Genomic DNA, 113366 nt, shown 5'->3' on the forward strand with positions numbered 1-113366 from the left:
GGGGTTTCGGTCCCCCCCCCCCCCCCCCGCCCCTTCGCGTTTCGTCAGCGGTGCGCCCGGTTGATCGCCGAGGTGACCGCGCGGAGGGAGGCGGTGACGATGTTGGCGTGGATGCCGACACCCCAGACCACCCGTGCGTCCTCGCCCTGACCGACCTCGGCCTCGACGTAGGCCGCGGCCATCGCGTCGCCGCCGGAGGAGAGCGCGTGCTCGGCGTAGTCCAGCACCCGGACCTTGTAGCCGAGGGCGGACACCGCGTCGACGTAGGCCGACACCGGGCCGTTGCCGTCGCCGCCGACCTCCTTCACCTCGCCGCGGTCGATCACCCAGGCGGAGACCGTGTCGCCGGCCTCGCTGCTGGTCGCGCCGATCACATGATCAAGATGCAGCGGCGCCTCGGGGTCCAGGTATTCGCTGGAGAAGATCTCCCACAGCACGTCCGGCGTCATCTCGCCGCCGGCGGAGTCGGTCCGGGTCTGGACCACCTGGGAGAACTCGATCTGCAGCCGACGGGGCAGGTCGAGGGCGTGCTCGCTCTTCATGATGTAGGCCACGCCGCCCTTGCCCGACTGGGAATTGACCCTGATCACGGCCTCGTACGTACGCCCGACGTCGTGCGGGTCGATCGGCAGGTAGGGCGCCTCCCAGGCGATCTCGGAGACCTCGATCCCCTGCGCCTCGGCCTTCGACTCCAGATCCTCCAGGCCCTTCTTGATCGCGTCCTGGTGGGACCCGGAGAAGGCGGTGTACACCAGGTCGCCCGCGTACGGATGGCGCGGATGGACCGGCAGGTTGGTGCAGTACTCCACCGTGCGACGGATCTCGTCGATGTCGGAGAAGTCGATCTTGGGGTCGATGCCCTGCGAGAACAGGTTCATGCCCAGCGTGACCAGGTCGACGTTGCCGGTACGCTCGCCGTGGCCGAACAGGCAGCCCTCGACCCGGTCGGCACCGGCCATCAGGGCCAGCTCGGTCGCGCCGACGGCGGTGCCGCGGTCGTTGTGCGGGTGCAGGCTGATCGCGACGTGCTCGCGGTTGCGGACGTTGCGGCCGAACCACTCGATCAGGTCCGCGTACGTGTTCGGGGTGGACATCTCCACCGTCGCCGGCAGGTTCAGGATGATCTCCCGGCCCTCACCCGGCTGCCACACGTCCATCACGGCGTTGCAGACCTCGACCGCGAACTCCGGCTCGGTGCCGGTGAAGATCTCCGGCGAGTACTGGTACCCGAACTCGACGTCGCCCAGGTGCTGCTCGGCGTACTTCACGACCAGCTCGGTGCCGCGGGTGGCCAGCGCCAGGCACTCCGCCTTGTCGATCTTGAAGACGACCCGCCGGAACAGCGGCGCGGTCGCGTTGTAGAGATGGATCGTCGCGGTCTTGGCACCGACCAGGGACTCGGCGGTCCGCTCGATCAGGTCCTCCCGGGCCTGGGTCAGCACCGAGATCGTGACGTCCTCGGGGACCCGCTCCTCGGTGATCAACTGGCGGACGAAGTCGAAGTCGGTCTGGCTCGCCGACGGGAAGCCGACCTCGATCTCCTTGTAGCCCATCCGCACCAGCAGCTCGAACATCCGGAGCTTCCGGGCGGGCGTCATCGGGTCGATCAGGGCCTGGTTGCCGTCCCGCAGATCGGTCGACAGCCAGCGCGGGGCCTTGGTGATCTGCTGCTCCGGCCAGGTGCGGTCGGGCAGGGCGATCGGGGTGTACGCGCGATAACGCTGGAACGGCATCGGGCTGGGCTGCTGCACCGGTACGGACTGGGGACGGGTCGCGCCGACCGGGGTGGTGTTGCTGGTCATGAAAGGTTCCTCGCTGCTGGGTGAACTCCTGTTCGGCTGGACGCACGAACTCCGCAGCGAGGGTGCCAGCCCTTAGCGGGCCTCGCTGCGGCAGCGAAGGAGGAGCGACCAGAGGGTCATGGCGCCCACTGTAGCCACACCGACCCGGATTTGGCCACCCGGCCTCAGCGGCGCCGCCGGCGGGCCAGCAGCCGGTTCAGCAGGACCCCGACGACGACCAGGCCGACCAGCACGGCGATGACGACCAGGCCGCTGGACGGATTGCTGATCGTGAAGGCCGTGATCCAGAAGATCACGGTGGCGCCGATCAGGCAGCCCGCGACGGCCGACAGCGCCTTGTTGCCGGGCGGCGACTGGGGGGTCAGCTCCAGCCGCCGGCTCGGGTGCACGGCACCGGACTCGTACACGTCGGCGAGGTCGGCCAGTTGGTTCAGAGTGCGGGTGGAATCCCAACCAGGCAAGGGACCCGGCACGGCGATCTCGAAGCCGTCACCGGCGAAGGTGATCATCGACCGCCCCTCCGGGTGGGCCAGCAGCCAGTCGATCACCGCCGGCGGCACGGCGCCGGCGACGCTCGCCGGATCGGCGGCCAGCACTTGGAACTGTTCGTCGAAGCGGCTGTGCCCGGTCGCGACCTCGGTCAACCCGCCGAAGAACATCGTCGGCAGGCCGAGGGCTCGGGAGACGATCTTCAACGGCACCGTCTGCGGTCCGAGCACCTGGATCGAGTGATGCACGACCCGGCTCGTCGAGCCGTTGGACACCGTCTGCGTCGAATACTCCAGCAGGACCACCCGGCGGCCGCGGTACTCGGCGGCGAAGGCGTAGTCGAACGGCTTGCCGGTCCCGGTGTACGAAGCGCCGGTCAGTGGGTCGGCCACCCGCCCGAACGGCAGCCCAAGTTCCGCGGTGAACCAGCGTGCGCCGAGCCGGCGGCCGAGGTCGTCACACTCGGCGCGCAACCGGCGCTTGCGGCGCAGGCTGGCGACGGCGATCCCGACGAACCCGATCACGAACCCGCAGACGATGATCAATGCGGAGATGCCCTGATCCATGGCGGTCACCCTAGCGACCGGGCAGTCTCATAAATCGGACACCCTTCTCAAAATGTGGCCAATCGGCTTGCGTCGCCGCGGTGCCGTCGGCTGCAATGGTCGGCAGCAGTACGTGTGACGAGTACCAGCGTTCAGCCCCGGCTTGCTGGTCGGCAACCCTCCTCCGCGGCGGGGTGCCCCGGGTGAACACACGGCCACCCTTGGCAAGCGCGGGCCGTACCGGAAGATCGTCCGAGGCCCCACGACCGTGAGGAGTCCGGCGATGTCCGTCGTCATCGAATCCCGTACCGCCACCGACCTGCGGTGTCTGCCGTCGATCGCTCCGCTGCGTACGGTGAGCGGCGCCGACCTCGTGGTCCCGCTGGTGAACGGCGATGCCACGCCGTACGTGAACCTCGACTACGCCGCCAGCGCGCCGGCCCTGACCGAGGTGCTGGACGAGCTCGGCCGGGCCCTGCCCTACTACGCGTCGGTGCACCGCGGCGCCGGCTACGCGTCGGCCGCCAGCACCACCGCGTACGAGCAGGCCCGCCGGACCGTCGCCGCGGCGACCGGGGCCCGCGCCGACGACCACGTGATCTTCACCCGCAACACCACCGACGCCCTGAACCTGCTGGCCCGGGCGGTCGCGGCCGACCTCGACGTGGTCTGCCTCGACATCGAGCACCACGCGAACCTGCTGCCCTGGCAGCAGCGCGGCGCGACCGTGCTCACCGCCCGCCCGACCATCGCCGCGACCCTCGACCTGCTGGCCGCCGAGCTCGCCCGGCCCGAGGTCGGCCTGCTCGCGATCACCGGCGCCTCCAACGTGACCGGCGAGACGCTGCCACTGGACCGGATCGCCGAGCTGTGCCGGCGGACCGGGACCCGGCTCGCCGTCGACGGGGCCCAGCTGGTGCCGCACCGGGACGTGGACCTGGCCAGCACCGGGATCGACTACCTGGCCTTCTCCGGCCACAAGACCTATGCCCCGTTCGGCGCCGGGGTCCTGGTCGGCCGGTCCGACTGGCTGGACACGGCGCCGCCCTACCTGGCCGGCGGCGGTGCGGTCCGCCGGGTCCGTACCGACGACACGGAGTGGACCACCGGCCCGGCCCGACACGAGGGCGGCACCCCGAACGTACTCGGCGCGGTCACCCTGGCCGCGGCCTGCCGCACCCTCACCGGCCTCGGCCGGCTGCGCCGGGACCGGCACGAGCGGGCGCTGACCGACCGGCTGCGGGCCGGGCTCACCCAGGTGCCGGGCGCGCGGCTGCTGCGGATCTTCGACGACAGCACCGACACCGTCGGCATCGTCGCGTTCACGATCGAGGGTTTCGACGCGGGGTTGGTGGCGGCCTACCTGTCGGCCGAGCACGGCGTCGGGGTCCGGGACGGCAAGTTCTGCGCCCATCCGCTGCTGAACCGGCTGGGCTGCGCCGACGGGGCGATCCGAGTCAGCGTCGGGCTGGGCTCCTCGTCAGCCGATGTCGATGCCCTGCTGACCGGCCTGCACCGGCTGATCACGGACGGCCCGAGCTGGAGCTACGGCGAGGTGGACGGACGGATTCAGCCGGTGCCCGACCCACGCCCGGCGCCGGACTGGTTGCCCGAGCTGGAGACCGGAGGCACCGGCTGCCGCGGCTGACGTCACAACTCTCCCTGAGCTTGTCGAAGGGCACGGCATGACCTGGCTTGGCCCTTCGACAGGCTCAGGGCACTGGACTGCGGCCCTTCGACAGGCTCAGGGCACCGAGGTGTCAGGGGTTGACGTGCAGCGTGCGCGGCTTGCGGGCCGCCTCGCCGAGCTGCTGGATGCCGAGCACCAGGCCACCGACGATGTCGCCGCCGGCGAACGAGGACTGCATGCTCGCCGCGGCCAGCCGGCATTCAAGATCATCCAGCGTACGCCGCGCCTCGGCACCGGTGACGATCTCGAGCGCCCGGAAGCCGGGGTCGCAGAGCACCAGGACCGAATGGCGCGGGTCGTCGAGCCCGGCGTGCAGCCGCTCGGCGTACCGCCGGGAATCCTCCTCGGCGACGCCGATGAAGACGGAGAAGGTCAGCCCGGACACCGACTCGGCGTTGGCGACCGCCTGCTCGATCCGGTGCAGCTGCTGCGGGGTCAGATCGTTACCAGCGGGCACTTGCGCCTCCGACCTCGGCCGCCGGGGCGGCGGGCAGTTCACCGGCGGTGGCGCCCTGTTCCAGTTGAGCCGGTTCGGCACCGCGACCGAGCCAGATCGGCTCGGTGACCGCGAGCGACTGCCGCTGGTTGGCCCGGATCAGCGAGGGCGCCTTGCCCAGCGCGAAGATCGCCAGGAACACCAGCCCCGGGATGCCCACCAGCACGCCCAGCGTCTGCAGGACGGTCGGGTTCGCGACCTCGGGCCAGCCCGATAGCGTTTCGAGGGGCACTACCATGCTCAGCAGTTCACTCACGCCCCATACGGTAGTCGATCACGCCCCAGAAGGAGGCACCGTGTCCGACCGCGCAGCCGACGCGTCCGCGGCGGATTCCCGAGTGGTGATGGACGCCGAGCAGATCTCCCGGGCGTGTGCCCGGATGGCGCATCAGCTGCTGGAGGCGAACCGCGGCGCGGACGGTCTGGTGCTGCTCGGCATCCCGACCCGCGGCGTGCCGCTGGCCGAGCGGCTGGCCGAGGCGATCGCCGGCGTCGAGGGAGTCCAGGTCCCGGTCGGGGCGCTCGACATCACGCTCTACCGGGACGACCTGCGCCGCAACCCGACCCGGGCGCCGGCCCAGACCCGGCTGCCGGTGGACCTGGACGACACGACGGTGGTGCTGGTCGACGACGTCCTCTATTCCGGGCGTACGGTGCGCGCGGCGCTGGACGCGCTCGGTGATCTTGGTCGGCCCCGTGCGGTACGGCTCGCGGTGCTGGTCGACCGGGGGCACCGGCAGCTGCCGATCCGGGCCGATCATGTCGGCAAGAACCTGCCCACCGCGGCCAGTGAACGGGTCCAGGTGCGGCTCGCCGAACTCGACGGCGTGAACGAGGTCACGATCACCCGGGACTCGGGTGCGGAGGGGGAATCCGCCTGATGCGACATCTGTTGTCCGCAGCCGATCTCGATCATGACGAGATCGTCGAGATCCTCGATCTCGCCGAGGAGATGGCCCAGGTGCTGCACCGGCCGATCAAGAAGCTGCCGGCCCTGCGCGGCCGCACCGTGGTCAACCTGTTCTTCGAGGACTCGACCCGGACCCGGTCGTCGTTCGAGATCGCCGGCAAGTGGCTGTCCGCGGATGTGATCAACATCAGCGCCAAGGGATCCTCGGTGTCCAAGGGCGAATCGCTGCGCGACACGGTGCTCACCGTGGCGGCGATGGGCGTCGATGCTCTGGTGATCAGGCACCAGGCCTCCGGCGCGCCGCTGCAGGCCTCGCAGTGGATCGACGCGCACGTGATCAACGCCGGCGACGGGATGCACGAGCATCCGACCCAGGCCCTGCTGGACGCGTTCACCATCCGCCGCCACCTCCGGGAGCAGGATCCGGACACCGTGGACTTCACCGGCCGGACCGTCGCGATCGTCGGTGACATCACGCACTCCCGGGTCGCGCGCAGCAACGTGGCGCTGCTGCGCACGCTCGGGGCGAACGTGATCATCGTGGCCCCGCCGACCCTGCTGCCGTCCGGGATCGACAGCTGGCCGGTGGAGGTCTCGACCGACCTCGACGCGGTGCTGGACCGGGCCGACGTGATCATGATGCTGCGGGTGCAACGGGAACGGATGTCCGGTGGCTACTTCCCCACCCCACGGGAGTACACGGTGTCGTACGGGCTCACCCGGGACCGGCTGGCCAAGCTCCGGCCGGGAGCAGCGATCTGCCACCCCGGCCCGATGAACCGCGGCCTGGAGATCTCCGCCGACGCGGCCGACGCCGCGAACTCGTTGATCTTGGACCAGGTCGCCGCCGGTGTCGCGGTCCGGATGAGCGTGCTCTACGAACTGCTCGGCGGCGCCGACGAGACCGTACCGACGAAGGAGCACGCCTGATGAGCTCGATCATGATCACCGGAGCCGACCTGGCCGGTTCCGGTCCGGGCGATTTGTTGATCATGGACGGGCAGTTCGCCGACCCGGACCGGGCGCCCGCCGACGTGCAGCGGTTCGACGCCGCCGGCCTGGTCGCGCTGCCCGGGCTGGTCGACCTGCACACCCATCTGCGCGAGCCGGGCCGGGAGGACGCCGAGACCGTCGAATCGGGTACGGCGGCCGCGGCCCGGGGCGGCTTCACCGCTGTCCTGGCGATGGCCAACACCGACCCGGTCACCGACACCGCCGAGGCCGCCGCGCACGTGGCCGCTCTCGGCCGGCGGGCCGGCCACACCCAGGTGGTCCCGGTCGGCGCCGTCACCAAGGGCCTGGCCGGCGCCGAACTCGCCGAGCTCGGCCTGATGGCCCGGTCGGCGGCCGGGGTCCGGGTGTTCTCCGACGACGGCCACTGTGTCGGCGACGCGCGGCTGATGCGCCGGGCGCTCGAATACGTACGGGCGTTCGGCGGCGTGATCGCCCAGCACGCCCAGGATCCACGGCTGGCCGGGCCGGACGCCTGCTGCCACGAGGGCGAGATCTCCGGCCGGCTCGGGCTGGCCGGCTGGCCGCCGGCGGCCGAGTCGACCATCGTCGCGCGGGACGTCGAGCTGGCCGAGCTGACCCGGTCCCGGGTGCACGTCTGCCACGTGTCCACCGCCGAGACGGTCGAGGTGCTGCGCTGGGCGAAGCGGCGCGGCATCGCCGTGACGGCCGAGGTGACGCCGCACCACCTGCTGCTCACCACGGACCTGGTCACCGGCTACGACCCGATCTACAAGGTCAATCCGCCGCTGCGGCCGAGCGAGCACGTGACGGCCCTGCGGGAGGCGCTGGCCGACGGCACCATCGACGCGGTCGCCACCGACCACGCGCCGCACGCCCGGCACGACAAGGAGCACGCGTTCCCGGACGCCGCGTTCGGCATGGTCGGGCTCGAGACCGCGCTCGGCGTGGTGCTGGAGACGATGCTGGACGCCCTCGGCTGGACCGGGGTCGCCGACCGGCTGTCCGTGGCGCCCGCCCGGATCGCCGGCCTGACCGGGCAGGGCCGGGCCCTCGCCCCGGGCGAGCCGGCCAACCTGGTGCTGGTGGACCCGTCGGCACGGCGGGTGGTCGACGCGGCCGACTCGGCCTCGCTGTCCCGGAACAACCCCTGGCACGGCCTGGAGCTGCCGGACCCGGTCGTCGCGACGTACTGGGACGGGAACCAGACCTACCGCCGGTGACCGACCCGGCGAGGCTGTCCGATTTGTGAAATACGGGGGCCGGGACCGGGACCTAGCGTCGAGGACATGAGTATCGACCTTGTCGCTGCGGAGCGTTTCCTGCACACCCACGCGCGGCTGCTGGAGCGGCAGCTCTTCGCCGCGCTCGTCCACGGCGCGCCGGACGAACCGGTCCGGGCCGCGCTGCGGGCCTTCCAGAACCCGGACGGCGGCTTCGGCCACGGCCTGGAACCCGACGTCCGCGGACCGGACAGCCAACCGTCCGCGGTCCGTACCGCGTTGACCGTGCTGGCCGACCTCGACGCCCTTGACGATCCGATCACCGAACGGGCGGCGGACTGGCTGCTGACGGTCAGCGGCCCCGACGGCGGCGTGCCGACCGTGCTGCCCAGCGCCACCGCCCACCCGCGCGCACCGTGGATGCAGCCGCAGCCCGAGAGCGGCTTCCTGACCTATGCCCTGACCGGGCTGCTCTGGCAGTCGGGGCTCGACCACCCCTGGCTGAGGTCCGCGACCGAGTGGTGCTGGGCCAGCCTGGCCGCGGACCCCGACCCGGCCGGCTACACCGTGAAGTTCGCGCTCGACTTCCTCGATTCCGTACCGGATCCGCGGCGGGCCGCCGAGGCCGTCGAACGGCTCCGGCCGGCCCTCGCCGCCGACGGCACCCTGCCCATCCCGGGCGGCACCGACGGCGAACGGGTGCCGCCGCTCGAGCTGTCGCCGCGGCCCGACTCGCCGAGCCGGGCCCTGTTCAGCAACGAGCAACTGAACGCCGACCTCGACCGGCTGGAACACGATCAGCACGACGACGGTGGCTGGGACGTCGACTACCTGCACTGGTGCCCGGCCCAGTCGCTGGAGTGGCGCGGCATCGCCACCGTGCAGGCCGTCGCGACGCTGGTCCGCAACGGCCGGCTGGAGCTGCCCGGCCGGCTGCTCGGTGTGGCGGGTGGATCATGAGGATCGGCGTCGGGCTGCCCGCCGCGGTCCCGGGTGCCCCGTTCGCCTTGCTCGGTGACTGGGCGGCCGCCGCCGAGGCGTACGGCTTCCGGCACGTCGCCGCCCTGGACCGACTCGTGTACGACAGCCTGGACCCGATCGTCGCGCTGGCGACGGCGGCGGGCCGGACCAGCAACGTCGAGTTGATCACCACGATCCTCGGCGTCCCGTACCGGCAGAACGCGGTGGTCCTCGCCAAGCAGTTGGCCTCGCTCGACCAGGTGGCCGGCGGGCGGTTCGTCGCCGGGCTGGCGTTGGGCGGCTGGCCGGAGGACTACACGGCCTCGGGTGTGCCGCTGCGCGGCCGGGGCGACCGGTTCGCCGACATGCTGGAGACCCTGCGCTGCGTCTGGGCCGGCAAGCTCGCCGGTGCCGCCGGACCGATGACACCGCAGCCGAGGTCAGGACCGCCGGTCCTGCTGGGCGCCCTGTCGCCGGCCGGGTTCGACCGGGTGGCGGTCTGCGCCGACGGCTGGATCGCGCCCTTCTTCGGCCTGCAGACCCTCCGCGACGGCATCGCCTCGACCCAGGCTGCCTGGCAACGCGCCGGCCGGGAGGGCCGGCCGCGCGTGATCACCGAGCGCTACTTCTGCCTCGGCCCGCGAGCCGACGACGTCGCCGCCGCCTATCTTGATCATTACTACGGAGCCGACTACCGGTCCGAGGTGCTGGCCGAGACGCTCACCACGCCGGCCCGGCTGCTCGAGGAACTCGACCGGATCGAGGCCACCGGCTGCGACGACCTGCTGCTCTTCCCCTGCACCGCCGACCAAGATCAACTGGACCGCCTCGCCGATGCCCTGGCGGCATCGCGCCACTTCACCGAACGGAGCCACTGACATGCCTCAGACCCACCACGCCATCGACTACGTCGAGATCCCGGCCCGCGACCTGGAGGCCTCCCGGGCGTTCTACGCCGCGGCCTTCGGCTGGACCTTCAACGACTACGGCCCCGCCTACGCCGGCATCCGCCGGCCGGGCGGCGACGACGAGGTCGGCGGGCTCGCCGCGACCGACGGCGACGTCGTGACCGGCAGCCCGCTGGTGCTGCTCTACTCCGATGATCTTGATGCCACCCTGGCCGCGATCAAGGACGCCGGCGGCACCATCGTCCGCGAGCCGTACCCGTTCCCAGGCGGTCGGCGGCTGCACTTCGCCGATCCGTCGGGCAACGAGCTCGGAGTCTGGGCGCACGCCGATTGAGCACGTACGATCGGCTTCGTACGCACCTCCCGACCGAGGGCGACCGATGACCTCGACCCAACACGCGTCACACGAGCCGGTGCCGTACCGCGAATATCCCGCGGTCCGCGGCCTGCAGCACCTGGTCTCCTGCCTCTGGGAGAACGATGTCACGCACCGGCAGCACACCGTGATCCCGGACGGCTGCGTCGACCTGATCTGGCTCGGCCGGCACGGGCTCGTCGTCGCCGGCGCAGACACCGGCCCGCGGCTGTCCGGGCCGATTCCGGGGCCGGTCTGCGGCATCCGGCTCCGGCCCGGCGCTGCCGGCGTGGTGCTCGGCCTGCCGGCCGCCGAACTCCGGGACCAGCTGGTGCCGGTCGAGCACGTCTGGCAGCGGTCCGGCCGGGAACTGGCCGAGACGATGGCCGAGGCCGACGTCGAGCGCCGGCTCGCGATCCTGACCGAGGCGGTGCTGGTCCGGCGCGGTACTCCTGATCCGGTTGTGGTCAGGGCCGCCGCGAAGCTCTCCGAACCGGGCGTCCGGGTGTCCGCGGCAGCGGCCGACCTCGGCCTCAGCGAGCGGCAGCTGAACCGCCGCCTGCTGAACTCCGTCGGCTACGGGCCGAAGATGCTGGCCCGGGTGGCGCGGCTGCGCCGACTGATCGCGGAGACCGAGCCGTCCTTGGCGCTGCGGGCCCTGGCGGCCGGGTACGCCAGCCAGGCCCACATGAACGAGGAGGTCCGCCGGCTGACCGGAGCGCCGGCCGGCCGGTTCCTCAAGGACGCCTCGCTCACCGCCGCCTGACCAGGACGAGATTGGTTAGGGTAACCTAACTGATTGTGATCAAGCTCTCCGCGCGCCCGAGCCGGCGCACCGTCCTCGGCGGCTTCGCGGCGGCCGCCGGCACCTCCCTGCTGGCGGCCTGCCAGCGGGAACTTCCGGCCGCGCCGCAGTCCCCCGCCGGCTCCCCGGCCACCCTCCGGGTGGTCACCCTCGATCCGTTCTCCACCCACAACCTGCTCGACTTCGGGCTGGCGCCGGTCGGTGCCCAGGAGGGGCTGGACCAGGCGGTCTTCCCCGAGCACCGGGAGCGCTACGCCGGGCTGCCGAAGGTCGGCAGCTACTTCGAGCCCGACTTCGAGGCGATCGCCGCCCTGAATCCCGAGCTGATCCTGGCCAGTTCCGGCCAACGGGAGTTCCGGGACCGGCTCGCCGAGCTGGCCCCGACCACCCTGATCACCGCCGAGTCCTCTTCGACCTGGCCGCAGGCCGCGCAGGAGGTGGCCGCCGCGACGGGCCGGCAGGCCGACCACGACCGGCTCCGGGCGGCGTACCTGGAGCGGTGCGCGGCGATCAAGCAGCAGCACACCGAGCCGCTCGGCCGGCTCCGCTGGGCCGTCGCCTGGCTGGCCACCGCCGACGGGTTCTCGGTCCGGCCGGCGAACAGCAACGGCGCCCAGGTGCTCGCCCTCGCCGGCGTACGGTTCGGCCGGCTGACCGAGCAGAACGACACCGGCAAGGACGTCAAGCTGTCCTGGGAGGCGGCGGACCGGATCGCCGACGCCGACGTGATCTGCCTGCCCGGCCGTACCGACGGCAGCAAGGATCCGGCCACCGAACTCGCCCTTGCCCAACCCGCCTTCCGTGCCCTCCCCGCCGTCCGCGCCGGCCGGGTCGCGATCCTCAACCACATCACTCCCGGCTCGTACCGCAACGCCACCGCCCTCGCCGACGAACTGGCCACCTACCTGACCTCCGCCGAGATCGAGGTCAGCGCGTCCACTCGATGAACCCCGACCTGCCCGGGCCGCGGACGAACCCCAACTGCTCACCGGGCCGAGCCGACGCACCTGCCCACCCCATCGACCGCGCGAACAGCGGCGCGGTGCGGCGCGGCTAGTCTGGCTCGGTGCCCGACTGGTTTCCGAAGGACTTCGCCGAGGTGGTGGTGTTCGCGCCGCTGCGGATCGCGTTCCTGATCATCGTCGCGTTCGTCGTGCGCTATGTGGCGCACCGGCTGATCGACCGGACGATCCGGAAGTCGATCAACGCCACGCCGCGGCAGCGGAACCGGGCGATCGAGGCGCTGACGGTGCCGGCCCGGCTGCCGGCCGAGCGGCGGGCGCAGCGGATCCAGGCGCTGGGATCGCTGACCAAGAGCGTCACCACGGTCGTGATCCTGGTGATCACGGTGATCATGATCTTGACCGAGCTCGGTTTCAACGTGACGACGATCATCGCCGGTACGTCGCTGATCGGGGTGACGCTGGCGTTCGGGCTGCAGAACATCGTCAAGGACTTCCTGTCCGGCGTGTTCATGCTGATCGAAGATCAACTCGGGGTCGGCGACTTCGTCGACATGGAGAAGGCGTCCGGAACGGTCGAGGAGATCGGGCTCCGGGTGACCCAGTTGCGCGACGACGACGGCACGGTCTGGTACGTCCGCAACGGCGAGGTGCTCCGGGTCGGCAACTACTCCCAGGGCGGGCCCGGCCGGCCGCCGGAACCGGCCGAGGCGGATCAGCCGGACGAGGCGGCGTAACGGTCGGGAACGGCCGGCGGCTGCCAGAACCCGATCAGGTCGCGATACAGGGGTGATCGCCGCAGCAGCGAGTCATGATCACCGAGCACGGTACGGTCGCCGTCCAGGACCAGGATCCGCTTCGCCCGCAGCGCCGAGGTCATCCGGTGGGCGACGACGATCAGCGGTCCGCGCGCTGCGAAGGCCTCCTCGGCCCGGCGCTCCGCCTCGGGGTCGAGATGACAGGTCGCCTCGTCGAGGACGGCCAGCGGCGCCGGGGACAGATAGGCCCGGACCAGGGCGATCAACTGCCGTTCGCCGGCCGACAGGTCGCCCGGGCGGATCTCGGCCGCGAGGCCGCCGAGCCGGTCGACCAGCCCCGTCGCACCGAGCCGCGCCGCCGCGGCCGAGATCTGGGCCGGCGTCGCCTCCGGCCGCAGATAGGCCAGGTTGTCGATCAACCGCCCGGAGAAGACGTACGCCTCCTGAGGGATCAGCACCCGCCGGCCGGCCAGCAGGGCGGGCGAAACCTCGGTCGGCGGCACGTCACCCAGCCGCACCAGCCCGGACGTCGGTTCGAGCAGGCCGCAGGCCAGCGCCGTCAGGGTCGACTTGCCGGCACCGCTGGGTCCGACCACGGCGAGATGATCATCGGGACCGACGGTCAGGTCCAGCCGGTCCAGGACCGGCTCGGCGTGCGGCCCGTACCCGAAGCTCACCCGGTCGAAGATCAACTCCGAGCCGGCCGGCACCCGCTCGGCGGCCCGCTCCGGCGGCGCGCCGGCGTCGAGGATCCGGCGGAGCGTCACCACGTACCGCAGCCCGCTGTCGCCCAACGCGGACAGCATGGTGTTCAGGGCCGGCTGCAGCCCGAGCAGGACGTAGGTCAGGCCGCCCAGCAGAACGCCCGGAGTGAGGCCGCGCGAGACCAGCCACGGCCCCGCCCCGAGCAGGATCACCAACGGCAGCCAGCCGCCGACGGCGAAGCAGGCCATCCGCAGCGCCGCGATCCGGGCCTGGTCGCGCTCGGCCCGGGCGTGCGCCTCGATCGGGGCACCGACCAGGCCGGCCGCATAGTCCTCGGCCCCGGACCCGGTCACGTCCCGGACCGCGGCGAAGACCGAGCCCGCGGCGGCGGTCAGGTCTTCGTCGGCGCGGATCGACCGGCCCAGCCGGCGCGCCGCCGGACCGAGCACGGCGAACGAGGCTGCGAACCCGAGCAGGAACGGGACCAGGACCAGGACGGCGATCAGCGGATCCAACGACAGCAGGCCGGTCAGCACGCCCAGCACGGTGATCACGAAGCCCCGCGCGGACAGCACCAGTCCGCCGTAGGAGTCCCGGACGATCTCCACCTGCCGGTTCAGCCGGGCCACGGCGCCGCCGTCCGCGCGCCCACCGGCCGAGCGGGCCAGCGCACCGGCCACCACGTGCCGGACCAGGTCGTCCCGGAACGGCTCGACCAGCCGGCCGAGGCTCCGGTACACCTGGCGGGCGCCGACCCCGCCCACGACCGCGGCGACGACCAGCCCGCCCAGCCAGGCCAGGCCGAGGCCCAGCTGTCCGGCCAGGAACGCGTCGGTGGCATGCGCCACGGCGACCCCGAACAGCGCGGTCGGCAGGATCTCCGGCACCGACCACAGGACCAGCCCGGCCAGCTGCCGGCGGGCCGATCGGCGACCGAGCGCGGCGAGTCCGTACCGCAGCGCCCGGATCATCCGAACACCTGCCGGTAGTCAGGGTCGGACCAGAGTTGATCATGGTGGCCGAACCCGCGCAACCGGCCGTCCTGCAGCCACACCACGAGATCGGCCCGGGCCGCGGTGCCGAGCCGGTGCGTGACGATCAGCCGGGTCCGGCGGTCGTCCGCGGCGAGCAGCGACCGGCCGATCTGCGCCTCGGTCAGGGAGTCGAGGCTCGATGTGGCGTCGTCCAGCACCAGCAGCCGCTCCGCCGGCCAGGCCCGGGCCAGCCCGAGCCGCTGGGCCTCGCCGCCGGACAGCGGCGCCGCCGCCAACGCGGTCCGATAGCCCTCCGGCAGTCGGCTGACGAAGGCGTGTGCGTTCGCCGCGCCGGCGACGGCCGCCGCTGCCGTCGAGGTACGGCCGACCAAGATCGACTCCTCGACGGTCCGGCCGAACAAGGCCGGACGCTCGAACGCGCAGCCGACCGCCCGGCGCAGGTCGGAACGGTCCAGGTCCGGCAGCGGCACCCCGTCCAGCAGGATCCGGCCGCTGTCGGGATCACGAAGCCGTGCCGCGAGCGCCGCGACCAACGACTTGCCCGAGCCGCTCGGCCCGACCACGGCCACCCGGGACCCGCCCGGAAGATCAAGATCGAGTTCCGCCAGCCGCTCGGCACCGCCCGCCGTGACACCGACGCCGAGGAACTGCAGCCGCCCGGCGCCGGGCCCGAGAGCCCGCGTCCCATGCCCGACCGGTGCGATCGCCAGCACCGCGTCGGTGCGGAGGATGCCGGCGCGGGACCGGGCCAGCTCGCCGAACATGCCGGTCAGGCCGCCGAGCCCGGCTCCGAGCACCGCGTACTGCGCGGCCGCGAACAGGTCACCGGCACTGATCGCGCCGCCGGTCAGCCGGACCCCACCGACCGCCAGGACGGCGACCAGGATCAGCGGCCCGACGATCGCCGCCTGCGCCCCGGACCGGGCCAGCACGTCCCAGGTGAGCAGGCCGTGCCGGTGCAAGGTCCGCAGCGGCCGCAGGATCCGTCGTTGCTCGCGGTCCAGGGTGCCGGCCGCCGCGACGGTACGGATCCCGGCCAGCGTCTCGGAGAGCAGCGCGGCCAGCCGGCCCTGTGTCTCGGCGTAGGCCTGGCTGAGTCGGGTGGTCCGCAGTGTGAACAGCCAGAGCACCACGATCACCAGCGCCACCCCGGCAACGAAGGCCACCGCGAGCCACGGGTCGATCATGATCAACAACACCAGGCTGCCGACCGGCGGGATCACCGCGGCCAGCGCCGCCACCGCCGCCGGACCGGCCCGGGCCGCATCCGCCGCGTCCCCGGACACCCGGCTGACCAGGTCGCCGGAATCGTACGGCCGAGATCCTTCCGGGCCACCGTCGACCACGCGCCGCACCAGCCGGTGCCGCAGCCACGCCGTCGTCCCGGCCACGCAGGCGGTGTCGGCGAAGGCGTCGACCAGGTCGCAGACGACGGCCACCATGATCAGCCCGCCGGCCAGGGCCAGCCAGCCGCCGACGGAGTCCCCGGCCACGATCGCGTCGACCGCACGGCCGAGCACCGACGGCAGCGTCAGCGCGACCAGGCTGCCGGCCAGCGCGGCCAGGCCGATCACGGGCAGCCAGGCCCGGCCGTGCCGGACGACCGAGCCGAAGCCGCTCATGGCCTGGTCAGCCCCGTGTGGGCGCCGAGGAAGGCGAGCACGTCGGCGGCCAGCGCGACGCCGCCGCTGACCGTACCGCCGGTGTGGGAATCGCCCTCACTCCGCCGCAGCAGGACGGGACCGCCGGTCGTCGCCTGCTGCAGGGCGGCGCACATCTTGCGGGCGTGCAGCGGGTCCACCCGCTCGTCGTCGGCGGAGACCGTGAACAGCACGGCCGGATAGTCGACGCCGTCCTGCACCCGGTGGTACGGCGAGTACGCGAGCAGCCAGCCGAGCTGTTCGGGGTCGGTGGCCGAGCCGTACTCGGGGACCCAGGCCGGCCCGTGCCCGGACAACTCGTAGCGGACCATGTCGAGCACCGGCGAGGAGCAGACCGCCGCGGCGAACAACTCCGGCCGCCGGGTCAGCACGGCGCCGACGGTCAGTCCCCCGTTGGACTCGCCGAAGGCCGCCAGCCGGTCCGGCGCCGTCCAACCGTCCTTGATCAACTTCTCGGCGGCCGCCGTGAAGTCGTCGAAGACGTTCTGCTTGGCGGCCGCGGCACCCGCCCGGTGCCAGGCCTCGCCGCGCTCCGAGCCGCCGCGGGTCCGGACCGCCGCGAAGACGCCGCCGGCCTCGACCCAGGCCAGCGAGAACGCCGAGTAGGTCGGGATCAGCGACTGGCCGAAGCCCCCGTAGCCGTACAGGATCGTCGGCCGCGGCGCCTTCGGCTCCGGTCCGGACGGCGCGTGGACGGTCAGTCCGATGGCCGTGCCGTCGGGCGAGACGCACTCGAGCCGCCGGAGCTGGACGGGCGGCGTCCGGTCCAGCCCGGGCGGCCCGGCCCAGAGCTCGGATCGCCCGGTCCGGGCGTCGAACCGGTGGACCGCGGTCGGGGTGACGCTGTCGCAGTAGTCGTACCAAGCTTCGGGACCGCCCTCGGGCCGGGTGCTGATCGAGCCGACCGTGCCCGCGCCGGGCAGTTCGACCTCACCGACCCGGGAGCCGGACTCGCGATCATGGAGGCCGAGCTCGGCGATCCCGTCGACCGTGCGGCCGACCAGCAGCAGCGGCCGCGCTCCGTCCAGGAAGGCGATGTTGCTGAGCGGCGATTCGGGCTGCTCGGGCACCAGTTCGCGCCAGTGCTCGACGCCCGGCCGATGCGGATCGCCGACACAGATCCGCCCGGCGTCCGCGGCCAGCGTGGTCGCGACGTACAGCCGGCCGTCGGGTGCCACGGTGAGAACCGTCCTGGCGTCCAGCCCCTGCTGGACCGGAACGAGGCCCGGCCGTTCCAGCCGGCCGTCGGCGAGGTCGGCCAGCCACACGTCGTTACTGGTTCCGTACCCCTGGGAGATGATCAACCAGCGCCCGTCCCGGCTCAGTTCGAGGCCGTACGCAGCGGGGTCGCCGAGCACCACGGCCTCGTCGTCGGAGCCGAGCCGATGCAACAGCACCCGGCCGTTCCGGACGTAGTAGAAGGTCCGGCCATCCGGCAGCCAGCCGACCGGCGCATGGCGGCAGCCGTCCAGCGGCCGGTCGAGCGGCTCGCCGGTGGCGATGTCCGACAGGTGCAGCGTCCCTTCCTCGGCGCCCCCGTGCGACAACTGGTACGCCAGCAGCCGGCCGTCCGGGCTGACCTGCCAGGTGTCCAGCCGGGTCCGGCCGGACGGATCGAGCGCCACCGGGTCGATCAGGACCCGCTCACCCGCCGGGTCGGCCATGATCAACTTCGGCTGCTCCCGGCCGGGGTCCCGCCGCTCGAAGAACCGGCGGTCACCGCGCCAGGCCGGCACGGTGATCATGCCGACCGCGCTCAGTTCGGCCACCCGCCGCCGGAACCGGTACCGGTCCGGCAGCGCCGCCGCATGGGCGAACCAGAGCTGATCCTGGGCCGCGACCCAGGTCCGCGTTTGCTGATTCGCCGTATCCTCGAGCCAGCGGTAAGGGTCCGCCACCCGGCGACTGTGCAGGTCGTCGACGACGGTTCCTCGTTCGGCCTCGGGGTAGCTGCGCGTCTGCAGATGCATGATGCCCCTCCTACCGGACGTCCGCTGAGCGGTCCTGGACGGAACCGAGTTCCGTCCAGGACCCTCCCTGTGTGATCGACGGTTCGATCAGTGGCAGAGCAACAGGCTGAGCCCACTCGGACGGTAGGAACCGCAACCGAGCAGCGTCAGCGACGAGCCGCCGCCGTGACCGCCGCCGTAACCTCCGGGGGCATCGAGCCCCTGCAGATCGAGAAGCGCCATGTGTTTCACCTCCTTCAGGTCTCGTCGGTTCGGGTCCCTGGAGCGGACCCGAGGAACGGGAGCTGCACGGGTTCGTCGTGCAGCGCGGCCCCCAGCGCGAGCAGGACGCCCGCCGAGCCGGTGGCCAGGTCCATCGAGAGCCGGAGCAGCCGGTCGCCGGGGAACGCCAGCCCGTCCCGGTGCGGCACGGCGTGCCAGGCCAGCCCGCGGATCAGCCGGTCGGTGACCTCGTCGGGACGCCCGGGGCGCTCGTCGGCGGCGGCCATGATCAAGCCGGCCCGGCCGGCGAAGAGGCCCGGCTGGACGAAGTACTCCGACCGGGTGACCCGCTGCAGCGACACCAGCGCCTCGGCCAGCTCCGGGTCCGGGCGGTGCCGGAGGAACCGCCGCAACACGACGGCGATCCCGACCGAGCCCTCCTCGAGGTACGGCAGCGTGCGCCAGCCCTGGCTGACCTGGCGCGTCCCGTAGTCGTCGAGGACGCAGCGGCGCAGATCCTGGCGGAGCGCGATCTCGGCGAGCTCGAGCAGGCCTTGGTCCCCGCTCCTCTCGAAGCCGTGCAGGAAGAGCAGGGCCGCCCCCGACGATCCGTGCAGCAGTCCCGCCCGCGGGTTCCCCTCGCCGCTGATCTCCGGTACGTCGTCCGGGCCGCCGAGCCGGTCGGCGACGAAGTCGATCACCCGGGTGGCGTTGGCCACGAACGACGTCTCGCCGGTCCGGTGCCAGAAGTGTAGCAGGTTCAGGCCGATCCCGGCGAGGCCGGAGCGCAGGCCGAACTCGAGTCCGTCCAGCGGCTCGGTCAGGCTCAGCTCGATCGCGTCCAGCGCGTCCTCCCGGTGACCAAGATCATCGAGGACGTACGCCACGCCGGCCCGGCCGTCGTAGAAGCCGGTCCCCTTGATCGGCCCGAGCGCCCGGCGCCGCAGCCACGTCTCGTACTCCGCGAAGCGGCCGGCCCCGGTGTGGTGCAGCGCGTACAGCACGCCGGCGGCGCCGTGGGCGAACCCCAGCCCGCCGCCCGGCGTGAACTGCGCGATGTCGCCCGGGAAGAGCCGGTCGTCCCGGTCCGGCGTCGCGCTGCCGACGACGGCCCGCGCGAGCGCCTCCCGCACTTCCGGCCAACTGCCGCGGCCGGGCAGCGGCGGCCAGGGCTCGGCGGCCTCGGGCTCCTCGGCGGCCGGGCCGACGATCGTCCGGACCGCCTGCTCCAGCCAGGGCCTGGGCACCGGGAAGGTCTCCGCGATCAGGTCGGCCAGCTGCGCCGCCTTGCCCGGATGGAACGGCAGCAGCATCGTCGTCTCCGGCGCGAAGATCCCGATCCGCATGCAGGCCAGCGCGTACTCGTCGACCGCGATCCCCTGCCGGTCCGGCGGCGCCGAGTACCCGGGGTGGGCCAGCGCCGACCGGGCCTGCTCCTCCACGGCTGTGGCCACCTCGAAGTCGATCAGCACCAGCCGGTCCTCGGCGCCGATCAGCACGTTGTCCGGGTGCAGGTCGCAGAACACCACGCCTCGGCTGTGCAGGGCCGCCACCGCGACCTCGACCCGGTCCAGCACCGACCTGGCCCACGCCGCGTACGCCGTCAGGTCGGCCGGGTCCGGGTCCGGCCGGGTGAGCGGGAAGTCGTTGACGATCAGCCGCTGCAGCGGGTTCGCGTCGACGAACTCCTCGACCAGGAAGTGGTGCTCGCCCAGCGTGAAGCTGTCCAGCACGGCCGGTACCTCGGCGATCCCGGCCAGCCGCTCGAGGATCGCCTGCTCGTGGCCGATCCGGGCCACCGCGTCGCGGTTGTGCACGTCGAGCCCGGCGTGCGGTCGGCCCTCCTTGAGCACGACCATCCGGTCGCTCTCCTTGTGCCGGCCGAGGTAGACCCCGCCGCCGTTGGAGAACTGGATCACGCCTTCGATCAGGTACCGCAGCTCGGTGGTCGTGACGGCGTTGCGGGCGGCCAGGTGCGGCTCGAGGAAGCTGGGCAGCGGCGCCCACTCCGGCGGCGCGAAGACCGGCCGCCGGTTGTCCGGGACCAGTCGCCCGTCCGGGGCTTCGACGGCCAGCACGCGCTGGCCGGAATCGGAAAGGCAGTGCCGTTCGGCGAAGCCGCCGTACCGGACATACAACGGGCCCTCGGCATACCGGAGGTCGGATAAGACGTACGGACCCCGAACACCGGCCAGGAGATGATTGAGTTCCTTGAGCACCAACTCGAGTTGGGCGTCGTCGGCCGGATAGATCGTGACCAGTTTTCCGCTCGCCTCACGGTCCGCCGACTTCGAGTTGTACATCACGACGACGGGTTCGTTGCGAAGGAATTTGAACGGCACGCCCCGTTCGACGCAGTAATCCCAGACGACCTGGAGCGTCCGGTCGACGTCGGCCAGGCAGGCCGAGACGTGGATTTTCCAACCCTGGTTGGGAACCGACACTTCTGCCGGTGCGTAATTCATCCAGACTTCGGTGGCCTCGCGTTCCCACCCGGCCGGCAGTGGCCGGGTGCACAAGTCGAAGTCGGGATGTTCTGCGTCGCGATTCGTCGGTGTGTCATAGAAGAATCGGTCAGCAAGGCAATACAGAACATACTCATCCATGCAGCCCCCGCCCGAAGTTACTTCCCCCGCAGAAAGAGTAAGAGGCGCCAGAAAGGGTGTCAATCAGTTCCGCGCATTCAGTTCAAAACTTCTGCAACCCCTTTATTCACGGTTGATAAGAAGTACTGAAGTAGGGAATGGCCGATCGCTCCCCGGTGCCCCGCGAGCCAATGATGATCTTGAAGAAATCGACCATGATCAACATCGCTGGCCCCCGGTTCCCTGCCAGGTAAGGATGATCACCGCCGATCATGATCATGAATCGACGGCGCGGGCGAGGAAGCCGGACAGCCGGGCGGCGACCTCACCGGCCGGCTGGTACGGCAGCGAGTGGTGCGAGGCGTGCCCGATCACGGCCACCTCGGCCCCCGGCAGCCGGCGCAGCGCGGCCAGCCGGGTGCGCCGGGCGTCGTTCACCCGGGACATCCCGGCCAGCATGATCAGGGTCGGTGCGGCCAGGCTGCGCAGCTCGGCGGCGGTCGGCCGGTGCTGCAGCGGCGGCAGTTGCCGGGGCACCCCGGTCCCGGCCGCGAACAGTTCCAGCCAGTCCTCGTCGACCGGCACGCCGGCCGACTCCCAGCGCACCAGAGCCCGGGCCCGGCCGGGCGTCCCGGCCAGGGCCAGCGCCCATTCCCGGAACCGGTAGCCGGCCCGGGAGCGGCCGAAGCAGCCGACCGGGTCCAGCAGGGCCAGCGCGGCGACCCGGTCCGGGGCGGCGAGGGCGTACCGCAGCGCGAGCCAGCCGCCGCTGCCGTGCCCGGCGACGGCGGCCCGGTCGACGCCGCAACCGTCCAGGACCCCGGTCAGCCACTCCGACTGCTCGGCACCGGTCCGGATCGGCAGGTCGGCGCCGCCCAGCCCGGCCTCGCCGAGCCGGTCGATCGCGTAGATCCGGTAGCGCCGGGCGAGCTGTCCGGCGAGGGCGTACCAGATGGTGGAGGTGGCACCGGCTCCGTGCAACAGCACCAACGGCCAGCCGTCGGCCGGGCCGGCGACGGTGACGGCCGTGCGGCCGAACCGCGAGCCCAGATGCTCGGTCGTCGCGGCCGGCCAGCGGTCCAGCATCGCGTGGTAGCGGTAGAGGAAGCGGCGGTACGGGTCGCCGCGGTCCGGGTAACCGCGCAGCGTCGGCCAGCGCGTCGAGGGTGGCTGATCCATGATCACGATCATGAAACGCCAACGTCCGCCGGCGCATCGGCCGACGGACGTATGGCTGCTACGGCAGCAGGCGTAAGGCAGGGCCCTACTGGACCAGGGTCGCCTCGAGGGTGATCTCGGTCCCGGCCAGCGCCTGCGACACCGGGCAGTTGGCCTTGGCGGTCTCGGCGGCCTGCTGGAACTGCTCGGCGGTCAGGCCCGGCACTGCGGCCTTCACGGTGAGCTTGATCCCGGTGATCCCGGTGCCCGGCACGAAGGTCACGTCGGCGGACGTGTCGACGGTCGTGGGCGGGGTGCCGGCGCCGGCCAGGCCGTGCGAGAGCGCCATCGAGAAGCAGGTCGAGTGCGCGGCGGCGATGAGCTCCTCCGGGCTGGTCTTGCCGTTCGCCTGCTCGGCCCGGGACGGCCAGCTGACCGGATAGGTGCCGATTCCCGACGAGGCGAGCTCGACGGTGCCGGCGCCCTCCATCAGGGAGCCCTCCCAGTGGGCGTTGGCCGTGCGTACGGTAGCCATGACGATCTCCTTCTCGGCGGATGTGTGCGTCTGTGGTGTTCGCGGCTTATCTTGCCAGGCACCCGTCGGGCGGGGTCGGGTGGGAAGGTGGGGAACAATGGGTGGCGATGACGCACACTGAGGACCGCCAGTCGTTCTACGACGAGATCGGCGGACACGAGACCTTCGTCGCCCTGACCAAGCGGTTCTACGAGGGCGTGGCCGGCGACCCGCCGCTGCGCGAGATGTATCCGGAGGAGGATCTCGGTCCGGCCGAGGTACGGCTCCGGATGTTCCTCGAGCAGTACTGGGGCGGCCCGACCACGTACAGCCAGGAGCGCGGCCACCCGAGGCTGCGGATGCGGCACGCGCCGTTCGCGGTGACGCCGGAGCAGAAGGACCGCTGGCTCAAGCACATGCGCGACGCCGTCGACTCGCTGGACCTCACCGAGGAGCAGCACGCGATCCTCTGGGAGTACCTGGAGCGCGCCGCCCAGTTCATGGTCAACACGTTCGACGCCGACGGCCCGCCGGCGATGCCGGGGCTGACCATCCAGCCCAGGCCCTGAATCGCCGCGCATCGCGCCGGCCGGGCCGCTCGCCGACCACGCGATGTCGTTATTTCTCCACGGACGAGCATCCGAGCGCGACTGCCACGTGGAAACGCTTCGTCCGTGGAGGAATCACGACACTCCCGCTCGAGGAGTCCGAGGAGCAGGGTCGCGATCCGGGGTGATCGCCAGGTCGGCGCCGCGGAGCGTGGTGGCTGTGGCGTTGACGCTCGACCGCCACTTGGGCACCGCCCTTGCGTCGACAGTCCCTCGACCGGGCACCTTGCGACCGCGACAGGGGTGTCCGTCGGGGTGTCGTCCGTGAGCGAGGCGCCCGGTTCATGGTCAACACGTTCGACGCCGACGGCCCGCCGGCGATGCCGGGGCCGACCATCCAGCCCCGCCCGTGATCATCGTTCCCTGAGCTTGTCGAAGGGCAAGGGCGGGCTCGGCACTTCGACAAGCTCAGTGCGCGTTCCGGGTCAGGTCGGGCGCAGCGGTACCGGCAGCAGGGGCGCGTGGGCGGCGAGCAGTTCGTCGGTCATGGCCCGGATCTGGTCCAGGTCGAGCAGCGCCGCGGTCAGCGGATCCAGCGCCACGGCGTGGTAGACGTGGTCGCGGTCGCCGGTCAGGGCGGCCTCGACGGCCAGCGTCTGGACGCCGATGTTGGTCCGGTTCAGCGCCGCCAGCTGCGGCGGCAGAGCGCCCATCGTGGTCGGCTGCACACCGCTCGCATCGACCAGGCAGGGCACCTCGACGCAGGCGTCGGCGGGCAGGTTGCTGATCGCTCCGTCGGCGTTCGGCACGTTGCCGTGGATCACGCTCAGCTCGCCGGTCACCATCGAGTTGACGATGCTGGCACCGTACTCGACCGAGGGCGCCAGCTCGGCCTTCAGCCGGTCCAGCTGGGCGCCCAGGTCGCCGGCCTCGTCGTGCGCCGCGCAGATCTCGTAGTAGTCCCAGCGCCGCGGGATGTACTCCTTGATCAACTCCGGGTTCTTGCGGAAGTACGGCAGATACTCGGAGGCGTGGTGGCTCGACTCGGTCTCGAAGTAGCCGAACGTGTTCATCAGCGCGGTCCGGACCTGCTCGTTGCCGCCCTCGTAGTTGCTGGCCGCGGCGGCGGCACCGCTGTGGTCGCCGTCGTCGCTGATCAACTTCTCGGCACCGCGGGACCGGACGTGGCGCCGCGCCATCTCCTCACGCAGCCGCGGATAGAGGTCGGTCCGGCCCTGCCGGAACTCCAGCACCCAGGCCTGGTGGTTGATCCCGGCGCAGCGGTACGCGACCTCCTCGTAGGGGACGCCCAGGGTGCGGGCCAGCATCCGGGTCGTCCCCTGCACGCTGTGGCAGAGCCCGACCGTCGGCGCGCCGAGGGCATTGAGGTAGCCGGTCGCCATCGCCATCGGGTTGGCGTAGTTGATGAACTGGGCGTCCGGGCACAGCTCACGGGCGTCCTCGACGATCCCGCGGTAGGCCGTCACCGAGCGGAGGAACCGGAACACGCCACCCGGCCCGATGGTGTCGCCGACGGTCTGGTCGACGCCGTACCGGCGCGGGATCTCCACGTCGTGCCGGTACGAGTCGAGGCCGCCGACCTGGAACGTGATGATCACGAAATCGGCGTCCCGCAGCGCCTGCCGCCGGTCCGTCGTCGCCTCCAGCGTCGCGCCGAGGCCGTGGTGGGTGATCAACTCCCGGGACACGTCCGCGACCCGGGCCAGCCGGTTCTCGTCGATGTCCATCAGACACAGGGTCGCGTCCTGCAGAGCGGGGAAGCTCAACAGGTCGCCGACCAGCCGGAACGGGAACACGTACCCGCCGGCACCGATGATGGTGATCTTGGGGCGCAGAATCGTGGCAGCCATGGCACCGACGCTAGGCGCCGACCCGCCAGGTCCGCCTCCGGCCGCCTCGGCAACCCTTCCGGGATCCTCCGCTGGGCGGCACGTGGCGAGCACGTTCCCTGAGCCTGTCGAAGGGCAAGGCACGGTCCGGTTCGGCACCCTTCGACAGGCTCAGGACATGCCTCCACTGGCTCTGTGCGCGGCAGTCATTAGGATCGCGGCATGTCCGGCGCTGGACCGCTGCCCGACCCGGTGGACGTCACCGGGTCGGAATTGTGGCTGCACCGGGGCGCGCCGCCGTCGATGGCGCGGCCGCACCGGCACGACGATCTTGAGGTGAACCTCGTGCTGCGCGGCCGGCTGGACTACCTCTTCGGCGGCGACCGGCTCTCGGTGGGTGCCGGCCAGGTCGCCGTCTTCTGGGCGGCCACACCGCACCATCTGCTGCCCGGCCCGGAGCAGACCGAGGGCTGCTGGCTGCACCTCCCGCTCGGCACCGCGCTCGGCTGGAACCTGACCGACTCCGACGTCGCCAGGCTACTCTCGCTGGCTCCGGTCATCGCACCACAGAGTTGCCTCGGGCATGACGCCGTCCTCCTCTTCGGCACCTGGATCCAGGAGCTCGGCGGATCGGACCCTGCGGACCGGATCCCTGCCCTGCTGGAGATCCAGGCGATGATCAGCCGAGTGCTCCGGAACGAGGAACGGCGGCCCAACCGGCATGATCACCAGCGGCCGGCGCCGGACGGGACGCTCGGTCCGGTGGCCACGATGGCCCGGTTCATCGTCGAGCACTTCCGGGAGCCGATCATGATCGGCGATATCGCCGCCGCGGCACATCTGAACCGCAGCCATGCCGCAATGATCTTCAGCCGCAGCCTCGGCACCAGCCCGGGGCGCTACCTCGCCCGGCGCCGGATCGCCGAGGCGCAGCGGCTCCTGATCACGACCGACCTGGCCATGATCGACGTCGCGCACGCCTCGGGCTTCAGCTCACAGAGCACCTTCTACGAGCAGTTCACCCGGCTCTGCGGTGCCTCGCCCGGCGAGTACCGGCGCCGGCATCAGCGGCCCGGATAGACCACCGGCTTCAGGCTGTGCGGGTCGTTCTTCGACGCCTGCAGGGCTTCGGCGACCTGGTCCAGCCCGAACCGGCCGGTGACCAGTCCGTCAAGATCAACAGCGCCGGAGGCGGCCAGCGCGATCGCGGCCGGGTAACAGTTGGCGTACCGGAAGGTGCCGGTGACGACGAGCTCCTTGATCTGGATGTCGGCCACCGGCAGCTCCAGGTTCGGCGCGCCGAGACCGACCAGGACGATCCGGGCCGCCGGGGCCGCCACCGCGAAGGCCGACCGGACCGCCGGCGCCGCGCCGGAGCACTCGATGACCACGTCGACCGGCTCCAGGGTGTCGGCCAGCGGACCCTGCGTCGCGTCGATCACCTGGTCCGCACCGCGGTGGCGGGCGACGTCGAGCCGGTGGGCTACCGCGTCGCTGACCGCGACCCAGGAGGCGCCGCGGGCCCGGGCCACGTCGGCGCAGAGCAGGCCGACCGGACCGGCGCCGGTGATCAGGACCCGGTCGCCCGGCTCGATGGCCGCCTTCCGTGCGGCCCAGACCCCGACCGAGAGCGGCTCGATCAGGGCGGCCGCCTCGTCCGACAGCGCGTCCGGCACCGGGTATGCCCGGTGCGCGGCCAGCACGACGTACCGGGCGAAGGCGCCGTGCACCGGCGGCGTGGCGAAGAACTCGACGTCCGGGCACAGGTTGTAGCGGCCGGTCAGGCACTGCGTGCAGCGCCCGCAGGTCTGCTGCGGCTCCAGTGCCACCCGCTGCCCGAGCCGGTCCGCCGGCACCCCGGCCCCCACGGCCCGGATCACGCCGGACGCCTCGTGGCCGAGCACCAGCGGCTCGGTGACCACGAAGTCGGCGATCCGGCCGTGATCGAAGTAGTGCACGTCGGAGCCGCAGACGCCGACCACGGCCACCTCGATCAGCACCTGGCCCGGCCCCGGTTCGGGGACCGGCGCCGTGTCGATCACGACCTCACCGGCCCGGCGGAGCAGGGAGCGGGGCTGTTCGTTCGGCAGGTCAGCGTTCATGATCGCCACGATAGACGGGTGGCCGCCGCGGGTTCAGATCCACCCGTGGTGCTGGGCCAGCTGGATCGCCGCGGCCCGGTCGGAGACCTCGAGCTTGGTCATGATCGCCGCCGCATAGTTGCGTACGGTTCCGGCCGACAGCCCCACCCGGCGGGCGATCGCGGCCGGCGTGCCGCCCTCGGCGAGCGCGGCCAGGACCTCCAGCTCCCGCTCGGTGAGCGGACAGTCCGGACTGATCAACAACTCGGCGGCCAGCTCCGGGTCGACGTAGCGCGCCCCCTCGTGGACCCGGCGGATCGCCTGCGCGAGGGTTCCGGCCGGGCCGCCCTTGGTGACGAACCCGGAGGCGCCGGCCCGCAACGCCCGGCGCAGGTGGGCCGGCCGGCCACGGCCGGTCAGGATGATCACTCGGCAGGCCGGCAGCGCCCGGCCGATCTCGGCGCTGACCGCCATCCCGTCCAGGTGCGGCATGTCCAGGTCGACCACGGCGACGTCCGGCCGATGATCAAGGGCGGCCTGCACGGCCTGTCGGCCGTCGCCGGCCAGCGCGACCACCGACAGATCCGGCTCCAGGTCGAGCAGGGTGGCCACGGCGTCTCGGATCAGCGCCTCGTCGTCGGCCAGCAGCAGCTTGATCATGACTGACCAGTCTGGCACGGAACCCTTGCCTCGAAGACGAACCGATCACCGTCCTGGCCGGCCCGGACGGATCCGCCGACCTCGGCGAAGCGTTCCCGCATGCCGGCCAGCCCGGCGCCGATCCTGCCCCCGCCGGACCGGGCCGCCGCTGCTTCGTTGATCACCCGAAGCCGGAGCTCGGGGCCGGACCGATCGAGCGTGATCACACACTCGGCACCCCGGCCGTGGCGCAGCACGTTCGTGGTCGCCTCGCGCAGCGCGATCGCCAGCAACCGGGACACGGCCGCCGAGTCCGGCCGGACGCCGAGCTCCATCCGGTACGGAATCCCGGCCGACGCGAACGCCTCGCCGACGGCCGCCGCCTGTTGATCAAGGTCGATGCCGCGATAGCCGTCCACCGTGGACCGCAGCTGCACCAGGGCGTCGGCGGTGAGCCCGCGGAGCTGGCCGGCCTCCGCCGCGGCCCGGCCCGGATCGCTCTGCTGCAGCCGCTCCACCAGTTCCGCCTTCAACGCGATCACCGACAGCGAGTGGCCGACCAGGTCATGGATGTCCCGGGCGAACCGCAGCCGCTCCTCCGCCACCGCGAGCCGGGCCCGCGCCTCCCTGCCGGCCCTGAGCTCGCCGACCAGGCGCCAGAGTGCGTACGGCAGGCCGCACATGAACGCGACCGTCGCGCCGACCGAGAGCGCCGTGAGCCCGTACCCGAGCGGATCGCCGGCCCAGGACCCGACGGCGAGCACCGCCACCAGCAACGCCAGCCAGCCGCCGATCAGCACCACCGGCCGCCGGTAGAGCAGCGGCAGCGACCCGCCGACGGTGCCGCCCAGCCAGGCCCAGGTGGACCACTCCGCGCTGGCCAGCGGCGCCACCAGCGGGATCGAGATCAGCAACGCGACACCGAGGGCGACATCGGTCACGGCCGGCCGCAGCGGTCCCCCGGTCGCCGCGACGTCCCGCATCAGGGACCGGTACAGCCCGGCGGCGAGGGCCGCCGTGACCAGGATGATGCTGACCGCCCCGAGCACGCCGCGGACCAGGTCCGGCTCCAGGGTGAGCGCGATGCCCGGCATGATCGCCGTCGTCGCCGGCGCCGCGAGCAGCGCCACCAGCGCCACGGCCCGCGCCCGGCGGACCGGACGGTCGGCGTCGTCGTACCCCATCGTCGTGTCCTTCCCTCGTCGCCGCCACCATACCCCGGCCGGGTATGTGCAGTGCACGAATTCCGATGACAACCCGACCGGTGCACCGGCGACCGGAACGCCCCAGCCTGGACTCATGAACACGACTTCGGAGCCCACCGAGACCACCAGCCCGCTCGCGGCCGTGCTGGCCCGCTGGCCCAGCCTGGTCGGGCTGGCTGCCCTGATCGCCACGTCGGCCGGTGGCGTCGACGCCCACGTGACCGCGACGGTGATCATGATCGCCGCCCTCAGTTACCTCGCCGCTGCCGCGGTCGGCCGGCCCGCCGCGACCTGGATCGCCATCCCGGCCGGCGTGGTGCTGGTGGCCGTCGGCATGCTGACCGCCCTCGACGCCGTCCTGCTGCTCATCGCGGCCGCCGTGGGCCTGGTGATCTTCGGCCTGATCCGGCGACCGCACTCCGGCCGGGCCGAGCTGGGGCTCCAGGCGGCAGGCTTCGTGGGCTTCACCGGCCTGGGGCTGGTCGCAATGATGGTCGGTCCGGTGCCGGCCGCTCACCTCGCCGCCCTGGCCGCGATCGGCCACGGGGTCTGGGACGTGCTGCACCACCGACGGAACCGGGTCACCGGGCGCTCGTTCGCCGAGTTCTGCGCGGTCCTGGACTTCGGCCTCGGCGCCGTGATCCTGATCGTCACCTGGCTGTCGCTCTGACCGCGAGTTCCGGATCTGATTGACACGTCAGCTACATTGGACCAGGTAACTGACGCATCAAGCACATCGGCGAAGGATGATCATGACCGTCGTACTCTGGATCGCCGCGGGTCTGCTGGCGGCACTGTTCCTGGCCGCCGGCGCAATGAAGGTGATCACGCCGAAGGAGAAGCTCGGCGCCTCGCCGAACATGGCCTGGACCGAGGACTTCCCGCCCGGCGTGATCAAGCTGATCGGCGTGCTCGAGGTGCTGGCGGCGATCGGGCTGATCCTGCCCGGACTGCTCGGGATCGCGCCGGTCCTGGTGCCGCTCGCGGCTGCCGGCCTGATGCTGCTGATGATCGGCGCGCTGATCACCCATGGGCGGCGCGGCGAGCGGCAGCCGATCGTGATCAATCTCGTCCTGCTCGTGCTGGCCGGCCTCGTCGCCGTGGGCCGGTTCGGTCCCGTGCCGTTCAGTTGAGCCGCACGGACAGGCCTACGGTTGTTCCTGCGTACGTCCTCAGCGGAAGGGTCACCATGAGTCAGTCAACCGTCCCCGTCGTCGAGCGGGTCGACGCCCGACACCGGTACGAGATCTCGGTCGACGGCGCCCGCGCCGGGATGACCGAGTACCGCGATCACGGCGGACAGCGGATCTTCTTCCACACCGAGGTCGACGACGCCTACGCTGGCCAGGGACTGGCCGGCCGGCTGGTCGAGCAGGCGCTCACCGACACCCGGGCGGCCGGCCTGCGCGTGGTCCCCGTCTGCGCGTACGTGGCCCGGTTCGTCAAGCGGCACGACGAGTTCGCCGACCTCGCCGATCCGGTCACCGCCGACGTCCTGACCTGGCTGGAGCAGGAACTGGGCTGACGCCCGGCTCCAGCCCCGGAGTCAGGCGACGCCGACCCGGGCCTGGGCGACCACCCGCCCGCGCTCCGTACCCTCGAAGCGATCCAGCCGTGCCCGCACCTCCGCGGCCCCGACGTCGGCGCCGAACAGCTCGGTGCCCGGCTCGAAGCGGATCCCCTCGGCCAGCGGCCCGGCGACGACCGGATCGAAGCCCAGCCGGTCGACCAGGGCTGCCACGGCGGCCAGGTCGGCGGCCGCGTCACCGGCGATGGCGACGGCCAGCCGGCCGGCCGCACCGGTAGGCCGGGCGCGGCCCTCGAGATCGTGGTAGCCGACGTGATTGAGCGCCTTGACGACCCGGGCGCCGGCCAGGAACGCCTGCACGGTCTGGCTCGACGAGGTCCGCGGATCCGTCAGATCGTCCCGCTCCCCGTCGATCTCCCACCAGTGGTTCATCGCGTCCACGACCAGCTTGCCGCGCAGTTCCGCAACCGGGAGCTCGCGATACCGGCCCAGCGGAAGGGCCAGGATCACCAGGTCCGCCTCCGCCGCGGCCTCGGCGGCCGTGGTCGCCCGGGCCCCGGGAGTGAGGACGTCGACAGTCAACGCGATCCGCCCAGGGGTGCCGGAGCCGGCGATCAGCACCCGGTACCCGGCCGCCAGGGCGAGCCTGGCCAGCACGGTGCCGAGCTTCCCCGCGCCGAGGATGCCGAGTGTCGGCAGGTCCGGGGCGGCCACCTCACACCCCCGCCTTCACGGCCCGGTCGGCGACCAGCTCGCGGACCCGCGGGATCACCTCGGTCCCGTACAGCTCGACGGCGCGCAGCCGGGCACTGATCGGCTGCGAGCCCGCGGTGTAGATGAGGTCGAAGCGCTCGACGCCGAGCGTGTTGATCGTTCGGGCGATCTTGGCGGCAACGGTGGCCGGCGAGCCGATGTAGAGCGAGCCGTAGGCGATCTCCTCCTCGTACTGATCACGACGGAGCCGGGGCCAGCCGCGCTGCGCGCCGATCCGATCATGGATGACGCGGTAGCGCGGCCAGGACACCTCCTTGGCCTCCTCGTCGGTGTCGGCGATGAAGCCCGGCGAGTGCATGCCGACCCCGTGCGCGGGAGTGCCGAACTGTTCGGCCGCCCGGCGGTAGAGCTCGACGTAGGGAGCGAACCGGCTCGGCGGGCCGCCGATGATCGCCAGCACCATCGGCAGCCCGTACTTCGCGGTGCGGATCACGGACTGCGGCGAGCCGCCGACCCCGACCCAGGTGGGCAGCCGACCGGACTCGGACTTCGGGAAGACGCCGGCCTGGTCGAGCGGGGCCCGCAGGTCGCCGCTCCAGGTCACCGGCTGCTCGTCCAGCAACCGGACGAAGAGGTCGAGCTTCTCCTCGAACAACCGGTCGTAGTCGGCCAGATCGTAACCGAACAAGGGAAAGGACTCGGTGAACGAGCCACGCCCGAGGATCAGCTCGGCCCGGCCGCCGGAGATCCCGTCGACCGTCGCGAACCGCTGGAAGACCCGCACCGGGTCGTCGGAACTCAGCACCGTGACGCCCGAGGACAACCGGATCCGCGAGGTGCGGGCGGCGATCGCGGCGAGCACGGTCTCCGGCGTCGAGATGGCGTACTCGGGACGGTGGTGCTCACCCAGGGCGATCACATCGACGCCGAGCTCGTCGGCCAGCACCGCCTCCTCGACGACCTGACGGATCGCCGCGGGGTAGCTCACGAGCTTGCCGGTGTCGTCCTCCGGGACGTCGCCGAAGGTGTCGAGTCCGAAGATCAGGTCGGGCATGATCACGCCTCTCAAGTAGTTGACGCGTCAATCATATACGCTGTGATTGACACATCAATCAGGGAGTGGTCATGGCGAGACAACGGGCGACCGGACGACCGGCGAGACGACGGCTGCCGACGCAGGAGGAGTTGCGGGTCTGGCGGGAGTTCATCGAGACCGCGGAGACGCTGCGGTCCGAGCTCGCGTCGCGACTGCAGGCCGACTCCGGGCTCTCGACCGGCGACTACGCGGTGCTGCTCGCCCTCAGCGAGGCACCGGGGCGACGGTTGCGCTCCTCCGAGCTCGCCGACGGCATCCGCTGGGAGCGCAGCCGGCTGTCCCATCATCTCGGCCGGATGGAACGGCGCGGACTGATCCGCCGCGAGGAGTGTGCCACCGACAGCCGCGGCGCCGAGGTCGTCCTCGAGACCGCCGGCGCGCAGGCGTTCCGGAACTCGACCGTCCCCCACCTCCGAGCCGTACGGGAGCTGTTCGTCGACGCCCTCGCCCCGGAGCAGCTCGCCGCAGCGGCCGACCTCGCGGCCGCCCTGCGCCGTCACCTCGATCGCTAGCCGGAACGATCCTGGACCGGCGGGGCGCGCCGCCGGCCTCGCGGTCAGCCGGCGAGCCGACCACGCTCGGCGAGCCAGCCGGCCATCGCCCGCACGCCGGTACCGATGGCGCCCTCGTCCGGGTCGAAGTCCACGTGGTGCGGGAAGGCGGTGGTGACCGGCGCGCCGGGCGAGCGGACGCCGACGAAGCTGTACGTGACCGGAAGCCGCTGCCCGAACAACGCGAAGTCCTCTCCGTTGAACGGGGGCACGGCGTGCATCCGGACGACCCGATCGTCGCCCAGCCGGCGGCGCAGGTGCCGTTCGAGCCGGGTCCCGTCGCGCTCCGGGCAGACCAGGGCGGGGAACGGCGGGTCGGGAAACTCGGCCCGCCCGCGATAAGGGGCCGCGGCCGCGCCAATGCTCCGGCGGACCTCGCGATAGCGCTCCTCGGGCCAGCACCGATAGGACAGCCGTACGGTGACGGCGCCGTTCTCCTCCTCGCCCGGCGTGGCGTGCTGGATGTTGACGAACCGGGCCAGCGGCCCGTCGGGCGTACCGAGGTCGACCACCAACTGCTCCATCTCCGCCAGGCTCCTCGGTGGCGCCACCGTGGCCAGCCGCAGGAGGTCGGCCGCCAGGGCCTCGGCGCGGTCCGCGGCGCCGGGGCCGGTGAGGACGACGCGACCACGGTCCAGCCCCGGCATGCCGTACCCGGGGGTGACGGCGATCGCGCCCACGGGCAGCGGGCCGCAGTGCAGCGCGTGCAACTCCCGGATCCCGGTGTGCCGCAGCACGCCGTCGGCCAGCATCCTGCGGGCGCCGGTGAGGTCCTCCTCCGCCGGCTGGAACACGAACGCGAACGTCCCGCTGAGACGAGACCGGAGCCGGGCCAGCACCTCGGCGACGCCGACGCCGATGGCCGTGTGCAGGTCGTGCCCGCACAGGTGGCCGACGCCGACGGAACCGCCGACGGTGCCACCCGCCGGCACCGCGTCCAGGTCGGCCCGATAGCCGACGGTACGGCCCCGGTAGGCGCCCCGAAGCAGGCCGACCACGCCATGGCCGCCGATCCCGGTCGCCACGGTGAGACCGGCGGCCCGCAGGAGGGAGGCCACCAGCGCTGCCGTACGAACCTCCTCGCCCGCGACCTCGGGATGCTCGTGGATGGTCCGCCGCAACGCGACGAGGTCCGGCTCGAGGGAGCCGGTCAGGACGTCGATCGAGCGTTGGTCCACCGGACGGCGGCCCGGCCCGGGTCCGGCCGGCCGGACCGCGGCTGCGGGCGGCGCCATGCCGGCGAGCGTCACCACACCGGCCGCCGCGGCGGCCCGGAGCAGGCTTCGGCGGCGGAGGTTCTGCGGTTCCTGGTTCATGATCATCACTCCTGACGTCGACGGCGTCGGCGGCTGCCCGAGCCCGCTTCCAGCGTCGTCCCGTGGTGCGCCGGTTCCCAGCCGGCAGACCCACCGGCGGGACCGGGGGTTAGCCCCCGGCGTGGTGAGCGCGACGGGAACGCTCGACTCACCGGCGGCGGAGGAACCAGTTCGGCCGGCCCAGCACCGCTGCCTCGTTGATCACCGTGAAGCCGTGCCGGCGGTAGAACGCGACGTTCTCCGGCTTGTCGGTCTCCAGGTACGCGGGCTCGGCGGTCCGGTCCCACCGGGCGGCGAACTCGTTCATGATCAACGACCCGATCCCCTGCCCCTGCCGATCCCGGTCCACCGCGATCGGGCCGAAGTGATGGTGCGGCCAGTCGGGATGCCGATCACCCCAGGCGCCCTGCCAGGCGAGCACACGGAGCAACCGCCGCGGTCCGACCTTGATCATGATCGCGGCGGCCCGGGCCTGCTGGCCGGGCCGCAGGCGGCACCGGCCGGGCGCCGCGGCGGCTGCGACACCGACCAGGGTGGCCCCGTCGTAGGCGCCGAGGGTCTGCCGGTCCGCGGCCACCCGGAGCAGCCCGCGGAACATCAGGGTGAGGCAGCGCTGCCGGGTCTCCGGATCGGGCCCGAAGGCTGCGACGTGGCCGGGGTTGTCGCGCATGCCGCGGGCCAGCACGCCGACGGCGGCCTCGGTCTCGCCCGCCCCGAGCGGCTGGAGTTCGATCTTGGTCATGGGTTCACTCTGCCCCGGCCTCGCCGCCGAGCGCGTGCGTGATCCCACCCGGCGTTCCCTGACTCCGGTGCCCTTCCCGTACGTCAGGAAGCGACGGTGCCGACCGACCAGCGGGAGAAGGCGGCCCGCTGCTCGGCATCGATCGGACGGTCGGCCACCAGGACGGTCCGGGCGGCCGCGTAGCGCGTGCCGTTCCCGTCGCGAAGCTCCGCCGCCAGCGTCACGGAGCGGTTGCCGATCTCGGTGACGACGGTCTCGGCCCGGTACGGCTCGATGGCGAAGTCGATCGGCTTCAGGTAGTCGAGGTCCTGCCGCACGACGACCCAGCGGGCGCCGTCGCCGAGCTGGTCGGCCACCATCGCGATCCGGGCCTCCTGGATGTAGTCGTAGTAGCGGACGTTGTTGACGTGGCCGTAGGAGTCCAGGTCGGACCAGCGGACCCGGACCGGATACCGGTGTCCCGCGCCGGCGAAGTCGATCTTGCCCGAGCCGACCGCCCGGAGCGGCTCGGCCGGCGCCAGATGCTCGGTGAGGAAGGCCCGTTCGTCCGGGGTCAGCCGGCGCAGGGCGTTGCGGGCGAGGTCGAACGGAGTGGCGACGGTCCGAGCCCGTACCGCGAGCTGATCACCGTCGAGGACGTGGTAGCCGATCACGAACCGGCCGGCGCCGACCGCGTCCACCCAGAGCTCGATCCGCAGCGGCCGGTCGGAGAACACGACCGGGGCCAGATACTCGACCTGGTGCCCGGCGACGATGACGCCGCTGTCCAGCAGTTCCCGCATCGCCGGCGGCCCGGCGTGCAGGAAGGCGACCCGGGCCTCCTGCAGATAGTCGACGAACGCCGCATTGTTGATGTGGGCCTGGGCATCCATGTCGCCCCAGCGGAGAGGGCAGTCATAGCTGTAGGTCACCCCGGCATCCTGCCAAGGCCGCCCGGCGGCGCGGTCAGCGGATGCCCGGACGTGCCTCGCCCCAGCGGCCGCGGGTGAAGTCGGGGAAGTCGACCGGCGCACCGCCGGCGGCGACCGAGGCGAAGCTCAACGCGGACGGCGCGCTCCAGGCCGCGGCGTCGTAGACGTCCATCTCGGGCACCGCACCGGACCGCATCGTGGTGATCAACTGGAGCAGCATCAGGTAGTCCATGCCGCCGTGGCCGCCAGCCTCGCGGGCCCGCGCGCCCTCGTCGGTCCACAGCTGGTGCTCGTAGTCGCGGTACGCGTCGAGCTCGACGTACTCCTCGATCTGGGCAGGATCGTCCGGGTCCTCCACGAAGATCCGCGGCGGGAAGTCGGTGAAGATCCCTTTGGTGCCGACGATCTCGTTCCTGCGGCTGTACGGACGCGGCCCGACCACCTGATGCTGCAGCAGGATCGTCCGACCGCGCTCGGTGGCCACGATGGAGGTGTTGATGTCACCGCAGCGATACACCTCGCCGGCCGTGCTCGGGTCGAGCTCGTCGGGATGGCTGTCCCGCCAGGCGTCCAGGCCGAGGGACGCCGAGCTCATCGAGGTCATCCGGACGAACCGGTCGCCGCGGTTGACGTCCAGATAGGCCGCGACCGGGCCGAGCCCGTGGGTCGGATAGAGATTGGCATCCAGGTTGATGTGCGCCTTGCGCCGCCAGGCCGTCTGCGTCATCAGCGGCCGGCGAAGATCATGGAGGTAGGCCGCCTCGGCGTGCAGCAGGTCGCCCAGCACGCCGTCCCGGACCAGATTCAGCACCAGCAGCTCGTTGTAGCCGTAGTTGCAGTTCTCCAGCATCACGCAGTGCCGCCGGGTCTGCTCGCTGGTGTCGACCAGCTGCCAGCACTCCTCCAGCGTCAGCGCCGCGGGCACCTCGACGGCGGCGTGCTTGCCGGCCTGCATGGCCGCCACCGCCAGTGGGGTGTGCAGCTCCCAGGGGTTGGCGATGATCACGAGATCGACGTCGTCCCGTTCGATCACCGCGGTCGCGTCGGTGACGGCGTCGGGCCGGCGCCCGACCGCGGCGGCGACCCGGTCGGCGGCCGCCTCGGCCCGTTCGGCCGACACGTCGCCGACCGCGCGAACGTCCGCGCCGTCGATGATCAACAGATTGCCGAGCAGCGAACTGCCCCGGTTGCCGGCCCCGATCAGTCCGATCCGGATCCGGTCACGCCCCTCGAACGGGACGTTGATCATGGTCTCAGCCACCCGATCATCGTAAAAGGGTTGGTGCTAATCAGCAATAAGTGATGTCCACAATTAGGGATTTAGCGCGAGGAAGCGCCGGGCTCCGTCGGCCACCCGGGCCCGGAGCTCGTCCGGCTCGACCACCACGACGTCGGCGCCGCCGAGCGCTCCGACGAGGGCGACCGCACCGTCCCAGTCCTCGGTGTCGAACTCGGCCTCGGCCCAGCCGTCCGGGCCCGGTGCGGCGATGATCTTGCTCCGAGCGTACGCCCAGCCGGCGCGGTCCAGGGCCTCGCCGCGCAGGCGCAGCCGGATCCGGAACGACCCGAACCGCTCCGCGTACGCCTGCCGCGCCTCCCGCCAGTGCGTCGCGAGGTCGAACCCGGCCGGCCGGGCGAAGGTCTCCTCGGTCGTGATCAACTCGTGCAACCGGTCCACCCGGTAGGTGCGCACCAGGTCCCCGCCGCGGCCGACGAGATACCAGCGGGTTCCCTTGCGTACCAGGCCGTACGGCTCGACCCGGGCGGCCCGCCGGCCGCTGCCGTACCGCACCTCGATGATCGTGTCGGCCCAGATCGCGGCGAGCAGCCGCGGCAACAGCGGTGGCGGATCGCCGGCGGTCGGTTCCCAGTAGCGGTCCGGGTCGAGGTGGATCCGCTGCCGGGCGTGCTCCGCCTGCTCGCGGGCCGCCGGCGCGATCGCCGCGAGCAGCTTCATGATCAACTCCTCGCCGGGGTCGTCCAGCCCGAGATCGCTGAGCAGGCCACGCGGGTGGCCGACGATCATGGCCAGCGCCTCCGCCGTGGACAGGCCGGTCAGCGTCGTCCGATAGTCCTGAACGAGGGCCCAGCCGCCGGTGCCGCCGCGGACCGAGTAGACCGGGATGCCCGCCGACGACAGCGCCTCCATGTCGCGGCGGATCGTCCGGCTGGACACCTCGAGCTCCCGGGCCAGCGTCGGCGCCGACACCACGCCGCGGCCCTGCAGGCGGAAGACGATCCGGAGCAGCCGATCGGCACGCATGAACGACATTCTGCCCGTACCGGACAGCAGATGTCCGCTTCACCCCGCCATGCTGAGGGCATGGCCACCCGTTCAGCGCCGAAGATCACGACCAAGGAGCTGTCCCGGCGCAGGTTCGGCGACTTCTCCGACTTCTTCCACCGGGTCCACGGCTGCGCCTGCACGCTCTACTTCTTCGGCCGCCATCTGACCCCGGTCGCCGGGTCCGCCAAGGAACGGGCCCTGCTGCTCGGGGCGCCGGACCGGTCCAAGGGGCACTTTCCGCACCGGGACCTGATGAAGCAGCGTGAACTCGCCGCGGTGAAGGAACTCCTCGACCAGGGCAAGGAGCACGGAATCCTCGCCTACGCGGACGGTGACCCGGTCGGTTGGTGCCACTTCGGTCGCGCCGACGAGCTGCCGGTGGCCCGCGACGAGACCGTACTGGCGAGGCTGCTGGCCCGGGACCCGACGTCGGAGTGGCGAATCACCTGCCTGACCACCCGGATCGACCACCGCCGGCGCGGCGTCGCGACCGCGGCACTGGCCGCGGCGATCAGGTCGATCAAGAGGCGGGGCGGCGGTTGGGTGGAAGCAACCCCAGGGTCCTTTCCCCATAACGATCCGCTGGTACGGAAGTTGCGCAAGGCCTTCGGCTGGGGATCGCCCGAGGTGATCAACTATCTGCGGGACAACTGGCCGAGCCGAGAGATCGAGGGTGTTGGCCGCGTGGAAGCCTGCTGGAGCACCAGCAGGACGCTCGGACACTCGGGGATCATGTCGATGTACGCCAAGCTCGGCTTCGAGGTGACCGGCATCGACGGCGACGGGACGCCGAAGGACCCGCGCTACCCCGGGCACCGGTTGATCATGCGCCGACAGGTCTGATCAAGATCAGGTCGGGATCGCGGTACGCAGCTCGGCGAGGGGTCCTGACAGGGCGCCGTGGCTGCGGGCCTGGACCAGGACGTTGCCGATCGCCGTCGCCTCCACCGGGCCGGCGACCACGGGCAGGCCGCAGGCCTCTTCGGTGAGCTTGCAGAGCAGGGCGTTCTGGGAACCGCCGCCGGTCACGTGGACCGTCTCGACGGCCCGGCCGGACAACTCGCCGGCCTGCCGGACGATCGACGCGTACGCCGTCGCCAGCGACTCGCAGATCGTCCGGGCGAACTCGGCCCGGGTCCGCGGCACCGGCTGCCCGGTCCGCTCGCAGGCGGCCACGATCCGGCGTGGCATGTCGTCCGGGGCGATGAACTCCTCCGCGTCGACGTCGATCACCGCAACCGGGCCGGGCACCTCGGCCGCCTCGTCGAGCAGCCTCGTCAGCTCCACCGGCCGGCCGTCGCGTTCCCACTCCCGGACGCACTCCGACAGCAGCCACAGGCCGCCCGCGTTGCGCAGGTAGCGGACCGTGCCGTCCACGCCGCCCTCGTTGGTGAAGTTGGCCAGCCGGCTCTCCGCGGTCAGGATCGGCGCGTCCAGCTCGACGCCGACCAGGGACCAGGTGCCGGAGGAGATGTAGGCCGCCGCCGACGTGCGCAGCGGGGTGCCGGCCACCGCCGACGCCGTGTCGTGCGACCCGACCGCGGTGACCACCGTGGACCGGGGCAGGCCGGTCCGGGCCGCGACGTCGGGCAGCAGCGGGCCGATCACCGTACCGGACGGAATCACCTTCGGCAGCAGGGATCCGTCCAGGCCGAGCCGCTCGGTGATCACCGGCGACCAGTCGCGGGTGGTGGCGTCGAACAAGCCGGTCGTCGACGCGTTCGTCGCCTCGGCGTGCCGCTGCCCGGTCAGCCGGTAGGCCAGCAGGTCGGGCAACATCAACATCGTCCGGGCCCGCGCCCAGCGATCGCCGCGCTGCTCCGCGGCCAGCTGGTAGAGCGTGTTGAACGGCAGGAACTGCAGGCCGGCGATCCCGTACAGCTCGGCGAAGTCGATCTTGCCGTGGACGTCCTCGATCACCGCCGCGGTCCGGTCGTCCCGGTATGCGTACGGGTCGCCGATCAACGCGCCGTCGGCGTCGAGCAGGCCGTAGTCGACCGCCCAGGTGTCGATGCCGAGGCTCACCACGTTGTCGTACCGGGCGGCGAGCCGGGTCAGCCCGTCGATCACGTCGCGGTGGATCCGCTCGAAGTCCCAGAACAGCCGGTCGGCGCGATGATCGAGCTGGTTGCCGAAGCGGTGCACCAGCTCCAGCTCGATCCGGCCGTCGACGACCCGGCCGGCCATCACCCGGCCGCCGGACGCCCCGATGTCGACCGCCCCGAACACCGGCCCCTTCGCGCCCTGGGCTTGTCCGAGGGTGTCCTGAGACTGTCGAAGGACCATGATCATCCGCCTCTCAGCGCAGGAACGCCGCCGCGACGCCCGAGTCGACCGGCACGTGCAGGCCGGTGGTGTGACTCAGCTCGTCCGAGGTGATCACTGCGACCGCGTTCGCCACGTGCTCGGGCAGCACCTCCCGCTTGAGCAGCGTGCGGCCGGCGTAGTAGGCACCGAGGTCCTCCTCCTTGACCCCGTACACCGCGGCGCGCTTGGCCCCCCAGCCGCCGGCGAAGATCCCGCTGCCGCGAACCACCCCGTCCGGATTGATCCCGTTCACCTTGACCCCGTGCTCGCCGAGCTCGGCGGCGAGCAGCCGCACCTGGTGCGCCTGATCGGCCTTGGCCGCCGAGTAGGCGATGTTGCTCGGGCCGGCGAAGACCGAGTTCTTGCTCGAGATGTAGACGATGTCGCCGCCCATCCCCTGCGCGATCAGCGCCGCCGCCGCGGCCCGGGAGACCAGGAACGAGCCGCGGGCCATCACCCGGTGCTGCAGGTCCCAGTCGGCGTCGGTGGTCTCGGTGAGCGGCTTCGAGATCGACAGGCCGGCGTTGTTCACCACAAGATCGACTCCGCCGTACGCGAGCACTGTGGCATCGATCGCGGCCTGCACCTGGTCGGTGTCGGTGACGTCGGCCTGGATCCCGATCGCCACGTCGGCGTTGCCCAGCTCCGCCGCCGCCTCCTCGGCCTTGGCCAGATCGAGATCGGCGATCACGACGCAGGCGCCCTCGGCGGCGAGCCGGGTGGCGATCGCCTTGCCGATCCCGCTGGCCGCGCCGGTGACCAGGGCGATCCGGCCGGCGTGCGACCGCGGCTTCGGCAGCCGCTGCAGCTTCGCCTCCTCCAGCGCCCAGTACTCGATCCGGAACTTCTCCGACTCGTCGATCGGCGCGTAGCTGGAGATCGACTCGGCTCCGCGCATCACGTTGATCGCGTTGACGTAGAACTCGCCGGCCACTCTTGCCGTCTGCTTGTTCGCCCCGTAGGAGAACATGCCCACTCCGGGTACGAGGATGATCGCCGGATCCGCGCCCCGCATCGCCGGCGAGTCGGCGTCCGCGTGGCGCTCGTAGTAGGACCGGTAGTCGTCCCGGTATTGATCATGGAGTTCACGCACCCGCGCCACCGATTCCTCGATCGAGGCCGAGGCGGGCAGGTCCAGGATCAGCGGTTTGACCTTGGTGCGCAGGAAATGATCAGGACACGACGTGCCCAGTTCGCCCAGCCGACGGTGCTCGGACCGGGACAGGAAGTCCAGCACCTCGGCCGAGTCGGTGAAGTGGCCGACCATCGGCTTGTCGGTCGACGCCAGTCCTCTGAGATGCGGGGCCAGCGCCGCGGCCTTGGCCCGCCGCTCCGGTTCCGGCAGCGCCTGGTAGCCGTCCAGCTCGGTGCCGAACGGCTCCGCCTTGCCGTGTTGATCGAGGTAGTCCTGCGCGGTCTTGATGATCCACAGCGAGTTCGCCTCGGCCTCGTCGCTGGTGGCGCCCCAGGCGGTGATCCCGTGGCCGCCGAGGATGGTCCCGATCGCCTGCGGATGCTCGGCCTTGATCTTCGCGATGTCCAGGCCCAGTTGGAATCCCGGCCGCCGCCACGGCACCCAGACCACCTTGTCGCCGAAGATCTCCGCGGTCAGCTTCTCGCCGTCCGCGGCCGTGGCGATCGCGATCCCGGAGTCCGGGTGCAGGTGGTCGACGTGCGGCGCGTCGACCAGGCCGTGCATCGCGGTGTCGATCGACGGCGCGGCCCCGCCCTTGCCGTGCAGGCAGTAGTCGAAGGCCGCCACCATCTCGTCCTCGCGGTCGAGCGCCCGCTCGCCCCAGGAGGAGTAGACATCGACCAGCGACCGCATCCGGTCCAGCCGCAGCACGGCCAGCCCGGCCGGCTTCAGTGTCCCGAGATCACCGCCGCTGCCCTTGACCCAGAGCAACTCCACATCGGTCCCGGTGACCGGGTCGACCGCGCTCCCCTTCGCCGACGTGTTCCCGCCGGCGTAGTTGGTGTTCCGCGGATCGGCCCCGAGCCGGTTGGACCGGGTGATCAACTCCGTGACGGTGCTGTCGTTCTGCTGGTTCACGTTCTTCCTCGAGTTAGTGTTCTCATCCCACCCCACCTCGCACAGTTTCCTGCCGCTTTGCACGAGAAGTAACCCGGGTAAAGCGCCGGTTTTTCACGTTAACGTGAAAAACCTGGGACGGGTGGGACGAGGGAGGGGGATAGGTCAGGCGCCCCAGCCGGCCTGGTCGCCGCCGACCCGGTCGGCCGCGATCTGATCAAGGTAGCCGCTGGCCAGGAACTCCTTCATCGGGTCCGCCGGGAGGCCTCGGCTCGCCCGCCAGTCGGCGAGGTCGGAGCGGACGTCGGTGTAGAAGGCGTCCATCAGGAGCTGGTTCGCGCCGAGCACGTCGCCGGCCTTCTCCGCGGCGAGCAGCTCGTCGGTGTCGACCAGCAGGGCCCGGGCGGTCATCTCCTGGACGTTGAGGACGGAGCGGATCTGGCCCGGGATCTTCGGCTCGATGTTGTGGCACTGGTCGAGCATGAAGGCGACCCCGCTGTCCTTCCCGTAGCCGCCGCCCCGGACGACCTCGTACAGGATCCGGAACAGCTGGAACGGGTCCGCCGCTCCGACGATCAGGTCGTCGTCGGCGTAGAACCGCGAGTTGAAGTCGAACGAGCCGAGCCGGCCGAGCCGGAGCAGCTGGGTGACGATGAACTCGATGTTGGTGCCCGGGGCGTGGTGTCCGGTGTCCAGGCAGACGAACGCCTTCTCGCCGAGTGCCACGCAGTGCGCGTACGACGTGCCCCAGTCCGGCACGTCGGTGGCATAGAACGCGGGCTCGAAGAACTTGTACTCCAGCACCAGCCGTTGATCATCGCCGAGCTTCGCGTACACCTCGGCGAGCGACGCGGCGAGCCGGTCCTGGCGGCCGCGAAGATCACCCTGGCCCGGGTAGTTGGTGCCGTCGGCGAGCCAGATCTTGAGATCCCGCGAGCCGGTCGCGGTCATGATCTCGATGCACTCGTGCATGTGCGCGATCGCCTTCTGGCGGACCCGCTCGTCCACGTGGGTCAGGCTGCCGAACTTGTAGTCGTCGTCCTGGAACGTGTTGGAGTTGATCGTGCCGAGCGCGACGCCGTGATCCTGGGCGAACGCGGCCAGCTTGGCGTAGTCGTCCACCTTGTCCCACGGGATGTGCAGCGCCACGGTCGGCGCCAGCCCGGTGTATTCGTGCACCTTCGCGGCGTCGGCGATCTTCTCCTCCGGCGTCCGCGGCACGCCCGGCTGGCCGAACACCCGGAACCGGGTGCCCGAGTTCCCGAACGCCCAGGACGGCAGCTCGATCGCCTGTTCGGCCAGCGCGTCGGTGATGTCGGCAAAGCTACGCATCAGGCTTCCTCCTTCGTCTTCGGTACGGCACGCCACTCATGATCACCGTGCGACACCTGGTGCTCGGTGCCGTCGGGCAGCCGCACGTCGGCGGTCACTCCCGGCGGGATCGACGCGGTCAACTTCACCTCGTCGCCGGACCGTTCCCAGCGGACCTTGATCGGACCATAGCCGCTGTCGTACGAGGCCTCGCACCAGTCCAGGCCGTCCGGCACGACCGGCGCGACGGTGATCTTGCGGTAGCCCGGCGCCGCCGGGGCCAGACCGGCCAGCCGGCGATGCATCCAGTCCGCCACCGAACCGAACGCGTAGTGGTTGAACGACGTCATCTGGCCCGGGTTGATGGTGCCGTCCGGCAGCATCGAGTCCCAGCGTTCCCAGATCGTGGTGGCGCCCATCGTGACCGGGTAGAGCCAGGACGGGTTCTCGGTCGCGGTGATCATCTTCCAGGCCAGGTCCGGCCGGCCGGCCAGCTCCAGCGCGTCCAAGATCAACGGGGTTCCGACGAAGCCCGTGCTCACCTTGAAGTCGGCCCGCTCGACGAGCTCGGCGAGCCGCTTCCCGGCATGATCACGACGGTCCTCCGGCAGGAAGTCCCAGACCAGCGCCATCGCGTACGCGGTCTGGCAGTCGCCGAGCACCCGGCCGGAGCCGGTGACGAACTCGGCGACGAACGCCTCCCGGCTGCGCTCGGACACCTCGCGGTAGTGCTTCGCCTCATCGTCCTTGCCGAGCAGCGCGGCCGCGTCCGCGACCAGTCCGGCGGACCGGATCAGGTGCGCGGTGGCCACCACGTCCGGGCTGACCTGGGCCCGGAACGCGTCGTCCGGCGGCGCGGTCGGGTCGAGCCAGTCGCCGTACTGGAAGCCGCCGAGCCAGAGCCCCTCGTCGGTGGCCAGACTGATCAGCTTGTCCACCCAGGCCTTCATGCTCGAGAACTGCTTCCCGAGCAGGTCGCGGTCGCCGAACCGCTGCCAGAGCACGGTCGGCACCACGGCGGCCGCGTCGCCCCAGGCCGCCGCGGCCGAGCCGCCGTGGGTCTGGCCGAGCACGTTCGGGATGACGCTCGGCACCGACCCGTCCTCCCACTGGTCGACGGCCAGGTCGGCCAGCCAGTTGGCCAGGAAGCCTCCTGTGTGGAAGAGGAAGCTCGCGGTCGGCGAGAAGACCTGGATGTCGCCGGTCCAGCCGAGCCGTTCGTCGCGCTGCGGACAGTCGGTCGGTACGTCGAGGAAGTTGCCCCGCATCCCCCAGACCACGTTCTGGTGCAGCTGGTTGAGTTGATCATGGGAGCTGGCCCAGGTGCCGGTCCGGCGCAGGTCGGAGCTGATCGCGACCGCCTCGACCTGGCTCGGATCAAGATCATCGACGCCGGTCACCTCGGCGTAGCGGAACCCGTGGAAGGTGAACAGCGGCTCGCAGACGTCGTCGCCGCCGGACAGCAGGTAGCTGTCGGTCGCCTTCGCCTTGCGCAGCGGACGAACTCCGAGCTCGCCGTGCTCGAGCACCTCGGCATGCCGGATGATCACCTCCGCGCCGGCCTGGCCGCGGGTCCGCAGCCGGACCCAGCCGACCAGGTTCTGGCCGAAGTCGATGATCGTCTTCCCGGACGGCGAGGTGATGATCTCCTTCACCGGAAGGGTTTCCACGACCCGGATCGGCGGACCGTACGGAGCGAACAGGGTGTTCAGGTCCCACTCGACCAGTTCGACACCCCTGGCCTCCTTGCCCTCGGGGTCCAGGGAGACCGCCAGGTCGGTGCGCTGGCCGTCGTAGAAGTCGTCGGCCAGGATCCCGCTGTCGCAGGCCTGCCAGGTCTCGTCGGTCTTGATCACCTGAGTGGTGCCGTCGGCCTTGGTGATCTCCAGCTGGGCCAGCAGCGCCAGCTTGTCGCCGTAGTGGGCGCGGTGCATGTCCCACGACATCTGGCCGCGGAACCACCCGTTGCCGAGCACCGCCTGGAACCGGTTCTCGCCGCTGCTCAGCAGTTCGGTGACGTCGAAGCTCTGGTAGCGCAGCCGGCTGTGGTACGCGGTCCAGCCCGGGGCCAGCTCCTCGTCGCCGACCCGGGACCCGTTGATCGCGAAGCGGTACCAGCCGAGGGCGGTCACGTACAGCCTGGCCGAGGTGATCTCGCCGGCGATCTCGGCCGACGTGAAGACGATCGGCGCCGGGCCGTCCAGACCCTGGCCGGCCGGGCCGACGAACCGGGCCTGCCAGTCCGCGGCCTCCAGCAGGCCGACACCGATCGCCACCGGCTCGCTCTCGGCGACCGCGCCGCCGGGGCCGTACGCGCGGATCGTGACGGTGCCCCGGGCGCGCGAGGTGAGCGGCTCCAGCGGCCACGGGACCAGCAGCTGCTCGGCCGACTCGACCCGGGCCCGCTGCTCCGTGCCGCCGTCGGGGGTGAAGCCGATCTCGTACGCCTCCTGCTGCCAGCCCGGCTCGCTCGTCTCGACCGCCCAGCTCAGCCGCGGGGTCGCCGTACCCAGGGTGCTCGGGTCGTCGTTGTGTTCCAGCAGCACTCGAGAGACCCGGAGTGCCGTCGGAGCCGTCACCGTCATGGAGCCCATCCTTCGTCGTCGTGGGGTGGTGTCACACACGCGCAGCTTTGAATCGTTTCAGACTTTCGGTCAATCTATGCGGCGGCGCGTCCCCTGTCAATACGCGCTCCGCCTGTCGGTGGCGCCGCCCCGGGCCCGGGATTAGGTTTCTCGTATGCCAGCAGACGAACGCACGCCGGCTCGGGGCCCGAAGCCGCAGGTGAGCATCCGCGACGTCGCGGAACGCGCCGGTGTCGCGCTCGGCACCGTCTCCAATGTGTTGAATCGTCCCGAGAAGGTGGCCGAGGCGACCCGGGAGCGGGTGCAACGGGCGATCGAGGACCTCGGGTTCGTCCGCAACGACGCGGCCCGACAGTTGCGGGCCGGCAAGAGCCGCACCATCGGGTTGATCGTGCTCGACGTCGGCAACCCGTTCTTCACCGACGTGGCGCGCGGCGCCGGCGACCGCGCGGCCGAGAACGGCCTCTCGGTGCTGCTCGGCAGCAGCGACCAGCGGACCGACCGCGAGTCGGGCTTCATCGACCTGTTCGAGCAGCAGCGGGTGCAGGGCGTGCTGATCTCGCCGGTCGGCGACGTCGACGAGCGGCTCACCCGGCTGCGCGACCGCGGCATGCCGACCGTGCTGGTGGACCGGCTCTCCCAGGGCCGCCACTTCTCGTCGGTGTCGGTCGACGATGTCGGCGGCGGCTATCTCGCGGTCCGACACCTGATCGAGCAGGGCTGCCGACGGATCGCCTTCGTCGGCGGGCCGCTGAACATCCTCCAGGTCGCCGACCGGCTGCAGGGTGCGACCAAGGCGGCGGCCGAGACGCGCGGCGTCCAGCTCGAGGTGCTGTCCCAGCCCGACCTGACCGTACGGGCCGGGCGCGACGCCGGCCAGGAGATCGTCGAACGGGCCCCCGCCGACCGCCCCAACGGCGTCTTCGCCGCCAACGACCTGATCGCCGTCGGCGTCCTGCAGGCCTTCTCCCTGCTCGGCCCGCTCGCGGTGCCCGACGACATCGCCCTGGTCGGCTACGACGACATCGACTTCGCCAGCTCCACCGTCGTCCCGCTCACCTCGATCCGCCAGCCGTCCGAACTGATCGGCAAGACCGCCGTCGAACTCCTCCTCGCCGAGACCGAGGCCCTCGCCGAAGGCCGTACCCTCGACCGCCAGCAGGTCGTCTTCCAGCCCGAGTTGATCATCCGCGAGTCCAGCCGCCGCACCCCTTGACCGGTCCGGATCCGCGGGCGTTCAAACGCTCGCGGGTTGGGTGAAGTGGTGGATGGTGCGGGCATAGACCTTGGCGGCCTGCAGGATCGCGGGTACGGAGACGCGCTCATTGGGGCCGTGGCAGCAGGTCAGGATGCCGGGGCCGAAGGAGGGGACGGTGGGCAGGCCGGCCAGGTCGAACCAGGGCGCGTCGGTGGCGCCGGGGAAGACGCCGAGCGGGGGCTCCTCCCCCAGCACGCCGGTGGCCGCCCGGCGCAGCGCGGTCACCAGACCATGATCAACGGCGATCTCGCTCGGCGGGATCCAGGGCAGATCGGGCTCGACCGTGATCACCGCGTCCAGGTCCGGATCAGCCGCCTTCCGTTCGGCCAGCCAGCGGTTCAGGTCGGCCAGGACGCTCTGCTCGGTCATCCCGGGCAGAGCCCGCAGGTCGCAGGTGAACCGCGCCGAGCCGGGCACGACCCCGTAGTAGACGCCGCCCTCGACCCGGGTGCCGACGTTCAGGGTGGGCCGGAGGTCGCCGAGCGGGTGCGGCCGGTAGCCGATGCCGTCGAAGTCGGCCAGATCGGCCAACAGCCGGGCCAGCTTCACGTTCGCGTTGATCGACGGCATCCGGTCGGACAGGCTGCTGTGCATCTGGGTGCCGATGACGTCGACCCGGAAGCAGAGCAGGCCGCGGGAGACCAGGTGCAGCGCCTGGAAGTCGTGCTCCCAGCCGCTCGGCTCGCCGATCAGGCAGGCGTCGGCGCGGTCGGCGATCAGCGGCGCCAGGAACCGGGCGCCGTGCCGGGCCCCGGTCTCCTCGTCGGCGACCAGGGCCAGGGTCACGTCGCCGGCCGGGCCGCCGGTCACCTCCCGGACGGCGTACAGGGCGAAGATCATCGCGGCGCAGGCCGCCTTCATGTCGCTGGCACCGAGCCCGTACAGCTGGCCGTCGACGATCTCCGCGCCGAGCGGGTCGGTCCGCCACAGGTGCCCCGCATCGCCGACCGGCTTGGTGTCGACGTGACCGCACAACATCAGCCGGGGACCGTTGGCCGAGCCGGGCACGGTGGACACCAGGTTGGGGCGCTCGGGCCGTTCGCTGATCACCTCGCCGCGCGGCAGACCGAGGTCGGCCAGCGTCTCGCGCAGGAAGTCGACCACGGCGACCTCGTTCGCCACCGGCGGGATCTGGCTGTCGATCATGATCAACTGCCGGCACAGCGCGAGCAGGTCGTCGGCCCTGCCGTCCAGGGCGTCGTCCAGTTCCTGATCGACAGCCGGTACGGGCTCGTCGGTGATCATCGGGCGTGCTCCTCCTCGGCGACTCCGGCCAGCAGGGCCGCGACGTCCCGCTCGCCGTTCATGACATGGAACGAGGCCCGGACCCGGCCGTCGCCGGCCCAGACCAGGACTCCCTGCCGGGCCAGCCGTTCGGCCAACTCCAGCGGGCGTGGATGCAGCCAGGCGACGCTGCCGGAACCGCGGCCGGGCGTCGTCGGAGTGATCACCCGCCGGCCGGCCGCGGTCAGCCCGGCGGCGGCCAGGCCGGAGAGCCGGAGGGCGTGCCGGGTGACCTGCTCCGGGCCGAGCCGCTGCAGAGCGGTCAGTCCGGCGGCCAGTCCGGCGATACCGGCGAACGATGCGGCGCCGAGCCGGAACCGGGAGGCCGTCGGGTCGAGCTTGATCACCCGGTAGCGATCGTCGGTGAAGAAGTCCGGCGTCGAGCGCCAGCCGACCCCACCCGGGGCGAAGCCGGGAAGTCGATCTTGGTTCCAGACCAGGATCCCGACCCCGTACGGACCGAGTGACCACTTGTACGACGCCGAGATCCCGATCGCCGCCCGCCCCGGATCCACCGGCAGGACGCCCAGGCTGTGCGACCAGTCCACGAACAGCGGCACGCCGGCCGCGTCGGCGATGTCGCCGATCGCGGCCAGGTCGTGCCGGGCACCGTTGACGTAGGAGACGTCACTGATCGCGATCGCCCGGGTCCGGTGATCGACTTCGGCGGCCAGCTCGGCCGGCTCGATCAGCCAGTCCGGCGAGTGCCGGACCACCCGGACCTCGAGGCCGCGCTCGGCCAGCCGCTGGAACGGGAAGCTGACGCTCGGATGCTCGAGATCGTTGATCACCACGTTGTCCCCGGGCTGCCAGGACAGGCCACCGGCCACCAGGTTCCAGGCCGTCGAGGCGTCGCCGACGAACGCGACCCGATCCGGATCGCAGCCCACCGTGCGGCCGACGGCCCGGCGAGCCTCGTCCTCGATCGCGAACAACCGCTCCCGGCCCGCCGGACCGAGACTCTGTGCCGCGACCGCCTCCGCAGCGGCCGCGACGACCTCGGTCAGGGCGGGCGCCTGGGCGGCCGTGTACAGGTAGCTCCCGGTCAACCCCGCCCAGGCCGCCGGTGCGATCAGCGGCTCGGTCACCGATTGCTGCCCGAAAGATCAGCGACGATGACGGGCTCCCCGCCGGCGCTCGCCGAGGCTCGGGCGGCCAGGGCGGTCCGGACCACCGCGATGCCCTCGGTCAGCGTGATCACGGTCGGCCCGCCGTCCCGGACGAGCCCGAGCCAACCGGCCAGTTCGGCGTCCAGGCCGGGCGCGTCGCTGGGCGGCCAGTGCCGCTGCGTTCCGTCCGGCCAGGTCAGGGTCGTTCCCCGGCCGTCGACGGCCAGCCGGGCCGCGCCGTCGCTGCCGTACACGTCGAGCCGGTCCTGCACCGAGGCGCCCTCGGGCAGCAGGTACGAGGCTCGCAGCGACCAGGCGACCTCGCCGGCCAGGCCATGGCTGAAGATCAACTCACGGCCGCCGACCGCGCTGATCGTTGCCGGTCCGGACCCGGTCAGCCAGTACGCCAGATCGAGATCATGGACCTGGGTCAGCAGCACCGGATCCGGTTCCCCGTAGCGCAGGTGGCCGCGCTCCCGATCACGGCTCGCCGACACCCCACGCAACTCGCCCAGCCGGCCGCCGGCGAGGCCGTCCCGCAGTTCCCGGTGGGCCGGCTCGTACCGCAGCACGTGCCCGGGCGTGATCAACTCCGACCCATCGGCCGCGGCCAGCCGGTCCAGGCCGGCGGTGTCGACGGCGATCGGCTTCTCCAGCAGGACCCGCAGGCCCCGGGCGGCCGCGGCCAGGGCCAGGTCGACATGGGTGTCGGCCGGCGTCGCGATCACCACCCCGTCCAGGGGCACCTGCTCCAACAGCGACACCGGGTCGTCGAAGCCCACCGCCTCGGGGACCAGGCTCCGGGCGGCGGCCACCCGATCATGATCGAGATCGGCCACGGCGATCGGCGCAACCCCGGCCCGGGCCAGCCCTCGCACATGCAGCCGGCCGAAGGCGCCGAGCCCCAGCACCGCGATCCGGGCGCTCATCCGTTCCTCGTCGCGCGGGCCCGGTAGGCGGCCGCATGCAGCCGGTTGCCGCAGGCCTGGCTGTCGCAGTAGAGCCGGGACCGGTTCTTGGTCCGGTCGACGAAGACGGTGCCGCAGTCGGGCGCCGCACAGTGCTTCAGCCGGGACCCCTCCCCACTCTCGAACAGCAGTGCCAGCACCATCGTGCAGTCGGCGATCAGGTGCTCCGACAGCGGGGCGTACGGGGCGAAGTAGTGGATGTGCAGGTCCAGCCCGTCGTGCTCGACCAGTCGCGGGTACACCTCCGTGGCGGCCAACAGCTGGTTGACGATCATGATTCTGGTCGCCTCGTCCGGCGCCAGGAAGATCGCCCGCAGGCGTTCCCGGTACCGGTGCAGCCGGGTCACATCCGTATCGGCGGCGGGCTGCACCTCGGTCACGATCCAGGACCGGGCCAGCTCCGCCAGCGCGCCCGCATCGGTCATCGTCTCGCCCTGCTCGCCGTGCGGCGCGGAGTTGACGAGGTCGGCCGCGACCTGCAGCACTCGCGCGTGATCCGTCAGCACCATGGCCATGATCGTAACCGCTTGATCGCCACATCGACAGTGCCCAGGATCCGTTTCTTCCTTGTAACTCGAGAAGATCTTGACACTACCTGCGCAGCGCTCCTAACCTCGTCGTCAGGTGCTATCTCGTTGCACTCATGATGCGCCGGACCAGGGAGGGTCGGGGATGACGGACGCCGACGCGACGCTCCAGCAACCCGCGACCGAACGGCCGTACGCCTTCCGGGAGCGGCTGACGACGGTGCACCGGGCCGATCGGCGCGACCCCGCGGCCGCACCGGAACCGGGCGAGGTGATCCTCGACGAGCGTTGGATGATCGTCGTCGACCCCTGCGCACCCGAGCTGGTACGGCAGGCAGCGCGCGACCTGCAGGACTATCTGGCGACCAGCATGGGCCTCGACGTACCACTCGCCCGGGCGGCCGATCCGAGTCGACCGGCGATCATGATCGGGTTGTCGGCCGAGCCCGGCCCGGCGTCCAGCTACCTGATCTTGGTCGAGCCGGACCGGATCGAGATCGGCGGCGCCGATGCACGCGGCGTGGCCCAGGGCTGCTACTTCCTGGAGGACCTGCTGAACCTGCGTACGGGGCCGTACCTCACACCGCAGCGGACGACCCGGAAGCCCCTGTTCTCGCCGCGGATGACCCACTCCGGCTACGGCCTGGACGACTTCCCCGACGAGTACCTGAACCAGATCGCCCACGCCGGGATGGACGCGGTGGTCCTGTTCGCGTCCGGGCCGGACCGCAACCCGGACGAGTTGATCAACCGGGCTCCGGACCGGCACAGCCCGGGCCGGTACCAGCGCTTCGCCGACCTGGTCCGGCGCTGCCGGCGGTACGGGCTGGACGTCTACCTCTACGCCTACCTGCACGGAATCCGGCCGCCGCACCCGGCCGATCCCGGCGCCGCCGACTTCTACGACCGGACCTACGGTGCCCTGTTCGAGGCCTGCCCGGAGGCCAAGGGCCTGGTCCTGGTCGGCGAGTCGGTCGAGTTCCCGAGCCGGGACCCGCGGACCACCGGCCGACTCCGGCTCGACCCGGCTCCGGACGGGCTGCCCGACGACCGACCGAGCCCGGGCTGGTGGCCGTGCGAGGACTACCCGGACTGGGTGGCCATGGTCCGCGACTCCTGCCGCCGGCACAATCCGGACGCGGAGATCATCTTCTGGACCTACAACTGGGGCTGGGCCCCGGAACAGGATCGGCTGCGGTTGATCGAACGGCTGCCCGACGACATCACCGTGCAGGCCACGTTCGAGATGTTCGAGGCGGTCGAGCACGACGGCGTGATCAACGCCTGCGTCGACTACACCGCCTCCTCGGTGGGCCCAGGAAGCTACTTCGCCGGGGAGGCCGCCGCCGTTCACGCCCGTGGGATGCGGCTGTCGTCGATGGTCAACACCGGCGGGCTGACCTGGGACATCGGCGTGATCAACTACCAGCCGATCCCGCAGCAGTGGGACCGCCGGCACAAGGCCGTGCTCCGCGCCCGGCAGGACTGGGGTCTGGCCGGCCTGATGGAGAACCACCACTACGGCTGGTGGCCGTCGGTGGTCAGCGACCTGGCCAAGTGGAACTACTGGGACCCCTCCCCCGACGGGCTGATCACCATCGAGGCGCTGGCCCGCCGCGACTTCGGGGCCGGCGCCGACCGGGCCGTCGCGGCCTGGCAGCGGTGGAGCGACGCCTTCACCCACTACGTGCCGACCAACGCGGACCAGTACGGACCGTTCCGGATCGGCCCGAGCTATCCGCTGACCCTGTTCCGGGTCCCGTCGCTGAGCGTCGCCGACCATGCGATGTTCGGCGACCTGATCGTCTCGATCCCCTACCTGCCGGACCAGCGCGGCAGCCGGCCGGTCACCGCGAATCCCCTGCGGATCAAGGGAGAACTGGCCAGCCTGGAGCGGATGTCGGCAACCTGGCAGGAGGGCCGGCAGCTGTTCGCCGAGGCCGTCGCCGCCGCCCCGCCGCAGCGCCGGGCCGAGGCGGACCGGATGGCCAATCTCGGCGACTACATCGGGCACTGCGTCCGGACGACGATCAACGTCAAACGCTGGTGGCTGGCCCGGTCCCGGCTGCTGGTCGAGGACGACCCCGACCGGGCCGACGGGTTGATCGAGGAGCTGGCCGAGATCGGCGCCGCCGAGTTGATCAACGCCGAACAGGCGATTCGCTGCCTGGCGGCCGATTCCCGGCTCGGCTGGGAGCCGTCGATGGACTACCTGGGCGACGCCGACCACGTCCGCTGGAAGCTGGCCCACCTGCGCCGGGTGCTGGACCGGGAACTGCCGGACTACCGAGCCTCGCTCCGGCTCCGGGACCGGCCATGATCAACGACGCCCACATCCATCTGTTCCGCACCGGGTACGGGCTGGACACCGATCCCGACGACGAGCTGAACCGCTACCTCGCTCTGCGTGCCACCGCCGGGATCGACCGCGCGGTCGTCGTCGGGTACGAGGGCCTGCCCCAGTTCCGCGGCAACAACGACTACGTGCTCGCGCTGGCCCGGGAACAGCCGTGGATCGTGCCGCTGGCCTACCTCGACGTCACCGCGCCGCCGGCTCCCGCGACGCTGGATCACCTGCGTGAGCAGGGATTCGCCGGCTTCTCGCTCTACCTCGCCGGAACCGGCCCGGGCCTCGGCGGCTGGCCGGCGGACAGCCTGGCGGCCCTGACCGGAGCGCTGCTCAGCGTGAACGCGGACCCGCTCTCGCTGGCCGCTGCCGAGCCGGTGCTGACCGGCCTCACCGGGACCATGATCATGATCAGTCACCTCGGTGGGCCCGGCCCCGCCGTCGCCGGCCTCGGCGCGACCGACGCGGCCGAGCACCTGGCACCCGTGCTCCGGCTGGCCCGCCATGATCACGTCCGGGTGAAGCTGTCCGGCCTGTACGCCATCGATCCGCAGTATCCGCACCACCGGGCCGAGGGCGCCGTCGCAGCCCTGCTGGCCGCCGGCGACCCAGGAAAGCTGCTCTGGGGGTCCGACTTCACGCCCGCCCTGCAGGCGCTCGCGCCGGACCAGTTGACCCGGTTGCCGGAGTGGCTGGACCGGCGGCTCGGCGACTCCCGGGCGGCCGTCCTCGGCGGGAACCTCGCCACCATGATCACGCGGCGTTCGTAGCATAGGAAGGGTTTCAACGATGATCATGCCCGACACCCCGCGGCTGTCCCGCCGCACCCTGATGTCCGGCCTGGGCGCGGGCGCGCTCGGTCTCGGCACTGCCGCCGTCGCGGGCTGCAGCCCGGACGCCGGCGACCCCGAACAGCCCAAGGGCCTGGACGGGCTCGAGCGCAAGGAGCTCGGCCCGGAACTGGACGGCCCGCTCTACCCGGACGGCTTCGTCGGCCCGCGGGCCCGGGAGCTGAAGCCGTTCGCCGACGGCTCTCGTACCTTCAAGATCGTGGTCTCCCAGGACGCCTCGGTGGTCGGTGACTGGAACAAGAACGCCTTCAGCGCCTGGATGGAGAAGACCACCGGCGTGAAGGTCGAGTACCAGGCGGTGCTGACCCAGAACACCGACGGCTCGGCCGACCTGACCAAGATCAACGCCATGCTGGCCTCCGGCGAGTTGCCGGACGCCTTCCTCGGCATCCCGTTCACGGCCGCCCAGATCTCCCTGTACGGAAGCCAGGGCGTCTTCGTCGCCCTGGACGACTACATCGAGACCTTGGCGCCGGCGATGCGCCAGGCCCGGCAGGACTATCCGGACCTGACCGCGACCCAGAAGTCGCTGGACGGCAAGGTCTACCAGTTCAAGGCGCTCAGCGACTGCTACCACTGCAAGGTCAGCCCGGCCCGGGCCTGGATCAATCGGCGCTACCTGGAGCGGGTCGACGCGGAGATGCCGACGACGACCGAGGAACTGCGCCAGGTGCTCCGGCTGTTCAAGGACCGCGATCCGTCCGGCACCGGAGCCATGCTGCCGCTGGCCGCGGGCGTCAACGGCGCCCTGGACACGTACTTCATGAACGCCTTCCTCTACAACCCGGGTGGCCGGGCCACCGGCGGCTGGCTGCGGCTCAACGCCGACAAGGTCGAGTTCGTCGCGAACACCGACGCGTGGCGGGAGGGGATCCGGTTCCTGCACAGCCTGTACGACGACGGCACGCTGACCAAGGAATCGTTCACGATGACCAACGATGCCGTGCTCAAGGCCGGCAACCAGGGCCGGATCGGGTTCGCCCGCCGCTACTACCAGGGCGACTTCATCGACGTCGATCTCGAGCCGGACTCGCCGTGGCGGGACTACGTCGCGGTGCCGCCGCTGAAGGGTCCGCAGGGCGTCCAGTTCTCCGGCTGGGACTACACCCTGCTGACCGGGCCGCCGTTCGTGATCACCAGTTCCTGCCCGGCGCCCGAACTGTTGGTCCAGTGGGCCGATACCCAACTGGACCTGACCGCCCAGTGCAACGCCTACGCCGGCGTCCAGGGCGACAACTGGGACTGGGCCAAGGAAGGCGACCCGGGCCTGAACGGCGAACAGGCCGTCTGGCGGGCCAAGCAGTGGCCGGCGCCGGCCGGGCAGAGCTGGTCGCTGCGGCAGATCTACTACTTGTCCAGCGGCTTCCGCAACGGCCAGTACTCCAACCCGAAGAGCTCCGACTTCGAGAAGGAGCTTTACCAGGCGACCACCGCGTACGAACCGTTCGCCGAGCCGCGCGACCAGTGGCTGCCGCCGTTGATCTTCGACGAGACGCAGGCCGCGCAGCAGGCCGACCTGGCCCAGACCATCGACGGGCACGTCAAGCAGAGCCTGGCCGCGTTCGTCACGGCCGAGAACGACATCGACGACGACTCCGCCTGGCAGGCCTACCAGCGGAAGTTCGAGGAGATGAGGCTGCCCGACTACCTCGCCCTCTACCAGCAGGCCTACGACAACCGTCCCCGCTGACCACCGACAGAGGAACGTGATCATGCGCGAACTGCGCCGTGCCGTGCACCTGGACTTCCACACCATGCCGGGCATCGAGGACATCGCCGCCAACCTGGATCCCGCCGAACTGGCCCGGACGCTCGCCGACGCCCGGGTCGACTACGTCAACGTGTTCGCCAAGTGCAACCTCGGCTTCGCCTACTACCCGACCAAGATCGGGATCGGCTATCCGGGACTCGAGTTCGACCTGCTCGGCCGGACCATCGAGGAGTGCCGGCAGCGCGGGATCGGCGTCACCGCCTACTTCAACGTCGGACTTGATCATGAGATGGCTCGGCTGCACCGGGACTGGACCGTCGTCAACGACGACGGCCAGGTGATCTACGGCGACCGTACCCAGAACTTCTTCCGCAACCTGTGCCTGAACACGCCCTACCGGGACTACCTGCTGGGCATGATCACCGAGGTGGTGCAGGCCTATCCGATCGACGGGATCTTCCTGGACTGCATGGTGATCCGGCCCTGCTGGGGCAACGAATGCACCGAGGCGGTACGGCAGCGCGGCGGCGACCCGCTGGACGAGGCCGCACTGACCGCGTTCGCCGAGGAGACCTGGCTCTCGTTCACCCGGGAGGTCAAGGAGATCGTCGGGCCGGACCGCTTCTTCACCCCGAACGGACTGCCCTGGGCGATCACCGACGACCTGCGCACCCACGGCGAGATCGAGTGCCTGCCGTCCGGCAGCTGGGGCTACGACTACTTCCCGGCCCGGGTCGCCTACGCCCGCAACCTCGATCCGCAGGTGCTCTACATGACCGGCCGGTTCGTCCAGTCCTGGGGCGAGTTCGGCGGGCTGAAGGAGGAGGCGTCGCTGCGGAACGACTGCTGGGACGCCATCAGCAACGCCGCCCAGCCGTCGATCGGTGATCACACGCATCCGCGGGACGGGCTGGAACCGGCCGTCTACGAGGTGGTCGGCCGGCTCTATCGCGAGGTTGAGGAGCTCGAGCCGTGGACGCTCGGTGCGACCGCGGTCGCCGACGTCGGCGTGCTGGTCGGCCCCGATCACACCGTGACGGCGAGCCACGACAGTGCGGTCCGGATGCTCGGCCAACTGCACCACACCTACGACCTGGTGGACGAGCGGCACGATCTGGAGCGCTACCCGGTGATCATCCTGCCCGATGATCTTCGGTTGGATGATCATGGTGCGGCACGGCTGGACCGCTACCTCGCGGCCGGCGGCCGGATCCTCAGCACCGGGACCTCCGGCCTGCGCACCGACCGCGACGAGTTCGCCCTGGCGGCCTGGCGGTTCGGCTGCGACGGCCCGGACCCGGCGACGATCGGCTACTTCACCTTGCCCGGTTCGGATCCCGGGCAGGTGTGCCCGTACACGGAGGCCGGGCTGCTGCTCCGGGCCGACGACGGCGTGGAGCGGCTGTCGGAGCAGCACGACGCGTACTTCCAGCGGATCTGGGACGGCTTCCACGGCTACTTCTACACGCCGCCGGACCAGCCCTCCGGACGCCCGGTCGCGGTCCGTTCCGGGCCGGTGATCCAGGTCGCGTTCCGGCTGTTCGCGAACTACCTGGCTGCTGCCTCCCCGGCCCTGACCGGGCTGTTCCGGCACTGCCTCGAGGCGCTGCTGCCGGAGCCGCTGCTGCGCACCGAGGGGATCCCGTCGACCGCCCGGGTCACCCTGACCCGGCAGCCGGGCCGTCGGCTGCTGCACGTGAAGCTGACCCACCCGGAGCAGCGCGGCGCGCTGAGCGTCGTGGCCGACTACCCCACCGTCGTCGACGCGGTCGTCTCGGTCCGGACCGACCGGGTCAGCGCCGTCCGGCTCGCCCCGAGCGGCGATCCGGTCCCGTACCGGCTCGAGAACGGGCGCGTGATCATCACGCTGCCTCGGGTCGACGGCTACCAGTTGATCGTCCTGGAGGAATGATCACCGGTCAGCCGATGTGCAGGTAGCGCAGCTGCCAATTGCCGGTGATGATCTTGAGCAGCAAGGTCAGGTGACACCCGTCGGCGTCGGCGGAACAGACGGCCTCCCAGCGGCCGGTGCCGACCTCCCACTCCGGCTCGTCCGGCAGCAGGGCGTCCCCCGTCAGCAGGGCCGCGACGACGGCGGCCCGACCGCGATGCGGGGTGCCCGCCTGCCACAGGGTCGCGTCGCGGTCGACCAGGCCGGCCAGGGATCCGGCAGCGCGGCGGGACACCGCCGACCGGTAGGCGTCGAGGAAGGTGTCCAGCTCCCGTGCGGTCTCCTGCCGGGCGTCGATCGTGATCGGCTCACCGGCCGCGATCGGCCGTGCCGCGATGTTGCGGGATGCCTCGAAGTCCTGGACGCAGGAGGGTTCGTCGGCGTGGTTCACGTACCGGGCCGGCACCGGGTAGAGGTAGCGCTGCCCGCCGTAGCTGTGCACGAACAGGTCGTCGCCGGCGGGCAGCTCCCGGTACTCACGCTCGTCCAGCGGCCGCAGCGCGAAGTCCAGCACCACCTCACCGGGGGCGAAGTCCCGCGCCGCGTACACGCCGGTGCCGGCCAGCGCCCCGGGCCCGAGGCTCACGTCGTCCACCGGGTCGACGCTACGCGTCCCGCTCAGTCGCGATCGTAGAGGCCGTCGAGCAGGTCGGAGTACTTGCGCTCGACCGCCTTCCGGCGGATCTTCAGGCTCGGCGTCACCTCGCCGGACTCGACGCTCAGCTCACCGGGCAGGATGGCGAACCGCTTGATCGTCTCCCAGCGTTCCAGGGAGCGGTTGGCCTCCTCGACGTAGCCGTCGATCAGCTGCCGGACGGCGGGCTGCTCGACCAGGCTGGTCAGGTCGGTGAAGTCGAGGTCGTTCTCCTTGGCCCAGGTGGTGATCGCGTCCGGGTCGAGCGTGATCAGCGCACTGATGTACTTGCGGCCGTCACCGTGCACGACGATCTGGCTGATGTAGGGACAGGCCGCGATCAGGATGCCCTCGACCTTCTGCGGCGCCACGTACTTGCCGCCGGAGGTCTTGATCAGGTCCTTCTTCCGGTCGGTGATCCGCAGGTAGCCGTGATCGTCGAGCTCGCCGAGATCGCCGGTCGCGAACCAGCCGTCCTTGAGCACCTCGGCGGTCGCCTCGGGCTGGTTGTGGTAGCCGGACATCACGCCCGGGCCCTTGACCAGGATCTCGCCGTCCTCGGCGATCTTGACCTCGGTGCCCGGCACCGGCGGCCCGACGGTGCCGAGCCGCGGAGCCCTGCGATGGTTGACGAACGTGGCGGCGCTGGTCTCGGTCAGCCCGTACCCTTCCAAGATCAACAGGCCGGCCGCGTAGAACCATTCCTGCACCTCACGGCTGAGCGCCGCGGAACCCGAGACGAAGAACCGGATCCGACCGCCCATCCGCGCCTTCAGCTTGCTGAACACGAGCTTGTCGGCCAGCTTGTACTGCAGCGCGAGCAGACCGGTCGGCTGCCGCCCCTCGAGCCGGATCGGGATCGTCTTGTGGCCGACCGCGAAGGCCCAGTTGAAGATCTTGCCGCGCAGGCCGTGCGAGGCGCCCATCATCACCCGGGCCCGGACCTTCTCGAAGATCCGTGGCGCGCCCGCCATCATGGTCGGCTGGACCACACCCAGGTTGTCGACGATCTTGTCGATCGCGCCCTCGACCGCGGTGGCGAACCCGATTCGCAGTTGGATCGCGATCAGCGCCTTGCCGAACACGTGGGACAGCGGCAGCCAGAGGTACTGAAGATCATCGGGACCGATCAGGTCGTACGCCTCCAGCGACACGCCCTCGTACGTCCAGCAGTCCTGGATCAGCCGGACCCCCTTCGGCCGGCCGGTGGTGCCCGAGGTGTAGATCAGCGTCGCCAGGTGCTCCGGCCGGATGCCGGAGATCGTGTGGTCGATGGCCTCCGGGTGCTCGGCCAGGAACTCCCGGCCGCGCCGCTCCAGCTCGGCCCAGGTGATCACCAGTTCGTCGTCCAGCTCGCCGTCGATCAGCACGATCGCGATCACCTGGGACAGCTCGGCCCGGTGATCGAGCACCTTGCGGGCCTGCTCCGGGTTCTCGGCGAAGATCACCCGCGACGCGGAGTCGGACAGGATGTAGGCCACGTCGGCGTGCTGAGTGGTCGGGTAGACCGTGGTCGTCGCCGCGCCCGCGCACATCACGCCGAGATCGGCCAGGATCCACTCCATCCGGGTGCCGGACGCGATCGCGACCCGGTCCTCCGGCTCGATGCCGAGGGCCAGCAGTCCGGCGGCGAGGACGTACGCGCGGTCCTTGGTCTCCCGCCAGGTCAGTGAGACCCACCGATCGCCCTCCAGATACCGGTACGCCTCCTGGGTCGGCGTCTTTTCGACCCGCTCCAACAGCATCGCGCCGACCGACGCCGGCCGGGTCAGCTCTGCACCCGTGGTTTCCGCCACTCTCTCCACCTCATCTGCTCGGTCTATGCAGAGGGTAGCCAAAGATCGTCGTACGGACGTCTGTTGGTTCCGACTCGTTATCCCCGGACGGCCTCAGCCGAGGGTCCGGAACGCCGCCATCATCATCATGTCCTCGTGCTCGAGATTGTGGCAGTGCAGCACGAACCGCCCGGCGTGATCGGTGAACCGGACCGCCACCTCGACCGTCTCCCACGGCCGCAGATCGACGGTGTCCTTCCAGCCTGCGTCGTACGGCCCCTGCACCCGGGTCCCGCGCCGGATCACCTGGAACGGGTCCAGGTGGACGTGCACCGGATGGTGCAGATCGGAGTAGAAGCGCCAGATCTCGATCTCGCCGAGCCGGGGTTCGGCATCCATCCGGGCCGGGTCGAAGTCGAGGCCGTTGATCCGCCAGTGCGCCCGGCCCTCGTCCCGCTCCCGGACGAAGCGCCACTCCCGGACCGGGGCGTCCGGGCCCGGCCGGAGCGGTTCGATCGTGCTCAGCTTCGCCGGGATCGCCGAGTCGTCGGCCGCCTTGCGGACCACCCGGAACCTCAGCACGGCATCGGTGCTGCCCACGCCGAGCCTGTTGATCATGGTCACCTCGGTGCCGACCGGGTAGGCCGAGAAGTCGATCACCACGTCGAACCGCTCGGCCGGCGCGGCGATCAGGTCGGTGTGCTCGACGGGCTCCGCGAGCAGGCCGCCGTCGCTGCCGACCTGGACGAACGCCGGGCCGCTGGGCGGCGCCGGGTCGAGGGCGAACTGGTAGCGGCGCGCGTTGCTCGCGTTGACGATCCGGAACCGGTAGCGCACCGCGTCCACCTCGAGCACCGGCCAGGGCACCCCGTTGACCAGGATCACGTCACCGAGCACGCCCGGCGAATAGTCCTCGATCACGCCGGGAATCGAAGCCAGGTTGGGATCCAGCGAAGGGTACGCGAGCGAGCCGTCGGCCGCGAACGACCGGTCCATGATCATCAGCGGCAGGTCCCGGTCGCCGCTCGGCAGCGGCAGCGCCTCCTCCTCGTCGTCGGTGATCAGGTGCAGCCCGGCCAGCCCGCGCCAGACCTGCGGGCCGGTGAAGTCCATCCGGTGATCGTGGTACCAGAGCGTCGCGGCCCGCTGATCATGGGGATACTCGTAGTCGCGGACGCCGCGGGTGATCTCCCCGTCGGCCGCGTGGGCCTGGTGGCCGTGGCCGTACGACCCCGAGGCCGGCAGCACCAGGTCCACCGGGTAGCCGTCGCTCGCCGCCGGCGTGTGGCCGCCGTGCAGGTGGGTCACGGTCGGCACGGTGAGTTCGTTGCGGTGCCGGACGATCACCCGCTCACCCCGGCGCGCCTTGATCGTCGGGCCGGGCAACAGGCCGTCGTAGCCCATGATCTCGGTACGCAGCCCGGGCAGCAGCTCGACGGTGGCGGCGCGCTGGGTGATCTCGTAGCGGGTGGCCCCGCCCTCCCGGCCGGTGGGCCGCTTGACCGGCGGCACGGCGAACGGACGGGTGAACCGGTCCGGCAGCGGGGCGGCACTGGGCAGCAGCCGGGCGGTCTGCTCCGGCGACTCGCCGGAGGCGCAGCCGGCCAGCCCGGTGGCCGCGGCGGCGCCCAGCCCCAGGCCGCCGACCAGCAGGGTGCGCCGGCTGATGATCATCCGGTTCCCGATCATGCTGCCCCTGATCCCTCTGGGTTCGCCGTCCGGGCGGCCCGCGGTCCCCGGTCCCGGCCGGTCGAGGGCAGGAAAACCGCGATCGCCAGCAGCACGGCCAGGGTGACCAGGCCGACGCCGAGCGGCACGTGGATCCCGAGCAGGCGGGCGTAGCCCATGCCGATCTGGAAGCCCTCGACGAAGAACAGCGGTGCGGTCGCGATCAGCAGCCAGACCCGGCCGCCGGCGATCGCGTACAGCAGGGCGACGATGGCGAGCAGGAACGCGGCGAACGACAGCAGGTGGCCGAAGACCGAGTGCATGTCGAGCATGCCGAAGGAACCGCTGAGGTACTGGCCGATCGTGATCGGCTGCATGATCGCGAACAGCACGTGCAGCACGGCGAAGAGGCGGAGCAGGACGAGGGTGACAACGAAGAACGCCCTGCGTTTCGGGCGCGGCGCCGACGGCGGCGCCTGCGGGAGCGTGGATGCGGACACGCCCTGACCATATAAGTAGGCTGTCTACACATCCATGGGTGATCACCCGGAATCTGCCACCCCGGTCCCCCGCGACCTCCAGGGTCATGGCCCCGGTCGACCGCGTCGGACTGTCAGTGGCCCCGAATAGGGTCGGGACCATGCCGACCGCCGTGACCGCCAGCACCGTGACGCTCGGCAAGGCCGCGGCCCGCCGGATCTGGATGCGTGCGCAGCGACTCGACAGCCGGGAACCGTTCGGCGCCGGACCGGAGGCGACCCGCGCGGCCGTGGAGCACCTCGGCTACGTCCAGATCGACACGATCCACGTCATCGAGCGGTGCCACCACCACATCCTCTGGAGCCGGATCCCGGACTACCGGCGGGAGGACCTGCACCGCGCCCAGACGACCGACAAGTCCGTCTTCGAGTACTGGACGCACGCGCTCGCCTACGTGCCGACCCGCGACTTCCGGTTCTCCGTCGGGGCGATGGTGCGGCAGCGGCGGGAGCCGGTCCCGCAGTGGTTCGGCACCGTGACGGACGCCGACGTGCGTCGGGTGGTCCGACTGATCCGGGCCGAGGGTCCGCTGACCATCCGCGACTTCAAGGACGACGTGCTGGTCGAGAAGACGCACGCCTGGGCCAGCCGGAAGCCGTCCAAGGCGGCGCTCCAGGTCGCGTTCAACCGCGGACTGCTGGCGGTCAGCGAGCGGAGCGGCATGGTCAAGACGTACGAACTGCTTGACCGGCACTTCGGCTGGGACAAGCCGCCCCGGCCGGCCACCGAGCGGCAGCTGCACGCGCACCTGCTGGACCGCGCCCTGACCGCCCAGGGCGTGGTGAGCATCGATTCTGCCTGCCACCACCAGCGGCCGCCCGCCAAGGCCGGAGTGCGGGCCCTGATCGAGGCGCGGGTCAAGCGTGGCGAGCTGGTGCCGGTGATCATCGAGGGTGCCGAGAAGGTGCCGCACTGGGCCGAGCCGGCGACCCTGGCCGAGGAGCCGGACCTTGATCAGGACCTGGTGCACATCCTGTCGCCGTTCGACCCGTTGATCATTCTGCGCAAGCGGCTCGCCCAGTTCTTCGGCTACGAGCACGTCTTCGAGGCGTACGTACCGAAGGCGAAACGGGTGTTCGGCTACTTCGCACTGCCGGTGCTGGTCGGCGACGAGGTCGTCGCGGTGATCGACTTCAAGACCGACCGTGATCAAGGTGCCCTGCAGGTGCAGCAGTGGACCTGGGTCGGCCAGGGTTCCGAGCGCCGCCACCGGGCCCGGATCGAGGCCGAGCTGGACCGGTTCGAACGGTTCCAGCTGGCACCGTCCTGATCACCGGGACGGCTGCGGGTCCACCGTGCCCAGTCCGGCGGTCCCGCGAACCGACGCGTTGATCAACAGGGCCACCGGCCCGGCGCCCTCGCGGCCCAGCTCCCGGAGTGCAACGGCCAGGGAGTGGCAGTCGAACAGGGCGGAGTGCTGGCCGCCGGCGACTTCCGGGCGCGGCAGCCCGAGGACGGACCAGAGCCGTCCGACGTTCGCGGTCGCGGTGACCGGGGCCAGGGAGTTGATCAACGGGCGAAGGTTGAGGAAGCCGGCGCCCAGGAAGCCGTGCGGGACCGTTTCGCCGCGGGCCCGGGCCCAGCCGACGTTCTCGCCGAGGACGACCATGTCGTTGCCGTACGAGACGACGACCTGGTGCCGGCAGAAGCCGAGGAAGGCACCCAGCGCCTCCGCCGGCGGCCGGCCGTCCCGGTCGATCCTGGCCTGCTCGATCCCGGTCAGTTCGCTGACGTACGGCGACAGCGTCGGATTCTGCAGCGGCCGGACCAGGGTCTCGAACTCGTCGACGACCTCGTACGTCTCCGCCGCCAGCCGCAGCGCCGCGATCTGGATGATCTCCCGGAGCTGTCCCGGCCCCGACCAGTCCGCGGCATTGGCACCCGGCCAGGAGGTGAACTCGAGATCGAACACGACGAAGGTCTCCACCGCTGAAGCCTCTCTGCTGCGCCTGCACCGGAGAGGCATCCTGCCAGGCCCGTAGAGTTGCCGGCATGGCGAGCGATCGGGTCAAGGGCCACTTGGACGGGCTCCTGCTTGCGGTGATCGAACAGGGGCCGCTGCACGGCTATGCGGTGATCGAGGCCTTGCAGGTACGGTCGGGCGGCTCGCTCGCCCTGCCGACCGGCACCGTCTATCCGGCGCTGCGCCGGTTGGAGGAGGCCGGCTGGATCAGCGGCCGTTGGTCCACCGTCGACGGACGGCGGCGACGGACGTACCGGCTGACCAGCGCAGGACAGAAGGCGCTCGCTGCGGAACGCGACGAATGGTCGGCGTTCTCCGGCGCCGTCGGGCGAGTGTTGGGAGAGGCACGATGATGACGATCGGTCGCCGTGATCCGATCACCGACGCGGTCGCGCAACTGGCGCGACTCCTGCCACCGCCGCTGCGGCCGGCGGGTCTGCTGCGCGAGGTCCGGGACGGCTTGAGCGACGCCGCCGAGGCCTACGAACGAGCCGGCTATCCACGGCTGGACGCGGCTCGGCGAGCCGTGGCGGACTTCGGGCCGATCGGCGATGCCGCGACCGAGGCCGCGCATGCCTCGCTGACCCGGCTCTGCCGGCTGACGTCCTATCTGATCAGCATCGGCTACCTGGTGACGATGTCCGGCTGGTTCGCGCTGGGCTTCGCCGGTCCCGCCGCCGGAGCCTGGGCGACCCATGGGCCGGGACCGACCATGTACTGGTTCGGCGTGCTGACCATCGGCGCCGCCACGGCAGGCCTGCTCACCGTACGGCGGCTCCGGAGTGAGGCCCGGCGACAGCGCACCGCCGCCACCTCGGCGCGGATCGTCATCGGGGTCGCACTCGGCAGCAGCGCCCTGACCCTGGTGTCGTCCTATCTGGTGTCGCCGTGGCGGTTCGACCTGCTCCCCGTGAGCGACTGGTCGCCGCACGACCTGATCGAGGTGATCTCCGGTGTGGTCCAGGTGATCATCCTGGCGGCGACCGCGCGCTGCGTGCTCAGCCTGCTCGCGGCCCGCCACGTCCGGGCGGGCCGCCAGGCCTTCGGCGAGACGGTCAGGACTTGACGGCTTCGAGGCTGATCGAGATGTCGACCTTGTCGCCGATCAGCAGCCGGTCGCCCTCGAGCGGGACGTTGAAGTCGACCTTGTAGTCGGACCGGTTGATCGTGACGCTGGCCTCGGCGCCGAGGCGGGTCGCACCGTACGCGTCGCCGGCGACACCGAGGAACTCGGCGGCCAGGTCGACGGACTTGGTGACCCCGTTGATGGTCAGGTCGCCGGTGATGACGTAGCCGTCACCCTTTGCGACGATCCCGGTGCTGGCGAAGGTGATCTCCTGGCCGGCATCGGCGTCGAAGAAGTCGGTCGACTTCAGGTGGCCGTCGCGCTGGCTGTTGTTGGTGGAGATCGACGGAACCTTGATCGCGACGTTCACCGAGGAGTCGGTGGGGTCGTCCGACTTGGTGATGATCTCGCCGCTGAAGTCCGCGAACGTGCCGCGCACCTTCGACATCAGGTGCCGGACCGAAAAGCCGACCTCGGAGTGGGAGGTGTCGATCGCCCAGGTGCCCGCGGCCAGGGCTTCGGCCTGAATGTCGTGGCTCATGCTCATGTGCTCCTCGTAGAGATTGGTTGAGGTTTCAACGACTTCAGGATAGGTCAAAGAAGTTGAATGGTCAACTTCCTGGAGTTACCGTGGAGTGACGACGGGAAGGAGGTTCGGTGACCGACAACGGCAAGGACCCGGTCTGGCTGACCGAGGAGCAGCAGCGGGTCTGGCGGGCGTACCTTCTCGGCAGCGCGCGGCTCAACGAACTGCTCGACGCCGGGCTGCGGCGCTACGGCGTCGACCTCGCGGAGTACGAGATCCTGGTGGTCCTCTCCGAGTCCGAGGACCACCGGCTGCGGATGTCCGAACTGGCTCGGGCCGTGCACCAGTCGCGGTCCCGGCTGACCCACACGATCACCCGGATGGCCCGGGCCGGCCTGGTCCGCCGGGCCACCTGCCCGACCGACCGCCGCGGTGTCTGGGCCGAGCTCTCCGACGAGGGCCGAGCCCTGCTGCGCCAGGCCGCTCCCGATCATGTCCGGGCCGTCCGGGAGAACTTCGTCGAAGCCGTCTGCCCCGAGGACTACACCGCCCTCGGCCGCGCCTTCACGTCCGTCGCCGACACCATCGGCGCCTCCTGAGCCCCGACACACCCTGAGCCCGCCGGCGGGCCCACCACCGCGCCCAGCCATGCGCCCTGAGCCCGTCGAAGGATCCAACCACCACGCGCCCTCCCCAACGCCCGCCCACCACGCGCCCTGAGCTTGTCGAAGGGCCCACCACCACACCCCATCGCAATGCCCGCCCACCACGCGCCCTCCGCAACGCCCCGCCCACCACACGCCCTCCGCAACGCCCCGCCCACCACACGCCCTCCGCAACGCCCCGCCCACCACACGCCCTCCGCAACGCCCCGCCCACCACACGCCCTGAGCTTGTCGAAGGGCCAAGTCGCATCGGCCCTTGCCCTTCGACAGGCTCAGGGACCGAAGGGGCCCGGAGTACGGGCGGCGAACGGAGCGGGACACCCGCTCACTACCATCGACGGGTGAGTACGCGGACCGAGCAGGTGGCGGCGAATCTCGACCTGGCCGAGCAGTTCCGGCGCAACGGGATCGCCGAGATCCTCGACGACAGCTCCCTGGCCCGGGCCCTGTACTCCTCCGACGCCTCCCTCTACCGGGTCGTCCCGCAGGCCGTCGCCCGGCCCCGCACCGTCGACGAGGCGGTGGCCGCGATCGAAGCCGCCCGCGCCGCCGGCGTGCCGGTCACCACCCGCGGCGCCGGCACGTCGTGCGCCGGCAACGCCGTCGGGCCCGGGCTCATCCTCGACACCGCCCGACACCTGAACCGGATCCAGGCGGTCGACCCCGAGGCACGCACGGCCACCGTCGAGCCGGGAGTGGTGCAGGCCTCCCTGCAGGCGGCGGCAGCGCCGTACGGCCTGCGGTTCGGGCCCGACCCGTCCACCCACACGCGCTGCACGATCGGCGGCATGATCGGCAACAACGCCTGCGGCCCGCGCGCGCTCGGGTACGGCAAGACCGCCGACAACGTGATCGCGCTCGACGTGATCACCGGCTCCGGCGAACGCCTCCGGGTCGGCCCGGACAGCGTTCCCGACGACTCACCGACGCTGACCGCGCTGCGCGGGCTGGTCGGTGATCATCTCGGCACGATCCGGACCGAGTTCGGCCGGTTCGGCCGCCAGGTCTCCGGCTACAGCCTGGAGCATCTGCTGCCGGAGCAGCGGTTCGACGTGCCGCGCTTCCTGGCCGGGACCGAGGGCACGCTGGCGGTCATCCTCGGCGCGACGGTACGGCTGGTGGCCGACGCCCCGCACAAGATCATGATCGCGCTCGGTTACCCCAGCATGGCCGACGCCGCCGATGCCACGCCGTTGATCTTGGAACACCGGCCGACGGCCTGCGAGGGACTGGACCGGCGGATCGTCGACGTGGTCCGCCGGGCCAAGGGCGACGCCGCGGTGCCGCCGCTGCCCCGCGGGGACGGCTGGATGCTGGTCGAGCTGGTCGGCGACGACCCGGCCGAGCTGCGGTCGCGGGCGGACGCCGCGCTGGCCGGCGCCGGAGCCCTGGACGGCTTCGTGGTCGACGATCCCGCCCGGGCCACCACACTGTGGAAGATCCGCGAGGACGGCGCCGGGCTGGCCGGGGTCAGCCTGAGCCGGCCGGCCTACCCGGGCTGGGAGGACGCTGCGGTGCCGCCGGAGAAGCTCGGCAGCTACCTGCGCGACTTCGACGCGCTGCTGCGTGATCATCGGCTGGACGGGCTGCCGTACGGGCACTTCGGCGACGGCTGCGTGCACGTCCGGATCGACTTCCCGCTGACCGAGCCGGGCGGTGCGGCGGCCTACCGCTCCTTCGTCGAGGCGGCGGCCGAGCTGGTGGCCGGCTACGGCGGCTCGATGTCCGGCGAGCACGGCGACGGCCGGGCCCGGTCGGCGCTGCTGCCCGCCATGTATTCGGCAGCGGCGATCGACCTGTTCGGGAGGGTGAAGTCGATCTTCGACCCGGACGACCGGCTCAATCCCGGCGTCCTGGTCGATCCGCGCCCGGTCGACGCGGACGTCCGGAGCGCGGCGATCGTCGGCCGGGTCGATCACTTCGCCGAGGCCGTCCACCATTGCACCGGGGTCGGGAAATGCCTGGCCAACGGCACCCCGGGACTGGGCGTGATGTGCCCGTCCTACCAGGCGACCCGGAACGAGAAGGACTCCACCCGTGGCCGGGCCCGGGTGCTGCAGGAGATGATCAACGGCAGCCTGGTCGATCAGGGCTGGCGCTCCCCCGAGGTACACGAGGCGCTCGATCTCTGCCTTTCCTGCAAGGGCTGTGCGCGGGACTGCCCGACCGGGATCGACATGGCGACCTACAAGGCGCAGGTGCTCGACCACAGCTATCGCGGTCGGCTCCGGCCGCGCAGCCACTACACGCTCGGCTGGCTGCCCCGCTGGGGCCGGCTGATCACCCGGCTGGGTGCGCTGGCCCGGGTGATCAACACCGCGATGGGACTGCCCGGCATCCGGTCCATGATCAAGTGGAGCGCCGGCGTCGATCAACGCCGCCAGTTGCCGCGATTCGCCGGTCGGCCCGCCCGGAAACGGGTCCGCAGCCGGACCGGTGGCGCCGGCCGGCCGGTGATCGTCTGGGTCGACTCGTTCTCCGACTGTTTCACCGGCGACGGGGCGACCGCCGTGGTCGAGGTGCTCAAGGACGCCGGGTACGCGCCGCGGCTGCTGGAGCGGAACGCCTGCTGCGGCCTGACCTGGATCAGCACCGGTCAGTTGGACGGCGCCCGGCGGCAGCTGCGGCAGGCGCTGGACGTGCTGCATCCCGAGATCGCCGCCGGCGTGCCGGTGGTCGGCGTCGAGCCCTCCTGCCTGGCCGTCTGGCGGAGCGACGCCGCCGAACTGCTGCCGGACGATCCGCGGGTGCCCGAGGTCGCCGCCGGCGTGCTCACCCTCGCCGAACTGCTGGACCGGACCGAGGACTGGAACCCGCCCGACCTGACCGGTACGGAGCTCGTCGTCCAGCCGCACTGCCACCACGCCTCGATCATCGGCTGGCAGACCGACGCGGCGCTGCTCGCCTCGACCGGCGCGACCGTGACCACGGTCGGCGGCTGCTGCGGCCTGGCCGGCAACTTCGGCGTCGAGAAGGGCCACTACGAGGTGTCCGTCGCGGTCGCCGAGCACGACCTGCTGCCGGCCGTGGCCGCGCACCCGGAGGCGCTGGTGCTGGCCGACGGGTTCTCCTGCCGGACCCAGCTCGCCGAGCTTGCCGACAAGCCGGCGATCACGCTGGCCGAACTGTTGGCCGGAGCGCCACGTCCGGCCGCCCGCCCGCCGGCTCCCCCGTCGGTCGGCCCGGCCGTCCGGCGCAGTCTGCCGGTGATCGGTTCGCCGGAACCCCGCAACGACGACGTTCGGAGAAGATCATGATCATCCAGGGTGCCGTGCTGGACCGGATCGGCGCCAAGCGGCCATACCGCGAGAGTCAACCGCTCAAGATCATCGACCTGGAACTGGACCCGCCCGGACCGGGTGAGGTGCTGGTCCGGATCGAGGCTGCCGGCCTGTGCCACTCGGACCTGTCGGTCGTCGACGGCAACCGGCCGCGGCCGACGCCGATGCTGCTCGGCCACGAGGCGGCCGGGCGGGTCGTCGAGACCGGGCCGGGCGTCGATGATCTTGACCCCGGGCAGCGCGTGGTGATGGCCTTCCTGCCCCGCTGCGGCGACTGCGCCGGCTGCGGCACCGACGGCCGGCTGCCCTGTTCGGTCGGTTCCGCCGCGAACAACGACGGCACGTTGCTCGGCGGTGAACGGCGGCTGCGCGGCCCTGACGGGCCGGTGCACCACCATCTCGGCGTCTCCGGCTTCGCGACGCTGGCGGTGATCAACCGGCGGTCGATGGTGCCGGTCGAGGACGACGTGCCGCCGGACGTCGCGGCCGTGCTCGGCTGCGCGATGCTGACCGGCGGCGGCGCGGTGATCAACGCCGGGCATCCCTCCGCCGGTGACACGGTGGTCGTGGTCGGGCTCGGCGGGGTCGGCATGGCCGCCCTGATCACCGCGCGCTCGCTGGGACTGGGCCGGGTGATCGGCGTCGATGCCGTACCGGAGAAGCTGGCGTACGCGACCGGCCTCGGCGCCGACGCGGTCTACCGGCCGGACGAGGCGCTGGCCGCCGGGCTCAAGGCCCCGGTGGTGATCGAGGCGGCCGGCAACGCCCGTGCCTTCGAGACCGCCGTAGCGCTGACCGCGGTCGGCGGGACGACCGTGACCGTCGGCCTGCCCGCGCCGACGGCCCAGGCCACGATCTCACCCCTCGGCCTGACCGCCGAGGCACGGACGATCACCGGCAGCTACCTCGGCTCGGCCGTACCCTCCCGCGACATCCCGCGCTACGCCCAGCTCTGGCGGGACGGCCGGCTCCCGGTCGAGGCACTGATCTCGTCACGGATCACCCTCGGCGAGATCAACGGCGCGCTGGACGAGCTCGCCGACGGACACGCCATCCGCCAAGTGATCATGTTCGACTGAACCTTTCGCGCCCTGAGCCTGTCGATGGGCCGGACCGAACCTGGCCTTGCCCTTCGACAAGCTCAGGGAACGTTGTTGGCCACAAAGCTCATGGAGCGTTGTGGCGGCAGGCTCAGGGAGCGTTGTGGCCCAGGTCGTCGGGGGTCGCCTCGTGGCCGGACCGGCCGATGGTCCGCTCGTCCTGCTTCATCCGGGCCTCGAACACGTGCCGGCGGCCGCCGACGAGCTGGTCGCGGGCCTCGCGTTCGAGGGCGCGGAACAGGGACCAGTAGTCGTCGTCGTACTCCTCGACGATCTGGAATGTCCAGCGCCCGGGCAGCACGTTGCGGCCGAGCAGTTCGGTCTCGATCCGGTCGGCGAGCTCGGTGTGCCCGGCCTCGCGCAACGAGGTCAGCGCCTCGCCGAGCTTGATGTCGGCCGAGCCGGTCAGCTGATGGAACGCGTACAGGTGGCCCCGGGCACGTTCGCAGGTCTCCAGGGCCTCGGTGATCTTGCCGACCGCCTCGACGGTGCGGTCGTCCACCCCCGGCGGCGCCTGATGCTCGGCCGAGGGCAGCTCCTTCTCCCGGTCGCCGGCCATGATCGACGTCCGCTCAGGACCGGGTCAGCCGGCGGTGGGTGGTCCGGTGCGGCCGGGCCGCCTCGGCACCGAGCCGCTCGATCTTGTTGGCCTCGTAGTCGGCGAAGTTGCCTTCGAACCAGAACCAGGAAGCCTCTTCCTCCTCGGTGCCCTCCCAGGCCAGGATGTGGGTCGCCACCCGGTCCAGGAACCACCGGTCGTGGGAGATCACCACGGCACAGCCCGGGAACTCGAGCAGCGCGTCCTCCAGCGACTGCAGCGTCTCCACGTCGAGGTCGTTGGTCGGCTCGTCGAGCAGCAGCAGGTTGCCGCCGATCTTGAGCGTCAGGGCCAGGTTGAGCCGGTTCCGTTCACCGCCGGACAGCACGCCGGCCGGCTTCTGCTGGTCCGGGCCCTTGAAGCCGAACGAGGCCACGTAGGCCCGGGACGGCATCTCGAAGCTGGCCACCTTGATGTGGTCGAGCCCGTCGGAGACCACCTCCCAGACGTTCTTCTTCGGGTCGATGCCGCCGCGGCCCTGGTCGACGTAGGACACCTTGACCGTCTCGCCGAGCCGGAGCGAGCCGCCGTCCGGCTGCTCCTCCCCGACGATCATCCGGAACAGGGTCGACTTGCCGACACCGTTCGGCCCGACCACGCCGACGATGCCCGCCCGCGGCAGCGAGAACGACAGGCCGTCGAACAGCTGCCGGTCGCCGTAGCCCTTGACCAGCTTGTCGACCTCGAGCACCTGGTTGCCGAGCCGCGGGCCCGGCGGGATGTTGATCTCCTCGAAGTCGAGCTTCCGGGTCCGCTCCGCCTCGGCCGCGAGCTCCTCGTAGCGGGCCAGCCGGGCCCGGTTCTTGGCCTGCCGTGCCTTCGGGTTGGACCGGACCCACTCCAGCTCCCGCTCCAGGATCTTGGCCCGCTTGGCGTCCTTGCGGCCCTCCAGCTGCAGCCGGGACCGCTTGGTGTCCAGGTAGGTCGAGTAGTTGCCCTGGTACGGGTGCGTCTTGCCGCGGTCGATCTCGAGGATCCACTCGGCCACGTTGTCCAGGAAGTACCGATCGTGGGTGACGGCCAGCACCGCCCCCGGGTACGTCTTCAGGTGCCCCTCCAGCCAGTGCACCGACTCGGCGTCCAGGTGGTTGGTCGGCTCGTCCAGCAGCAACAGGTCCGGCTGCTGGAGGAGCAGCTTGCAGAGCGCGACCCGGCGCCGCTCCCCTCCGGACAGCACGCTGACGTCGGCGTCGCCGGGCGGGCAGCGCAGCGCGTCCATCGCCTGCTCCAGCTGGGAGTCCAGCTCCCAGGCGTCGCGCCGGTCCAGCTCGGTCTGCAGCTCACCCATCTCGGCCAGCAGCGCGTCGTAATCGGCGTCCGGATCGGCCATCGCCTCGGCCACCTCGTTGTACCGGACCACGAGGGCCTTGGTCTCCGCGACCGCTTCCTCGATGTTCTCCAGGACGGTCTTGTCCTCGGTCAGCGGCGGCTCCTGCAGCAGGATGCCGACCGTGGCGTCCTTGGCCAGCCGGGCCTCGCCGTTGTTGGCGTGCTCGATCCCCGCCATCAGCTTGAGCAGGGTCGACTTGCCGGTGCCGTTGGGCCCGACGACGCCGATCTTGGCGCCGGGCAGGAAATCGAGCGTGACGTTGTCCAGGATGACCTTGTCACCGAGGGCCTTGCGAACGTTGTGCAACGAGTAGACGTACTCAGCCATGGAATCAGCGCATGCCTTCACAAATCGGGACTTGAGGTGCAACCGCCAAGTATGCCAGCGAGTGCCCCGGCCGTCAGATCGTGCAGTCGCGGAGGCGGGGGCCGCGGCGATGCGGCGCGCGCGGCCCCCTCCGCACCCGCTCCTTCCTAGGCCAGGGCGAGTCGGTCCTCCCGCGCCGCCGCGGCGAGATCCTCCTGTTCCGGGCTCTCCGGCGTCTCCACCTTCTCGATCAGGTCGCCCATGTCCTGGTCCTCGTACGGCTGCGGACGTTCGTTCTTCTTGAACATGCTGGTGCCCCGGTTCAGGTCGTGCCCGACCACCACGGCCTCGATCACGGTCCGCTCGTTCGTCTCGCCGTCGCGCTCCCAGGTCTCCCGGCGCAGCTTGCCCCACACGGTCACCGGGTCGCCCTTGCTGACGCTGGACCCGACGTTCTGGGCCAGGCCGCGGAAGCAGACCACGGTGATCCAGTTGGTCTCGCCGTCGGTCCAGGCCCCGCCCCGCCGGATCCGCGGCGTCGCGGCCAGCCGGAACGACGCGTGATGCGTCGTGTAACTGCGGTCGGCGGAGGTCAGGCAGCGGTACTCCACGGCGCTGCCCACCCAGCCGGTCATGCTGACGTAGGTCTCCATCTGCGTTCTCCTCTGCTCGGTCCGTTCGGACTTCTCGCCCAGGAGCCTGCGCGGAACACGGCGGATCGTTCAGGCCGAAAGAAATCTGTGGATGAGCGAATTCGGTGGGCCGCCGCTGTGGACAACCGCCGATCACCAGCCGATACGAGCCTTGTCGACACTAAGATCACGCGCTTACCATCCATATCATGGATTCAGCGTCGAATATGCGGATTAGTCCTATCAAACTCAGTCGACGCAGTGCCGTCGGACTGTTGCTCACCGGAGCCGTTCTGCCACCCGTCCTCGGGGCCTCCACCGCGGCTGCCGAGCCGCCGGCCGGGCCGGCCCAGGCGCCGCTGCCGGACGCACTCCGACGGCTCGCGAAGCCGAATCTCGAGTTCCGTGAAGTCGCCCGGATCTCCAACCAGGCTTACCGAATCACCTTCCACGAAGCCTCCTGGGACGCTCCCGGGGAGGGCCGCCTGCGGACCGTCGTCCGGGACCTCGCGGTCGCGACCCCGAACGGCTGGGTCACGCTGACCGATCCCGAGCACCGGTTCGACGAGCAGTGGGTGGTCTTCACCGGCGAGTTCCCCGGCGGGCCGGCCTATTACTACGGACCGCTGACAACGCACTGGGTCGCCTTCGACTCCGTACGCAAGCTCAGCCCGACCGTCGTCGAGCTGCGGGCCGCCCGGCCCGATCGCTACGACCTGGTGGTCCGCTGGAATCTCGATCATGAACTGCCGACGCTGGATCACGTCCTGACCGCGGGTCGCGATGATCACTACCTGGTCGGCTACCAGTCGTTCGACACGACGGACCATGATCACGTCGACGAGGTCCTCTGCGGTGCGCTGCAACACGCCAAGGTCGTCTACGAGACACCCAACGCGCTGTCCGCCTGGGAGTTGTTCACACCGGCCGCACTGTTGCAGCGCCGGATCGCCGACCGTGACGTGAGCTACGGCGTCTTCATCCCCGGCGACGTGATGGCCTTCCAGCACGAGCGCCAGCTCGGCCCGCACCGGCAGCCGTACGGGATGAGCCTGCGCAACGACGACGGAGCCCTGACCCCGGTCGCGTACGCGCCGCACGTCGGCGAGCTGACCCCGCTCAAGGCCGGCCAGCGACGCGGCTTCTCGTTCGGTGTGATCGCGCGGCCGGGCTCGCTCTACCAGGCCTACGACCACCTGCTGCGGACCGAGTACGACTACCGGCCGTACCGCCAGAACGTCTACGACACCTCGCTGACCGACACCGTGCACAACATCACCGACCTGATCGGGATCGAGCCCGACGGCGACGACGCCGACGAGTTCGTGCCCTCCTTCTCCGGCTGGTGGAACCGGGCCAAGGGCTTCATCGACGTGGAGAACGACCAGTGCGTCCGTACCTCCGTCGCCGGCGTCCTGCTCGGCGCGCACTACCTGACCCACCACGGGGATGACGACCTCTACCAACGCCGCGCCCGGCCCCTGCTCGAGTACCAGCTGTCCCGCAAGGGCATCGGCTACACGCCGATCAAGGGCAAGGCGGTCTACGGCGACCTCACGCAATATCGCGTCGGCCAGATCCCCGGTGACACGGTCACGCTGAACGGGCTCGACGCGTTGACCCTGCGCCGCAACGCCGGGCTGCGCCGAACCGGTCGGCAACTCGCGGTCAGCGGAGTCGTCGGCCAGGCCCGGCACCCGTTCTCGGTCGCCCTGGCAGCAGCCCAGCTGACCGGCGACGACTCCTACCTCGAGGCGGCCCGGTTGCTGGCGGAGCGCTACATCGCCGACGAGATCGACACCCCCTACACGGCGGTCGGTTCCGAGGTCGGCTTCGGCTACAACTACTGCCGCTACTGGGCCGACTTGTTGATCTTGTTCGAGGCGACCGGCGACGAGCGGTTCCTGGCCGGCGCGTACCGGGAGGCGAAGCGGTTCGTCACCCAGACCGAGGTACGGGTGGTGCCGGACGGAATGATCACCGTGCCGCAGGGTCATGTGATCGACAGCCAGTTCGACTGGCCGGACGGCGCCCTGCCCGACTATCCGGGTGGCGTGCCGGAGCCGGAGCAGGTGCCGGCCTGGACGGTCTCGACCTCCGGGCTGACCTTCGAGCAACTGTCCACGTTCAAGGTGTTCAGCGAGACGAATCCGAATCCTGGCGGCGGTTTCGTGCTCAACCCGTGCTGGGCGCCGTTCCTGCTCCGGTTGGCCCATTACGTCGATGACGATCTTCTGGCCGACATCGCCGACAACCTCGTGGTGGGCCGGTTCACCACCTATCCCGGCTACTACAACCGGCAGTTCCTGGCCTCGACGCTGAAGCCGGAGTTCGCGGTGACAGGGCCGCCGGGACTGTCCGGGATCTACTTCCACCACGCACCCGCCCAACTCGGCCTGGCGATGGATCACCTGTTCAGCGAGCACTTCGTCCGGTCCGGCGGAAAGGTCGCCTTCCCCGGCGCCTTCGAGGCGAACTTCGTCTACTTCAAGTTCAGCGTGTACGGACACCGGCCCGGCACCTTCCACGGCGAGGAGGGCGTCTGGCCCTATCTGCCCAAGGGTTTGATCGAGATCGACAACCCGCTGATCAACTGGCTGACCGGTGTCGGCAACGATTCCCTGTACGTCAGCCTGACCAATTCCTCGACCGCGGCGCAGCAGGTGACCGTCGATGTCGGCACGGAGTTGATCAAGGTCGAGGCGCCGGACGGGATCGAGGTCGTCCAGCACGGCAACGGGACGACGAAGAAGCTCCGGCTGGAGCCCGGGCGGACGACGGTCACCGTGACGGTTCCCCGGAAGGGCCAGGCGGCGTTGATCTTCCGCAGGCTCACGGTGCCGGGCCACCGGCCACCCAGGCCCAGCCACCAAGATCACGAGGAAGGCAGCAGCCACAGCGAGGACACCGACCCGGGCTCGGACTTCGGCCTGGCCCGCGGCCAGCTGCTGGTCCGGCCGGACCTGTCCGGCTACGACGCCTACGTCCAGTTCGACACCGAGACGCCGACCACGTTGCGCTACCGGGTCGGCGATGGGCCCGAGCAGGAGGCGCCGGCCAAGCCGTTCCCGTACGAGTGGACCGTCGGCGTCGACGACCCGGCCGCCTCGTTCACGTACCGGTTGGTCAACGCGGACCTGACCACCGACCCGGTCACACTCCGGCTGCCTCCGGCGGTCACCATGATCACCCCCGCCGGCGAACCCGCGTCCGGCGAGGTCGAGGCGCCGGCCAGCACGGTGGCGGGCGGCACGTTCGACGTCGTGCTGCGGCTCCGCAACGCCGGCTCGGCCCCGCTGGCCGGGCTGACGTACGCCCTGACGGTGCCGGACGGCTGGACCAGCACGCCCGGCGACGCACCGACCACAGTGCCCGGCCACGGCACGGCCGAGGCCGGCTTCCGCGTCACCGCCGCGTCGACCGCCCCCTTCGACGACGTCACCCTGACCGGTCGGATCGCCTGGTCCGGCGGTGACCTCACGCTCCGTCCGGCAACCGTGGCGGTCCGGGACGGCCGCGGCGTGATCAGCCTCCGCGCCGAGCCCGAGGTGATGGCGAAACCCGGCGACAGCGTCCGGCTGACGGCCCGGTTCTACAACGCGGGCCCGGTCGCGACGACCGGCCGGCTCACCCTGGGCGGACAGCCGGGCTGGGCGATCGAGAACAGCGCGGTGACGGTCCAACTGCCGCCGAAGGCGGAGGCCGCCCACACCTTCGTCTCGCACTCCCCGTCGGATGCGATGGCGGGTGGCACCTTCCAGTTCCGGGTCCGGCTCGACGACGTCCACACGACGATCACCCGGGTCAAGATCGCCGACGCCGGCGTCATCGTGCACAACGAGACCCCCTATCCGGCCTACCGCGAGACGGGCGAATGGCTGCCCAGTTCGCTCGCCGGCTGGAACCAGATCCGGTCTCGCTACAGCGCCGAGAAAGTGCTCGGCGGCACCGCCCGTTGGACGCCCGACCTGCCCGCCGACGCCGAGTACGACGTCGCCGTCTGGTACCCGTCGAACATCGAGACGACGACGGCCGCGGTCTATCGGGTCAGCCATGCCGAGGGGACCACGGAGGTCGTGGTCGATCAGCGCAAGCAGCCGAAGAGCTGGTTCCCGATCGGCCGCTACCGGTTCGCGGCGGGCACCGCGGGAGCGGTCACGCTCGAGGTCCGCAACCCGGGCTATCACCGCGTCTCGGCCGTTCGGTTCCTCCAAGTCGAGTGACGAACGCCGACTTGTGGGTCTAAGATTCACTATACGGTTCTTCAATTCAGACTTCTGCAAGGAGGCAGGTTCGTGACCGGCTCCACCCTCACTCGCCGTGGCCTGTTGCGCGGCCTCGGCGCCGGCGCGGCCCTCGGCGCCACCGCGGCGACCACGTCGTGCACCCTGTTCGGCTCCGGCTCGAGCAGTACGTCCAGCAGCGGCACCGTCACGCTGACCGTCGCGATCGTGCCGGACCCGTCGGGCGCTTCGCAGTTCTACGCCGAACAGTTCGCCGCGTTCACCAAGAAGACCGGGATCAACGTCAAGATCATCGAGAACCCGACCGACCAGCAGCTCAACGCGATCGAGTTGATGTTCCAGCAGGGCAACCCGCCGGATGTGTTCCGCTGCCAGGGCGCCGAGGCGTTGAACCGGATCTCCAGCCGCGGCTGGGTCGCCGCTCTGGACGAGCAGGCCGGAACCAGTGATCTTGCCGCCCGGTTCCCGGCCGGGGCGCTCGATCCGCGAACCTCGGGGCTGCACCGGGACGGCAAGCTGCTGTCCCTGCCGCTGGTCTCCGGCCAGTGGTCCGCCGGCGGCTTCCTGGTCTACAACAAGACCCTGCTCTCCGAGGGCGGGTTCGCCGAGCCGCCGAAGACCGTCGGCGAGTACGAGACGTACGCCAGATCCCTGACCAGCAAGGGATCCGGAACGTTCTTCGGCGCGGCGTTGTCCGGCGCCAAGCCGGCCGACATCAACGCGCTGCAGGCGCAGGCCGGGCCGTCCAGCATCGGCGGGCTCGGGATCGACTACCGCACCGGCAAGACCGCCTTCGACGACCCCTCGCTGGTCGACGCGGTCGAGTTCGTCCGCAAGCTGCAGGCCGACAAGATCTACCAGCCCGGCTGGGAGAGCTGGGACGGCGCCCGCGTCTTCACCGAGTTCGCCAAGGGCAAGATCGCGTTCTACATCGGCGGCGGCTGGCACGTGAACGAGATCGCGAAGCTCAATCCCGATCTTGATTTCGGGGTCAGCACGGTGCCGGTCCCCGACTCCGGCCGCAAGGGCTACTACGGCCAGTCGTCCGCGTTCGCTCCGCTGTGGTCGATGTCGGCGGAGTCGAAGCATCCGGAGGAGGCCTGGAAGCTGATGGACTTCCTCGTGTCGGAGGAGTTCCAGCGGGCCTACTTCGCGAAGTTCCGTACGTTCACGGCGATGGAGTCGGCCTGGCGCGAGGCGACCGACCTCTCCGAGCAGGAGAAGGGCATCATCGAGGCGTTCGACGCCAGCATCCGGCACGCGCCCGGCCCGTCCACCGACGGCAGCCCGGGTGTGCAGAAGCTGCTCGCGGCCAAGAGCGCCAAGCCCGACCTGGCGCACACCGATTCGTCGCTGCAGTCGATCACCCGCAACGAGGACTTCGCACCGAAGACGGCCGTCCTGAACAAGAACCTCGACGCGTTCCTGGACGCGGAGATCAAGAAGCTCACCGGTGAAGGGGTCGAGGTGTCCCGGGACGACCTGGTCTACGCCGACTACGACCCGCTCAAGGACTGGACGCCCGCGTGACCGGTACCCCGTCCATGATCACTGAGCCCACCGCCGCCCGGCGGACCCGGCAGAAGAGTCTTGGCCGGCGCATGGTCGAGCATCGTTGGCACTACCTGTTCCTGGTGCCGATGCTGGTGCTGTTCGTCCTGTTCACCGTGTGGCCGATGATCGCGAGCTGGTACTACTCCTTCTTCGACTGGGACGGGCTCGGCCCGGCGGAGGACTTCCTCGGCGTCCAGAACTACACCGAGGTGCTGACCAGCCCGCGGTTCTGGAACGCCTTCAAGAACTCGTTCATCTTCTCGCTGGTCGCGATCTTCGTGCAGATGCCGCTGACGTTGATCATGGCGATCATCCTGAACAACCCGCGGCTGCGCGGCCGCAACCTGTATCGGCTCTTCCTGTTCCTGCCGGTGGTCACGACGACCGCGGTGGTCGGCATCGTGTTCGCGGTGATGCTCGATCCCTCCGGCGGCTTCGTCAACGAGGTGTTGCGGGCGAGCGGGCTGATCAAGGAGCCGATCAACTTCCTCGGCTCCGAGGGCACCGCCCTGCCGACGGTGTTGATCATCGACCTGTGGAAGGGCTTCGGGATCACGCTGATCTACTGGCTGGCCGCGCTGCAGACGATCCCGGCCGAGATCTACGAGGCGGCCAAGGTGGACGGTGCCGGGGCGCGCCAGGTGCTGACCAACATCACGGTGCCGATGCTGGTGCCGATCGCCATCGTCATCCTGCTGCTCACCTTCCAGTCCAGCATGAACCCGTTCGACCTGATCCAGGCGACCACGAAAGCCGGGCCGAACTACGCGACCGACGTCGTGGCGACCTACATCTACCGGTACGCGTTCGATCCGGAGATGGCCGCACCGCGGTACGGGTTCGCCTGCGCCGCCGGCGTCGTGTTCGGGATGTTCACCTTGATCCTGACCCTGATCCAGGCACCCCTGCTCCGGCGCCGCTACACCAAGGGGGTCGCATGACAGCCGTGGCCGATCGTGATCTTGCTGCGCCGCCCGTAGCGCCTGGCGGCCCGAACCGGAGTGGCTCTCGCCTCTCGCTGTGGTTCCGGCACCGGGCCAAGCTCTGGCACCTGTTCCTGCTGCCGTTCTGCCTGGTCTGGATCTACCCGTTCGTCTGGGTGCTCTCCAGCGCGTTCAAGTCCCAGTCCGAGATGCTGCTCGGCGGGCTCTCGGTCCTCCCCGAGCAACCAACCCTGGACAACTTCAGCCGGGCCTGGCAGACCGCCAACTTCGGCGCCTACACGGCGAACACGGTGGTCTTCTCGGTCACCGTGGTGGTGATCATCGTGCTGGTCTCGGCCACCGCCGGGTACGCCCTCGGCCGCGGCCGGATGCCGGGCAAGAAGATCATCATCGGTGTCCTGATCGCGACCATGTTCATCCCGCACGGCTACACGATCATCCCGGTCTTCAAGCTGGTCGACGCGCTCGGCCTCAACAACGGCCTGATCGGCGCCGTCCTGGCCGCCGCCGGACCGGCGCATGTGATCCAGATCCTCTTGTTCATGGGCTATTTCGCGCAGCTGCCGCAGGAGTTGGAGGACGCGGCCAAGATCGACGGTGCCGGCTTCCTGCGTACCTTCGCCACGGTGATGCTGCCGCTGGCCAAGCCGATCATCGGCACCGTCACCCTGTTCTCGTTCATCGGCGCCTGGAACGCGTTCATGGTGCCGTTGGTGTTCACGCTGGGGCGGCCCGAGCTGCGTACCCTGGGCGTGGGCATGTACAGCTTCTTCGGTCAGTACACGGCCGACTGGACCGGGCTCGCGGCAGCCGCCTGCATCAGCCTGGTGCCGATCGTCACGGTCTTCCTGTTCTTGCAACGCACGTTCGTCGAAGGGATCGCGGGAGCGGTGAAATCATGAGCCAACACATGATCAACCACGGCATGGTGTCCGATGATGATCATCCGGAGTTGGCCGAGCGCCGGCTGACCGAACCGGCGCCGGGCCGGCCGGAGTTGATCATCGAACGGGTGGAGGCGTTCCCGCTCACCCTGACCGGCGACGGCCGGCCGGATCCGGAGGGGGCTCGCTATCACGTCGGGCGGAACCGGCCGACCATCTATCCGTCCGGCCGGGAGACCCTCTTCGTCCGGCTCGAGACCCGCTCCGGCCACGTCGGCTGGGGCGAGGCGCTGGCACCGGCGGCGCCCCGGGTCCCGGCCGCGATCGTCACCGACCTGCTGGCGCCCGCGCTGATCGGCGCGGACGCGGCGGAGGTGAAGCCGCTCCGGTTCCGGCTCGGCGAGCTGATGCGGGAGCGCGGCCACCTGGTCGGACATCAGGCCGACGCACTGGCCGCCGTCGACATCGCCCTCTGGGACCTGCTCGGCATCGCCACCGGCCTCTCCGTGGCGACCCTGCTCGGCGGTGCGTACCGCAGAGAACTGCCGAGCTACGTGACCAGCGTCGGCGGCGCCACCGACGAGGCCCGCGGCGAGACCGTCGTCGGCCTGATCGAGGTCGGCGCGAGCCGCTTCAAGCTGCACCTCGGCAACGGCGTCGACGCCGACCTGCGCAGCTTCGACGTCGCCGCCGCGGCCGGGCGCGCAGTCCTGCCCGACGTGAAGATCGCCGTCGACAGCCACTGCGTGTACGACGGCGCCGACGCGCTCCGGCTGGCCCGGGAGCTCGGGGCCCGCGGCGCCTGGTTCCTCGAATCGGCACTACCCGCCGAGCACGCGGCAGGCTACGCGGAGCTGGCCGCCCGGGCCGACCTGCCGATCGCCGGCGGTGAGGCGTTCCGGCACCGGACCGAGGTCGCGCAGTGGCTCCGGATCGACGCGCTGGACTACTACCAGCCGGACATCGGCCGGACCGGGATCACCGAGGGCGCTGCGATCGCCGAGCTGGTCAACGCGGCGTACCGGCCGATCCTGCCGCACCACTCGGCCGCCCTCGGGCTGGCCCTGGTGGCCGGCCTGCACGTCGCCGCCACGGCCCAGCACGCGCCGTACTTCGAATACGGGCCGGCCACCGTCGAGGCGGCCAACCAGCTGCTGACCACGCCGCTCGAGGCGGGCCCGGACCACTACCGGCTGCCGACCGGACCGGGGCTCGGCGTGACCGTCGACGAGGACGCGATCCGGTCCGCGGCGCGCTGATCCGAAAACGTTGCCGGGCGCTGTCATTACAGTGGTCCGGAAACCAGGACCCAAGGAGGACGGATGGTTCGGGCGGCGGGCAAGGAGCCGGGCGGCACCCAGAGCATCGAGCGGGCGCTGTCGTTGCTCGACGCGTTCACCGAGGAGCATCCGGAGCGCCGGGTGTCCGAGCTCGTCCAGCTGACCGGGCTCGGGCAGTCCACCGTATCCCGGCTGGTCGGCGCGCTGGAGGCGCTCGGCTTCCTGGCTCACGACGCGCGGTCCGGCCTCTACCGGATCGGGCGGCGGACGATCAGCCTGTCCTCGCTGGCACTGAACCAGTCCGCCGTCTTCCGGCAGTCCCGCCAGGTGGCGCAGAACCTCGCCGCCGAGCTCGGCCTCGGCACCAACGTCGCAGAGCGGCTCGACGACCGCCTGTTCTACCTGTGCCACTTCGAGGGCCGGCAGGCGCCGCGCAACTTCACCATGGTCGGCCGCGGCGGCCCGCTGCACGCGACCGGCCTCGGCAAGGCGCTGCTCTCCGACTCCGACCCGGACGAGGTGATCGAGCTGGTCGGCAAGACCCTGCCCGGCTTCACCCCGAAGACGCTGACCCGCTCGGCCGACCTGCTCAAGGCGTTGGAGGAGGTACGGTCTCGCGGCTACGCCACCGAGATCGAGGAACTGGCGTTCGGCCGGGCCTGCGTCGCCGCCCCGATCCGCGACCAGACCAGCCGGGTGGTCGCCGCCATCTCCGTCTCCGGCCCGCTGTCCGCGATCGACCTCGGCCGCCGCCAGGACGAACTGGGCACTCTGGTGATCGAGCACGCCGACCAGATCTCCACCGCCCTCGGCTACAACAGCGTCAGCCTCGGCGCCGCCCGCGTCTGATCTGCCAGGCCGCCACCGACCTCGGCCCCTCCGCGCCCATCGACCGCCCCGCCCGTCGACGCAGCCGCGACCGTTGCACGCATCCGCGACCGTTGGAACAGTCGCGGATGAGAGGAACGGTCGCGGATCGTGTTGGTCGGACCCGGCGGGCTCAGTCGCCGATCAAGGGGTCGGCGGCCAGGGCGGCGAGGTCGGGGCGGGCGGCGGTCGAGGCGGAGGCGATCGAGAGGCCGCCGTCGACCGGCAGGATCACGCCGGTGATCGCGCCGGCCTCGTCCGAGGCGAGGAAGTGCACCGCGGCGGCGACCTCCTCCGGCCGGATCACCCGGCCGAGTGGATAGCCGACCTCCAGGCCCGGCCGCGACGGCGCGCCGGGGCGTGGGACGATGCCGGGCCGGACGCCGTTGACCCGGAGGCCGCTGCTCGCGTAGTCGACGGCCATGGCCCGGACCAGGGCCTCGACGGCGCCCTTCGCGGCCGCGTACGCGCTCACCCGCGGCGCCGGCCGGGTCGCATTCACCGAGGAGACGGCCACGATCGCGCTGCCCGGCCGGAGTAGCGGCAGGGCGGCCCGAGCCGTCCGGAACACGGTGTCGACGCTGCCCGTGAAGGCCCGCTGCCAGTCCTCGTCGGACAGCAGGTGCACCGGTCCGCGCGGCTGCCGGGCCGCGGCGGTGACCAGGATGTCGAGCCCGCCCAACGCCTCCGCCGCGGCAGCCACGGCCGACCGCGCGCCCGCGTCGACGGAGCAGTCGGCGACCAGGTCCGCCGCCAGGGCCGGGTCGCCCGCCGGCTCGAGGGACACGCCCGCGACCCGATGTCCGGCGGCGCCGAACCGGGCCGTGATGGCGCGCCCGATCGGCGTCGAGGCGCCGACCAGCAGCACCCGCTTCATCGCGATGGGGTCCAGGCCGGCAGCGGGTTCATCCGCCAGATCAGGTCGAGGGCGGCCCGGCTGCCGGGGTCGAGCGGCTGCACCGGATCCCGTACGGTGTCGTGCTCGATCACCCCGCGCCGGACCAGGACGTCCTTGTGCACGGCGTGCGCGATCCCCGGCTGCAGACCGAACCTGATCAACGGCAGCAGCGCGTTGAAGCCGCGGTGCGCGTCCTCGACGCGGCCCTGCTCCCAGTCCCGCAGCACGACCGCGAGGGCGTCGGCGAATTCGCAGGCCGGCATGGTGCCCACCCCACCGCGGGCGTACTCCTCCAGCACGAACAGCGCGTTCTGCCCGCCGAAGACCGCCCAGGCCGAGCCGGCGGCGTCGACCACGGCGCCGACCTTGGGCGCGGTCGGCTGGGTCTCGATCTTGACCGCCTCGACGCCGGCCAGCTTGCTCAGCTCGACCAGCAGCGGCACCGACATCGCCACGCCGGTCGTCGCCGGGGCGTCCTGCACCATCACCGGCAGCCCCGACCGTTCGGCGACCGTGGCGAAGAAGTCGCCGAGCCGGCCGGCGGGTTGCTTGGCCAGGAACGGCGGCAGCACCATCAGCGCGTCCGCTCCGCCGTCGGCCGCAGCCTGTGCCTGCTCGACCGCCGTCGCCGTGCTCGTCGCGTTGATCCCCGCGATCACGCCGACCCCCGGCCCGGCGACCGTACGGACCTCGGCCAGGATCGCCGCCTTCTCCGTCGCAGTGAGGCTGAATCCCTCGCTGGCCAGGCCGAACACGGCCAGGCCGGCCACTCCGCCGTCGATCTGGAACTCGGTCAGCCGGCGCAGCCCGAGCCGGTCCAGGGCACCGTCGGGTTCGAAGGGCGTGGCCAGGATCGGTACGAGCCCGGTCGCAGGAAACGTCATGGCAACCTCATGTTGTCGAGACTCACAATATAGAAGAGACACCCATTATATAGATTTCATGCTCCGCCGTGCCGTGGGCCCGCAACGTCACCAATCGGTAAGGGCTCGGGGCATCGCCAGGACTGGCACCGACGGCCATGCTGTGATCATGCGACGACTTCTCGTGCCCGGCGCGGCCGCCGCGGTCCTCGTCCTGGCGGTGGGCCTCGCACTGTTCCAGCCCTGGCGACTGTTCACCTCGAGCACCGTGGACGAGGCAGAACTGTCCGCGGCACCGGACCCTTCGCCGGCGAGCCCGAGCACCACGCCGACCCGCGGCGAGCCGACACCGTCGCACGGACCGACCCGTACCCCGAAGCCGAAGCCTCGCGACCTGGAGTTGGCTCGCGGCGACTTCGAGGACGCCGAGCACGGCACCTCCGGCGAAGCGGTGATCAGGAAGCTGGCCGACGGCCGGCGGGTGCTCCGACTGGTCGACCTAGACACCTCGGACGGCCCGGACCTGCACGTCTGGATCACCGACCAGCGCAGCGGCGGCGCCTGGGACTCCTACGACGACGGCCGCTACGTCAAGCTCGGGGTGCTCAAGGCCAATCGCGGCAACCAGAATTACGAGATCCCGGCCGACGCCGACCTGACCGGGCTGACCTCGGTGGTGATCTGGTGCGACCGGTTCAACGTCGCCTTCGGTACGGCAGCCGTCGACCTCTGAACCGCTATTGGCTGGGCGGCTTCCAGTTCGGGTCGACCTCGGAATACTGCGTCGCGGTCTGGCCGAGCGGCACCGACCCTGGCGCGCCGTTCGGAGCCGGGAAGTAGCCGCCGATCCCGGCCGGACCCGGGTAGCTCGGCGCCGGATAGTTCTCGACCTCCGCCTTCCGCCGGAACGAGAGCTTCGGATAGCTCGCCCGGCCGGTCGGGTTCAGGACGGCCCGGCCGCGCAACTGCTGCATCCGGGCCAGCAGGATCTTCTCCCGGCGCAGCCCGGCGTCGTCGATGATGCCGCGGGTGATCGCGTCGCGCAGGTACGCAAGCTCGGTCAGCGTCCGCTGGGCCCGGACCGTGTCGATGAACTCGTACGGGCCGAGGAACAGGGCGTGCCAGAGAGCGCGCAGCCGGGTCCGCAGCCGCGAGGCCGAGCGCGGCTCGACGTCCAGCAGCCAGCCGAGCCGGTGGTAGTCGGTCAGCCGCTCCCGGATCAGCCGGCCCTCCCGGAACACCTGCCGGACCACGAAGATGATCATGGCCAGCACCAGCGGCAGCGCCACGCCGAAGTACATGAACATCAGCGTCGGGCCGGAGACCAGAGTCGCCGTCGTGTTGAACGCCATGTGCAGGAAGGCCGCGGCACAGAAGCCCGCGAGAGGGGCGACGATCCGGACCACCTTGCTCTTGTTCCGGATCGCGATCGCCAGCCCGATGCCGGCCATCGAGGTGAACAGCGGGTGCCCGAAGCAGGTCAGCAGACCGCGCTGGAACGCCAGCGACTGCATCGCCTCCAGCGGCGTGATCGGGCCGAAGGTCTGTGCGACGTACCGGTAGACGCGGCCGTAGTAGAGGATGTTCTCGACGAAGGCGAAGCCGACGCCGGACAGCCCGGCGAGCACGATGCCGCTGATCCGGCTGACCATCCGGTAGCGCATCAGGATCGCGATGCCGAAGAGCACGGTCGCCTTGGTCGACTCCTCGACGAACGGTGCGACGAAGATCGCCGCCCGGGCCCCGGTCGCCGGGTCGCCGTCGCCGATGATGCTCAGCTGCGAGGCGGCCCAGCTGTTCACGTTCGCCGAGACGAACGTCGCGACGCAGGCGCCCCAACCGAACACGAGCAGCCAGATCCAGAGCCGCTGCGGTCGGAACCGGTCGGCGAAGAAGAAGATCAGCGACAGCGGGATGGCGGTCAGCGCCGCGTACCAGGCCGCCTTCGGCAACGCCTCGGTGCCGAGCCCGATCAGCCGGCCGCCGGGGACCTCGCGGTCCGGCACCACCTGTTGGTAGAGCAGCACCAGCAGCACGACGTACGTGAACAGCAGCGCGATGCCGATCCAGAAGAGATGGTTGGTCAGCAGCCGCTTGGGCGGCGGGACACCGGGGTCCGACTCCTTCGGAATACCGGACCGGATCCTGGCACGCCTCTCCGCTACGGTCTCCGCCACGACGCCAAGGCTACCGACGGCCGGTTCCAGGGCAACTCCTGACCCGCCGCCAGCCCGGCTAGCCGCGGGCCGGAGCGTCGCCGCTCTGCGCCTCCAGCGCGATCTCGGCCCGCGACTCCGGCTGCTCCTGCCAGGTCGGCCGGCCCAGTCCGTCCGGGTTCCAGACCACCTCGCCGGCCCGCAGGGTGAGCCGGCAGCGCAGCCGCCGGTCCCCCGCCAGCCGGACCTTGCCGCTGTCCAGGTACCCGAAGTCGCCGCGATCCAGGGCGAACACGGCGACGTCCGCCTCGGCGCCCGGCGCCAGGGTGCCCAGCTCGGGCCGGTGCATCTCCCGGGCCGGCGCGACCGTGACCCGGGAGATCACGTCGGCCAGCGGCACCCCGAGGTTGAGGATCTTGTTCATCGCGGTCTGCAGGTCGATCACCGGGCCGTTGACGTTGCCGGTGTGCAGGTCGGTGCTGATCGAATCCGGTACGAAGCCGTCCCGCACCGCCGGCGCCGCGTTCTGGAACCAGAAGCTGGCCGACCCGTGGCCGAGGTCGAAGATCACGCCGCGCTCCCGGGCCTGCCACAGATGATCACGGACCTTGCCCTGGTCGTCCACGATCGGGAACTGCTGGGCGAACACGTGGGTGTGGATGTCGCCGGGACGCAGGTGGTGCAGGATCAAGTCGGAGTAGCGTCGTTCCTCCTTCCAGGGAAAGAAGTCCGTCATCACCGGGACGCCGGCCAGTTCGCCGGCCTCGACCGCACGGTCCACCGCGAGCCAGGGCGGGTGCTCGGCGTCGAAGTCCCGCTTGATCCAGTAGTGAGCGGTCTTGATCCCCACCACGACGTCGGCGTACTCCCGCGCTATCGCGGCCGCCGGGCCAGGTCGCAGCTCGGCCGGGTCGTCCTCCCAGGGTCCGTACATGCCGGCGCCGACGATGTTGACGAAGGCCAGGATCCTGATCTTGGCGTGATCGATGATCTGGGACTTGAACTCGTGGAAGTCCTTCCAGCCCGAGGTGCCCGCGTCCACGATCGTGGTCACGCCGCTGCTGAACGTGTTGATGATCGGGTTCAGCGACAGCACCGAGTTGCGGTGCCCGTCGAACGCGTGCACGTGCAGGTCGATCAGGCCCGGCGTCACGTAGAGGCCGGAGACGTCGATCACCTGCGCGGCACCGGCGGCCAGGTCCGGCCCGACGGCGATCACCCTGCCGCCGCCGAGCGCGACGTCGGCCACGCCGTCCATCCCGCTCGCCGGATCGATCACGTGTCCGCCGGCCAGCACCAGGTCGGCCGCTTCCGTTTCCACGTTCAGTTCCTCCTCGGTCGGGTCCCCACGGGCTGTCGTACGGCATCGCCGGCGTCGGCCGGCAACCGGACCGCGCCGACCGCGGCCAGCAGGGCGAACAGGGCCACGCCCCCGAAGGCGAAGGTGTACGAGAGCGCACCGCCCCCGCTGCCGGCAATGATCGTGGCGATCTGCCAGACCACCGAGGCCAGCGCGATCGCCAGGCCGGCCGCGAGCTGATGGGTGGTGGCCGACAGCGCGTTGGCGTCACCCATCTGCTCCGGTGGCACGTCGGCCAGCCCGATCGTGTTGTAGCAGGTCATCCCGAGCGATCGGAACACGCCGCTGATCATGGCGATGATCGCGATCACCGGGAGCGGCGTCGCGGCCGTGGTCAGCCCGAGGGCGATCACCGAGCCGGCCAACCCGAGCGTCGCGACGACCAGCAGCGGCCGGAAGCCGAACGCATTGATCAGCCCGGTGGTGGCCGGCTTGATCCCGATGTTGCCGACGAACACGAAGATCACCAGCGCACCGGACTGCACCGCCGACCAGCCCAGCACCTGCTGGAACAGCAGCGGCAGCAGGAACGGCACCGACGACATCGCCAACTGGAACGCGAACCCGGAGGCCTGCGAGGCGCGGAACGTCCGCACCGACCAGATCCGCAGGTTGAGCAGCGGATGCCGGGCCCGCAGCAGGTGCAGCACCGCGGCCACGATGATGATCACCGAGATCCCGCCGATCACGGCCGGCCAGATCCCCGGCGACGGGTCGGTGATCAGGTGCGCCGCGTACGTCAGCCCGCCCAGTCCGACCCCGGACAGGATCATCCCGGTCCAGTCCAGCGGCGGCGGCGCCGGAGCCTCGATCGAGCCGATCAGCCGCCAGGCCGCGACGAACGCGATCACGCCGAGCGGCAGGTTGATCAGGAACATCCAGTGCCACGAGGCGTACGTCGTGATCAGGCCGCCGGCCAGCGGCGCGATCACCGGCGCCACCAGGGCCGGCCAGACGATGTAGGCGACCAGCCGCACGATGTCGGACTTGTCCGCCGTGTTCAGCACGGCCATCCGGCCGACCGGCACCATCATCGCTCCGCCGACGCCCTGCAGCACCCGCATGATCACCAGCATCGGCAGGGTCTGGCTCAGCGCGCAGCCGAGCGAGGCCAGGGTGAAGATCACGATCGCGGAGAGGAAGACGGGCCGGGTGCCGTACCGCCGGGTGAGCCAGTTGCTGAGCGGGATCAGCACGGCCAGCGTGATCAGGTAGGCCGCCGAGACCAGCCCGACCGCCGCCGGCTCGACCCCGAACGCGGCCGCCATCCGCGGCGCGCTGGTCGTGACGATGGTGCCGTCGAAGTTCTCCATGAAGAAGCAGCCCGCGACGAGCAGGGCGGTGTTGCGCCGGCGGGGGTCGATCACGGTAAGCCCGGTTCCGGGATGTGAAAGACGGTCGGCACAAGTCAGAATCCTACGGGTCGCCCGATCGGACCGCGGTCGTACCCGGCTGACTGCCACGGAGCGATCCGTACCGGACCGGTGCCCGATTAGCGTCGGCGACGTGCTCCCGTACGTCGCGCTGACCGTCGCCGCGGCCGTCCTCCTGGTCGGCGCCCGGTCGATCCGGCGCAGCCTGCGGCCGGGGCCGGGAACGAGCCGAACCTGGCTGCGGGCGCTCGGCCTGACCTGCTGGACCGCGCTGCTCGTCCTGATCATGGCGGCGCCGACCCTGTACGCACGGTTCACGGGCCGGCGCGGGACCTGGTGGAACTATCCGGACACCGCCCCGGAGGCCGTACTCGCCGTCATGATCATCGGCCTGGTCGCGGCCGTCGTCTGCACGGTCCGCCTGCTGATCTTGGTCCGCCGCTTCCTGGTCGACTCGAACTGAGTTCTGCGGATCCGTCACATTCCCGATCCGGGCTCCGTCAGTGGAGTGAAGCAGTCACTCATCTCGATCAAGGAGCAGGATCATGGAAGCACGCATGAAGAACCCGGCCTTCGCCTTCCCCGCCGCCATGGAAGGGATCCAGAAGCTGGTCAAGGCCACGCACGCCGGCGGCGCCGACCCCGAGCTGCTCGAACTGATCGCGCTGCGGGCCAGCCAGATCAACGGCTGCAGCGCCTGCGTGTACGGGCACGTGGCCAACCTGAAGAAGTCCGGCGTCGGCGACGACCGGGTCGGAAACGTCGGCGCCTGGCGGGAGGCCCCCTTCTACAGCGACGCCGAGCGCGCCGCCCTGCAGCTCGCCGAGTCGATGACCCGGCAGGCCGACAAGTCCAGCGAGGTCGTCTCGAACGAGGTCTGGGACGCCGTCACCGACCACTTCGACGAGGGCCAGCTGAGCGCCATCATCCTGACCGTCGCCCTGACCAACATGTTCAACCGGATCAACGCGACCATCCAGGAACCGGCCGGCCAGACTTGGTAGGCCGACGCGGCCGAGACAGACCGGGCTCGGGTGGTTCACCCTCAGCCCGGGATCTCGCGGAACTGCTCGGCCGGCAGCACTCCGGCACGCTGTCCGTTCCGGCTCGGAGTGATCCGGAGATTGACCGACTCACGGTGATCCCGCGGCCTGAGGTAGTAACACGCGTCGGTCTCCGGGCAGTAGACGGCCACGAGGTCGATCGCGTCCTTGTCGATGGCCTTGATGTGCGTCCCTGCCCGATCCGACCACATCGATCGGAAGCGAACGCTGATCACGCCCGCCGGGGCCGAACGGTACTTCACCTGGATTCGGAGGAACCCACCGTCATAGGCGACCAGATCGAAGGGCGCGTGTTCAGTCGCAGGGAAGAGCACGGTGAAGCCCTTCGACACCAGATCGGCGAAGACCTTCGCGACGCCGAGATCACCTTTGTCCTTTGTGTGGTGGCGAACCATGCTCGTCAGAGTAAGGCCGATCTGAGGCCGGACGGGCACGCTAGGATTTGGGCTCGTGCCCCCGTAGCTCAGCTGGATAGAGCGCGTCACTTCTAATGACACGGTCGCAGGTTCGAGTCCTGCCGGGGGCGCCAGTCATCTCCGGGACACCGCCATCCCACTCCGCCGAACACACGGTCATCCGTTCGAGGCGGTCGGGAGATAATCCGTCCTGTGAGTCCACCGAACGATGAAACGATTCGGTGGCGGCGGATCGCGGTCCCGGCCTACGGGCCGACCATTCTGGTCTCGGTCGGGTCGGGGGCGATCCTGCCTTTGGTCGCGCTCTCGGCGCGCGACCTGGGGGCCAGTGTCGGCATCGCCGCCCTGATCGTCGCCCTGATCGGCATCGGCCAACTGGTCGGTGACCTGCCTGCCGGCGCGCTGGCGGCCCGGATCGGCGAGCGGCGGGCCCTGATCGCGGCCTGCCTGCTCGATGCGGCGGCGCTGCTCGGCGCGTTCCTGGCCAAATCCCTGATCCTGCTGGGGATCGCGGTGTTCGTGGCCGGACTGGCCGGGGCGGTGTTCAGCCTGGCCCGGCAGGCCTACCTGACCGAGGCGATCCCGATCACCCAGCGGGCCCGGGCCCTGTCCACGCTCGGCGGCACCAGCCGGATCGGCACCTTCATCGGCCCGTTCGTGGCGGCGCTGCTGGTGACCCATTTCGGTCTGGCCGCGGCGTACGGCTTCGCGGCCGTGATGAGCCTCGCGGCCGCCGTGCTCACGTTCCTGTTGCCCGATCTGAACGCCGGGACCCGCGCGCCGGTCACCGTACGGCGCAGCATCTGGTCGGTGCTGGCCGAGCACCGGCGCACCCTGGCCACGCTCGGCACCGGGGTGCTGATGATCGCCGCCGCCCGGGCGACCCGGCAGTCGATCATCCCGCTCTGGGCGGAGTCGGTCGGCGTCGACGCGGCCACCACCAGTCTGATCTTCGGCATCTCGGCCGGCGTCGACATGCTGCTGTTCTATCCGGGCGGCGCGATCATGGACCGGTTCGGCCGGGTCTGGGTCGCCGTACCCTCCATGATCATTCTCGGCACCGGCTTCATCCTGCTGCCGTTCACCCACGACACGCTGACCATCGGTCTGGTGGCCGCCCTGATGGGCCTCGGCAACGGGATCTCGTCCGGGATCGTGATGACCCTCGGCGCCGACGCCTCCCCGCCCGGCGCGCGGGCCCAGTTCCTCGGCGGCTGGCGCCTGTTCGCCGACCTGGGCAATGCCGGCGGGCCCGCGCTGATCACCCTGATCACGGCGTTCGGGCCACTCGCCGCCGCCTCGTTCGGGCTGGCCGGAGTGACCTTGGCGGGCTCCGCGTGGGTCGCCCGCTGGGTGCCGAGATTCGCACCGGACCGCCATGTCCTCAGCCTGTCGAAGGACGCGCCCTGACCGTATCCGTATTGTATGGGCGGTGAATGACATGCTGGTGTGGGTTGACTGTGAGATGACCGGCCTCGACCTGAGCGCTGACGCCCTGATCGAGGTGGCCGCGCTGGTCACCGACGCCGAACTCAACGTGATCGGCGACGGGGTCGACGTGTTGATCAAGCCAAGTGACGAGGCGCTGGAGCAGATGAGCGATTTCGTACGCGCCATGCACCAGAACTCCGGGCTGCTGGAGGAGCTCGACCGCGGCCTGACCATGGAGGAGGCCGAGGCGCGCGTGCTGGAGTACGTCAGCGCCCAGATCCCCGAGGCCGGCAAGGCCCCGCTGGCCGGCAACACGATCGGCACCGACCGCGCCTTCCTGGCCCGGGACATGCCGGCGCTGGAGTCGCACGTGCACTACCGCAATGTCGACGTCTCCTCGGTGAAGGAGCTGGCCCGCCGCTGGTACCCGCGGGTCTATTACCAGTCCCCCGCCAAGTCCGGAAACCACCGCGCCCTGGCCGACATCCAGGAGTCGATCGAGGAACTCCGCTACTACCGCGAGGCCGTCTTCGTACCGCAGCCCGGCCCGGACACCGCCACCGCGAAGCAGATCGCCGAGCGGCACCAGGGCGTCCTCACCGGCCGCCGCCCCGAGACCGCCGAGCCCGCCGCGGAGAACTGATTTCTCCCGTACGCGGGTCGGACGCTATGATTCACGCTGCTGCACAACGCACATGGTGGGTATAGCTCAGCTGGTAGAGCACCTGGTTGTGGTCCAGGATGTCGCGGGTTCGAGTCCCGTTACTCACCCCAGAGTCCAGCCCCAGCATCTCGATGCTGGGGCTGGTTGGCTTCGTATTTGTCCAGGTCAGAGGCTATTCCGACGTGGTGCGCGATGGTGATCGCAGTGCCCGCCCAGCATCGGCACTGTCCAGGTCTCGCCGGGAGTGATGCGCAGTGATGAATCCGACGCATCGTTACGTGCAAGCGATCGGATGACAGTCCTATGCGCGGCTCCAAGCCCACGTGCGATCTCTCTGACGCTGAGCCCCATCGCACATGGCGAGACGAACTGCCGGTAAGCCCTTGTCGGTAACACTCGAAGGCGGGCTCGGGTGTAGACGCCGGTTTCGATGAGTCGCTTTGAACTGTCTGAACGTGGAGCCCGTGCTACTTCGCGATCCGCACCTGAGTCAGAGCATCTGCGTAGTCGGCGACCAGCGGCGAAGCGAACGTGTCAGACACGGCCCCTTCGACTAGTCTGCGCTCAGTATCGCCCTAACGTTTTTGCGCCATTTGAAAGTGAGCGTGGGTCGACATGCCACCTAGGCCCGGGGGAGAGACGGACAAGCTCGGTAACAAGTATGAGCTTGCATGGGCGATCCGTCACGCTCTCTTCTGCATCCTCGACGACCGACGGTCCTTGACCGCGGAAGACGTTGACTCCGAGGCCGGCAAAGGTTCGGAGTTCACCTACGACGCTGGACTCGTCGCTGAAGCCCATCAGTTGAAGCGTCAGAATGGCAATAGCAACAGCTGGACCGTCAAGGCCCTGGCCGACCTGAAGGTCTTCGAAGCGGCTGCGAGACATGTGGCGGCTGGTCGGCGCTACCACTTCGTCTCTCTCGTGCCCTGCAGGCCACTGCAGGAGTTGTCCGAACGCGCGCGCAAGTCTGCCGACCTGGCGTCTTTCACTGACTCCTGGCTGACGGGCGAGCTTACGGCCGTCTTCGACCAACTGGCAGCGTCCGAAGTGTTGGGCAGTCCGCAGACGGCCTGGGACACGCTTCGCGGAATGTGGTTCTCCGTTCAGGACGAGCACGACATCGTTCGGATGAACAGCATGCTTGCTGAGTGTCACCTCGGTGGCGCAAGCGGTCACCTGATCTCGCTGGCAATCGGCGACATTCTGCTCGACAACCTAGGCAAACGTCTGGCCCGGACCGACCTGCTGGCACTGCTCGCCGAGCAAGGTATCAAGCCGTTGGCCCGCGGGTCGCATCAGACCGCTCACGAACAGGTGCTGGCAATCACCAACAGTTGGCGCCAGTCCATCCAGCGTGAACAATTGCAACCGCCGATTGAGCGAGCGGAGGCTGCTCAGCTGATCGAGGCACTCGGCCTCTACCGGATCGGACTGATCGCGGGCACGGCTGGCGGCGGAAAGAGTTCGGTTCTAGAGCAGACGGTCGTCTCGCTGGAGTCGGCAGGAGCCGAGGTCCTGGCATTACGGCTGGACAGGCTCGACCCGTTCGCGTCGACCGCCGACTTGGGTCGCCAGCTCGGTATCGAGACCTCTCCCGCGGTCGCACTGGCGTTGGCAGCGGACGAACGCGACGCCTACCTCCTGATTGACCAACTCGATGCCGTGAGTCTTGCTTCCGGTCGCACACCGGAGAGTTTCGACATCGTCATGGATCTGATTGGCGAGGCGTTGGCTGTCCCTGGCATGCGTGTTGTCTTGGCGTGCCGCGACTTCGACATCGACAACGATCACCGGATCCGAGCACTGGCTTCTCGCTCTGACATCACCAAGCTGGAGGTTGGCCTACTTTCGGCCGAAGAAGTCGACGCTGCTGTTGCCGATATGAGCTTGAACCCGACAAAACTGAGCGCATCGCAACGCGTGCTGCTGCAGATACCGCTGCACCTCGTACTCCTGCAAACGATCACGTCCCAAGGTGGCGCGTTGGCCTTCCAGTCGAAGGGCTCCCTGTTTGAGTCTTTCTGGGAGCGCAAGCGGCAAGCGACGCGCGCTCGGCGGCAGAATGTCAGGTTCAATGACGTGGTCAGCAGGATCGCCAACGCCGCGAGCGATCGACAAGTTCTGTCCGTCCCTATCGAGATTCTGGATGACGGCGATCTGATTGAGGACGCCAACGTGCTCGTCTCGGAGCACCTGCTCGCGCGGAACGGCGATCGGATCGCGTTCTTCCACGAAACATTCTTCGACTATGCCTTCGCGCGGCAATGGGTGTCACGGGCGGAGTCGCTGGTCGACTTCCTACTCCGCGACGAGCAGGAGCTGTTCCGCCGCGCCCAGGTCCGCCAGATCTTGCAGCATCTCTACGAGCGGGAGCCCGATCGATTCCGCGTTGAAGCCGAGGCGGTACTAACGGCCAGCAACGTCCGGTTCCACATCAAGGAAACGGTGCTTGCCGTCGTCGCGAACCTGGCTGCACCGACGACTGACGACGCCGCATTGATGTTGCGGGTTGCGGCCACTCGCCCAAACTTTGAGGAGCGGCTCTGGCAGCAATTGCTCCGGCCGCAGTGGTTTGTGCGCTTCTATGAAGATAGCCAACTTTCGACGTGGCTCGATGGTTCGGACCACGACACGCGGGCGCACGCGATGAACACGATGGACAGCGCCGTCAAGGAACATCCCGCGGAGATCGCGGCTCTGCTCGGCAACCGCAAGGACGCGCCGGAGTATTTCGACTGGTTGCGCCGGGTAACCCGCTTCGCAGATGTCCATCAGAACCGAGAACTGTTCGATCTCGTACTGGAGGCCGTTCGACATGGCGCATATGACGCCACCGAGCACGAACTCTGGCTGACGGCACGCGACCTGGCGAAGCACGAACCACTTTGGGCGATCGAGTTGCTCCAAGCGCGGCTCATCGAGCGCGTTGACGCACTCGCGCTCAATGACGGTGGCATGGTGACTGTGCTCGGCCTGCGTGAGTACGGGGCGGCCGAACTTGTGAAGGAAGCCGCCGATGCTGAGCCGCTGGCATTTGTGCAGACGATCGTTCCGTATCTGCGTCAAGTCATGGCTGCTACTGCGATGGAGCCTCGCGACGACAAGCCGATCCGCGATCACCACTTCAGCGCACGTTATGAGGTTGACGAACTGGCCGATCACGAGCTTGACGATGCTCTACTCGCAGCGACGGTTCGCTGCCTGGAGGAGCTGGCGAAAACCGGCCCTGCGACCATCCGAGGCTTGCTCGACGAGCTAGTCGCTGACCCCTATGACAGCTCACAGTTCCTGCTCTACCGAGCTTTGGCTGCCGCCGGTGAACACTTCGCCGACTGGGCGGCCAGTCTCCTGCTCGAAGGAGGCCGGCGCCTCGATTGCGGCTTCATCTCAGATGCCAACTGGGTCGCGCGAGAACTCGTCCGCGCGATCGCGCCTCACATCAGCGACGAGGTGCACCAACAACTCGAGGACCTGTTCCGGGACTTGCGCAACGAGTACGAGCACCGTCAGAGCTCGGGCCGGGCGGCCTTCACATTCTTGTCGGCGCTTGACGAGCCTCGCCTGACCCCAGCGGGACAGCGACGACTGGGCGAGTACCGGCGGAAGTTTGAGGAATCGGCACCCGCAAAGCCGCGCGGAATCACGGGAGGGTTCATCGGATCACCGATTGCCTCGGATGCAGCTCAGAAGATGACCGATGCACAGTGGCTCGGCGCTATGGCGAAGCACGACTCAGACAGGACCGACTGGAACGACTTAACTGGAGGAGCCCGCGAACTGTCTCACGTACTCCGCGAGCAGGTCGCAGCTGACCCTGCACGATTCGCGCGCCTGACACGGCAGCTGACGGCCGAGTTCAATGCGGCCTATACGGATGCATTGCTGATGGGTTTGGGAGACGCCGAAGTGCGCGATGACACAGCACCACTGGTCTTTGACGCGGTCCGCCACATTGCCTCGCTGGGGCAGGCGGACAACGATCGATGGCTCGGCGTGGCCCTGCGGAAGTACCACCGCGAGGTGCCATTTGATCTCGTCGAGCTCATTCGCGATCGCGCACTTCACACACCTGATCCGACCGACAGTTTGCCGGCAATTATCCGCGAGGGCACCGACGGACAGAGCGCTGCGGACATGCGAATGAACGGCATCAACACAGCGCGTGGATACCTAGCCGAGGCGCTCGGTGACCTGCTGGTCACCGACAGCGACGGACAGCGAACCGCGCTGGTGGTGCCCTTCCTCAACAGTCTGGCCAGAGACCCGGTGCTGAGCGTGCGGTCGTGCGTGGCACACACGTTGGCCGCCTCACTCCGCCACGCTCGTCCAGAAGTCTTGGCCGCCTTCGAGTTCTTGATCGAAGCCGACGATCGGCTCCTGGCTGCCGACTTCGTACAACGGCTGATGATCTACATAGGCAACGTCAATCCCGAGGTCATCGAGCCGGTCATCCAGCGCATGCTGGCCTCAGCGGACGATGAGGCCCGCGAAGCCGGCGGTGCCATAGCAACCTTCGCGGCCCTTGAATGGAGTCGCCCGGAACTAATGGAACAAGTACTAGCTGGCGACGCCCATGTCCGCAAAGGAGCCGCGGAGGTCTGCGCCGGCCGCGTGGACCGTACCTCGAATGCCGACTTGGCAACGGCCAGCCTCATCCGTCTGATGAACGACGACGACGACGAGGTGCGTAAGGCCACTGCCGCAGTGGCCCAGCAACTTCGCGAGCATCCGCTTGAGCCATTTGCCCAACTCCTGACAGCGCTGATCGACTCCCCGTCGTATGATCACGCCGTACCGCAGTTACTCCTCACGCTCCAGTACGCGCCAGACAAGGTCGACGGATTGATCTTGCAGGCGGCGCGGCGGTTTATCGATGTCTTCGGGAACGACGCTGCTGACATTCGTACCGGGGCAGCCGGCGACGCCCACTACATCAGTGAGCTGGTGGTGCGTGGACTAGCGCAATCACGGGATCGCGCACATCGAGAGGCGTTGCTCGACATTCTGGACCTGCTTCTAGAAATTGGCGTCTACGGCATCAACGACGCCATCGCGGAGTCGGAGCGCTTCTAGCGAGGGCACGGGAACCATCCGCGAGGGACCCACGACGCTAGGAACAGCGAGGCCACGTTGCGACCCCGCGATTGGTGGCGCGGTCATTCCGTAGGACCACCGACCTACTCTGTGAGACCCCGGTAGAAACCCCCGCTTCCATCGTGGGCCCAGGGTATTTAGGCGCGGGCGAAGTCGGCGAACGGGCAACGAAGGCCCGAGTAGGGAGCGGCCGGGTCCTTCGAGGGGGATCCCGGGCCGGTTCTCGTTCAGGACGACATCTGCAGCCGGCCGACGGTGATCATCGGCCCAGAGCCACCGGCTCCGCGATCATTCCGTGACGATTCTCCGCGCGGCGCGTCTCTCCGAGTGAGAGACCGAACGGAAGGAGTCGTCATGGGATTTGCGGACAAGGCCAGGAACAAGGCCGAGGAGCTGGCCGGGCAGGCCAAGGAGAAGCTCGGCGAGGTGACGAACAACGACGAGCTCGCCAGGGAGGGGCAGGCGGAGCAGGTCAAGGCGAAGGCGAAGCAGGCCGGGGAGGACCTCAAGGACGCCGGCCGGGCGATCGTCGACGACGACCGCTGACCGCTTCCGTTCCGGCCCCCGTCGACCAGCGGGGGCCGGAATGGGTACTGACCAGCCAACGCACCCAACTGGAGGAGACATCATGGGAACGGTCATCGCTTACATCGTCATCGGCCTGCTCGGCGGGCTGATCGCCAAGGCCATCCTGCCCGGTAAGCAGGGCGGGGGCTGGCTCGCCACCATCGTGCTCGGCATCGTCGGCGCGCTGCTCGGCGGCTTTCTCGGCGGACTGCTGTTCAACGTCCGCTACGACGAGATCTTCAGCTTCCAGGGCCTGATCACGGCCGTCATCGGGAGCCTGATCGTGTTGTTGATCTTCGGCCTGGTCCGTCGCCGCGCCAGCTGACCGCCACACCGCGCCACTCCTCCGTCGAACCCGGATCCCCCGACGCTTGATCTATACCCCCCGGGGGTATATGCTTCGGTACGAGCCGGGCGCCTGGCCCGGCCATCGACGGAGGAGTTGGCGATGACGATCCACGCAGGTCACGGCGATCACACGGCCCACCAGGGCCACGGGACGCACGACGCCCACGGTGCTCATGCCGCTCACGGTCACGATGCTCATGCCGCTCACGGTGGTCACGACGCCCACGGTGCTCACGGGGATCACGCCGCCCATGCCGGGCACGGGCCGGGCGGGCTGACGGTGTCGGAGCAGGGTTACACGCTGCTGCCGGATTCGGTGATCCTGCCGGCCGGGCGGCAGCAGATCACGTTCCGGATCGCCGGGCCGGACGGTGTGCCGGTCACCGCGTTCGAACCGACGCACGACAAGGAACTGCACCTGATCGCGACCCGGCGGGACCAGACCGGGTTCCAGCACGTACACCCGAGCTTGGACGATTCCGGCACCTGGAGCGTCGAGCTGGACCTGACGCCGGGCGTCTGGCGCTACTTCGCCGACTTCAAGCCGGCCGGTCATGATCAGCTGACGCTCGGCGTCGACGTCTCGGTCGCCGGTGACTTCGACCCGCGGCCGCTGCCGCCGGTCGAGCCGACGTTCCGGATCGACGACTACGAGGTCACGCTGGCCGGTGATCTGCAGGCCGGGCAGCCGGCCGAGCTGACCCTGACGGTGCAGCGCGGCGGGCAGCCGGTCACGGACCTGGAGCCCTATCTGGCGGCCTACGGGCACCTGGTCGCGCTGCGCGCGGGCGACCTGGCCTACCTGCACGTGCATCCCGAGGGACACCCGGGTGACGGCAGCACCCCGGCCGGGCCGGACATCGTGTTCGTCGCGACCGCTCCGAGCCCCGGCGCCTACCGGCTCTACCTGGACTTCCAGCACGGCGGCGTGGTCCGGACGGCGTCGTTCACGGTCGAGGCCGGCCGGCCGCGGCATCACTGAGGACGCGCCGATGCCACGCCTCAGCGCCCTTTCGCCGGACACCGCCACCGGCAGGTCCCAGGAACTGCTCGGCGAGCTGATGGCCCGGCACGGCGAGGTCGGCCCGATGGTCTCGACCATGGCCCACTCCCCCGCCGTGCTGGGCGGCTACCTGCAGCTCAGCCGGGCCATGGGCCGGGCCAAGCTCGACCGCAAGGTGAGCGAGCGGATCTCGATCGCCGTACAGACCCAGCAAGGCTGCGAACTCTGCCTCGCGTCGCACGTCGGCGCGGCGCGCAAGCTCAAGATCACCGAGGAGGAGATCGACCACGCCCGGGCCGGCCGGTCCGCCGACCCCCGGATCTCCGCGATCATCGAACTCGCACTGCAGGTGTACCGGGAGCCGACGTCGATCACCGACGAACAGATCGAGGAGCTCCGCGGCCACGGCTACAGCGATCGCGAGATCGCCGACGTCGTCGGCATCGTGGCCCTCAACCTGCTCACCGGCGCCTTCAATCTCGTCGCCGGACTGCGCTCGTAGTTCCTGACCCATCGACCGAGAAAGATCAACTTCGATGAGCCTGTTCGCCATCCGCGACTACCGGCGCCTGTTCAGTGCCCAGGTGATCGCGCTGTTCGGCACCGGGCTGGCGACCGTCGCCCTCGGCCTGCTCGCGTACGAACTCGCCGGGCCACGGGCCGGCGCCGTGCTGGGCACCGCCCTCACCATCAAGATGATCTTGTACGTGGTCGTCGCCCCGATCGCCGCCGCCTACGTGGACCGGCTGCCCCGCCGAGTCTTCCTGGTGATCTTGGACGTGGTCCGCGGCGCCGTGGTGATCGCGCTGCCCTTCGTCACCGAGATCTGGCAGATCTACCTGCTGATCGGCCTGCTGCAGACCGCCTCGGCCGCGTTCACGCCGACGTTCCAGGCGGTGATCCCCGACATCGTCGCCGAAGAGGCGGACTACACCCGGGCGCTGTCGGCCTCTCAGCTCGCCTCCACCATGGAGAGCCTGCTCAGCCCGGTGCTGGCCGCGCTCGCGCTGACCAAGATCGGCTTCAACTGGCTGTTCGTCGGCACCGCGATCGGGTTCGCCGCCTCGGCGGTGCTGGTGCTGTCCACCCGGATCCCGAACGCCCGGCCCAATCCGCACACCGGCGCCTTCGACCGGGTCGCCGCCGGGATCCGCCGCTTCGTGGCCACACCCCGGCTGCGCGGCGTGCTGGCGCTGAACCTGGTCGTCGCGACGGCCGGCTCGATCGTCATCGTCAACACGGTCAACTACGTCCGGGACCGGCTCGGCGGCAGCCAGTCGGACGTGGCCTGGATGCTCGCCGCGTCCGGCGCCGGGACCTTGATCATCGCGCTGCTGCTGGCCAAGGTGCTGGACCGGGTCGCGGAGCGGCCCGTCATGATCACCGGAGGCTTCCTGCTCGTCACCGCGGTCGCGGCGGCGATCATGATCGTCAACTACGCCACGGGAACCGTCGCGTGGATCAGCACCGCGATCGCCTGGTTCGGGATCGGCGCCGGGATGGCTCTCGTGATCACGCCGACCGGGCGGGTGCTGCGGCGCTCCGTACCGCCGAACGGGCTGCCCGAGGTGTTCGCGGCCCAGTTCTCGCTGTCCCACCTGGCCTGGTTGATCACGTACCCGATCGCCGGCTGGCTGGCCCTGCAGGCCGGGCTGAGCACGACCTGGACCGTGCTCGGGGCGCTGGCTGCCGCCGGCGCCGGAACTGCGCTCCTGGTCTGGCCGCGCCGCGAGCCCGTACCGACCGGGACCGAGCCGACCCCGGCCGACCGCGCCGACGCCGAGGCCGCCGCGTGCACCCTGGTGGCCGGCCAATGCGCCTGCGTCCGACCCGTCTGACCGGCACGCGGCCCGAGGTGCTAGGAAGATCGACATGACCGAAACGATCTGCGTCACCGGGGCCGCCGGCAAGGCCGGCCGGGCCGTCGTCGATGATCTTCGCCAGCACGGCTACACGGTGCGCGCCACCGATCTCCTGGTCGGATCGGAGCAGCGCGGCAACGGAGTGCTGCAGGCCGACCTGACCGACTACGGCCAGGCGGCCGAGGTGCTGGCCGGCGCCGACGCCGTGGTGCACCTGGCCAACATCCCGGCGCCCGGGCTGGCCACCCCGGCGGTGACGTTCAACCACAACATCACCATGAACTTCAACGTGTTCTCCGCCGCGACCCAGCTCGACCTCGGCCGGGTGGTCTGGGCCTCCAGCGAGACGACGCTCGGGCTGCCGTTCGACACACCGCCCCGCTACGCGCCGGTCGACGAGGCTCACTATCCGCTGCCGACCTCGACCTACGCGCTGTCCAAGGTGGCCAGCGAGACCGTCGCCGAACAGCTGGCCCAGTGGTCCGGCATCCCCTTCGTCGGGCTCCGGTTCTCCAACATCATGACCGTCGCCGACTACGCCCGCTTCCCGTCGTTCTGGCCGGACCCGCACAGCCGCAAGTGGAACCTCTGGGGCTACATCGACGAGCGTGACGTCGCGTCCGCCTGCCGGGCCGGGCTGACCGCACCCGCCGAGGCGGTCGCCGGCAGCCACAGCGTGATCATCGCCGCCGCCGACACCTGCATGAACCGGCCGTCCGCGGATCTGCTGGCCGAGGTGTTCGGCGAAACTCCGTTGACCCGGGAGATCGGCGAGTACGAGACTCTGCTGGCCATCGGTCGCGCCAAGGACCTGCTCGGCTGGCAGCCGCAGCACTCCTGGCGTGACCACGTCGAGACGGAGTGATCGTTTGAGTCCCGAGTTGCTGTCGCTGCCGGAACGGTTCCCGCGGTCGTCGAGGTACGACCCGGAGTGGTTGCTGTCGCTGGACATGGGCCCGAATCCCTTGTGGCAGTTGGAAGAGCTCTGGGACGACCTGGCGTTGCAGCCGGGTCAACGGGTGCTGGACATCGGTCCGGGGCGCGGCGCGACCGCCGTGTTCCTGGCCCGCGAGGCGGGTGTCGCGGTCGATGCGCTGGACCTCTGGATCACGCCCGAGGAGGCCGCGGAGACGTACCGCTCCATGGGCGTCGACGATCTGGTCAGCCCGCTGCACGGCGACATCCGTACCGTCGATCTGCCGGAACAGGGCTACGACGCGATCGTCAGCCTGGACGCCTGGGAGTACTTCGGCACCGACGTCTACTTCCTGCGCCGACTGGTCACCGCACTCAAGCCGGGCGGCGTGCTCGGCTTCGCGACGCCGTCGTTGCGCGACGACCCGTATCTGGTGGACCCGCTCCCCCTGCTCGCCGAGTCGGCCGGCTTCGAGGTGCTGACCTGGCATCCGCCCGCCTGGTGGGCCAAGCACACCGCGCTGACCGGCGGGCTGGTCGACGTCAAGGCCTGGGTGCCGCCGGACAGCCTGGAGTTGTGGCAGCGCTGGGACGACGCGGTCGGCGGCAACTCACCGATGCGGCAGGTGGTGGCCGACTACCTCGACCTGGGTGGCCCGCCGCCGGCGCTCGGACTGGTGCACGTGATCGGCCGGAAACCGGACCCGACCAAGGAATCCTGAGGTACGGACACGACCCGCGAGGACCGGCCCACGGAACGCCATGGCAATGGCGACACCGATGGGGGCCGGTCCTCCCCTCGGCCGTCCCCCTCGCGACCGGGGTCGTGTTGTCCCGACTTGACCACCGGGCCTGACGGACCCGGCGATCGAACCTCCCCCAAACGGCAACTCTGTTGCGATTCAAGCACACGATTCCAAGGGAATCGACAAAAACCGCGAAAGTCCCGATCAGGCAGGTTCGAAGACGACCCTGCCGGCAGCCACTTCGTCCTTGATCAACCGGACCCGAAGCTCCTCGCCCAGCCGCAGCCGGTCGCCGCGCACCGCCGCCTCCACGGCCGGTTCGGCGATCACCAGTTTGCCCTTGTCCTTGCGTTCGTCGAGCTCGGTGATCATCGCGTCGAACACCGTTCCGCCGGCCGACCGCAGCACGGCCAGCTCGACCAGGTCCAGCACCTCGCGCTCGTACCGCTTGGCCTGCTGTTCCGACGCCGCCATCACCTCGGGCAGCGCGGAGAGCTCGGCCCGGATCCGGTCCGGCACCGGCTGCCCGGCGGACAGAGCCAGGCAGACCTCGCTCACGTACCGGTCCACCAGCCGGCGCAGCGGCGCGGTGGCGTGGGCGTACTCCACGGCCAGAGCGGCGTGCTGCGGCTGCTCCGGCGGCGCGCCGTCGAACGCGGCATAGCCGGCGCCGCGGAACAGACTGGTGCAGGCTGCCAGCATCGCCGCGTCCCGGGCCCGGGTCGGCTCGAGGGTCCGGACGAACTCCGGGTAGGAGAGTCCGTCGGGCCAAGAGATCCGCAGCGCCTTCGCGATCCGGCGCAGCCGGTGCAGCGACGACTCCTCGGCGGGCGGCAGGGTCCGCAGGACGCCGATCCCGCCGTCCAGCATGATCCGGGCCGCCGCCATGCCGGTCAGCAGCGAGATCTGCGCATTCCAGCCTTCCACCGGGAGCGGCGACCGGAACTCCAGCGTCCAGCGATCGTCGGCGACGGCGACCTGCTGTTCCGGGATCGGCAGGCTGACCCCGCCGCGGTCCCGCTCCTGCTGCTCGCGCAGCTGCCCCACGGTCCGGAGCAGCTCCAGTGACGGCCGCGCCGACCCGCTGTCGAGCTCCTGCTGCGCCTGCAGGTACGTCAGCTGCTCCCGGCTCCGGACCAGCGCCCGCTGCACCGTGACCCCGGTCTGGCGGCCGGAGCGGTCCAGCGTGAGCGTCCACAGGACGGCCGGCCGAACCTGGTCGGGCAGCAGGCTGGCCGCATCCTCGCTGAGCGCCGGCGGATGCAGCGGGGTCCGCCGGTCCGGCGCGTAGAGGGTCTGGCCGCGCCGGTGCGCCTCCGCGTCGATCGGGCCGTCCGGCTCGACGAACGCGCCGACGTCGGCGATCGCGTACGACACCACGAAGCCGTCGCCGGATTCGGCGAGGTGCAGCGCCTGGTCCAGGTCCCGCGACCCCTCCGGGTCGATGGTGATCAGCTCGAGATCGGTCCGGTCCAGGTCGGGCAGCCGCGGTTCCTTGGCCACCCGTTCGGCGGCCGCGGTCACCTCGGCCGGGAACTCGTCGGGGATCTGCAGTTCGGTGCGGAGGGCGGCCAGGCCGTCGGCCACCTCGGTCCTGGCGCGATCGGACAGGGCTAGCTTGCGTGCCGGCATGGTCCGGAGCCTAGCGGTGCCGGCCCGCGCGGTCGGTCAGGCGATGCTGCGGGCGACCGGCTTGCCGTCGAGGGCGGCGTTGACCAGGGCGTCGGCACGCTTGTTGCGCTCCCGCGGCACCCAGGCCCAGGTCACCACCGGCGGGCGCAGGCCGGCGGCGCGCAGGGCCAGCGGCTTCAGGTCGGGATGCTTGATCTTCCAGCGGCCGGCCATCTGCTCGATCACGAGCTTGGAGTCCATCCGTACCTCGACCTCGGCCGTCGGATCGACCGCCTTGACCAGCTCCAGGCCGGCGAGCAGGCCACGGTACTCGGCGACATTGTTCGTGGCCTCGCCGATCGGCTGGCCCTCCTCGGCCAGCAGCTCGCCGGTGTCGGCGTCGCGGACCAGCGCGCCGTACGCGGCCGGGCCGGGATTGCCGCGAGCGCCGCCGTCGGCCTCCACCACCAGCCGCCGACGGGGCACGTCCGCCGGCGGCTCGGGATCGAACAGACTCACGGGTCCGGGGTCAGAGGCCGGAGTTCTCGGTCCGGACCAGGATCCGGCTGCACTCCTCGCAGCGCAGCACCTCGTCGTCCGGTGCGGCGGCGAACACGCGCAGCTCGGCGGCGTTGATCTCCAATTGGCAGCCGGTGCAGCGGCGGTTCCGCAGCTCGGCGGCGCCGACACCGCTGTGGCTGGCCCGGACCTTCTCGTACAGGGCGAGCAGGTCGTTCGGGATGTCCGGCTGGGCCGCGGTCCGTTCCGCCTTCCGCTCGGCCGCCTCGGCGTTGATCGCGGCGATCTTGGTGTCCCGTTCGCCGGTCAGCCGCTCCACCTCGGAACGGATCTTGTCGGCAGCGGTCTTCAGTTCACCGGCCCGGGCGGTCGCCGCCTCGAGCTTCTCCATCACCTCGAGCTCGGCGTCCTCCAGATCGGAGATCCGCTTGCGCAGGTGGCCTACCTCGGCCACCAGCGACTCCAGCTGCTTCGGGTCGCTGACCGTACCGTCGGCCACCCGGGCCTCGTCGCGGGCCAGCCGCTGCCGTACCGGCTCGAGGTCGGACTCGGCCTTCGTCTGGTCAGCGCTCAGATCACTGACCTCGGTCTCGGCCTGGACCAGGGCCGCCTCGGCCGCGTCCTTCTCCCGTTCCGCGGCCGCCAATTGATCATGCTCGGGCAGGGTCTTGCGGCGGTGCAGCAACTGGGCCAGTGCGCTGTCGATCTGCTGCAGAGCGAGCAGGCGCAGTTGGGCACCCTTGTCGGCTTTGATGATGATCTCCCCTCCGTGCGCCGTGAAGTTGTGCGTGCGAGCCTACTCAACCGGAACCGGGAATGAATCGGGCCTCCGCGGAGTTGCTCTGTTCGCCATCGGTGTGCCCGGATCCGGGTCACCGCGGGGGGCCCATTTCGAGGAGAACATCTATGACGACCGCGCCTGCCCCGGAACCCGCCGCAGTTGCGGCTCCGGGCTCGCTGGCCGACCGCTTCGTCGGCGGTACCTACGTCCGGCTGGTGCTGGTGCTGGGCGCCCTGAGCGCGCTCGGGCCGCTGACCATCGACACCTACCTTCCGGCGCTGCCGACGCTGACCGCCGAACTGCAGGCGACCGACGCGCAGGCGCAGCTGACCCTGACCGGTGTGCTGGCCGGCATCGGGGTCGGGCAGTTGATCATCGGGCCGCTCTCCGACGCGGTCGGCCGGCGCCGCCCGCTACTGATCGGATTGCTCGGCCACGGGCTGATGTCGGTGCTCTGCGCGCTCGCCCCGTCGGTGACCATGCTGGCCGTGACCCGTACCGTGCAGGGGCTCGCCGGCGCCGCGGTCTCCGTCGTCGCGATGGCGATGGTGCGCGACCTGTTCACCGGCGTGAAGGCGGCGCAACTGCTGTCCCGGCTGGTGCTGGTGATGGGCGTCGCGCCGATCCTGGCACCGTCGCTCGGCGGTGCCCTGCTGAGGTTCACGTCCTGGCGCGGGATCTTCGTCGTGCTGGCGATGGCGGCCGTCGGCCTGGTCGTGCTGGCCGCGGTGGCGCTGCCGGAGACGCTGCCGCCGGAACGCCGGCTGCCGGCCAGGATCGGGCGCTCCCTCGCGTCGTACCGCACCCTGCTCAGTGACCGGCTGTTCGTGATCATGGTCGGCATCGCCGGCCTGTCCTTCGCGACCATGTTCTGCTACATCTCCGGGTCCCCGTTCGTCCTGCAGCAGCTGTACGGGCTGACGCCGCAGCAGTACGGACTCGTCTTCGGCATCATCGCCGCCGGCCTGATCGGCGTGTCCCAGATCAACCCGATCCTGGTCCGCCGGCACGGCCCGGTCCGGGTGCTGCGGGCGGCGATCGGCCTGGCGGTGTTGGGCAGCGTGATCACCCTGATCATGGCCGCGACCGGCACCGGCGGGCTGCTCGGACTGGTGATCCCGCTCTGGTTCGTGGTCGCGTCGGTCGGCCTGGCCTTCCCGAACGCGCCCGCGATCGCCCTCAGCCGGCACGGCGAGGCGGCCGGCGCGGCGGCCGCGCTGCTCGGTGCGGCCCAGTTCCTCGTAGGCGGACTGGCGGCCCCGATCGTGGGAGCGTTGGCCGACGGAACGGCGGTCCCGATGACCGCGATGATGGTCGCGACGACCGGCCTGGCGCTGACCCTGGTGCTGGTCGGCTGGCGCCGGATGTCGGCCTTCCAGTTCTGACCGTCTGCCCTGGCGGGTAAGCTGACCGCCGCCTAGAGCCGTACGGCTCACACAACATTAAGGAGCAAGCGTGAATCGAGCCGAACTCACCACGGCGATCGCCAAGGAGACCGAGCTGACGAAGGATTCCGTCGACCGGGTGCTGGACGCCCTCGCCGGGACCCTGGAGAAGGCCGTGTCCTCCGGCGACGAGGTGAAGTGGCCGGGCGTGTTCACCCTGGACGTGGTCGACCGGGCCGCGCGGCAGGGTCGGAACCCCCAGACGGGCGAGGCCATTGAGATCCCCGCCAGCAAAGCCGCCCGGCTCCGTCCGGGCACCCGGCTGAAGAAGGCCGCCACCGCCTGACGACCGTGATCTGAGCCTGCCGAAACGCCCCTGACCAGGGGTTTTCGGCAGGCTCAGGTGTTTCCGCCCGAGTTCAGGGCGCGTTCCACTGCAGCAGCGCGGGCAGGTCCTTCTCGGTGCCAAGCACCGAGAGGGTGCCCGTGTGCAGCGGGAAGTGGTCGCCCAGAGTGAGGTCGAGTCCCAGCCAGCACAGGGTCAGCGCCCGCAGCGCATGGCCGTGCCCGAAGCAGATCGCCCGCTCGACGTCGGCGGCGCGAACCCGCGCGATCACCCGCTCCAACCGCTGCCGGACCTGGCCGGCCGTCTCGCCGCCCGGCGCCGGGAAGTCCCAGATCGTCCAGCCGGGCACCTCTTCGCGGATCTCGGCGCTGGTCCGGCCCTCGTAGTCGCCGTAGTCCCACTCGACCAGGTCGTCGTCGATCGCCGGCGCGCCGGTGCCGGAGAAGCCGGCCAGTTCGGCGGTCTGCCGGGCCCGCTGCCGGGGGCTGGACAGGATCAGGCCGAACTTGGCCGGATCGAGCCGGCCGGTCAGCGCCCGGGCCTGCTCCTCGCCGCGCTCCGTCAGCGGCAGGTCGGTCCGGGAGGTGTGGCGGCCGTTCGCGCTCCACTCCGTCTCGCCGTGCCGGACCAGATACAGCTCGGTGGTCACCGGTACGCCTCGATGTCGACCGTCCCGCTGTAGACGTACCAGTGCTCGCCGGCGCGCAGCCGGTCGACGATCAGCCGCTGCAGCGTGGTGTCCTGCGGCAGCGAGTCCAGGTCGACGTCGCCGCGGCGAGCGAACGTGAAGAACAGGGCGTCCCCGTCGGCCTCCCGCGGGTTGTCCCGGAGCCGCCAGCGGCCCTGGAACCGGGCCATGTTGGACTCGGCGGGCAGACCCTTGGCCAGCTCCGGATCGAGCAGCCAGCTGCCGCAGTAGAACCGGGCCGCCCGTTGCTCCGGGAAGTGCCGGTCGAAGAACGCCGCAGCGGCCGCGAACGATGCGTCCACGCTCTCCGGGGTCAGTGGGCCGGTCCGCGGGATGTGCGTCGACAGTACCCATTCGCCGTCGGCCCGGTCCCGCTCGAGATCGAACTGGAGCCGGCCGAGCCAGTACAGCGCGGCCGACCAGGCCACCCGGAGCCAGCCGTACGTGTGCAGGCCGAAGCTGCCGTACGTGAGCCGGTGCACCCACACCTGCTGCCCGAGGTCGGACAGCGAACGCCAGGACACGTCGTCCGGGATCTTCTGGGCGGCGTGAAACGCCCGGACTCGGTCGACGGTTGCCAGCAGCGCCAGCATCGGCAGCACGCCGCCCGCGCCGGGCCCGGCCGCCTCGGCGTCGTAGCCGGCCCACGGGTCGTCCCCGTCCCGGTCGAACACCCCGATCGCCGCCGCCAGGGCGTCCGCGCGGCGGTCGATCTCAGCCAGCAGGTCGGGTTCGCCGGCCACCTGCTTGGCGGCCGTCAGCAGGTCGGCCCGATCGTCGTCGCGGAAGCCGAGCGCCGCAGCCCGTTCGGGGAGATCTGGTCGAGTGAGTTCGGTGTACGCATCGGCCACGCGACTACCCTAAGCCGCCGCTCGCCCGGCGGCCGTGATCGGGCACCGGACCTGGACTTTGGCGGCGAGCGGGTGTGTTGGAGACTGAGTCAATGAGCAGCGAGAAGCAGCCGGCCCTGCCGAACCGTCAGACCCCGTTCTCCGAGGCGTTCAAGGCGTTCATCGGGACCGACTGGGCTCCGTACTCCACCGAGCTGCCCGATCCGCTGCCCGCCGCCTCGTACGCGGCAGCCCGGCGCGCCGCGATCAGCGCCCAATTCCCCGGCGAGCGGCTGGTGATTCCGGCCGGCGGGCTGAAGGTCCGCTCCAACGACACCGACTACCGGTACCGGCCGCACTCGGCGTTCGCGCACCTGACCGGGCTCGGCACCGACCGCGAGCCGGACGCCGTGCTCGTACTGGAGCCGTCCGACGACGGCCACGACGCGACGCTCTACTTCAAGCCGCGGGCACCCCGCGACGCCGAGGAGTTCTACGCCAACGCGCGGTACGGCGAGATGTGGGTCGGTCGGCGCCCGTCGCTGGACGAGCTGAGCCGGCTCTGCGGGATCCGCTGCGCCGCCATCGAGGAACTCGACGACGAGTTGGCCAAGAACGCCGCCGACACGCCGATCCGGATCGTCACCGACGCCGACCCCGATGTCACCGCGCGAGTGGCCCGGATCCGTACCGAGGCAGGGATCTCGGCCGACGCGCAGACCGCGGAGGAAGATCAGGTCGACCCCGACGCCGAGCTGGGGACGGCGCTCAGCGAACTGCGGTTGATCAAGGACGAGTACGAGGTCGCGCAGCTGCGCGAGGCCTGCGAGCGGACCGGCGAGGCGTTCGCCGCCGTGGTGGCCGACTTCCCGGAGGCGATCCGGCGCGGGCGTGGCGAGCGGTGGGTGGAGGGCGTCTTCGGTCTGCACGCGCGGCACGCCGGGAACGCGGTCGGCTACGACACCATCGCCGCCTCCGGTGATCATGCCTGCACGCTGCACTGGATCCGCAACGACGGCGATCTGAAGGCCGGCGACTTGATCTTGATCGACGCCGGGATCGAGCTGGATTCCTTGTACACGGCGGACATCACCCGCACCCTGCCGTTGTCCGGTACGTTCTCGGAGGCGCAGCGCGAGGTCTACCTCGCCGTACTGGAGGCGCAGGAGGCGGGCTTCAAGGCCGCCGTGCCGGGCGCGAAGTTCTCCGACGTGCACGCCGCCGCGATCGAGGTGATCGCCCGCCGGCTGGCGGACTGGGGCATCCTGCCCGTCTCCGCCGAGGAGTCGCTGAACGTCGAGACCGGCGGCCAGCACCGCCGCTGGATGGTGCACGGCACCTCGCACCACCTCGGCATCGACGTGCACGACTGCGCCCAGGCCCGCCGCGAGAACTACCGCGAGGGCACCCTGGCCCCGGGCATGATCATCACCATCGAGCCGGGCCTCTACTTCAAGTCCGAGGATCTCCTGGTCCCCGAACGGTTCCGCGGCATCGGCGTCCGGATCGAGGACGACGTGCTGATCACCGAGACCGGCAACGAGAACCTCTCCGCAGGCCTCCCCCGCACCCCCGAAGCCGTCGAGGCCTGGATGCAGGACATCCTCGCCCCCTGACCCCCTCTATTGGCGTAGCCGCGACCGGGTCCTCGCCTCCGCACCTGATGCAGCGGTCGCGGAGGGGAACAACGGTCGCGGCAACGGTTGCGCCGGCAACGGCAGGCGACCGCTCCCGGGTGGCGGCCGCCGCACCCGCATCACTCGGACACCCACCGCCAACGCTTCCTCCCGGCGATTCGCGACCCCGGCTCGCATCAGTGACCGGTGCAGCGATCCCGGCTACGTGCAACAGTCGCGGCTGCAGCGGCTGGCGCCGAATGGTCGCAGACGAGGTGCGCAGCGGCCTGTAGCGGTCGTCCCTCTCTTGGCCGCGACCACGATGCCCGCCGGCAGCCGCGCCGCTGCCTCACGATTCGGCGGTAAGCCCCTTTGCTCAAGTCGGTGTCCCAGATCTGCAACGCAACGCTCCCCGCAATCGGTTTCTCACCTTTCGAGGGCCATTGCACGCCAGATTTGTGACACATGCGCGCCGCATGGTCCGACCGCCCCAGCTTCGGCCGGTTCGGCTGAGCGAGCAGGCGGACCAGCGAACGGGCGGGACTGAGCCAGCGGGCACGACCGAGCCAACGGGACCGAGTGAACAGGCGGGGAGCG

101 protein-coding genes, 2 tRNA genes and 1 riboswitch are annotated in these 113366 nt (G+C 70.6%); of the genes, 52 read left to right on the top strand and 51 right to left on the bottom strand.

Annotation, left to right across the window (positions count from 1 at the left end; genetic code table 11):
* Nucleotides 1-44: 44 nt before the first annotated feature.
* Both leuA and AC6CCG_RS29090 read right to left on the bottom strand, forming a co-directional pair.
* Nucleotides 45-1802: a 2-isopropylmalate synthase gene (gene leuA / locus AC6CCG_RS29085; RefSeq protein WP_496658280.1), complete on the bottom strand. Its 1758-nt coding sequence runs from the start codon at nucleotides 1800-1802 to the stop codon at nucleotides 45-47.
* 164 nt (nucleotides 1803-1966) lie between these two features.
* Complete coding sequence (locus AC6CCG_RS29090; RefSeq protein ID WP_496658281.1) at nucleotides 1967-2857, bottom strand: hypothetical protein; 891 nt, start codon at nucleotides 2855-2857, stop codon at nucleotides 1967-1969.
* 113 nt (nucleotides 2858-2970) lie between these two features.
* Nucleotides 2971-3073, top strand: a riboswitch (SAM riboswitch).
* A gap of 46 nt (nucleotides 3074-3119) precedes the next feature.
* On the opposite strand from AC6CCG_RS29090, the gene AC6CCG_RS29095 reads away from it, so the two are divergent.
* Complete coding sequence (locus tag AC6CCG_RS29095; RefSeq protein ID WP_496658282.1) at nucleotides 3120-4484, top strand: aminotransferase class V-fold PLP-dependent enzyme; 1365 nt, start codon at nucleotides 3120-3122, stop codon at nucleotides 4482-4484.
* Nucleotides 4485-4596: 112 nt separating this feature from the next.
* Here the strand turns inward: AC6CCG_RS29095 and AC6CCG_RS29100 are convergent, their stop codons facing one another.
* Nucleotides 4597-4983, bottom strand: a complete 387-nt coding sequence (locus AC6CCG_RS29100; RefSeq protein ID WP_496658283.1) for a DUF5130 family protein — start codon at nucleotides 4981-4983, stop codon at nucleotides 4597-4599.
* Entirely contained in the window at nucleotides 4970-5278 is a 309-nt protein-coding gene (locus AC6CCG_RS29105) for a hypothetical protein (RefSeq protein ID WP_496658284.1), read from the bottom strand. The genes AC6CCG_RS29100 and AC6CCG_RS29105 overlap by 14 nt, the downstream gene beginning before the upstream one ends.
* A gap of 88 nt (nucleotides 5279-5366) precedes the next feature.
* On the opposite strand from AC6CCG_RS29105, the gene pyrR reads away from it, so the two are divergent.
* The 9 genes from pyrR to AC6CCG_RS29150 all read left to right on the top strand — a co-directional run bounded on the left by pyrR (nucleotide 5367) and on the right by AC6CCG_RS29150 (nucleotide 12854).
* A complete protein-coding gene (gene pyrR / locus AC6CCG_RS29110; protein WP_496658383.1) occupies nucleotides 5367-5903 on the top strand; it encodes a bifunctional pyr operon transcriptional regulator/uracil phosphoribosyltransferase PyrR in 537 nt (178 codons plus the stop codon).
* Complete coding sequence (locus AC6CCG_RS29115) at nucleotides 5903-6862, top strand: aspartate carbamoyltransferase catalytic subunit (protein WP_496658285.1); 960 nt, start codon at nucleotides 5903-5905, stop codon at nucleotides 6860-6862. Before pyrR ends, AC6CCG_RS29115 begins: the two co-directional genes overlap by 1 nt.
* Nucleotides 6862-8127, top strand: a complete 1266-nt coding sequence (locus AC6CCG_RS29120) for a dihydroorotase (RefSeq protein ID WP_496658286.1) — start codon at nucleotides 6862-6864, stop codon at nucleotides 8125-8127. Before AC6CCG_RS29115 ends, AC6CCG_RS29120 begins: the two co-directional genes overlap by 1 nt.
* 66 nt (nucleotides 8128-8193) lie before the next feature.
* Nucleotides 8194-9087 (top strand): hypothetical protein, encoded by an 894-nt coding sequence (locus AC6CCG_RS29125; RefSeq protein ID WP_496658287.1) that lies wholly within the window; start codon nucleotides 8194-8196, stop codon nucleotides 9085-9087.
* Nucleotides 9084-9965 carry an LLM class flavin-dependent oxidoreductase gene (locus AC6CCG_RS29130; RefSeq protein WP_496658288.1) on the top strand — a complete coding sequence of 294 codons (882 nt, stop codon included), beginning with the start codon at nucleotides 9084-9086 and terminating at the stop codon, nucleotides 9963-9965. Before AC6CCG_RS29125 ends, AC6CCG_RS29130 begins: the two co-directional genes overlap by 4 nt.
* Before the next feature lies 1 nt (nucleotide 9966).
* Nucleotides 9967-10329, top strand: a complete 363-nt coding sequence (locus AC6CCG_RS29135; RefSeq protein ID WP_496658289.1) for a VOC family protein — start codon at nucleotides 9967-9969, stop codon at nucleotides 10327-10329.
* 46 nt (nucleotides 10330-10375) lie between these two features.
* A complete protein-coding gene (locus tag AC6CCG_RS29140; RefSeq protein ID WP_496658290.1) occupies nucleotides 10376-11116 on the top strand; it encodes an AraC family transcriptional regulator in 741 nt (246 codons plus the stop codon).
* A gap of 35 nt (nucleotides 11117-11151) precedes the next feature.
* Complete coding sequence (locus tag AC6CCG_RS29145) at nucleotides 11152-12102, top strand: ABC transporter substrate-binding protein (protein WP_496658291.1); 951 nt, start codon at nucleotides 11152-11154, stop codon at nucleotides 12100-12102.
* Nucleotides 12103-12221: 119 nt separating this feature from the next.
* Nucleotides 12222-12854 carry a mechanosensitive ion channel family protein gene (locus AC6CCG_RS29150; protein WP_496658292.1) on the top strand — a complete coding sequence of 211 codons (633 nt, stop codon included), beginning with the start codon at nucleotides 12222-12224 and terminating at the stop codon, nucleotides 12852-12854.
* Here the strand turns inward: AC6CCG_RS29150 and AC6CCG_RS29155 are convergent.
* The 8 genes from AC6CCG_RS29155 to AC6CCG_RS29190 form a co-directional block, all read right to left on the bottom strand.
* Nucleotides 12833-14551 carry an ABC transporter ATP-binding protein gene (locus AC6CCG_RS29155; RefSeq protein WP_496658293.1) on the bottom strand — a complete coding sequence of 573 codons (1719 nt, stop codon included), beginning with the start codon at nucleotides 14549-14551 and terminating at the stop codon, nucleotides 12833-12835. The genes AC6CCG_RS29150 and AC6CCG_RS29155 overlap by 22 nt on opposite strands.
* The gene (locus AC6CCG_RS29160; RefSeq protein WP_496658294.1) at nucleotides 14548-16197 is read right to left on the bottom strand and encodes an ABC transporter ATP-binding protein; all 1650 of its coding nucleotides are present in this window, start codon (nucleotides 16195-16197) and stop codon (nucleotides 14548-14550) included. Before AC6CCG_RS29160 ends, AC6CCG_RS29155 begins: the two co-directional genes overlap by 4 nt.
* Entirely contained in the window at nucleotides 16194-18206 is a 2013-nt protein-coding gene (locus AC6CCG_RS29165) for a prolyl oligopeptidase family serine peptidase (protein ID WP_496658295.1), read from the bottom strand. The genes AC6CCG_RS29160 and AC6CCG_RS29165 overlap by 4 nt, the downstream gene beginning before the upstream one ends.
* Before the next feature lie 87 nt (nucleotides 18207-18293).
* Nucleotides 18294-18428: a SapB/AmfS family lanthipeptide gene (locus AC6CCG_RS29170; protein ID WP_496658296.1), complete on the bottom strand. Its 135-nt coding sequence runs from the start codon at nucleotides 18426-18428 to the stop codon at nucleotides 18294-18296.
* A 14-nt stretch (nucleotides 18429-18442) separates the two neighbouring features.
* Nucleotides 18443-21013: a class III lanthionine synthetase LanKC gene (lanKC, locus tag AC6CCG_RS29175; protein WP_496658297.1), complete on the bottom strand. Its 2571-nt coding sequence runs from the start codon at nucleotides 21011-21013 to the stop codon at nucleotides 18443-18445.
* Nucleotides 21014-21119: 106 nt separating this feature from the next.
* Entirely contained in the window at nucleotides 21120-21272 is a 153-nt protein-coding gene (locus tag AC6CCG_RS29180; RefSeq protein WP_496658298.1) for a hypothetical protein, read from the bottom strand.
* A complete protein-coding gene (locus AC6CCG_RS29185; protein WP_496658299.1) occupies nucleotides 21269-22171 on the bottom strand; it encodes an alpha/beta fold hydrolase in 903 nt (300 codons plus the stop codon). Before AC6CCG_RS29185 ends, AC6CCG_RS29180 begins: the two co-directional genes overlap by 4 nt.
* An 85-nt stretch (nucleotides 22172-22256) precedes the next feature.
* Nucleotides 22257-22685: an OsmC family protein gene (locus tag AC6CCG_RS29190; RefSeq protein ID WP_496658300.1), complete on the bottom strand. Its 429-nt coding sequence runs from the start codon at nucleotides 22683-22685 to the stop codon at nucleotides 22257-22259.
* A 107-nt stretch (nucleotides 22686-22792) separates the two neighbouring features.
* On the opposite strand from AC6CCG_RS29190, the gene AC6CCG_RS29195 reads away from it, so the two are divergent.
* Complete coding sequence (locus AC6CCG_RS29195) at nucleotides 22793-23233, top strand: globin (RefSeq protein ID WP_496658301.1); 441 nt, start codon at nucleotides 22793-22795, stop codon at nucleotides 23231-23233.
* A gap of 464 nt (nucleotides 23234-23697) precedes the next feature.
* Here AC6CCG_RS29195 and AC6CCG_RS29200 read toward each other — a convergent pair whose 3' ends face one another.
* Entirely contained in the window at nucleotides 23698-25083 is a 1386-nt protein-coding gene (locus AC6CCG_RS29200; protein ID WP_496658302.1) for an alpha-glucosidase/alpha-galactosidase, read from the bottom strand.
* A gap of 201 nt (nucleotides 25084-25284) precedes the next feature.
* Here AC6CCG_RS29200 and AC6CCG_RS29205 point away from each other — a divergent pair, with 201 nt between their 5' ends.
* The gene (locus AC6CCG_RS29205; RefSeq protein ID WP_496658303.1) at nucleotides 25285-26142 is read left to right on the top strand and encodes a helix-turn-helix domain-containing protein; all 858 of its coding nucleotides are present in this window, start codon (nucleotides 25285-25287) and stop codon (nucleotides 26140-26142) included.
* Here the strand turns inward: AC6CCG_RS29205 and AC6CCG_RS29210 are convergent.
* Genes AC6CCG_RS29210 through AC6CCG_RS29220 form a run of 3 tightly spaced genes read right to left on the bottom strand, consistent with a single transcriptional unit; the run spans nucleotide 26127 to nucleotide 28966 of the window.
* Nucleotides 26127-27164, bottom strand: coding sequence for an NAD(P)-dependent alcohol dehydrogenase (locus AC6CCG_RS29210; protein ID WP_496658304.1), 1038 nt, complete (start codon nucleotides 27162-27164; stop codon nucleotides 26127-26129). The two genes, AC6CCG_RS29205 and AC6CCG_RS29210, sit on opposite strands and share 16 nt — an antisense overlap.
* A gap of 33 nt (nucleotides 27165-27197) precedes the next feature.
* On the bottom strand, nucleotides 27198-27803 hold the full coding sequence (locus AC6CCG_RS29215; protein WP_496658305.1) for a response regulator: 606 nt from the start codon (nucleotides 27801-27803) through the stop codon (nucleotides 27198-27200).
* Entirely contained in the window at nucleotides 27800-28966 is a 1167-nt protein-coding gene (locus AC6CCG_RS29220; protein ID WP_496658306.1) for a sensor histidine kinase, read from the bottom strand. Before AC6CCG_RS29220 ends, AC6CCG_RS29215 begins: the two co-directional genes overlap by 4 nt.
* A 115-nt stretch (nucleotides 28967-29081) precedes the next feature.
* Here AC6CCG_RS29220 and AC6CCG_RS29225 point away from each other — a divergent pair, with 115 nt between their 5' ends.
* The 3 genes from AC6CCG_RS29225 (at nucleotide 29082) to AC6CCG_RS29235 (ending at nucleotide 30512) form a co-directional block, all read left to right on the top strand.
* On the top strand, nucleotides 29082-29657 hold the full coding sequence (locus tag AC6CCG_RS29225; RefSeq protein ID WP_496658307.1) for a hypothetical protein: 576 nt from the start codon (nucleotides 29082-29084) through the stop codon (nucleotides 29655-29657).
* Between the two features lie 82 nt (nucleotides 29658-29739).
* A complete protein-coding gene (locus AC6CCG_RS29230) occupies nucleotides 29740-30120 on the top strand; it encodes a DoxX family protein (protein WP_496658308.1) in 381 nt (126 codons plus the stop codon).
* A 56-nt stretch (nucleotides 30121-30176) separates the two neighbouring features.
* Entirely contained in the window at nucleotides 30177-30512 is a 336-nt protein-coding gene (locus AC6CCG_RS29235) for a GNAT family N-acetyltransferase (protein ID WP_496658309.1), read from the top strand.
* Nucleotides 30513-30533: 21 nt separating this feature from the next.
* On the opposite strand, the gene AC6CCG_RS29240 is transcribed toward AC6CCG_RS29235, so the two are convergent.
* Together AC6CCG_RS29240 and AC6CCG_RS29245 are read right to left on the bottom strand one after the other, a co-directional pair.
* Nucleotides 30534-31229 carry an NADPH-dependent F420 reductase gene (locus AC6CCG_RS29240; RefSeq protein WP_496658310.1) on the bottom strand — a complete coding sequence of 232 codons (696 nt, stop codon included), beginning with the start codon at nucleotides 31227-31229 and terminating at the stop codon, nucleotides 30534-30536.
* Between the two features lies 1 nt (nucleotide 31230).
* Nucleotides 31231-32283, bottom strand: a complete 1053-nt coding sequence (locus AC6CCG_RS29245) for an LLM class flavin-dependent oxidoreductase (protein WP_496658385.1) — start codon at nucleotides 32281-32283, stop codon at nucleotides 31231-31233.
* A gap of 71 nt (nucleotides 32284-32354) precedes the next feature.
* On the opposite strand from AC6CCG_RS29245, the gene AC6CCG_RS29250 reads away from it, so the two are divergent.
* Nucleotides 32355-32837, top strand: a complete 483-nt coding sequence (locus AC6CCG_RS29250) for a MarR family winged helix-turn-helix transcriptional regulator (protein ID WP_496658311.1) — start codon at nucleotides 32355-32357, stop codon at nucleotides 32835-32837.
* A gap of 44 nt (nucleotides 32838-32881) precedes the next feature.
* Here AC6CCG_RS29250 and AC6CCG_RS29255 read toward each other — a convergent pair whose 3' ends face one another.
* From AC6CCG_RS29255 to AC6CCG_RS29275, 5 genes are all read right to left on the bottom strand, one after another.
* Nucleotides 32882-34192 (bottom strand): M20 metallopeptidase family protein, encoded by a 1311-nt coding sequence (locus AC6CCG_RS29255; protein ID WP_496658312.1) that lies wholly within the window; start codon nucleotides 34190-34192, stop codon nucleotides 32882-32884.
* 148 nt (nucleotides 34193-34340) lie between these two features.
* Entirely contained in the window at nucleotides 34341-34934 is a 594-nt protein-coding gene (locus AC6CCG_RS29260) for a GNAT family N-acetyltransferase (RefSeq protein ID WP_496658313.1), read from the bottom strand.
* A gap of 83 nt (nucleotides 34935-35017) precedes the next feature.
* Nucleotides 35018-35845 carry an acyl-CoA thioesterase gene (locus tag AC6CCG_RS29265; protein WP_496658314.1) on the bottom strand — a complete coding sequence of 276 codons (828 nt, stop codon included), beginning with the start codon at nucleotides 35843-35845 and terminating at the stop codon, nucleotides 35018-35020.
* Nucleotides 35846-35879: 34 nt separating this feature from the next.
* On the bottom strand, nucleotides 35880-37106 hold the full coding sequence (locus tag AC6CCG_RS29270) for a Gfo/Idh/MocA family protein (RefSeq protein WP_496658315.1): 1227 nt from the start codon (nucleotides 37104-37106) through the stop codon (nucleotides 35880-35882).
* A gap of 51 nt (nucleotides 37107-37157) precedes the next feature.
* Nucleotides 37158-38108 carry a helix-turn-helix transcriptional regulator gene (locus tag AC6CCG_RS29275; RefSeq protein WP_496658316.1) on the bottom strand — a complete coding sequence of 317 codons (951 nt, stop codon included), beginning with the start codon at nucleotides 38106-38108 and terminating at the stop codon, nucleotides 37158-37160.
* 60 nt (nucleotides 38109-38168) lie between these two features.
* Here AC6CCG_RS29275 and AC6CCG_RS29280 point away from each other — a divergent pair, with 60 nt between their 5' ends.
* On the top strand, nucleotides 38169-38975 hold the full coding sequence (locus tag AC6CCG_RS29280; protein ID WP_496658317.1) for a GNAT family N-acetyltransferase: 807 nt from the start codon (nucleotides 38169-38171) through the stop codon (nucleotides 38973-38975).
* 6 nt (nucleotides 38976-38981) lie between these two features.
* On the opposite strand, the gene AC6CCG_RS29285 is transcribed toward AC6CCG_RS29280, so the two are convergent.
* From AC6CCG_RS29285 to AC6CCG_RS29300, 4 genes are all read right to left on the bottom strand, one after another.
* Complete coding sequence (locus tag AC6CCG_RS29285) at nucleotides 38982-40424, bottom strand: rhamnulokinase (RefSeq protein WP_496658318.1); 1443 nt, start codon at nucleotides 40422-40424, stop codon at nucleotides 38982-38984.
* A 7-nt stretch (nucleotides 40425-40431) separates the two neighbouring features.
* Complete coding sequence (locus AC6CCG_RS29290) at nucleotides 40432-42492, bottom strand: bifunctional aldolase/short-chain dehydrogenase (RefSeq protein ID WP_496658320.1); 2061 nt, start codon at nucleotides 42490-42492, stop codon at nucleotides 40432-40434.
* Between the two features lie 144 nt (nucleotides 42493-42636).
* Nucleotides 42637-43803 (bottom strand): L-rhamnose isomerase, encoded by a 1167-nt coding sequence (gene rhaI, locus AC6CCG_RS29295; RefSeq protein WP_496658321.1) that lies wholly within the window; start codon nucleotides 43801-43803, stop codon nucleotides 42637-42639.
* Nucleotides 43803-46367 carry a family 78 glycoside hydrolase catalytic domain gene (locus tag AC6CCG_RS29300; RefSeq protein ID WP_496658322.1) on the bottom strand — a complete coding sequence of 855 codons (2565 nt, stop codon included), beginning with the start codon at nucleotides 46365-46367 and terminating at the stop codon, nucleotides 43803-43805. The genes rhaI and AC6CCG_RS29300 overlap by 1 nt, the downstream gene beginning before the upstream one ends.
* Before the next feature lie 154 nt (nucleotides 46368-46521).
* Here AC6CCG_RS29300 and AC6CCG_RS29305 point away from each other — a divergent pair, with 154 nt between their 5' ends.
* Nucleotides 46522-47583: a LacI family DNA-binding transcriptional regulator gene (locus tag AC6CCG_RS29305; RefSeq protein ID WP_496658323.1), complete on the top strand. Its 1062-nt coding sequence runs from the start codon at nucleotides 46522-46524 to the stop codon at nucleotides 47581-47583.
* Between the two features lie 21 nt (nucleotides 47584-47604).
* Here the strand turns inward: AC6CCG_RS29305 and AC6CCG_RS29310 are convergent, their stop codons facing one another.
* From AC6CCG_RS29310 to AC6CCG_RS29325, 4 genes are read right to left on the bottom strand one after another with little or no spacing between them, the layout of a single operon-like run.
* A complete protein-coding gene (locus AC6CCG_RS29310; RefSeq protein WP_496658324.1) occupies nucleotides 47605-48870 on the bottom strand; it encodes a M20 family metallopeptidase in 1266 nt (421 codons plus the stop codon).
* A complete protein-coding gene (locus AC6CCG_RS29315) occupies nucleotides 48867-49997 on the bottom strand; it encodes an aminotransferase class V-fold PLP-dependent enzyme (protein WP_496658325.1) in 1131 nt (376 codons plus the stop codon). The genes AC6CCG_RS29310 and AC6CCG_RS29315 overlap by 4 nt, the downstream gene beginning before the upstream one ends.
* Entirely contained in the window at nucleotides 49994-50947 is a 954-nt protein-coding gene (locus tag AC6CCG_RS29320; RefSeq protein WP_496658327.1) for a Gfo/Idh/MocA family protein, read from the bottom strand. Before AC6CCG_RS29320 ends, AC6CCG_RS29315 begins: the two co-directional genes overlap by 4 nt.
* Nucleotides 50944-51495 carry a CGNR zinc finger domain-containing protein gene (locus tag AC6CCG_RS29325; protein ID WP_496658328.1) on the bottom strand — a complete coding sequence of 184 codons (552 nt, stop codon included), beginning with the start codon at nucleotides 51493-51495 and terminating at the stop codon, nucleotides 50944-50946. The genes AC6CCG_RS29320 and AC6CCG_RS29325 overlap by 4 nt, the downstream gene beginning before the upstream one ends.
* A 163-nt stretch (nucleotides 51496-51658) precedes the next feature.
* Between AC6CCG_RS29325 and AC6CCG_RS29330 the strand changes: the two genes are divergently transcribed.
* Genes AC6CCG_RS29330 through AC6CCG_RS29345 form a run of 4 tightly spaced genes read left to right on the top strand, consistent with a single transcriptional unit; the run spans nucleotide 51659 to nucleotide 58334 of the window.
* Nucleotides 51659-53833, top strand: coding sequence for a beta-N-acetylhexosaminidase family protein (locus AC6CCG_RS29330; protein WP_496658329.1), 2175 nt, complete (start codon nucleotides 51659-51661; stop codon nucleotides 53831-53833).
* Nucleotides 53830-54630 carry an amidohydrolase family protein gene (locus AC6CCG_RS29335; protein ID WP_496658330.1) on the top strand — a complete coding sequence of 267 codons (801 nt, stop codon included), beginning with the start codon at nucleotides 53830-53832 and terminating at the stop codon, nucleotides 54628-54630. Before AC6CCG_RS29330 ends, AC6CCG_RS29335 begins: the two co-directional genes overlap by 4 nt.
* Before the next feature lie 19 nt (nucleotides 54631-54649).
* Nucleotides 54650-56401: a type 2 periplasmic-binding domain-containing protein gene (locus AC6CCG_RS29340; protein WP_496658331.1), complete on the top strand. Its 1752-nt coding sequence runs from the start codon at nucleotides 54650-54652 to the stop codon at nucleotides 56399-56401.
* Nucleotides 56402-56423: 22 nt separating this feature from the next.
* Nucleotides 56424-58334, top strand: a complete 1911-nt coding sequence (locus AC6CCG_RS29345) for an alpha-amylase family protein (protein ID WP_496658332.1) — start codon at nucleotides 56424-56426, stop codon at nucleotides 58332-58334.
* A 7-nt stretch (nucleotides 58335-58341) separates the two neighbouring features.
* Here the strand turns inward: AC6CCG_RS29345 and AC6CCG_RS29350 are convergent, their stop codons facing one another.
* From AC6CCG_RS29350 to AC6CCG_RS29365, 4 genes are all read right to left on the bottom strand, one after another.
* The gene (locus tag AC6CCG_RS29350) at nucleotides 58342-58968 is read right to left on the bottom strand and encodes an SET domain-containing protein-lysine N-methyltransferase (RefSeq protein ID WP_496658333.1); all 627 of its coding nucleotides are present in this window, start codon (nucleotides 58966-58968) and stop codon (nucleotides 58342-58344) included.
* A 23-nt stretch (nucleotides 58969-58991) separates the two neighbouring features.
* Nucleotides 58992-60803 carry an AMP-dependent synthetase/ligase gene (locus tag AC6CCG_RS29355; RefSeq protein WP_496658334.1) on the bottom strand — a complete coding sequence of 604 codons (1812 nt, stop codon included), beginning with the start codon at nucleotides 60801-60803 and terminating at the stop codon, nucleotides 58992-58994.
* Nucleotides 60804-60896: 93 nt separating this feature from the next.
* On the bottom strand, nucleotides 60897-62471 hold the full coding sequence (locus tag AC6CCG_RS29360) for a multicopper oxidase family protein (RefSeq protein WP_496658335.1): 1575 nt from the start codon (nucleotides 62469-62471) through the stop codon (nucleotides 60897-60899).
* Nucleotides 62468-62950, bottom strand: coding sequence for a hypothetical protein (locus tag AC6CCG_RS29365; protein WP_496658336.1), 483 nt, complete (start codon nucleotides 62948-62950; stop codon nucleotides 62468-62470). Before AC6CCG_RS29365 ends, AC6CCG_RS29360 begins: the two co-directional genes overlap by 4 nt.
* Nucleotides 62951-63090: 140 nt before the next feature.
* Here AC6CCG_RS29365 and AC6CCG_RS29370 point away from each other — a divergent pair, with 140 nt between their 5' ends.
* Nucleotides 63091-64260: a winged helix-turn-helix domain-containing protein gene (locus AC6CCG_RS29370; protein ID WP_496658337.1), complete on the top strand. Its 1170-nt coding sequence runs from the start codon at nucleotides 63091-63093 to the stop codon at nucleotides 64258-64260.
* Here AC6CCG_RS29370 and AC6CCG_RS29375 read toward each other — a convergent pair whose 3' ends face one another.
* A complete protein-coding gene (locus tag AC6CCG_RS29375; protein ID WP_496658338.1) occupies nucleotides 64261-64917 on the bottom strand; it encodes a 3'-5' exonuclease in 657 nt (218 codons plus the stop codon).
* A gap of 65 nt (nucleotides 64918-64982) precedes the next feature.
* On the opposite strand from AC6CCG_RS29375, the gene AC6CCG_RS29380 reads away from it, so the two are divergent.
* Nucleotides 64983-65306 (top strand): PadR family transcriptional regulator, encoded by a 324-nt coding sequence (locus tag AC6CCG_RS29380; protein ID WP_496658339.1) that lies wholly within the window; start codon nucleotides 64983-64985, stop codon nucleotides 65304-65306.
* On the top strand, nucleotides 65303-66019 hold the full coding sequence (locus AC6CCG_RS29385) for a hypothetical protein (protein ID WP_496658340.1): 717 nt from the start codon (nucleotides 65303-65305) through the stop codon (nucleotides 66017-66019). The genes AC6CCG_RS29380 and AC6CCG_RS29385 overlap by 4 nt, the downstream gene beginning before the upstream one ends.
* Here AC6CCG_RS29385 and AC6CCG_RS29390 read toward each other — a convergent pair.
* On the bottom strand, nucleotides 66009-66560 hold the full coding sequence (locus AC6CCG_RS29390; protein WP_496658341.1) for a YceI family protein: 552 nt from the start codon (nucleotides 66558-66560) through the stop codon (nucleotides 66009-66011). The two genes, AC6CCG_RS29385 and AC6CCG_RS29390, sit on opposite strands and share 11 nt — an antisense overlap.
* Nucleotides 66561-66676: 116 nt before the next feature.
* Between AC6CCG_RS29390 and AC6CCG_RS29395 the strand changes: the two genes are divergently transcribed.
* The 3 genes from AC6CCG_RS29395 to AC6CCG_RS29405 all read left to right on the top strand — a co-directional run bounded on the left by AC6CCG_RS29395 (nucleotide 66677) and on the right by AC6CCG_RS29405 (nucleotide 71570).
* The gene (locus AC6CCG_RS29395; protein ID WP_496658342.1) at nucleotides 66677-67144 is read left to right on the top strand and encodes a MarR family winged helix-turn-helix transcriptional regulator; all 468 of its coding nucleotides are present in this window, start codon (nucleotides 66677-66679) and stop codon (nucleotides 67142-67144) included.
* A gap of 428 nt (nucleotides 67145-67572) precedes the next feature.
* Nucleotides 67573-70467, top strand: coding sequence for an FAD-binding and (Fe-S)-binding domain-containing protein (locus tag AC6CCG_RS29400; protein WP_496658386.1), 2895 nt, complete (start codon nucleotides 67573-67575; stop codon nucleotides 70465-70467).
* Nucleotides 70464-71570, top strand: a complete 1107-nt coding sequence (locus tag AC6CCG_RS29405) for an alcohol dehydrogenase catalytic domain-containing protein (protein WP_496658343.1) — start codon at nucleotides 70464-70466, stop codon at nucleotides 71568-71570. Before AC6CCG_RS29400 ends, AC6CCG_RS29405 begins: the two co-directional genes overlap by 4 nt.
* 112 nt (nucleotides 71571-71682) lie before the next feature.
* On the opposite strand, the gene AC6CCG_RS29410 is transcribed toward AC6CCG_RS29405, so the two are convergent.
* The 3 genes from AC6CCG_RS29410 to AC6CCG_RS29420 form a co-directional block, all read right to left on the bottom strand.
* Nucleotides 71683-72150, bottom strand: a complete 468-nt coding sequence (locus AC6CCG_RS29410) for a hypothetical protein (protein ID WP_496658344.1) — start codon at nucleotides 72148-72150, stop codon at nucleotides 71683-71685.
* A 13-nt stretch (nucleotides 72151-72163) separates the two neighbouring features.
* On the bottom strand, nucleotides 72164-73846 hold the full coding sequence (gene ettA / locus AC6CCG_RS29415; protein WP_496658345.1) for an energy-dependent translational throttle protein EttA: 1683 nt from the start codon (nucleotides 73844-73846) through the stop codon (nucleotides 72164-72166).
* Between the two features lie 146 nt (nucleotides 73847-73992).
* The gene (locus AC6CCG_RS29420) at nucleotides 73993-74478 is read right to left on the bottom strand and encodes a single-stranded DNA-binding protein (protein WP_496658346.1); all 486 of its coding nucleotides are present in this window, start codon (nucleotides 74476-74478) and stop codon (nucleotides 73993-73995) included.
* Between the two features lie 254 nt (nucleotides 74479-74732).
* On the opposite strand from AC6CCG_RS29420, the gene AC6CCG_RS29425 reads away from it, so the two are divergent.
* The 6 genes from AC6CCG_RS29425 to AC6CCG_RS29450 all read left to right on the top strand — a co-directional run bounded on the left by AC6CCG_RS29425 (nucleotide 74733) and on the right by AC6CCG_RS29450 (nucleotide 84212).
* Nucleotides 74733-78680 carry a golvesin C-terminal-like domain-containing protein gene (locus tag AC6CCG_RS29425; protein ID WP_496658347.1) on the top strand — a complete coding sequence of 1316 codons (3948 nt, stop codon included), beginning with the start codon at nucleotides 74733-74735 and terminating at the stop codon, nucleotides 78678-78680.
* Between the two features lie 72 nt (nucleotides 78681-78752).
* The gene (locus AC6CCG_RS29430; RefSeq protein WP_496658348.1) at nucleotides 78753-80231 is read left to right on the top strand and encodes an ABC transporter substrate-binding protein; all 1479 of its coding nucleotides are present in this window, start codon (nucleotides 78753-78755) and stop codon (nucleotides 80229-80231) included.
* Nucleotides 80228-81196, top strand: a complete 969-nt coding sequence (locus tag AC6CCG_RS29435; RefSeq protein WP_496658349.1) for a carbohydrate ABC transporter permease — start codon at nucleotides 80228-80230, stop codon at nucleotides 81194-81196. Before AC6CCG_RS29430 ends, AC6CCG_RS29435 begins: the two co-directional genes overlap by 4 nt.
* Complete coding sequence (locus AC6CCG_RS29440) at nucleotides 81193-82101, top strand: carbohydrate ABC transporter permease (RefSeq protein ID WP_496658350.1); 909 nt, start codon at nucleotides 81193-81195, stop codon at nucleotides 82099-82101. The genes AC6CCG_RS29435 and AC6CCG_RS29440 overlap by 4 nt, the downstream gene beginning before the upstream one ends.
* Nucleotides 82098-83342 (top strand): mandelate racemase/muconate lactonizing enzyme family protein, encoded by a 1245-nt coding sequence (locus AC6CCG_RS29445; protein ID WP_496658351.1) that lies wholly within the window; start codon nucleotides 82098-82100, stop codon nucleotides 83340-83342. Before AC6CCG_RS29440 ends, AC6CCG_RS29445 begins: the two co-directional genes overlap by 4 nt.
* 63 nt (nucleotides 83343-83405) lie before the next feature.
* On the top strand, nucleotides 83406-84212 hold the full coding sequence (locus AC6CCG_RS29450; protein ID WP_496658352.1) for an IclR family transcriptional regulator: 807 nt from the start codon (nucleotides 83406-83408) through the stop codon (nucleotides 84210-84212).
* Between the two features lie 151 nt (nucleotides 84213-84363).
* Here AC6CCG_RS29450 and AC6CCG_RS29455 read toward each other — a convergent pair whose 3' ends face one another.
* Nucleotides 84364-85107, bottom strand: a complete 744-nt coding sequence (locus tag AC6CCG_RS29455) for an SDR family NAD(P)-dependent oxidoreductase (protein ID WP_496658353.1) — start codon at nucleotides 85105-85107, stop codon at nucleotides 84364-84366.
* Complete coding sequence (locus tag AC6CCG_RS29460; protein ID WP_496658354.1) at nucleotides 85104-86012, bottom strand: dihydrodipicolinate synthase family protein; 909 nt, start codon at nucleotides 86010-86012, stop codon at nucleotides 85104-85106. Before AC6CCG_RS29460 ends, AC6CCG_RS29455 begins: the two co-directional genes overlap by 4 nt.
* 148 nt (nucleotides 86013-86160) lie before the next feature.
* Here AC6CCG_RS29460 and AC6CCG_RS29465 point away from each other — a divergent pair, with 148 nt between their 5' ends.
* On the top strand, nucleotides 86161-86724 hold the full coding sequence (locus tag AC6CCG_RS29465) for a DM13 domain-containing protein (protein ID WP_496658355.1): 564 nt from the start codon (nucleotides 86161-86163) through the stop codon (nucleotides 86722-86724).
* Nucleotides 86725-86728: 4 nt separating this feature from the next.
* Here the strand turns inward: AC6CCG_RS29465 and AC6CCG_RS29470 are convergent, their stop codons facing one another.
* From AC6CCG_RS29470 to AC6CCG_RS29480, 3 genes are read right to left on the bottom strand one after another with little or no spacing between them, the layout of a single operon-like run.
* The gene (locus tag AC6CCG_RS29470) at nucleotides 86729-88168 is read right to left on the bottom strand and encodes a PrsW family intramembrane metalloprotease (RefSeq protein ID WP_496658357.1); all 1440 of its coding nucleotides are present in this window, start codon (nucleotides 88166-88168) and stop codon (nucleotides 86729-86731) included.
* Between the two features lie 58 nt (nucleotides 88169-88226).
* Nucleotides 88227-89468, bottom strand: coding sequence for an amidohydrolase/deacetylase family metallohydrolase (locus tag AC6CCG_RS29475; protein ID WP_496658358.1), 1242 nt, complete (start codon nucleotides 89466-89468; stop codon nucleotides 88227-88229).
* Nucleotides 89469-89470: 2 nt separating this feature from the next.
* Nucleotides 89471-90874 carry an MFS transporter gene (locus tag AC6CCG_RS29480; RefSeq protein ID WP_496658359.1) on the bottom strand — a complete coding sequence of 468 codons (1404 nt, stop codon included), beginning with the start codon at nucleotides 90872-90874 and terminating at the stop codon, nucleotides 89471-89473.
* Between the two features lie 139 nt (nucleotides 90875-91013).
* Here AC6CCG_RS29480 and AC6CCG_RS29485 point away from each other — a divergent pair, with 139 nt between their 5' ends.
* On the top strand, nucleotides 91014-91343 hold the full coding sequence (locus AC6CCG_RS29485; RefSeq protein ID WP_496658360.1) for a hypothetical protein: 330 nt from the start codon (nucleotides 91014-91016) through the stop codon (nucleotides 91341-91343).
* Between the two features lie 82 nt (nucleotides 91344-91425).
* A complete protein-coding gene (locus tag AC6CCG_RS29490) occupies nucleotides 91426-91884 on the top strand; it encodes a carboxymuconolactone decarboxylase family protein (protein WP_496658361.1) in 459 nt (152 codons plus the stop codon).
* 41 nt (nucleotides 91885-91925) lie between these two features.
* Here AC6CCG_RS29490 and AC6CCG_RS29495 read toward each other — a convergent pair whose 3' ends face one another.
* The gene (locus AC6CCG_RS29495) at nucleotides 91926-92339 is read right to left on the bottom strand and encodes a group I intron-associated PD-(D/E)XK endonuclease (RefSeq protein ID WP_496658362.1); all 414 of its coding nucleotides are present in this window, start codon (nucleotides 92337-92339) and stop codon (nucleotides 91926-91928) included.
* Between the two features lie 57 nt (nucleotides 92340-92396).
* Between AC6CCG_RS29495 and AC6CCG_RS29500 the strand changes: the two genes are divergently transcribed.
* The 12 genes from AC6CCG_RS29500 to AC6CCG_RS29555 all read left to right on the top strand — a co-directional run bounded on the left by AC6CCG_RS29500 (nucleotide 92397) and on the right by AC6CCG_RS29555 (nucleotide 104969).
* Nucleotides 92397-92473: transfer RNA gene (locus AC6CCG_RS29500), tRNA-Arg, on the top strand.
* 103 nt (nucleotides 92474-92576) lie between these two features.
* Nucleotides 92577-93770 carry an MFS transporter gene (locus tag AC6CCG_RS29505; protein WP_496658387.1) on the top strand — a complete coding sequence of 398 codons (1194 nt, stop codon included), beginning with the start codon at nucleotides 92577-92579 and terminating at the stop codon, nucleotides 93768-93770.
* A 31-nt stretch (nucleotides 93771-93801) separates the two neighbouring features.
* Nucleotides 93802-94434, top strand: coding sequence for an oligoribonuclease (gene orn, locus AC6CCG_RS29510; protein WP_496658363.1), 633 nt, complete (start codon nucleotides 93802-93804; stop codon nucleotides 94432-94434).
* A gap of 55 nt (nucleotides 94435-94489) precedes the next feature.
* A tRNA-His gene (locus AC6CCG_RS29515) sits at nucleotides 94490-94565 on the top strand.
* Nucleotides 94566-95175: 610 nt separating this feature from the next.
* Complete coding sequence (locus AC6CCG_RS29520; protein WP_496658364.1) at nucleotides 95176-99531, top strand: NACHT domain-containing protein; 4356 nt, start codon at nucleotides 95176-95178, stop codon at nucleotides 99529-99531.
* 375 nt (nucleotides 99532-99906) lie between these two features.
* On the top strand, nucleotides 99907-100098 hold the full coding sequence (locus tag AC6CCG_RS29525; RefSeq protein ID WP_496658365.1) for a CsbD family protein: 192 nt from the start codon (nucleotides 99907-99909) through the stop codon (nucleotides 100096-100098).
* An 82-nt stretch (nucleotides 100099-100180) separates the two neighbouring features.
* Nucleotides 100181-100444, top strand: a complete 264-nt coding sequence (locus AC6CCG_RS29530) for a GlsB/YeaQ/YmgE family stress response membrane protein (protein ID WP_496658366.1) — start codon at nucleotides 100181-100183, stop codon at nucleotides 100442-100444.
* A gap of 123 nt (nucleotides 100445-100567) precedes the next feature.
* Nucleotides 100568-101449: a DUF8832 domain-containing protein gene (locus AC6CCG_RS29535; protein WP_496658367.1), complete on the top strand. Its 882-nt coding sequence runs from the start codon at nucleotides 100568-100570 to the stop codon at nucleotides 101447-101449.
* Nucleotides 101450-101459: 10 nt separating this feature from the next.
* Nucleotides 101460-101972 (top strand): carboxymuconolactone decarboxylase family protein, encoded by a 513-nt coding sequence (locus AC6CCG_RS29540; RefSeq protein WP_496658368.1) that lies wholly within the window; start codon nucleotides 101460-101462, stop codon nucleotides 101970-101972.
* A 34-nt stretch (nucleotides 101973-102006) separates the two neighbouring features.
* Complete coding sequence (locus AC6CCG_RS29545; protein WP_496658369.1) at nucleotides 102007-103308, top strand: MFS transporter; 1302 nt, start codon at nucleotides 102007-102009, stop codon at nucleotides 103306-103308.
* A gap of 34 nt (nucleotides 103309-103342) precedes the next feature.
* Nucleotides 103343-104197: an NAD-dependent epimerase/dehydratase family protein gene (locus AC6CCG_RS29550; RefSeq protein ID WP_496658370.1), complete on the top strand. Its 855-nt coding sequence runs from the start codon at nucleotides 103343-103345 to the stop codon at nucleotides 104195-104197.
* A 4-nt stretch (nucleotides 104198-104201) separates the two neighbouring features.
* Complete coding sequence (locus AC6CCG_RS29555; RefSeq protein ID WP_496658371.1) at nucleotides 104202-104969, top strand: SAM-dependent methyltransferase; 768 nt, start codon at nucleotides 104202-104204, stop codon at nucleotides 104967-104969.
* 228 nt (nucleotides 104970-105197) lie between these two features.
* Here the strand turns inward: AC6CCG_RS29555 and AC6CCG_RS29560 are convergent, their stop codons facing one another.
* From AC6CCG_RS29560 to AC6CCG_RS29570, 3 genes are read right to left on the bottom strand one after another with little or no spacing between them, the layout of a single operon-like run.
* Nucleotides 105198-106625 (bottom strand): RNB domain-containing ribonuclease, encoded by a 1428-nt coding sequence (locus tag AC6CCG_RS29560; protein ID WP_496658372.1) that lies wholly within the window; start codon nucleotides 106623-106625, stop codon nucleotides 105198-105200.
* A gap of 36 nt (nucleotides 106626-106661) precedes the next feature.
* Entirely contained in the window at nucleotides 106662-107123 is a 462-nt protein-coding gene (locus AC6CCG_RS29565) for a reverse transcriptase-like protein (protein ID WP_496658373.1), read from the bottom strand.
* Between the two features lie 10 nt (nucleotides 107124-107133).
* On the bottom strand, nucleotides 107134-107883 hold the full coding sequence (locus AC6CCG_RS29570; RefSeq protein ID WP_496658389.1) for a zinc ribbon domain-containing protein: 750 nt from the start codon (nucleotides 107881-107883) through the stop codon (nucleotides 107134-107136).
* Between the two features lie 146 nt (nucleotides 107884-108029).
* Between AC6CCG_RS29570 and AC6CCG_RS29575 the strand changes: the two genes are divergently transcribed.
* On the top strand, nucleotides 108030-109289 hold the full coding sequence (locus tag AC6CCG_RS29575) for a multidrug effflux MFS transporter (protein WP_496658374.1): 1260 nt from the start codon (nucleotides 108030-108032) through the stop codon (nucleotides 109287-109289).
* 70 nt (nucleotides 109290-109359) lie between these two features.
* Nucleotides 109360-109635, top strand: a complete 276-nt coding sequence (locus tag AC6CCG_RS29580) for an HU family DNA-binding protein (RefSeq protein ID WP_179749546.1) — start codon at nucleotides 109360-109362, stop codon at nucleotides 109633-109635.
* A 73-nt stretch (nucleotides 109636-109708) separates the two neighbouring features.
* Here the strand turns inward: AC6CCG_RS29580 and AC6CCG_RS29585 are convergent, their stop codons facing one another.
* Together AC6CCG_RS29585 and AC6CCG_RS29590 are read right to left on the bottom strand one after the other, a co-directional pair.
* Nucleotides 109709-110284 carry a histidine phosphatase family protein gene (locus tag AC6CCG_RS29585; RefSeq protein ID WP_496658375.1) on the bottom strand — a complete coding sequence of 192 codons (576 nt, stop codon included), beginning with the start codon at nucleotides 110282-110284 and terminating at the stop codon, nucleotides 109709-109711.
* Nucleotides 110281-111174 carry an acyltransferase domain-containing protein gene (locus AC6CCG_RS29590; RefSeq protein ID WP_496658376.1) on the bottom strand — a complete coding sequence of 298 codons (894 nt, stop codon included), beginning with the start codon at nucleotides 111172-111174 and terminating at the stop codon, nucleotides 110281-110283. Before AC6CCG_RS29590 ends, AC6CCG_RS29585 begins: the two co-directional genes overlap by 4 nt.
* 92 nt (nucleotides 111175-111266) lie before the next feature.
* Between AC6CCG_RS29590 and AC6CCG_RS29595 the strand changes: the two genes are divergently transcribed.
* Nucleotides 111267-112769, top strand: a complete 1503-nt coding sequence (locus AC6CCG_RS29595; RefSeq protein WP_496658377.1) for an aminopeptidase P family protein — start codon at nucleotides 111267-111269, stop codon at nucleotides 112767-112769.
* Nucleotides 112770-113366: the final 597 nt, after the last annotated feature.

The sequence above is a fragment of the Microlunatus sp. YIM B11417 genome, assembly GCF_059617205.1.

What these genes read in the sequence shown, in the direction of transcription:
- leuA (WP_496658280.1), bottom strand. Translation starts at nt 1,802, where the DNA reads ATGACCAGCAACACCACCCCGGTCGGCGCGACCCGTCCCCAGTCCGTA.
- AC6CCG_RS29090 (WP_496658281.1), bottom strand. Translation starts at nt 2,857, where the DNA reads ATGGATCAGGGCATCTCCGCATTGATCATCGTCTGCGGGTTCGTGATC.
- AC6CCG_RS29095 (WP_496658282.1), top strand. Translation starts at nt 3,120, where the DNA reads ATGTCCGTCGTCATCGAATCCCGTACCGCCACCGACCTGCGGTGTCTG.
- pyrR (WP_496658383.1), top strand. Translation starts at nt 5,367, where the DNA reads ATGGACGCCGAGCAGATCTCCCGGGCGTGTGCCCGGATGGCGCATCAG.
- AC6CCG_RS29115 (WP_496658285.1), top strand. Translation starts at nt 5,903, where the DNA reads ATGCGACATCTGTTGTCCGCAGCCGATCTCGATCATGACGAGATCGTC.
- AC6CCG_RS29120 (WP_496658286.1), top strand. Translation starts at nt 6,862, where the DNA reads ATGAGCTCGATCATGATCACCGGAGCCGACCTGGCCGGTTCCGGTCCG.
- AC6CCG_RS29125 (WP_496658287.1), top strand. Translation starts at nt 8,194, where the DNA reads ATGAGTATCGACCTTGTCGCTGCGGAGCGTTTCCTGCACACCCACGCG.
- AC6CCG_RS29130 (WP_496658288.1), top strand. Translation starts at nt 9,084, where the DNA reads ATGAGGATCGGCGTCGGGCTGCCCGCCGCGGTCCCGGGTGCCCCGTTC.
- AC6CCG_RS29135 (WP_496658289.1), top strand. Translation starts at nt 9,967, where the DNA reads ATGCCTCAGACCCACCACGCCATCGACTACGTCGAGATCCCGGCCCGC.
- AC6CCG_RS29140 (WP_496658290.1), top strand. Translation starts at nt 10,376, where the DNA reads ATGACCTCGACCCAACACGCGTCACACGAGCCGGTGCCGTACCGCGAA.
- AC6CCG_RS29155 (WP_496658293.1), bottom strand. Translation starts at nt 14,551, where the DNA reads ATGATCCGGGCGCTGCGGTACGGACTCGCCGCGCTCGGTCGCCGATCG.
- AC6CCG_RS29160 (WP_496658294.1), bottom strand. Translation starts at nt 16,197, where the DNA reads ATGAGCGGCTTCGGCTCGGTCGTCCGGCACGGCCGGGCCTGGCTGCCC.
- AC6CCG_RS29165 (WP_496658295.1), bottom strand. Translation starts at nt 18,206, where the DNA reads ATGCATCTGCAGACGCGCAGCTACCCCGAGGCCGAACGAGGAACCGTC.
- AC6CCG_RS29170 (WP_496658296.1), bottom strand. Translation starts at nt 18,428, where the DNA reads ATGGCGCTTCTCGATCTGCAGGGGCTCGATGCCCCCGGAGGTTACGGC.
- lanKC (WP_496658297.1), bottom strand. Translation starts at nt 21,013, where the DNA reads ATGGATGAGTATGTTCTGTATTGCCTTGCTGACCGATTCTTCTATGAC.
- AC6CCG_RS29180 (WP_496658298.1), bottom strand. Translation starts at nt 21,272, where the DNA reads ATGATCATGATCGGCGGTGATCATCCTTACCTGGCAGGGAACCGGGGG.
- AC6CCG_RS29185 (WP_496658299.1), bottom strand. Translation starts at nt 22,171, where the DNA reads ATGGATCAGCCACCCTCGACGCGCTGGCCGACGCTGCGCGGTTACCCG.
- AC6CCG_RS29190 (WP_496658300.1), bottom strand. Translation starts at nt 22,685, where the DNA reads ATGGCTACCGTACGCACGGCCAACGCCCACTGGGAGGGCTCCCTGATG.
- AC6CCG_RS29195 (WP_496658301.1), top strand. Translation starts at nt 22,793, where the DNA reads ATGACGCACACTGAGGACCGCCAGTCGTTCTACGACGAGATCGGCGGA.
- AC6CCG_RS29200 (WP_496658302.1), bottom strand. Translation starts at nt 25,083, where the DNA reads ATGGCTGCCACGATTCTGCGCCCCAAGATCACCATCATCGGTGCCGGC.
- AC6CCG_RS29205 (WP_496658303.1), top strand. Translation starts at nt 25,285, where the DNA reads ATGTCCGGCGCTGGACCGCTGCCCGACCCGGTGGACGTCACCGGGTCG.
- AC6CCG_RS29210 (WP_496658304.1), bottom strand. Translation starts at nt 27,164, where the DNA reads ATGAACGCTGACCTGCCGAACGAACAGCCCCGCTCCCTGCTCCGCCGG.
- AC6CCG_RS29215 (WP_496658305.1), bottom strand. Translation starts at nt 27,803, where the DNA reads ATGATCAAGCTGCTGCTGGCCGACGACGAGGCGCTGATCCGAGACGCC.
- AC6CCG_RS29220 (WP_496658306.1), bottom strand. Translation starts at nt 28,966, where the DNA reads ATGGGGTACGACGACGCCGACCGTCCGGTCCGCCGGGCGCGGGCCGTG.
- AC6CCG_RS29225 (WP_496658307.1), top strand. Translation starts at nt 29,082, where the DNA reads ATGAACACGACTTCGGAGCCCACCGAGACCACCAGCCCGCTCGCGGCC.
- AC6CCG_RS29230 (WP_496658308.1), top strand. Translation starts at nt 29,740, where the DNA reads ATGACCGTCGTACTCTGGATCGCCGCGGGTCTGCTGGCGGCACTGTTC.
- AC6CCG_RS29235 (WP_496658309.1), top strand. Translation starts at nt 30,177, where the DNA reads ATGAGTCAGTCAACCGTCCCCGTCGTCGAGCGGGTCGACGCCCGACAC.
- AC6CCG_RS29245 (WP_496658385.1), bottom strand. Translation starts at nt 32,283, where the DNA reads ATGCCCGACCTGATCTTCGGACTCGACACCTTCGGCGACGTCCCGGAG.
- AC6CCG_RS29250 (WP_496658311.1), top strand. Translation starts at nt 32,355, where the DNA reads ATGGCGAGACAACGGGCGACCGGACGACCGGCGAGACGACGGCTGCCG.
- AC6CCG_RS29255 (WP_496658312.1), bottom strand. Translation starts at nt 34,192, where the DNA reads ATGAACCAGGAACCGCAGAACCTCCGCCGCCGAAGCCTGCTCCGGGCC.
- AC6CCG_RS29260 (WP_496658313.1), bottom strand. Translation starts at nt 34,934, where the DNA reads ATGACCAAGATCGAACTCCAGCCGCTCGGGGCGGGCGAGACCGAGGCC.
- AC6CCG_RS29275 (WP_496658316.1), bottom strand. Translation starts at nt 38,108, where the DNA reads ATGCGTGCCGATCGGCTGCTCCGGATCGTCTTCCGCCTGCAGGGCCGC.
- AC6CCG_RS29280 (WP_496658317.1), top strand. Translation starts at nt 38,169, where the DNA reads ATGGCCACCCGTTCAGCGCCGAAGATCACGACCAAGGAGCTGTCCCGG.
- AC6CCG_RS29285 (WP_496658318.1), bottom strand. Translation starts at nt 40,424, where the DNA reads ATGATCATGGTCCTTCGACAGTCTCAGGACACCCTCGGACAAGCCCAG.
- rhaI (WP_496658321.1), bottom strand. Translation starts at nt 43,803, where the DNA reads ATGCGTAGCTTTGCCGACATCACCGACGCGCTGGCCGAACAGGCGATC.
- AC6CCG_RS29300 (WP_496658322.1), bottom strand. Translation starts at nt 46,367, where the DNA reads ATGACGGTGACGGCTCCGACGGCACTCCGGGTCTCTCGAGTGCTGCTG.
- AC6CCG_RS29305 (WP_496658323.1), top strand. Translation starts at nt 46,522, where the DNA reads ATGCCAGCAGACGAACGCACGCCGGCTCGGGGCCCGAAGCCGCAGGTG.
- AC6CCG_RS29310 (WP_496658324.1), bottom strand. Translation starts at nt 48,870, where the DNA reads ATGATCACCGACGAGCCCGTACCGGCTGTCGATCAGGAACTGGACGAC.
- AC6CCG_RS29320 (WP_496658327.1), bottom strand. Translation starts at nt 50,947, where the DNA reads ATGAGCGCCCGGATCGCGGTGCTGGGGCTCGGCGCCTTCGGCCGGCTG.
- AC6CCG_RS29325 (WP_496658328.1), bottom strand. Translation starts at nt 51,495, where the DNA reads ATGGTGCTGACGGATCACGCGCGAGTGCTGCAGGTCGCGGCCGACCTC.
- AC6CCG_RS29330 (WP_496658329.1), top strand. Translation starts at nt 51,659, where the DNA reads ATGACGGACGCCGACGCGACGCTCCAGCAACCCGCGACCGAACGGCCG.
- AC6CCG_RS29335 (WP_496658330.1), top strand. Translation starts at nt 53,830, where the DNA reads ATGATCAACGACGCCCACATCCATCTGTTCCGCACCGGGTACGGGCTG.
- AC6CCG_RS29340 (WP_496658331.1), top strand. Translation starts at nt 54,650, where the DNA reads ATGATCATGCCCGACACCCCGCGGCTGTCCCGCCGCACCCTGATGTCC.
- AC6CCG_RS29345 (WP_496658332.1), top strand. Translation starts at nt 56,424, where the DNA reads ATGCGCGAACTGCGCCGTGCCGTGCACCTGGACTTCCACACCATGCCG.
- AC6CCG_RS29360 (WP_496658335.1), bottom strand. Translation starts at nt 62,471, where the DNA reads ATGATCGGGAACCGGATGATCATCAGCCGGCGCACCCTGCTGGTCGGC.
- AC6CCG_RS29370 (WP_496658337.1), top strand. Translation starts at nt 63,091, where the DNA reads ATGCCGACCGCCGTGACCGCCAGCACCGTGACGCTCGGCAAGGCCGCG.
- AC6CCG_RS29380 (WP_496658339.1), top strand. Translation starts at nt 64,983, where the DNA reads ATGGCGAGCGATCGGGTCAAGGGCCACTTGGACGGGCTCCTGCTTGCG.
- AC6CCG_RS29385 (WP_496658340.1), top strand. Translation starts at nt 65,303, where the DNA reads ATGATGACGATCGGTCGCCGTGATCCGATCACCGACGCGGTCGCGCAA.
- AC6CCG_RS29390 (WP_496658341.1), bottom strand. Translation starts at nt 66,560, where the DNA reads ATGAGCCACGACATTCAGGCCGAAGCCCTGGCCGCGGGCACCTGGGCG.
- AC6CCG_RS29405 (WP_496658343.1), top strand. Translation starts at nt 70,464, where the DNA reads ATGATCATCCAGGGTGCCGTGCTGGACCGGATCGGCGCCAAGCGGCCA.
- AC6CCG_RS29410 (WP_496658344.1), bottom strand. Translation starts at nt 72,150, where the DNA reads ATGGCCGGCGACCGGGAGAAGGAGCTGCCCTCGGCCGAGCATCAGGCG.
- ettA (WP_496658345.1), bottom strand. Translation starts at nt 73,846, where the DNA reads ATGGCTGAGTACGTCTACTCGTTGCACAACGTTCGCAAGGCCCTCGGT.
- AC6CCG_RS29420 (WP_496658346.1), bottom strand. Translation starts at nt 74,478, where the DNA reads ATGGAGACCTACGTCAGCATGACCGGCTGGGTGGGCAGCGCCGTGGAG.
- AC6CCG_RS29440 (WP_496658350.1), top strand. Translation starts at nt 81,193, where the DNA reads ATGACAGCCGTGGCCGATCGTGATCTTGCTGCGCCGCCCGTAGCGCCT.
- AC6CCG_RS29445 (WP_496658351.1), top strand. Translation starts at nt 82,098, where the DNA reads ATGAGCCAACACATGATCAACCACGGCATGGTGTCCGATGATGATCAT.
- AC6CCG_RS29450 (WP_496658352.1), top strand. Translation starts at nt 83,406, where the DNA reads ATGGTTCGGGCGGCGGGCAAGGAGCCGGGCGGCACCCAGAGCATCGAG.
- AC6CCG_RS29455 (WP_496658353.1), bottom strand. Translation starts at nt 85,107, where the DNA reads ATGAAGCGGGTGCTGCTGGTCGGCGCCTCGACGCCGATCGGGCGCGCC.
- AC6CCG_RS29460 (WP_496658354.1), bottom strand. Translation starts at nt 86,012, where the DNA reads ATGACGTTTCCTGCGACCGGGCTCGTACCGATCCTGGCCACGCCCTTC.
- AC6CCG_RS29465 (WP_496658355.1), top strand. Translation starts at nt 86,161, where the DNA reads ATGCGACGACTTCTCGTGCCCGGCGCGGCCGCCGCGGTCCTCGTCCTG.
- AC6CCG_RS29490 (WP_496658361.1), top strand. Translation starts at nt 91,426, where the DNA reads ATGGAAGCACGCATGAAGAACCCGGCCTTCGCCTTCCCCGCCGCCATG.
- AC6CCG_RS29495 (WP_496658362.1), bottom strand. Translation starts at nt 92,339, where the DNA reads ATGGTTCGCCACCACACAAAGGACAAAGGTGATCTCGGCGTCGCGAAG.
- orn (WP_496658363.1), top strand. Translation starts at nt 93,802, where the DNA reads ATGCTGGTGTGGGTTGACTGTGAGATGACCGGCCTCGACCTGAGCGCT.
- AC6CCG_RS29525 (WP_496658365.1), top strand. Translation starts at nt 99,907, where the DNA reads ATGGGATTTGCGGACAAGGCCAGGAACAAGGCCGAGGAGCTGGCCGGG.
- AC6CCG_RS29530 (WP_496658366.1), top strand. Translation starts at nt 100,181, where the DNA reads ATGGGAACGGTCATCGCTTACATCGTCATCGGCCTGCTCGGCGGGCTG.
- AC6CCG_RS29535 (WP_496658367.1), top strand. Translation starts at nt 100,568, where the DNA reads ATGACGATCCACGCAGGTCACGGCGATCACACGGCCCACCAGGGCCAC.
- AC6CCG_RS29540 (WP_496658368.1), top strand. Translation starts at nt 101,460, where the DNA reads ATGCCACGCCTCAGCGCCCTTTCGCCGGACACCGCCACCGGCAGGTCC.
- AC6CCG_RS29545 (WP_496658369.1), top strand. Translation starts at nt 102,007, where the DNA reads ATGAGCCTGTTCGCCATCCGCGACTACCGGCGCCTGTTCAGTGCCCAG.
- AC6CCG_RS29550 (WP_496658370.1), top strand. Translation starts at nt 103,343, where the DNA reads ATGACCGAAACGATCTGCGTCACCGGGGCCGCCGGCAAGGCCGGCCGG.
- AC6CCG_RS29560 (WP_496658372.1), bottom strand. Translation starts at nt 106,625, where the DNA reads ATGCCGGCACGCAAGCTAGCCCTGTCCGATCGCGCCAGGACCGAGGTG.
- AC6CCG_RS29575 (WP_496658374.1), top strand. Translation starts at nt 108,030, where the DNA reads ATGACGACCGCGCCTGCCCCGGAACCCGCCGCAGTTGCGGCTCCGGGC.
- AC6CCG_RS29595 (WP_496658377.1), top strand. Translation starts at nt 111,267, where the DNA reads ATGAGCAGCGAGAAGCAGCCGGCCCTGCCGAACCGTCAGACCCCGTTC.